This is a genomic window from Sodalis sp. C49, assembly GCF_046352915.1.
GTDB lineage: Bacteria > Pseudomonadota > Gammaproteobacteria > Enterobacterales > Enterobacteriaceae > Acerihabitans.
This window is the reverse complement of the sequence record NZ_CP163303.1, coordinates 5,296,070-5,411,412: the sequence shown is the minus strand read 5'-3', so window position 1 is coordinate 5,411,412 and position 115,343 is coordinate 5,296,070. Positions and strand designations below refer to the sequence as shown.

Below are 115,343 nucleotides of genomic sequence, written 5' to 3'. Positions count from 1 at the left end.
CGGGATATGGATAAATTTTATTGGCGGACCGCCGGCGGGAAAACAAGGCTAAATAATGAAACGACCGATAAATGATAGCTGCATTACATTATTCCGCCATGATTTAGCGGATGTTGCTTTATTGATTAACAGCACCATTACAAATCCGTCATTATCCGGTAATGACATGGACTGAACGGTTATTTATGGCGCCGACGCGGCATGGCGGGGCGCCGTTTCCCCCCGGTCAGCATCATCCGTCGGTTGCAACCCGGGCCGGGGTATTACACTATGCTAACCAGCCGCTTTGCCGCCTGCGTGTAACGAGGCTCTTATCCTGAACAATCTGGAGAATAATGATGACGCAACACGAAAAACCAGTATGGTTTATTACCGGCTGCTCCACGGGTTTCGGCCGGGAACTGGCCGGCCATACCCTGTCTTTGGGTTATCCGACGGTCGTTACCGCGCGTAATCCGGACCAGGTCAACGATCTGATCGCCGGCCATGAGGATCATGCGCTGGTCTTAACCCTGGACGTCACGCGCCAGGAACAGGTGGACGCCGCCGTGAGCGCCGCGCTGGAAAAGTTCGGCCGTATCGATGTGCTGGTGAACAACGCCGGCATCGGTTATTTCGGTTCGTTCGAAGAGAGTGATATGGACGATGTGCGCCGCATGTTCGATATCAACGTCTGGGGCCTGACCGCCATGACCCGTGCCGTGCTGCCGGCCATGCGCAAGCAGCGCAGCGGCACCGTGGTCAATATCTCCTCCATCGGCGGCATTACCACCTTCCCCTCGCTGAGTTTTTACCACGCCACGAAATTCGCGGTGGAAGCCTTGTCCGAGTCGCTGGCGCAGGAAGTGGAACCCTTGGGCATTAAGGTGCTGATCGTCGAGCCGGGGCCGTTTCGCACCGACTGGGCCGGCCGTTCGGCCAATGAGGCGCCGCAGACCATCGCCGACTATGCCGAAACCGCGCATGCGCGCGCCCGCGTCAGTCGCGATAACAGCGGCAAGCAGCCGGGCGATCCGGTGCGCGCCGTCAAGGCCATCGTCAAGGCGGTGGAAGCCAAGCAGCCGCCGTTGCGTTTACTGCTGGGCAACCCCGCGCTCGAAAACGCCCATAAAAAAATCAAACTCCTGCAGCGGGATTTTGATGGCTGGGCAGACGTCACCCGCGGCGCGGATTTCCCTAAAGACGAGTAACGCCCGGCTCAGCATGCAGAATAAAGGGGGCGGCGGCGGCCCCCTTCCTGCCATCAGACCCGATGGCTATGTAATATAACCGAACAGTATTTACTGCAATTTAACATTAACCGCTAAGATAATTTTTTATCCGATATTCATTATCTCACAAAAGGGTCATACCCTATGTCTGGCAATATTGCTGAAAAATTGATTAGCTGTCGACGCGAACTGCACGCCTATCCCGAATTGTCCAACCAGGAATTCGCCACAACGGAAAGGATCACCCGTTGGCTGACGGAGGCCGGCATCCGGATTTTACCGTTAGCGCTGAAGACCGGCGTGGTGGCCGAAATCGGCAAACAACCCTTTCCCCTGATCGCCCTGCGCGCGGACATCGACGCGCTGCCTATCGATGAAGTTTCCGGCGTACCGTTCAGTTCGCGCCACGAAGGCGTTATGCACGCCTGCGGCCATGACGTCCATACTTCGGTGATGCTGGGGGCGGCGTTGTTATTAAAAGCGCGCGAAGCCACCCTGCCGGGCACGGTGCGGATATTGTTCCAGCCCGCGGAAGAAAATTTCAACGGCGCCTGCCATTTGATTGACGCCGGCGCGCTGGAGAACGTGTCGGCGGTATTCGGCATGCATAACGCGCCCGAGCTGCCGGTGGGCACCTTTGCCACCCGGCGCGGCGCGTTTTATGCCCATATCGACCGTTTCCAGATTACGGTGACCGGCAAGGGCGCCCATGCGGCCAAACCCGAGCAGGGTATTGATACCATCGTGACCGCCAGCCAGATTGTGAACGCGCTGCAAACCCTGCCGAGCCGGAATTTCAGCTCGCTGGAATCGCTGGTGGTGAGCGTGACGCGTATTCAGGGCGGCAATACCTGGAACGTGCTGCCGCAAACGGTGGAGCTGGAAGGCACAGTGCGTACGCATAATGTGAAGGTGCGTGAGAAAGTGCCGGATATTCTGACCCGGGTGATTGACGGGGTGGCCAGCGCCATGGGCGCGGAGGCGTCACTGTCGTGGTATCCGGGGCCGCCGGCGGTGGTGAATACGCCTTTCTGGGCGGATTTCAGCCAGCGGGTGGCCGCCGACGCCGGTTATCAGGTCCAGGAAGCGGAGCTGCAAATGGGAGGCGAGGATTTTTCCCTGTATCTGCAGCAGGTGCCGGGGACCTTTGTCAGCATCGGTTCGGCCAGCGAATTCGGTCTGCACCATCCGCGGTTTAATCCCGACGAGCAGGTGATTTATCCGGCGGCGGCCTATTTCGCGCGTTTGGCCGATGAGGCGCTGTCCGCGCTGCTAGTGACGCAAACCAGCGCGCAAGCGGCTTCGGTGGATTAACGCCGGGCTGGCGGCACGTTCCCTCTTTAACACGTCTGCTTTGAACCCGGCGAGGGAGGGCATGCCATGGGGCCCCGGCCGGGTGGGAAAGCCGCGACTGATTTAACCTTATAGATAGACGTGCATTTCCTATAACTTGTCGTGGGTAGATGCGGCGATCGCAGTTCTGGCGCGCTTATGCGGCCGTGGATGGGTTAGGTCGCGGCGGTGAGGTGTATGTTGCCGCGGCGGTAAGGTTTATGTTGCCGCGGTGGTAAGGTTTATGTTGCCGCGGCGGTGAGGTTTATGTTGCCGCGGCGGTAAGGTTTATGTTGTTGCGGCGGTGAGGTTTATGTTACCTCGGCGGGGGTTTCGCTTGCCGTGCGTTCGGCGGTTATATGGAATGCCGGGCGCCGGCAAGCGACAAAGAGGCCGTACCGCGACGGCCTCCTTGACCTCCGCGCGCCCGGCAGGTCGCGCGTCGCTGCGCGATGCCTTCCGCCGCCTGTGCCCCCGTTATGCACCGGCCCGTTATGCGCTCCCGGCGCAACCGGGCCTTTCGCCGCTCCCGGCGGCTCATGCCGGGGGCATAGGCGCCGTCAGCGCGCTTTATGCCGGTCCACATGTCGCTTTCGCACTGCATATTATGAAGCAACAGCGGCGCTGTTGCTTGGGACAGGGTCTGGCATCGGCATATGAGTGACCGTTAGGGGATACAACGGGTATGGAGTGCGGCTGGCACAGCGAAAAGCAAGTCATACAGGCATACAGGTATGCAGTCACGCAGTAAGGCATACATCATTTAGCGTTAAGTTTTAACAGTAAGCATGACGCTTTTAGCTTTTAGCTTTTAGCTTTTAGCTTTTAGCTTTTAGCTTTTAGCTTTTGGCTTTTGGCTTTTAGCCATCAGACTGCAGACGTTAGCCCAAAATGGATGCTGATATTTTTCCCGGTAAGTACATGCCGCAAGAAACCCAAAAACGCTATTTTACTCACAGGCGATGGTGTTGACCTGGTGCCGGCATAGAGTGCGCCGGCGGCGCGCATCACGGCTGGATGAGCCGCCGGGAGCGGCGAAAGCCCGGATTGCGCCGGGAGCGCATATCGGGCGGTCCAAAAGCCGGGATGGGTGATGTCGGGCACCGCGCAGCGGCGCACGATCTGCCGGACGCGCGGAGGTCAAGGAGGCCGTCGCGGTACGGCCTCTTTGTCGCTTGCCGGCGCCCAGCATTCCATATAACCGCCGAACGCACGGCAAGCGAAACCCTCACCGCGGCAACATAAACCTCGCCACACGCCACAAACGAAGCCTTCGCCGCAGCAGCATAAACCTCGCCACACGCCACAAACGAAGCCTTCGCCGCGGCAACATAAACCTCGCCACACGCCACAAACGAAGCCTTCGCCGCGGCAACATAAACCTCGCCACACGCCCCTTCGCCGCAGTAGCATAAACACGCAAGCGCAACTCGCAAGCGCCCCCCCGGCCAAGGCTGGCCGCTGCAGATTTACATTCAGAAAAAAGGTTTATCTCTCTATGTCATTGCGTGCTACACACAGCAGCCAGCTGACAAGATCACCAGATCATTACCGGCCGAAACACTGAACTTGCGCGACGGTGACTCGGGCGGGCGGGAAAACCATGCCCCATTCGCCCCATAGGCACGCACTTCCCTCAACACCTTTGCGCGACGTTGACGGGCCGGGCGGTGCGCCCGGGGTTAGATTTGATAATCCAGCGCGGTCTCGAGAGCGTGAGGCGAAAGCACCTGTTCCTCGATTTCGGTCAGGGACAGCTGGGGGTTGCAAAGCTGGATAAAGCGCCAGGCATATTTGCGCTGCAGTTGGCCGCGTTTTACCCCCAACCATACGGTGCTGGCTTCGAACAGATGCTCGGCGTTGAGGCTGACCAGTCCGGTATCGCGCTCGCGATTGTAGGACATGTCCGCCAGCAGGCCGACGCCGAGTCCCAGCTCGACATAAGTTTTGATAACATCGGAATCCTGGGCGCTGAGCACCACCTCCGGCTTCAGCCCCGCGGCCTGAAAAGCCACGTCCAGCCTGGAGCGGCCGGTGATGCCGCGCCGGTAGGTAACCAGCGGATATTCGCTGAGGGTTTCCAGCGTTATGTCACCCGCCTGCGTCAGCGGGTGGCCTTCCGGTACCAGTACCGTATGGTGCCAGCTGTAATAAGGAAACGCCGCCAGTTGATCTTCGCCCATCAGCTTTTCACTGGCGATGCCCACGTCCGCTTCGCCGGATTGCAGCATGGAAACAATCTCCTCCGGGCTGCCCTGGTTCAGCACCAGGCGCACGCGCGGATACAGCGCGCGAAACTCCTTGATCACCGCCGGCAGGCTGTAGCGCGCCTGGGTATGGGTGGTAACAATGGAAAGTTCGCCTGAATCATTATTGGCAAAAACATCGGCGATGCGCCGAATATTATTGGCGTCGCTTAATATACGTTCCGCCACTACCAGCAGGGCTTTACCCGGTTCCGTCATGCCGATTAAACGTTTACCGCGGCGGATAAAAATTTCCACGCCCAGCTCTTCTTCCAGTTCACGAATATGGCGGCTGACGCCGGACTGGGAGGTAAATAACATACTGGCCACGTCAGTCAGGTTATAATTGCACCGGGCGGATTCCCGAATAATACGTAGTTGCTGAAAGTTCACGCGACGCCCCTCCTTTATCTTTAATATGGCTATATTCATACCGAGTAATAGCTAAAGGGACAAATAAGAAAAAACGGTAACTTATAGTTTTTTATACTAAGGAAAAACGCGGTAACACTTTAACGCGGGAAAATAATAAAAAGACAGGCTTAACAGTAGGTTAAATTTTATCTTTTTTGGCCGGACATTATCACCCGGCGACGACGCGGCGCGTGCGGCGGCTAAAGCAAAAATTTTTCTAAGCTTTTGCCTTTAGCCGCTAAGTCAATCAGGCGCCGTCGCGGTACGCCAGCCAATGCCGGACGGCGGCCCGGGCCAGCGCCCGGGTCGGGTCAACGCTTACCGACCGCCAGGGTGAGTCGATGGCCGCAAAGGCCGGCGGCACCTCGGTGCAGGCCAGGATCAAGCGTGCGGCGCCACGCGCCGCCAGCGCCTGCGCAAGACGAGACAATAGCTCGCCGCCGCCGCGCAGATCGCCGCGTTTTACCGCATAGCAGCCGGGCACAAACCATTCCCGCATCTCCTGCGGCAGCGGCGTCAGCGTTTCGCCGCCCAGCGCGGCGATGCGCTGCTGGAACCAGCCGGCGTCCAGCGTGCCCTGCGTGGCGATGAGCCCTATCCGTTCGCCCCGCTCCGGACGCAGGCTGTCCAGCGTGGCGTCGGCAATATGCAGCAGCGGCGCACGGCTGGCCGCCGCCAGCTCGCCATACCAGTGGTGGGCGGTATTGCAGGCGATAAGGATATGGCTGGCGCCGGCGCCGTTGAGCCGGCGCACGCCGTGCAGTAGCTGCGGCAGCGGCGACGGACCGGTGCCGGCCAGCGCCTGCTGCCGGTCGGCGACTTGCGGTACGTTCCAGGCCACCACCGGCGCATGCTGCTGATCGCTGTGCGCGGGGGTTTCCTCGATGATTTTCTGCATCAGGTCGACGGTGGCCAGCGGCCCCATCCCCCCCAGGATCCCCAGCAGGAAACGGCTCATTGCTGCGACTGCTCCAGCAATTGGCGATAGCCGAACAGTCCCGCCGAGCCGCCGGTATGGATAAAGACCACATTCTCACCCGGCTTGAACTGCCCCTGGCGAATCAGGTCGATCAACCCCGCCATACCCTTGCCGGTATAGACCGGGTCGAGCAAGATGCCCTCGAGCTGCGCCAGCAGGCGCAGGGCTTCCAGGGTACCGTCGGTGGGCAGGCCGTACCCTTCCCCCACATAATCGCTGTTGACCTTGATGCGATCGCGGGGCAGTTCGCCGCGCGCGCCAAGCAATTGCCAGGTGCGGGAGGCCAGCGCATAGACATTTTCTTCCTGTTTGGCCTTGGGGGCGCGCACGCTGATGCCCAGCACAGGAATGCCGCTGTTGCTGGCTTCCAGCCCGCTGACCAGGCCCGCCTGGGTGCCGGTGCTGCCGGTGGCGTGGACGATATGATCAATGCGCAGCCGCTGTTGGCTTGACTGGTAAAGCAGTTCCTCGGCGCAGGCCGCGTAGCCCAGCGCGCCGATGGGATTGGAGCCGCCGCCCGGGATGACGTACGGCCGGTGGCCCTGGGCGCGCAGGGTGTCGGCCAGCCGTTCCATGGCCGCCTGCATATCGGTGCCGGCCGGCAGATGTTCTACGATGGCGCCGCCAAGCAGGTTATCCAGCAGGATATTGCCGGAGCGTTGGTAATCTTCGCCGAACCGGTCCACCCGCGTTTCCAGCAGAACCTGCGTTTTCAGGCCAAGTTTGGCGGCGCCGGCAATGGTCTGGCGGACATGATTGGATTGGGTCGCCCCCTGGGTTATCACCACATCGGCCTCCTGGCGTACCGCGTCGGCCAGCAGGAATTCCAGTTTGCGCGTTTTGTTGCCGCCGCTCGCCAGGCCAGTGTTATCGTCGCGTTTGATATACAGGGTCGGACCGCCGAGGTAGCGGCTTAAATTGGGCAAGGCTTCCAACGGGGTGGGAAACTGCCCCAGGGTCAGACGGGGAAAACGGGCCAGATGCATAATATTTTTCCTGGATTGAGAGCGAGAATGAACAATCAGAGTGTCGCGGCGCTGGGGGTTGCCAGCGCCGCCAGTTGCCGCCAGCTGGTCTCATCGATAAATAGGCCCTGGCTGAGGCGTTGTTGATATTTTTCCTGCTCGGCGTCGCCGGGCAATAATAAGGCGTTGTCGTCGCGGGAGCTGCGCACCCAATCGAGCAAGCCGGCGATTTCCCGGCGATAGCTGTCGGCGCCGCCCAGTTTTTCCGGGTCGATAACGATCGACAGCATGCTGTTGAGGATGCGCTGCTTATCCCGGTTGTCATGGCGCTCGGTCATGCCGCCGGTCAGCGCCGCGCCGAGGAGCGAGCAAACCACCGACAGGCCCGACCCTTTATGCTGGCCGAACGGCAGCAGCGCGCCGAAAGGCTCGGTCATCAGCCAGCGCGGGTCGACGGCGGGCTGCCCTTTATCATCGACGATGCATCCCGGCGCCAATGGCTGGCCGGCGTTCCAGGCCAGCCGCGCCTTATTGCCGGCGATAATGCTGGTGGCGAAATCCAGGATCAGCGGATGCCCCCCCGCCACCGGAATGCCGACGCAAAACGGGTTGGTGCCCAGGCGCGGCTGCACCCCCTGCCAGGGCATCACCGGCGAACGGCTGTTGACATTGGCAAAGTGGATGGAGACCAGCCCGGCCTGCGCCGCCTGTTCCGCCCAGGCGCCGATGCGTCCCAGATGGTGGGCGTCGGCCAGGCCGATAACCGCGACACCGTATTCCCCGGCGCGCCATATGCCGGCATCCATGGCCTGGCGCCCCACCACCTGGCCGAACCCCTGGCCGCCGTTGAAAGACAGCACGGCGCCCGCGTCAAGGGTGACGGTGGCGCGGGCATCGGGATGCAGTCCGCCTTCGGCGATGGCGGCGATATAGCGCGGCAACATGGTCACGCCGTGGGAGTCATGCCCTTTCAGGCAGGCGTCCACCAGATTATCCGCCACCATGGCGGCCACGTCAGGCGCGACCTTGATATCCGTCAGCCGGGCGGCGACATAGTCGCGCAAAAAGGAATGCTGGAAAAGCGGCACGTTATATTCTCCTGGCGTTGCACGGCGCCCTGTTTATTGCCATGAACATCATGCTTAATCGTTGCCGCCACTATATCGCCGAAGAACTTTCCACCCAAAGACAACAATTAACTATCGATAGACGTAAAATGACTTTAGGTTATTATCGTTTATTGCCATTAATGCACTAAGCAAAGTTAAATAACGCATAAACATCTGCTTCTAATTTATTCCAAAAAACGATTTAACAATTATCACCGCATCACTTTATGATGGCGGGAATCATTTTCTTCTCTATTCTGGGATAACATTAATGAATGTTTTGTTCAAAGGTATCGGCATCATTGCCGCCTGCGGTATTTTCCTGGGCAGCGTCCCGGCGCGGGCGGAAGGCACCATCAGCATCGCGCAGCAGTTCGGCATCGGCTATCTGATCCTTGATGTGGTGCGCGACCAGCAGCTGATTGAAAAGCACGGCAAAGAGCAGGGCCTGGATATCAAAGTGGACTGGCACAGCATTTCCGGCGCCACGGCGATGAACGAAGCGTTGCTGACCGGCGCGCTGGACGTGGCCTCCGCCGGGGTGCCGCCGGCGCTGACCGTTTGGGACCGCACCCGCGGCAAACAGAATGTCAAGGCGGTGGCCGCTCTCGGCTCGATGCCCAATTACCTGCTGAGCAATAATCCGGCGGTGAAAAGCGTCAGCGACCTGAGCGATAAAGACCGGATCGCCGTCCCCGCCGCCGGGGTAGGGTTTCAATCCCGCACCCTGCAAATTGAAACCGCGCGCCTGTTCGGCAACGCGGAATATAAAAAATACGACAGCATTACCCTGAGCCTGCCGCATCCCGACGCGACCAGCGCGCTTATCTCGGGCGGCGCGGAAATTACCGCGCATTTTTCCAGCCCGCCGTTTCAGTACCAGGCGCTGGAACATGCCAATATCCACAAAATACTGAGCTCCTACGATGTGCTGGGCGGCAAAGGCACGTTTAACCTGCTGTACGCCACCGAAAAATTCCATGACGAAAACCCGAAAACCTATAAGGCGTTTTTTGACGCCCTGGCCGAGGCGGAGCAGATCATCAAAGCCGATAAAAACGCGGCGGCCAAGACCTATATTCGCGTAGAGCAATCCCATCTGCCGCTGGAGCTTATCGAGAAAATTGTCAACGATCCGGAAAATGACTTTACCATCGCGCCGCAGAAAACCTTTGTCTACGCTGAAAAACTGCATGAACTCGGCATCCTGAAAAACAGCGCCGGCTCGTGGAAGGATTACTTCTTCCCCGAAGCCTACGCCCTGCCCGGCAGTTGAATCCGGGCTTCCGGTTAAAAGGAAAACGCACCATGACATTACATATCCAGCAGGCTCCGGATAACGCGCCGCTGTTGCGGGTAGGCGCTTTGAACCTGGAATACCGCACGCGCCAGCGCGTGGTGCGGGCCACCCATGATGTCAGTTTTGATGTCTTCCCGGCCGATCGTTTTGTGTTGCTGGGGCCGTCGGGCTGCGGCAAATCGAGCCTGCTGAAAGCCGTGGGGGGTTTTTTGCCCGCGGTCGGCGGCAGCATTCTGCTGGACGGCGAACGCGTCACGCAGCCCGGGCCGGACCGGCTAATGGTGTTTCAGGAGTTCGATCAGCTGCCGCCCTGGAAAACCGTGCTGGAAAACGTCATGTTCCCGCTGCTGGCGAGCGGCAAGGCCCGGCGGCCCGAAGCCCATGAACGCGCCGGGTATTTTCTCGACAAGGTGGGGCTGACGGCGTTTGCCGATGCTTATCCCCATACCCTGTCCGGCGGCATGAAACAACGGGTCGCCATCGCCCGGGCGCTGGCGATGGAGCCGAAGGTACTGCTGATGGACGAACCTTTCGCCGCCCTCGACGCCCTGACCAGGCGCAAAATGCAGGAGGAATTGCTGGCGCTGTGGGAAGAGGTGCGCTTTACCCTGCTGTTCGTTACCCATTCCATTGAGGAAGCGCTGGTGGTCGGCAGCCGCATCCTGCTGCTGTCGCCCCATCCAGGACGGGTGCGCGCGGAGATGAACAGCCATCAGTTCGGCATCAACGACTTCGGCGGCAGCGATTTCCAGCAGGCCGCGCGCCGCATCCACGACCTGTTATTCAGCGATCCGGCGGCGTCCCAGACCGATCGCGCGGTCGCGGACAAACCACGGTTTAAAGTGGTCGGCGGCGCGCGATGATCATTTTTAGCCCTAAGCCATACCGTCAGGAAGCGTTGCCATGACCAAAAATCCTCCGATACGCCCCGAATATCAGCGGGATCTGCCGCCGATAGCCGAACTGAGCCTGGCTACGCCGCTGCCCTGGTCGACACGGCTGTGGAATCTTACCTGGCTGCGCAAAACGGCCATCCTGCTGGTGCTGATAGCGCTATGGGAAATCGCCGCCCGGTGGCAAAACAACGATCTGCTGCTGCCCGGCTTTATCCAGACCTTTACCGCCTTTACCCAGGATATGGCCAGCGGCGAACTGCCGGCCAAGATCGGCCTGTCGCTGGGCACCCTGATCAAGGGCTACGCCATCGGCACCCTGCTTGCGCTGGCGTTAAGCTCCCTGGCGGTATCGACCCGTCTCGGCCGGGATATATTAAGCACCCTGACCTCGATGTTTAATCCTTTGCCCGCCATCGCGCTGCTGCCGCTGGCGCTGCTGTGGTTCGGCCTGGGGGAAAACAGCCTGATTTTCGTGCTGGTGCATTCAGTGATGTGGCCGATGGCGGTGAATACCTATACCGGTTTCCTCGGGGTCTCCGATACGCTGCGCATGACCGGCCGCAATTACGGACTGCGCGGCCTGCGCTACGTCTGGCATATCCTGATTCCCGCCGCCCTGCCCTCGATTCTGTCCGGCCTGAAAATCGGCTGGGCTTTTGCCTGGCGCACCCTGATTGCCGCCGAGCTGGTGTTCGGCGCGTCGAGCGGCAAGGGCGGGCTGGGCTGGTATATTTTCCAGAACCGCAACGAACTCTTTACCGATCGGGTTTTTGCCGGGCTGATTTCGGTGATCATTATCGGCTTACTGGTGGAAGGCCTGATTTTCACCACCCTCGAGCGCGTCACCGTCAAGCGCTGGGGCATGCAGAAATAGCGCGGGGCATCCGCCCTATAAACCCAGGCCGGCCGGGCCGGCTGGCAAGGAGAGACATATCGTGATTGTGGTTAAAGCACCCCAGAATTACCTTAACGAAGCCGGACTGATTAACCGCATCGGCGACTACGTCGCGCCAATAACGCGCGAACGGGTGATGATCATTACCAGCCCGCGCGCCTGGCAGGCAACGCAGCCGGCGCTGGAAGCCAGCTTCAGCGCCCACGGCATCGGTTTCCAGCGCTATTTTTTACAGGGCGAATGTACCCGCGCCACTATCGCCGCCTTCAGCGCCCAGGCGCAGGCGCAGGACATCAGGCTGGTTATCGGCGTCGGCGGCGGTAAAGTGCTGGACACGGCCAAGGGTATCGCCGAATCCTGCGGACAACTGCCGCTTATCACCGTGCCCACCATTGCCGCCACATGCGCCGCCTGGTCGCCGATTTCGGTGCTATACACCGAGGCCGGCGGCCATCTGAACTCCATGCCGTTGCAGCGCACCCCGGAATGGGTGCTGGTGGACAGCGCGATTATCGCCGCCACGCCGGTGCGCTACCTGAAGGCCGGTATTGTGGACGCTCTGGCCAAATGGTATGAGTTCGAGCCTTACCTGCGCCGGGACGACAGCAGCCTGTCGCTGGTGCTCAAGGCGCAGGCGGCAAAACTGGCGCTGGATATATTTGAGCAGTCGGGCGCGCAGGCGCTGGCCGATAATGAGGCCGGCCTGGCCACGCCGGTGCTGGCCCGGGTATTGGACGGGGTGATTGCCCTGGCCGGCATGGCCAACAGCATGCGCGATGAAATTCCCCGTATCGGCGTCGCCCACGCCGTGCACAACAGCATGACCTACCATCCCGATCTGCACGGATTTTTGCATGGCGAACTGGTGGGATTCGGGCTGGTGGTACAGTCCTATCTGGACGACGACCGGCCGGACAGCCTGGCGGCGCAGGCCCATTTATTGCAGTTGCTGACGCTGTTTTCCACGCCGCTCACCCTGCGGCAGCTGGGCATCACCGACGCGATTGACCAGCGCATTAAACAGATTGCGCTGGGGGTGAAAATTTCGGCGGACAACGCCGCGCGGCTGCCCTTTGCGCTGGGGACGGAGCGCATCGAGCGGGCGCTGGCCAAAACCGCCGGCGGGGACGCGCCGCGCGACGGGGTTGCCTCGCCGAAGCCGGCTTATTCCTGCGGCAGGTAGTCGTTGGTATAGTACTGAGCGGCGGGCAGCGTCTGCTTGACAATGCCAAGGCTGGTAACGGCGCCCAGCAGCGCGCTCCAGGCGCTATCGTCCAGCCTGAGCTGGTCCTTGCCCGGTTTGCCCAGTATCGCCATGGTGTCCTGCCACTGCTGTTTCACGAAGGCGGGATCATAGGCTTTACTGTACTGGGCGGCAAAAGCCGCCGTGCCTTCGTCGGGGTGCTCGATGGCATAACGGATGCTTTTGGCGGTGGCACGCATAAAGGCCTTGGCCAGCTGCGGATTCTTATTAAGCCACTGCTGGTTGCCGGCGAACATAAAGATCGGCGTATCGGGCACGCCGTGCGCCGTAGCCGCCAGGTACTCCGGCTTTTTGCCGGTGGTGACGGCTATTTCCGTCCCTTCGGCGTTGGTGATGCCGGTGGTGGCGTCCACCCGGTTTTGCAGCAGCAGCGGCACGGTATCATCCGCGGCGGCAACCATCTGCACGTCGTCAAGCGTCATGCCGGCGCTTTTCAACATCAGCGACAGCTGCGCCTTGGTCCAGGCGTCATTATAGATGCCGATTTTTTTACCCTTCAGTTCAGCGACGGTTACCGGCTTACCCTGCGGCGTAAAAATCCCCCAGTTATTGCCGCTGCCGTAACGGCCGATGGCGATGACCGGGGCGCCTTGCTCCTTGGCGAAAATGATGTCCATCACCGTGGTAAACGCCACGTCGGCACGGCCGGTGCCGAGAAATTTCATGGTATCGGCCACCGTGGGCGGCGCGACGATATTCAGGTCAATCCCCTCTTCCAGATAAAAACCCTTGGCTTTACCCAGCGTCCAGGGGATCCAAAAGCCGTCCGCCACCGGCCATTCCTGGACAAAGGTCACTTTGGCCGGCGCCTGGGCGGCCTGGACGGAAAAAGCGGTGACCGACAGCGCCAGCACGGCGGCCGCGCCTAACGCCGCATGACGAAATAATGCAGATAATGTCATAAATCATTTCCCTTAAGCCATGATGGGCAAGTGATAACCGATCCCCGAGGGGGCAGGCAGGCACGGGCAGGTAATCCGGAATCAGCCGCGCCATCTATGTAGAATAGTGGAAGCGAAACAGTATTGTTGTTGTTTTTTCAGCTGTTATACAGAATGCTCTGATGGCGGCCCAGGGTAAATTCCCGCAAAATCGCTTTTTGTAAGTGTAATAGAGGGCAAAGACAATGCAGAATTTGATTCTCATCGCCGTATTGCTCGGCATTGCGATATTTTCATTGGTTATGGCAGTTAAAGATACGCGGAAGAAATCGCTGATTCGCCAGCGGCACCGTTAGCGCCTGGCCATGGCGGGCCTCAGCGCCCCTGAGTCCGCCCACAGGCGGAACGCGGGCAGGACAGGCAGCCTGCCGTCCTGCCGCCGCTCCGGCGGGCGTTGCCAACCCAGCCTTGCTCAGAACTGATACGTCAGCCCCGCCGCAACGATATTCCCCCGATGAATTTCAGCTTCCTGAGTAAAGGTATTGCCGCCCAGCAGGTTGATTTTATAATCAATATGGGTCGCCAAATTCTTGTTGAAATTATAGGTGGCGCCGATATCGATAAACTTTTGCAGATCCTGGCGCCCGTATTTTTCAATATTGCGCCCCGTGGTCCAGAGATAGGCCAGCGACGGCGTAAGACCGAAATCAAACATATACTGCGCCACCATTTCCAGAGTTTGCGCCTTATGCGCAAAGCCGCTGACTTTTTTATCATCCTTGAATTCGCCGAACCGCACCAGATTATAGCTTTGGGTATACATCACCGCCAGGTAGAGGTTTTTGTCGTCATATTTGAGTGCACCCGAATAGGCGTTAACCCTGCCGTCGCCGCCGCCATATGTCAGTTTCCTCTGGCCTTCGGTGCGGCTGGCGCTGCTGAACGCGCCGGCGGCGCTTAAACCCCGGCCCAAATCATAACCCAGGGACATGCCATAACCATTGCCGTTGGCCGCGCCGCGGCCGCGGCCCTCGCCTTTCTTTTTGCCGGCGGCGTTGGCGCCCTGGTATTGCAGCGCGACGTCAAGCCCGTCCACCAGGCCGAAGAAGCCCGTATTACGGTAGGTGGCCAGGTTGCTCGCCCGCTGGGCGAGATAACCGTCGGCCTGGAAAAAGCCGCCAAACTCCGGCAGCTTATCGGTGTAGGAAAGTACATCGTACAGGACGCCCCAGTTGCGACCGTAATCGAACGAGCCATAATCGCCGTACTTCAGCCCCACGAAACCCAAACGGGTGGTGCTGTCCCGTGATTCGTCCTTTTCACCCCGGGCCAGTTGCGCCTGGTATTGCCATTCGGCATAACCGGTAAGCAGATCGTTGACCTGGGTTTCACCGCGAAAACCGAAGCGCATATATGATTCATCACTATCGGAACTATTATTTTTAAAATAATGCACTCCAGCCAAAGTACCGTTTAAATGCAGCTTCTGACCGTCCCGATTGTAGATCTCGGCTGCGCCCGCCGCGCCGGTAAAAACTAATGCCGGCATCAGGGCATAATTAAGACGTAGTTTCATTATAATATCCTCGGTGTATAAAATTATTGCAGCACTGCCAGATAAATAATCCTGTTTTCGGCAGGAAAAAATGATCCGCTAAAAAAATGGATTTTGACATGAGCCGCGATAATACCTAATCGAATTTTGCTATTCAACCACAGGAAATGGATATTAAAGCAGCAATATAAATAGAGGATAAATGAGAGTGGGTTTTTATTTATTGACCAATACGGGATAAATATTTTTAAAATTAATTTTTAATTCGTTAAATATCAAATAGTTAAAATAATATCATATTTTTTGTGTTCGAATCAAACAGCGCGCAAAAAGAAATTAAATTATTTTATTATCGAGCTAATATATTTCTATATCTCTGTTTTTCACATTGAGACCAATGCGTGTTGTTTATGATTTATTTAATTCAACTGTCGGAATAATGCCCAATAACGGGAAAAGGCGCGCCCGCCCCCTTTCCCGCACGCTGCTTAGAATTGATACACCAGGCCTACCGCCACCACATCGTCGGTATTAATGCCGGCGGCATCGGTAAAGTTATTGTCGTCCATCAAATTGATCTTGTAATCAACATAGGTGGACATATTTTTATTAAAGTAATAACTGGCGCCCAGGTCGACAAACTTCACCAAATCTTCGTTTTGATAGGTATTGTTGTCGCCGGCGCGGCCAAGATCCTTGCCCCGGGTCTGGTTATAGCCCACGAACGGCACCAGTCCGAAATCAAACTTATAATCCGCGTAGGCTTCGAAGCTTTGCGCCTTGTTGGCGTAGCCGTACACGCTTGAGTCGCTGGAACCGAAAGGCGCCGCGTTATACGACTGGGTAAACATGACCGCCACGTAAACCTGGTTGGCATCGTATTTCAACCCGCCCGAGTAGCCTTCCGCGTGGTCCCCGCGTCCCATAATGGTATTGTAGTTGCGCGCGCCGTTCTGGTCGTCGGTACGCTTCGAGTTAAAAAAGGCCCCCGCGGCGCTGACGCCCATGCCGAGATCGTAGCTTAGGGACATGCCGTAGCCTTCGCCGTTTTGTCCCAATACATCGCGCCCGTTTGCCGATTCTTCCGGGTCGGCATTCTTGCCCTGATACTGCAGGGCGAATTTCAGGCCATCCACCAGGCCAAAGAAGTTGTTATTGCGATAGGTCGCCACGCCGCTGGTGCGCTGGAACATAAATTGATCGGCGCCGTAGGTGGAACCGTCAAACTCAGGCTGCAAATCGGTAAAGGCGGCGACATCGTACAGCACGCCGTCATTACGGCCATAGTCGAACGAGCCGTAGTCGCCGAATTTCACCCCGGCGAAACCATAGCGGGTGTGGTCGCCGTCGGTAGAATCGCTGCCCTCGGTATTGTTGGCCTTGATTTCGTATTCCCACTGGCCGTAGCCGGTGAGCTGGTCGTTGATCTGCGTTTCGCCTTTGAAGCCGATACGGGTGTAGGTTTTGTCGCCGTCGTTGCCATCATTATCGGAAAAGTAGTGTAAACCATGCAGTGAGCCGTACAGATCCAGTTTATTGCCGTCTTTATTGTAGATTTCTGCCGCGCCGGCCGAACCGGCGGCCAGCAATGCGGGTATGAGCAGGGAGAGAGCGTGAAGTTTCATTCTTTTATCCTCAGTTATTTATTATCTTTGGCCACCATTGTTTTGGGTGCTTACAGGATTTATTACGCCTCGATAAGCCATTTCATTTTGCGTTAAATGCATTTTTATACTAGCGATAAAATGATACCAAGTGGCTTACAATGTTTCAAAATGCAAGCTTTATATTTAGTCATGTTTCCCCAAGGGAACTTATCCCATTTCCACCCGTCGTCCGGCGGTGTCCCCCAGATGAAAATGTTGGCAAGGAATTTATTTTATCCATAAATATCAATATGATAAAATTATCAGTCATTAATAGCACGTTGTGGCAAAAAATGAATTTATTTTTAACTAATATTAACTACGCTATCATCATTAATTTTCATTGTTACTCTCATCACTGATGTTTTTTCCCTCGCCGGTTAGAAGACCGGCTTTTTTTTGGCGTATCGTGAAAATATTAACATTTATTAATAAATGTTAGAAAATAAATCGTTATTGCCGCCCGACATCATTTTCACCTAAAGTTCTTTTTATAAACATCAATTTAATTATCGGGTAATTTATTATTCATCCGCTCTAACATGAAAAGGAATATAAAAAAATACGATATTGATCACATTAAAAATCATTTATTTTTACCGCGACCCCCACCGGCGTACCCTGCCCGGGCACGCGTCCCCGCCGCCTCAGCCGGCCCCGCCTTGCAAGGCGTACTTCGTTATCCGGCGCTGGGCATGCTACACTTTATGCCGTCATTTTCCCGGATACCGGGGATTTACGGCCACACCGCAGGACAGCAAGGGGCACCATGGGACAAGATCAGAATTTCGACATCCTTTGGGAGCGCTTACAGCGCTCCGCTTTCCGGTCAACATTCCGGCTGAATGAAAAAGACCTTACCTACCTGCATAATAAAGGTATGGCGGTGGTGCTTGCCCATGCGCGTGATTTTATCGCCGCCCGGCTGGCGCCGGCGCTCCCGGCCAAAGACGGCAAGCAAACGCCCTGGCGTGGCGCATCCGGTATTTGTCGCCCAGCACGCCACCGCCACCTGCTGCCGGGGATGCCTGGAAAAATGGCACGGCATTGCGAAAGGACAGGCGCTGAGCGCCGCGCAACAAGACTATATCGTACAGGTGATCGCGCTGTGGCTTGAGCGTCGGGGCGGCGACAGCGGCGGCGGCCGTGCATAACGGCGCCGCTTTACTCTTTAATTCCAGGCAGGATATGCGGAAAGCTTCATGACCACGACTTACAATACGCAGCAGCACATCGGCCTGCCGGTACGTATCGCCACGCGGATCGTTTTTTTTATCGCCGGCTTCGGCATGTCGGCCTGGGCGCCGCTGGTTCCCTTCGCCAAGCTGCGCCTGGATATTGATGACGCCGCCCTCGGCATGCTGCTGCTGTGCCTGGGCATCGGTTCGCTGCTGGCCATGCCCCTGGCGGCGCCGCTGGCCGCCAGACTCGGCTGCCGGCGGATGATTACCGGCGCCGGGGTATTGCTTTGCCTGACGCTGCCGGCCCTGGCGCTGGCGCCCGCCCCGGTATCCCTTGGCGTCGCCCTGTTGCTGTTCGGCGCGGCGCTCGGCGCCATGGACATCAGCATGAATATCCAGGCGGTGACGGTGGAAAAAGCCAGCGGCCGGGCCATGATGTCGGGATTTCACGGTTTTTTCAGCATCGGCGGCATTGCCGGCGCCGGTCTGGTCAGTATTCTGCTGTGGCTTGGATGTACGCCGTTCTGGTCGATTGCCGTCGCCGACCTGGCGATCGTGGCCTTGCTGCTGTACGCCGCGGGAGACCTGCTGGCGCAACCGCAGGAAAACGATCCCGGCCCGCTGTTCGTGCGCCCGCGCGGTAAAGTGCTGTTTATCGGACTGCTCTGTTTTATCCTGTTCCTGGCCGAAGGCGCGATGCTGGACTGGAGCGCCTTGTTCCTGACCGTCGAGCGCGGGCTTGACAGCGCCATGGGCGGCCTGGGCTATGTTTTGTTCTCCATCGCCATGACCGTTGGGCGCCTGAACGGCGATCGGCTTATCAACGCCATCGGCCGGTTCCGCACCCTGGCGGCCGGCAGTCTGTGCGCTTCCGCCGGGCTGTGGCTGGCCATTTTCATCGATCAACCGCTGGTGACGCTGCTGGGTTTTATGCTGGTGGGACTGGGCGCCGCCAACCTGGTGCCGCTACTGTTCAGCGTCGTGGGCACCCAAACGGATATGCCGCCTAATCTTGCCCTGGCGGCCATTTCCGGCGTCGGTTACGCCGGTATCCTGGCCGGCCCGGCGCTGATCGGCTTTATTGCCCATTTGACCAGCCTGTTCACCGCGTTCGGCTGCGTCGCATTGTTACTTCTGGTGGTTACCCTGAGCGCGCGCCGGGTGACCCGATAAAGAAAGCCGGTGATAAAAAAAATATGCAAATCAAGAACCTGACCCTGACACCGGCCGCGCTCACCCGCGGCCTGGTGGTGTTTATTTTATTATTGCTGCTGTCGTTATGGCTGTTTGGCCTGCATGCCGTTAATGCCTATATCATTGAAAAAAAGCACAGCATGACCACCATCACCGTGGCGCTGCAAAAACGCATCGATACCTACCGTTTCGTGGCGGATCGCCTCTATGAGCAATCCACCGGTACCGGCCCGGTCGACATGACGCTTGGGAATATTCACGAAACCCGCCTGCGTCCCGATGTGTTCTACATTGAAAAACCCCATCGAAAAACCGACGGACTGATCTTTGGCGCCCATGAAAGCGCCACCCTGGCCACGGCGGTGAAGATGTCGGATTACCTGGACGTGCTGTGGGGCGGCGAGAGCAATAACTACTCTTTATTTTATCTCAACGGCGTCGACAACAGCCTGACGCTGATTTCCACGCAGCCGCTGCGGGATATCGCGCCGCGTTTCGAAGACAGCTTTATCAGCGCCCTGGTAAAATCCCGTCGGGCCGAAATGCTGCAGCAGGCTAATATCCTTGATGAACGCGAAAGTTTTTCGCCGCTGCGCAAATACCGTTTCCAGAACGACTACTACTTTACTCACCGGATCATCATCAACCAGCCGGGGCATCTGGCCACCATCGTCGCCTTCGATCTGCCGGTCAGCGATGTGATCCCGCTGAACATGGCGCGGGCCAATTTCTCCCTGGTCGGCGCCGGCGCGGCCAATGGCGACGAGGAAGACGAGCCGGACAACGCGCAGCCGGCAACCAGCGTGATAACCGGGTCGGCGCTCGCCATCACCGCCCGGTTTAGCAATGCGCCGCTGAATCTGGTGTACCGCGTGCCGCTGGGCGGCCTGATCCTGGATCTGCTGCGCAATAATATCTGGCCGGTTGCCATTGAGCTGCTGATGATCGCCCTCTCGTTGCTGGGCGTTTACCTGGTGCGCCAGCATTTCCTGCGCCCGCGCGCGAATATGGCGCACGATTTGAAATCCCACCGTATCCTGAGCGAGGAAGTGATAGCCAATCTGCCCCTGGGGCTGCTGGTGTACAATTTCAGCGATAACACCCTGGTCGCCAGCAATAAGATCGGCGATCATCTGCTGCCCCATCTCAGCCTGCAAAAAATCGCCAACCTGGCCGAAAGCCACCAGGGCATCATCCAGGCGACGGTCAATAACGAAGTGTATGAAATCCGCATGTTCAAAAGCCAGCTTTCCCCGGAGACCTATCTGTTCCAGCTGCTGGATCACGATAAAGAAGTGCTGGTGAATAAAAGGCTGCAGCAGGCGCAGCAGGAGCTGGCGAAAAACCACCAGGCGCGGCGCGCCATTCTCACCAACTTCCAGGATGAGTTAAGCCGCCCGCTGATGGTGATAAATGAATTAACCGATGCCCTGGCGCACGCCGCGACCGACGAGGATCGCAAGCGCTGCCTGGCGGGCCTGAAATGCGAGTCCTCGCGCCTGGCCGCGCTGTTTGATAACCTGCGCCTGCTGACGGCGCTGGAAATTAAGGACTGGCAGCCGAATCCGGCGGACTTTTCGCTGGCGGAACTTATCGACGCCCTGTTGGTGGAGCGTTTGCCCGCCGTGGCGCAAAAAGGGCTGACCCTGTATCACCACTACCATTTGCCTTTAAACCAGCGGCACTGGGGCGACGCGCTGGCGGTGAAAAAAATCATTTCGCTGCTGCTGGATTACAGCATTATCAGCACACAGTACGGCAAAATCGTCTTATCCGTGGATCAGGACCCGTCCCGCCCCGATATCTTGCTGTGCACCATCAGCGATACCGGCAGCGGCATCAGCGCCGAAGAGCTGGCGAACCTGCACCAGCCCTTTGTCAGCCGGGCGCGCGAAGATCATTACCAGCGCGGGTCGGCCCTGACCTGGTTCCTGTGCTCGAAGCTGTGTAAACAGCTGGGCGGCGGCCTGGATATCCATAGCAAGGCCGATATCGGCACCCGCTACCGGGTCAGGCTGCAGCTGCCGCCGGCGGCCGGCGGCGAGGACGCGGATGAACAGGAAAAGATCCTGGAGGATACGCAGGTACTGCTGGATATCGCCAATGAGGAAGTCCGCGCCATCGTCAACGCCATGGTGACCCAGTGGGGAGGGAAATGTCTGTATCCCGATGAGCACCATCTGGTCCAGGATCATGACCTGCTGCTGACCGACGATAGCAATCGCCTGGAGGATTTCGCCATTTTGCTGCACGGCGGCGAACCGGCGATTACCTCGCTTTCGCCGTACCGTCTGCGGGTTAATTATAATCTGAGCAGTCCGCTGCTGGACGCAATGCTACAATTGATGGAGCTGAGGCTGGCCCAGGCGGATAGCGGCAGGGACATGGATACGACGCCTGGGAACCAGGAGAACGCGGCCCTGGAACAGCTCTTTTCGAGCGGCTATTTTCCGCTATTCGTCGATACAGTACCCGATGACGTCAAGAGGCTGTATACTGAAGCCGAGAGCGGCGACCTGAGCGCTCTGGCCCAGACCGCGCACCGCCTCAAAGGCGTCTTTGCCATGCTGAACCTGGTTCCGGGCAAGGTGTTATGTGAAACCCTGGAACAACATATAAAACAAGCTACTATGCAAAATGATAATACAAAAATCGGCAACGATATCCACCAAATTGATGCTTTTGTTATTAAACTGCTACAGCATGCAAGGTAGTCAACATTATGAATAATCTGAACGTCATCATTGCCGATGACCATCCCATCGTCCTGTTTGGCATTCGCAAATCCCTGGAATCCATCGAGTGGGTTAAAGTTGTCGGTGAATTCGAAGACTCCACCTCGTTAATCAACAGCCTGAGCAAGCTGGACGCCAACGTCCTGGTGACCGATCTCTCGATGCCCGGCGAGAAATACGGCGACGGCATCACCCTTATTAAATATATCAAACGCCACTACCCGCACCTGGCGATTATCGTGCTGACCATGAATAACAACCCGGCCATTTTAAGCGCGGTGCTGGAACTGGATATCGACGGTATCGTCCTTAAGCAGGGGGCGCCCACCGACCTGCCCAAGGCGTTGGCCTCGCTGCAAAAGGGTAAAAAATATACTCCCGACAGCGTGGCGAAACTGCTTGAGCGCATCAGCGCCGGCGGCTATGGCGATAAGCGCCTTTCCCCAAAAGAGAGTGAAGTGCTGCGGCTGTTCGCCGAGGGATTCCTGGTCACGGAAATCGCCAAAAAGCTCAATCGCAGCATCAAGACCATCAGCAGCCAGAAAAAATCAGCCATGCTGAAGTTGGGCGTGGAAAATGATATCGCCCTGCTTAATTACCTGTCGTCAGTCAGTATGGCGCCGGTGGACAAAGAGTAACGCCCCTCTTGCCGCAACGGGCGGCGTACTACGCCGCCCGTCCGATATGCCGACGTCCCCCGCGACCTTGTGCTTTTCTATACCCTCACCGTCCCTCGTGCCATGGCGCCGCCATACGCAGCGCATTCCATTGGCTTTAACCGGCATCGGCGGGAGATTGCTGGCGTTGCCGCCGGGTCTGCTGGCTGAAATGCGCCAGCGCCGGCTGCAATACGCTCAGGGTGACCGGCTTGGACAGGCAGTTGTCCATGCCCGCATCCAGGCAGCGCTGTTTTTCCTCCGCCAGGGCGTTGGCGGTCACGCCAATCACCGGCAGTTGGACGCCCTGCCCGCGTAAGCGCCGGGTCAGCTGGTAGCCGTCCATATTCGGCATATTGACATCGGTAAGGATGATATCCACCGACTGTTTTTGCAGCGTCCCCAGCGCATCCACCCCATCGTTGGCGGTAATCACCTGATAGCCCAGCGATTCAAGCTGATCCGCCAGCAGCCGGCGATTAATGGGGTGATCGTCCACCACCAGGATGCGGATATCGTTATTAAGGTCGCAGGCGTTCTGCATCATGGCCGCCGGCGAGGGCAACGCCGGCACCGTCTTCTGGTCATCGCGGCAGATTTTCAGCAACAGCAGCGGCAGCGCGTCCGCGAAGGCCGAGCTTAGCCACCATTCCCCCGCGGACATTTCCTGCGCGGGGCCGATATGGTTGACCATAAAACGGATCCAGACGCGCGGGCGTTGCGCCGGCGCATCATCGTCATCGGTAATGAACACGGATTCGTTGTCAATGTCCTGCCAGGTATGGCGTTTAACCGCCATGCCTTCGGCGCCCAGCAAACGGATCAGGTAAGCCTCCAGCGCCGCATTGCGCACATGCAACCAGCAGACGCGCCCGTACAGGTCGCTGCTCAGCACCGGCGGCGCGTAGCTTGCCTGGTAGAGCGGCAGCCGGATGGTAAACTGGCTTCCCAGCCCGGTCTCGGACTCAACGGCGATATCGCCGTCCATCAGATTGACCAGCTTTTCACAGATGGCCAGCCCCAGCCCGGTGCCATGGGACTGCTGCTGCCCGCCGCTGCCCAATTGCACAAAGGGGTCGAACAGCCGCAGCAGCTCGCGCTGCTGGATGCCCACGCCGGTGTCGCGTATCTGGAACAGCAGGTAATCCGCGTCACGATAAACGCGGATCACCAGGCAACCGCTGTGGGTAAATTTAATGGCGTTATTCAGCAGATTGGACAACACCTGCTGCAGGCGCACCGGATCGCCGCGCAGGTTCTGCGGCACGTCGGGATCGATAAAGCAGTACAACCCTAAGCGTTTTTTCACTACCAGCGACAGGTAATTGCCGGCGATATGGCTGACCACTTCCCGCGGGGAAAAACACCGCGGCTCGATTTTCAGCTGTTCGGATTCAATTTTCGAAAAGTCGAGGATATCACTGATGATATTGAGCAATAACGCGGAAGAGTTGTCCATCGCCATCACCAGGCGATCGACGCCGTCCGGCAGCGCCTTGGTCTTGATCAAATCGAGATTGCCGATGATACCGTACAAGGGGGTGCGCAACTCATGGCTGACCGTGGCCAGGAACATCGACTTCGCCTGGCTGGTCTGTTCCGCCGCCGCCGCCATTTCCTGCAAGGATTCCTCCATTTTTACCCGGGCGCTGATATCCACCAGCACGCAGATGGCGACGTTTTCATTACGATAGCGCGAATGCACGAAGCTGATTTGCAGGTTATTATTATTGCTGGTCATGACATCGACAAAATTCACCTGCTGGCCGCAGATGATATGGATGATGCGCTGCCGATCCTCAAACGTCAGCAGGCTGAGATAATTATGCGCCAGCTCATTGCTGATAAGGTTAGCGCCGTCGCTGATGCGCAGGATGCAGATGCCCACCGGCGCGGAGGCGACGATTTTGCGATTAAACTGCTCGTTCTCCTCCAGCTGCAGGGCGTTTTTTTCCGCCGGGGAGAACATCCTGCGCTCAAACAGCCAGGCCAGCATAAACAGCAGGGTGGCCGACAGGACATTCAACAACAAAGCATTAAAAATCAGCGGCTTGAAATTTTCCACCATCGTGGTCAGCGCCAGTGAATACAGGATGCTCAACGACGACGGCGCCAGGTTTCTTTTCATCACCAGGTTTTTATAGCTATCCGTATAACCGTAATAGCTGGCCTGCGCCGGATACTCCGTCAGCGCCGACGCTTTGCGCTCCCCGTCGGCTAGCGACAGCACCGGCATATTGCCCTGATCCAGCAGGGTGATGCCGATAGGCAGGGTACTGGCGGTGGAAAAATCCTCCAGCCGGATGCTCAGTTCTATACCCAGCAACGCCTGCAGTTTGCTGGCGACATAGATGGGCGTCAATACGTACAGCGAGCCGCTGCCGGAGCGCGCGCCGGGCACCACCCAATACAAGTCGTCCTCGCGTCCGTTTTGGCGCGCGTTGCGGTATTTGATTATCTCCTGCTGCAGACTTTTCGGCAGGGAGGCCGCCGTGCCCGCGGTGCCGCGGAAGTTGAAATCCGCCATGCAGAGGCTTTCGCCGCTGATATAAAACACCCGGTTAAGGTCGTAGGCATCGGAAAAACTGTCTTTCCAGTAGCTGAGGAAATAACTCAGGGAATCGACGGCGTTATGGTATTCGGTACCGGTGCCGCTACAGTCGGCAGTGGGATAGAGCGGCGAAATATCGGGGCGGCTGGCCTTGCCGGCAAATACGCCGTTAAGCATATCCAGTCCCGGCAGGCCGGCGTTAAGCCGGTTTTCCGCCACATATTTAATTTCCCGCATAATGGTGGTGGAACGGGTGATATAGGCCTGGGCCTGGCCGTAGCTGGTGTAATACTCCTGGCGCAGATCGGACTCGCGCTGGTGTAATTGGCTGATAATGTAAAAAGCCGACAGCAGCGCGCCCAGCGCCCACAGCAATAGCGCCAGGGTGCGGAACAGATAGCGGGATATTTTTACCGTTGTGCGAAATGATGTGAAGTATTTCAAGAAAGTCACGTTCCGGTAATAGTCTTTAATCGGAGGCCAGCGTATGCGTTACACTACCGGCCCCCTATAAAAAAAGCCAGCGCGGCGGCTGGCTTTCGGGGCGGCCGTGCCGCCCGGCGCTATGCTGACACCGGGCGGCGGCGGCAATCAGGCGTTCGACTCGTCGTCTCCGTCCGCCGAGTCATCGTCGTCCGCGCCGATATCGTCGCCGGCGTCCTCGCCATCGATATCCTCATCGGCGGCGTCTTCGATTTCGTCGCCATCGGCCAGGCCTTCGACGCTGTCAAGCTCTTCGTCGTCAACCGGCTCGGCCACGCGCTGCAGGCCGACCACATGCTCGTTTTCAGCGGTGCGGATCAGGGTCACGCCCTGGGTATTGCGCCCGACGATGCTGACCTCGGAAACCCGGGTACGCACCAGGGTGCCGGCGTCGGTGATCATCATGATCTGATCGGTATCGGCCACCTGCACCGCGCCGACCACCTCGCCGTTGCGTTCGCTCACCTTAATCGAGATCACGCCGAGGGTGGCGCGGGATTTGGTGGGGTATTCCTCCTGGGCGGTACGTTTACCGTAACCATGCTGGGTAACGGTCAGGATCGGCCCGTCTCCGCGCGGTATGATAAGCGACACCACGCGATCCTTCTCGGCCAGGTTGATGCCGCGCACGCCGGTGGCGGTACGGCCCATGGAGCGCACCTGCCCTTCCGGGAAGCGCACGACCTTACCGTAGGCCGAGAACAGCATGACTTCGTTCTTGCCGTCGGTCAGATCGACGCCGATCAGTTCGTCGCCCTCGTTGAGGTTGACGGCGATGATGCCGGCGCTGCGCGGCCGGCTGAACTCGGTCAGCGCGGTTTTCTTCACGGTGCCGCTGGCGGTCGCCATAAACACATGGCGGCCTTCCTCATATTCCCGCACCGGCAGGATGGCGGTGATGCGTTCATTCGGCTCAAGGGGCAGCAGATTGACGATCGGCCGGCCACGGGCGCCGCGACTGGCTTCCGGCAGTTGATATACTTTCATCCAGTACATACGGCCGCGGCTGGAAAACAGCAGGATGGTGTCATGGGTATTGGCCACCAGCAGCCTGTCGATAAAGTCTTCTTCCTTGATGCGCGCCGCCGATTTGCCCTTGCCGCCGCGCCGTTGGGCTTCGTAATCGGTCAGAGGCTGGTATTTGACATAGCCCTGGTGGGACAAGGTCACTACCACGTCTTCCTCGTTGATCAGATCTTCGATATTGATATCCGAGGTATTGGCGGTGATTTCAGTGCGGCGGGGGTCGTTGTACTGCTCTTTCATCGCGTTCAGTTCTTCGCGAATCACTTCCATCAGCCGATCGGGATTTTCCAGGATAATAATCAGTTCAGCGATTTGATCCAGCAGCTCTTTGTACTCGTCGAGCAGCTTTTCATGCTCCAGTCCGGTCAGTTTCTGCAGGCGCAAATCCAGGATGGCCTGGGCCTGCTGTTCGGTCAGGTAATATTTGCCGTCACGGATGCCGAACTCCGGCTCCAGCCATTCCGGGCGGGCGGCGTCGTCGCCGGCGCGCTCAAGCATGGCCGCCACGGTGCCCAGCTCCCAGGGACGGGCGACCAGCCCGGCCTTGGCTTCCGTCGGATTCTGCGCGTTGCGGATAAGCTCGATGATCGGATCGATATTCGCCAGCGCCACGGCCAGGGCTTCAAGGATATGGGCGCGGTCGCGCGCCTTGCGCAGTTCAAAAATGGTACGGCGGGTGACCACTTCGCGGCGGTGGCGGACAAAGGCGGACAAAATATCCTTCAGCGCCATGATCCTTGGCTGGCCCTGGTGCAGCGCCACCATATTGATGCCGAACGACACCTGCAGCTGCGTCTGGGAGTAGAGGTTGTTCAATACCACCTCGCCCACCGCGTCGCGCTTGATTTCGATCACGATGCGCATGCCGTCTTTATCGGATTCGTCGCGCAGGGCGCTGATGCCCTCGATACGCTTGTCCTTGACCAGTTCGGCAATCTTCTCGATCAGCCGGGCTTTGTTCACCTGGTACGGAATTTCATGCACGATAATGGTTTCGCGGCCGCTTTTGGCATCCGCTTCCACTTCCGCGCGGGCGCGAATGAGGATTTTGCCGCGTCCGGTGCGATAGGCTTCTTCAATGCCGCGCCGGCCGTTGATAATGGCGGCGGTGGGGAAGTCCGGCCCCGGGATATGTTCCATCAGCCCTTCGACGCTGATATTTTCATCATCGATATAGGCCAGGCAGCCGTTGATCACCTCGGTGAGGTTGTGCGGCGGAATATTGGTGGCCATGCCGACCGCGATACCGGAGGAACCGTTGATCAGCAGGTTGGGAACCTTGGTGGGCATGACCTCGGGGATCTGCTCGGTGCCGTCGTAGTTCGGCACGTAGTCCACGGTGTCTTTTTCGAGGTCCGCCAATAACTCATGGGCGATTTTCGACATGCGGATTTCGGTATAACGCATCGCCGCGGCGGAGTCGCCGTCGACGGAACCGAAGTTACCCTGGCCATCCACCAGCATATAACGCAGCGAGAACGGCTGGGCCATACGCACGATGGTGTCGTAGACCGCGGAATCACCATGGGGGTGATATTTACCGATAACGTCCCCGACCACACGGGCCGATTTTTTGTAAGGTTTATTCCAGTCGTTACCTAGCACACTCATCGCGAATAAAACGCGGCGGTGTACCGGCTTCAGTCCATCACGTACATCCGGCAGCGCACGTCCGATAATCACGGACATGGCATAATCCAGATAAGAGCGTTTCATCTCTTCTTCGATGTTGACCGGTGTTATTTCTCTGGCAAGGTCGCTCATGCAGCCGCTATCCCTCTACTAATTGATGCATCTACCCGGATTTGAAGGTGCCAAAGTATACCATACATCGGTGATTCAGGGAAAATAGTCGGCGGCCGGAAGCATCCGCGCCGGTGATTTCCGCCGTTATGCCGCTGGTCAGTTGCGCGGTTAACGGTATACTTGCCGCAGGCGGGAAGATTCTCCCCGGGAAACACCTGTATGAATGCAAACACCAACGCGATAAGGGAGCGTGCGTGATGAATCCGGAAGTCAGCAGCAATAAACAGGACGTCGTGCGCCACGACAATGTCGATCAGCAGGAAATTGCCAAATTTGACGCCGTCGCCTCGCGCTGGTGGGATCTGGAGGGCGAATTCAAGCCGCTGCACCGGATCAATCCGCTGCGCCTGGACTATATCCTGGGCCGCGCCGGGGGCTTGTTCGGTAAAGACGTGCTGGACGTGGGCTGCGGCGGCGGCATCCTGACGGAGAGCATGGCGCGCGAAGGGGCGCGGGCGACCGGCCTTGACATGGGCACCGAGCCGCTGGCGGTGGCGCGCCTGCACGCGCTGGAGACCGGGATAAACATCGACTATATCCAGCAAACGGTGGAAGACCATGCCGCGGCCAATCCCGGACGTTACGACGTGGTCACCTGTATGGAAATGCTGGAGCACGTGCCCGACCCGGCCTCGATCGTGCGCGCCTGCGCCCGGCTGGTGAAACCCGGCGGCGACGTGTTTTTCTCCACCCTGAACCGCAACCCCAAGTCGTGGCTGATGGCCATCGTCGGCGCCGAGTACCTGCTGCGCATCGTACCGCGCGGCACCCATGACATCAGGAAATTCATCAAGCCGTCCGAGCTGCTGAACTGGCTGGAAAGCACTCCCCTGCGCGAGCGCCATATCATCGGACTGCATTATAATCCGCTGCGCGATCGTTTTACCCTCGGCGGCAATGTCGACGTTAACTATATGCTGCATACGCGCCACGCGTCTTGACCGACAGGGGTAGCGAAAATCGTTACCCCTAGTTTAATAAAACACCAAATAATCCCTTTTCGAATTTTTTTCGCCGGCCATTGACATGCGCTAAGCGCCGGTGAAATAGCGCTTTAAAGAATCCGTTAACATTTCACCCCCAAGTTATCCACAAAATCGGGCGTTTTAGTCCCTTGCATTGGCTGCGGTTTGTCACTATCTTGTTATCAAATTAACGAAAAAACCCTATATATAGTGTTTTACCGCAACGGGAGACACTATTTTTCTTATGCGCGAGCATAAAGCCCGGGGTCACTCAGACAGGTATTGCGGCTTATGAACCAGAGTCTGCTTGTTACAAAACGCGACGGCAGTAAAGAAAAAATCAACCTCGACAAGATCCACCGCGTGATCGACTGGGCGGCGGAAGGCCTGGAAAACGTCTCGGTTTCCCAGGTCGAGCTCCGCTCCCATATCCAGTTTTACGACGGCATCAAAACCGCCGATATCCATGAAACCATTATCAAGGCGGCGGCGGATCTCATTTCCCGCGATGCCCCGGATTATCAGTACCTGGCCGCCCGCCTGGCGGTATTCCACCTGCGTAAAAAAGCCTACGGCCAGTTTGAGCCGCCGAAGCTGTACGATCACGTCACCCGGCTGGTGGAAATGGGCAAATACGACCGCCATCTGCTGGAAGACTACAGCGCCGAAGAGTTTGCCCTGATGGACGGCTTTATCGACCACTGGCGCGATATGAATTTTTCCTATGCGGCGGTGAAACAGCTGGAAGGCAAATACCTGGTGCAAAACCGGGTCAGCGGCCAGATCTACGAAAGCGCGCAGTTCCTGTATATCCTGGTGGCGGCCTGCCTGTTCTCGGGTTATGACCGCGCCACCCGCCTGGACTATGTGAAACGTTTTTACGACGCCATTTCCACCTTTAAGATCTCGCTGCCGACGCCCATCATGTCCGGCGTGCGCACCCCGACCCGCCAGTTCAGCTCCTGCGTGCTGATTGAGTGCGGCGACAGCCTGGATTCCATCAACGCCACCTCCAGCGCCATCGTCAAATATGTCTCGCAGCGCGCCGGCATCGGCATCAACGCGGGCCGCATCCGGGCGCTGGGCAGCCCGATCCGCGGCGGCGAAGCCTTCCATACCGGCTGCGTGCCGTTTTATAAACACTTCCAGACCGCGGTGAAGTCCTGTTCCCAGGGCGGCGTGCGCGGCGGCGCGGCCACCTTGTTTTACCCGATGTGGCATCTTGAGGTGGAAAGCCTGCTGGTATTGAAAAACAACCGCGGGGTGGAAGGCAACCGCGTGCGCCATATGGACTACGGCGTACAGATTAACAAGCTGATGTACCAGCGCCTGGTCAAGGGCGAGGACATCACTCTGTTCAGCCCGTCCGACGTGCCGGGGTTGTATGACGCCTTTTTTGCCGACCAGGAAGAGTTTGAACGGCTGTATACCCGGTATGAGCAGGACGACAGTATCCGCAAGCAGCGCGTCAAGGCGGTGGATCTGTTCTCGTTGATGATGCAGGAACGCGCCTCCACCGGCCGCATCTATATCCAGCACGTGGACCATTGTAATACCCACAGCCCGTTCGACGCGTCCGTGGCGCCGATCCGCCAGTCCAACCTGTGCCTGGAAATCGCCCTGCCGACCAAACCGCTGGAAGACGTTAACGACGAAAGCGGGGAAATCGCGCTGTGCACCCTGTCGGCGTTTAACCTGGGCGCCCTGGACAGCCTGGATGACCTGAAAGAGCTGGCGACGCTTGCGGTGCGCGCGCTCGACGCCCTGCTCGATTACCAGGACTATCCGATCCCGGCCGCGCAGCGCGGCGCCATGGGCCGGCGCACGCTGGGCGTGGGCGTGATCAACTACGCCTATTACCTGGCGAAAAACGGCGTGCGCTATTCCGACGGCAGCGCCAATAACCTGACGCACCGTACGTTCGAAGCCATCCAGTATTACCTGCTGAAGGCATCCAACGAGCTGGCGCAGGAGCGCGGCGCCTGTCCGTGGTTTAACGAAACCACCTACGCCCAGGGCATCCTGCCCATCGATACCTATAAAAAGGATCTCGACGCCATTTGCAGCGAGCCGCTGCATTATGACTGGGAAACCCTGCGCGCCGATATTCAGCGGCACGGCCTGCGCAACTCCACCCTCTCGGCGCTGATGCCCTCCGAGACGTCGTCGCAGATTTCCAACGCCACCAACGGCATTGAGCCGCCGCGCGGTTATGTCAGCATCAAGGCCTCCAAGGACGGCATCCTGCGCCAGGTGGTGCCGGAGTCCAACCGGCTGAAGGACGCCTATGAACTGTTATGGGAAATGCCTAACAACGACGGTTACCTGCATCTGGTGGGCGTCATGCAGAAGTTTGTCGACCAGGCGATTTCGGCCAATACCAACTACGATCCGTCCCGTTTCCCGGCGGGTAAAGTGCCGATGAAGCAGTTGCTGAAAGATTTGCTGACCGCGTATAAGTTCGGCGTCAAGACGCTGTATTATCAAAATACCCGCGATGGCGCCGAAGATGCGCAGGAAGATATGCAGGCCGCCGCCGAGACCGACGATTGCGAAAGCGGCGCCTGTAAGATTTAACACCGGCCGCGGGCGGCGCTGGCGCCGTCCGTGGGTAACAGGAGTGACCATGGCCTATACCACCTTTTCACAGCATAAAAACAACCAGCTGCTCGAGCCGATGTTCTTCGGCCAGAACGTTAACGTGGCGCGTTACGACCAGCAAAAATACGATATTTTCGAAAAGCTGATTGAAAAACAGCTCTCCTTCTTCTGGCGGCCGGAAGAAGTGGACGTATCGCGCGATCGTATCGATTTCCAGGCGCTGCCGGAGCATGAAAAGCATATTTTCCTCAGCAACCTGAAATACCAGACCCTGCTCGACTCCATCCAGGGACGCAGCCCCAACGTGGCGCTGCTGCCGCTGATCTCCATTCCCGAGCTGGAGACCTGGGTGGAAACCTGGGCCTTTTCGGAAACCATCCATTCCCGGTCCTATACCCATATCATCCGCAATATCGTCAACGATCCGTCGCTGGTGTTCGACGATATCGTCACCAACGAGGAGATCCTCAAGCGGGCCAAGGATATTTCGGGGTACTACGACGATCTGATCGAGCTGACCGGCTATTACCATCTGCTGGGCGTCGGCGCCCATCAGGTGAACGGCCGGGAAGTGACGGTTAACCTGCGCGAGCTGAAGAAAAAGCTGTATCTGTGCCTGATGAGCGTCAATGCCCTGGAGGCGGTGCGTTTTTACGTCAGCTTCGCCTGCTCCTTTGCGTTCGCCGAGCGCGAGCTGATGGAAGGCAACGCCAAGATTATCCGCCTGATCGCCCGCGACGAGGCCCTGCACCTGACCGGCACCCAGCATATGCTGAACCTGCTGCGTTCCGGCGAGGATGACCCGGAAATGGCCGAGATCGCCAAAGAATGCCAGCAGGCATGCTACGACCTGTTTGTGCTGGCGGCGGAGCAGGAAAAGGAGTGGGCCAGCTATCTGTTCCGCGACGGCTCGATGATCGGGCTGAACAAGGATATCCTGTGCCAGTATGTGGATTATATTACCAATATCCGCATGCAGGCGGTGGGCCTGGAACTGCCGTTCGCCACCCGCTCCAATCCCATCCCCTGGATCAATACCTGGCTGGTGTCCGATAACGTACAGGTGGCGCCGCAGGAGGTGGAGGTGAGCTCCTATCTTGTCGGCCAGATTGACTCCGAGGTCAACGCCGACGACCTTAGCGACTTTCAGCTGTAAGCCGCCGTGTCCCTGCCCCTGCCTATGATCACGCTGCGCCGCGATGGGACGCGCCTGGCCTGCGAGAGCCGCCACGGCTCGCTGCTGGACGCGCTGGAAGCGCACCAGGTACCGGTGGAATCCCAGTGCCGCTCGGGTTATTGCGGCGCCTGTCGCCTGCGCCTGGCGCAGGGGCAGGTACAATATCAGCATGCTCCGCTGGCGTTTATCCGGCCCGGCGAGATCCTGCCCTGCTGCTGCCTGCCCGTGGCGGATATCGAACTGGAGCTGTAATGCCGCCGCGGGTTGCACCAGCAGCGTGCAACCTATTATTTTGTATTAAGTTATAACTTTTCGGCCTTTCCCTGGGGCCGGCCGCTGGGTATGCTGCGCCTTACCTTTTCGATTTAATCAATAAGCACGCTATGTCTCTACTCCTGAGTACCGCCCACACCGCGACGCTGGACGCCGATATGGCGCCCGAAGGCGATCCGGTATTTATCAAGAGCGCCGCTGATATCTCCCAGCTGGTCAACGCCGGTACGCAAAAACGCAATCATGCCGGCATCATCATCGGCATAGCGCTGGGCGGCGTGTTCCTCGACGCCTACGATCTGGGGGCGCTGGCCTTTGGGGTCAAGGATATTACCCGCGAGTTTAACCTGACGCCGGCCGGCACCGGCATGGTGGCCTCGGCAATCACCTTCGGCGCTATCGTCGGCGCGTTTTTCGGCGGTTACCTGACCGATAAAATCGGCCGCTACCGGGTGTTTATGGCGGATATGTTCTTTTTTGTCATCGCCGCGCTGGCCTGCGCCTTTGCGCCCAACGAGTGGGTGCTGGCCGGGGCGCGGTTTGTGATGGGGCTGGGGGTCGGCATTGATTTGCCGGTGGCCATGGCCTTCCTGGCGGAGTTTTCCCGTTTGCAGGGACGGGGCAACAAGGCGGCCAGCATCGCCATGTGGTGCCCCACCTGGTATGCCGCCATCAGCGTGTCGTACCTGCTGGTGCTGCTGCTTTACGGCGTACTGCCCGCGGGGTATACCGATTGGCTATGGCGCCTGATATTGGGTTTCGGCGCCGTGCCGGCGCTGTTTATCATCGCCATTCGCAGCAAATATATGAGCGAGTCGCCGGTATGGGCGGCCAATCAGGGCGATCTGGCCGGCGCGGCGCGCATCCTCAGGCGCTCCTACGGCATTAACGCCCGGGTGGCGGCGGACGCCGGCAAAGGCCCGGCCGCCGTACCCGCGCGCCGCGCGCGTTTTCGCAATTACGGCGAACTGCTCAAAGGCATTTACCTTAAGCGCACCGTGCTGGCGACCATTATCGCCGTGGCCTCGTCTTTTGCCTATAACGCCGTGGCGTTCGGCCTGCCGGTGATCATCAGCAGTTTCCTGGCGCAGTCCATGCTGACCACGATTCTGGCGTCGCTGGCGCTGAACCTGCTGTTTGCGTTTGTCGGCGGGCTGATAGCGGTGCGCTGGGTGCCGCGTTTCGGCGCCTGGAACATGACGGTGCTGGGGTATGCCTTCCAGCTGGCGGCGCTTATCGGCCTGGCGCTGATCGGCCGGCCGGCCGACGGGCTGCACGCGGGACTGGCTATCGCCATGCTGGCGCTGTTTTTATTCGGTCAGGGCATCGGCCCCGGTTCGCACAGCATGACCTTCGCGTCGTTAAGTTATCCGACCTCGCTGCGCGGCGTTGGGGTAGGATTTAACCAGACGCTGATGCGCGCCAGCTCCACCGTTTCGCTGTTCCTGTTTCCGGTCTTGGCGGCATTGCTGAATACCGGCGTGTTCTGGGTGATTGCCATCGCGCCGCTGGCCGGACTGGCGGCGCTGTTGACGATTCGCTGGGAACCGTCGGGTTATGATGTGGATGCGGAGGATTTTGCCGCCCCGCTTCGCCCCGCCGGGGATACTCAGTCGCGTTAAAACAGGGCCGTTGCCGGCGCTGGCATTGAAGCCCTGGGACGTAAAGGCGCTGCGGCACCCCGGAGACGAAGCCGCCGCGCCTTATCAGCGCGCGGCCAACACCGTGGCGATGAACGCGCGCAGGTCCGCCAACATCAGATCCGGCTGTTCCAGCGCGGCGAAATGGCCGCCCCTCTCCATGTCCGTCCAATGCACGATATTGTAGGTCTTTTCGGCAAACGAGCGTGGCGTCGGCAGAAAGACGGGATCGGGAAACGCCGCGACGCCCATCGGCGCCTGGACGCGGGTTCCGGCCGGGAACCGATCCGCGCCTTCCAGGCGCTTGCCATGGTAAATCCACATTGCCGTGACCGCCGCCGGCGTCGCGATATACAGCATGATATTGGTGAGCAACTCCTCTTCCGAGTATGTGCTCCAGATGTCCGGACCGCCGTCGGCCGTCGTCGGCAGATCCGACCATTTACCGAATTTTTCGAGTATCCAGCCGGCCGCGCCGACCGGGCTGTCGGCCAGCGCGACGCCCAGTGTCTGCGGGCGCGTCTCCTGCTCGTGATTATAGCCCGTCTCCCAATCGAGGATCGCGGCGCGGCGGGAGAACAGATCCTTTTCCTCCGGCGTGGTGGGAACGCTATCCCCGGCGAAGATGCTCACCATATTGATATGGAAACCGAGCAGCGCGTCCGGCCGCACGTGAGCCAGCCAGCTGGCGATATGCGCCCCCCAATCGCCCCCTTGGACGAAGTAGCGCGCCTGGCCGAACAAGCGCGTCATCAGCCCGTGCATAAGCTCGGCCGACCGGCGCGGCCCGATAACGCCGGTGATGGGGTTCGAGAAGGCAAAGCCTGGGAGCGAGGGAACGATGACATCGTGCCCATCGGCGGCAAGCGGCGCCAGCAGCCGCTCGAACTCCAGATACGAGCCCGGCCAGCCGTGCAGGAGGAGTACGGGGGGCTTGGACCCGTCTCCCTTCACATGGACGAAATGGATATGCTCGCCTTCGACAACCGTCGTGAAATTGGGGAGCTGGTTGATGCGCCGCTCCACCTCGCGCCACTGATAGCTGTCCCGCCAGTAGGCGACGAGCCGTTTGAGGTCGCCGATGCCGACGCCCGCCGACCAACCGCCCGCATCCGCCAGCAAATGCCAGTCATAACCTTCGACTTTCGCCCTGATCGCGGCGAGCCGCTGGTCAGGAATATGTATCTGGTAAGGTGAAACCATAGTCCTCTCCTCATGGGTGCCGTAGATTGCACAGAGATGGGGATAGCGTTGAGCTTCAACCGCAGCGGCCACGGTTAAAAGGCATTGCACTCCCTTATGCAAAGATAGACTCACGCCATGCGGACGTCTATGCTATTAATTTGCTCAATTCTTTTGCGTAAAACGCACAGGTGGTATTTATGGCCCTGGCCGGCGATCTGGAAATCTTCGTGCTCGTCGCGGAGGAAGGCGGTTTTTCGGCGGCGGGACGCCGGCTGAAGGTGGCGCCGTCTTCAATCGCGCGGGTCATCGACCGCATCGAAGCACGGCTTGGCGTTCGCCTGCTGCTGCGAACCACGCGCTCGCTGATACTCACGCCCGAGGGCATGACTTATCTGGCGTCTGCCCGGCGCATCATCGCGGATCTGAAGGAAACCGAGCAGTCCATTGCGAATCAGAGTTCCCCCAGGGGGCGTCTGCGGATTTGTCTGTCGCTGCAGTATGGAAAAATGTTCGTCGTACCGCTTCTTCGCGCGTTCATGCAGCAATACCCCGGCATCCTGCTGGAAATCATTGCCACCGACGCCGTCGTGGACATCGCCGCGGGCCAAGCGGACGTTGCAGTGCGGCTGGGGCCGCTGCCCGACGGACTGCTTACCGCCCGCCGGCTTGGCGTCACCCATAAGGTCATCGTGGCGTCTCCGGACTATCTCGCACGTCGCGGCACGCCGGCGGTTCCGGAGGATCTCTACCATCACGATTGTATTGGCTTCAACTTCAAACGCGCCGCGCCAACGTGGCCGTTTCGCAAAGACGGCCGCGATTATTCATTGCCGATCACGGGCTGCGTGGAAACGAATAATGGCGATACGGAAGGCCAACTGGCCCTCGAAGGGATCGGGATCGCGCGTGTTTGCGCCGAGACGGTGGCAGACGCCATCCAGGCAGGCAGGCTCGTGCCTATCCTCGACGCGTTCAATCCCGGCGATGGTGAAGAGGTGCATGCGGTATTCGTGGGCGGAGCGCACACACCGGCCCGGGTGCGTTGCTTCGTCGATTACCTCGTTGGGCGGCTGTGCGCATCGCCTGCGCAACCGTGATTACAGCCACGCCTTGACGGGGGAGAGCAGCCGGGGTGTGCCTGGTCCGACGTTAACGCCAGACCGGAGGCCCACCGTGATGCCGATTACCGCCCGCGGCGCTTACGCCAGGGTTGCGGCGATGCGTATCCAGCCGTGCTCGCCGTAGACCGGCCAGCCGTTCAGCCAACGTCTGAGCATATTCAGCGCCATCAGCGACACCATTTCCTGGCGGGTTTTCAGGCCGTGGCGCTGTATGCTGACGGCGAACACCACCGTTTGGGCGTAATCGCCGTCCGGCGTGTGCAGCGCCAGGCTCAGGCTGTCCTGCGCCATATCGCCGACCACCAGCGCAAGCTGCGTGCCGTGACGCGCCGCCAGCCCTTGCGCCTGCCGGGCCAGCTTTCGCAAAGGCGACTGGGCGTCGTGGGCCGGGGAGGCATCCGCCGCGCTTAGGTGCCCGGAGAAGGTGTCGCCATCGGCAGTACCGGCGATCTCAGGGCCGGGGGCCTCCAGCCATTCGCCGCCCTTTACCGGCATGCCCGCGCTCTGGCATTGCCAGGTCAGCAGTCCGGCGGTAAAACGTTCGCCGATGGCCAGGGTCAGCGGACGCTGATGCAGACGTTGCGCCAGCTGGGTCGGCAGATCGTCGGTACCTTCAAAAATAGCGCTTTCACCGGCCACCGCGCGCACTTTTTGCCAGGCCAGTTCCATGGCGTCGCGCTCATGGGCCGGGCCGGTCAGTTTTAATTCGATAATCGGCATTGAGGATCGGTAGCCCAGCACCACCTCTTCCGGCAGCGTCATGTCGTCAAGCTGGCTCGCCAGCTCGCTTTCCGCACGGCCGAAGGTGGTGAGACGCAGGCACAGCGGCGGATCCGGCAGATCGAAACGTTCGCGCAGGCGCGGCACGATTTGCTGCTCGACCATCACCTTGAACTCCGACGGCACGCCGGGAGTAAAAAACATCAGGCAGCGGTTAAGCTGCAGGGCAAAACCGCAGGCGGTGCCCACCGGATTATCGATCATCTCGGCATTGGCGGGAATTTGCGCCTGCTTGCGGTTGCTCGGCGCCATCACCCGGCCGCGTTCGGCGAAAAAGGCTTCGATTTTCGCCAGCCATTCGGGATGTTCGATCAGTTCCTCGCCGGTGGCGGTGGCGGCGGCCAGCGCGCTGAGATCGTCGCTGGTCGGCCCCAGGCCGCCGTTGACGATCATGATATCGGCGCGCAGGCTGCGCTCGGTCAGCGCCGCCACCAAGGCGGAGAGGTTGTCGCCTACGGTCATGCGCGCGCTCATCGGCAGCCCCTGCTCAAACAAATAGTTCGCCAGCCAGGCCGCATTGGTATCGAGAATCTGTCCATGCAGCACTTCGTCGCCGGTGCACAGCATTTCTACCCTAAGCATGCTTCTCTCCTCTCATCTTTATACCGCCACTTTAGAAAGCCGGACCGACAAACACAACCTTTCTTTAGGGATTTAACGCGAATTGCGCCTGCGCCAGCCGGGTAAGCTGGCTGCGCGGGATTTTTATGCCGCCGGCGTCCAGCTTGTCCGGCAGCACCTGGCGCAGGGCAAGATAGGCGATCGGGCGCTGCCACGGCGCCAGCTGCGGCTCCAGCCAGGCGCGCAGCTCGGGAAAAGGCGCATCGGCCTCCAGCACGGCCACCGGCCGCTGGCCGTACTCCCCGTCGTCCACCGGCACCACAAACGACTGGCGCACGGCGGGATGGGCGGCCAGGATGCGTTCGATATCCTCCGGCTGCACCCCTTCGCCGCCGCAAAAAAAGACATTATCCAGCCGGCCGCTGATATGCAGTTCGCCGTCGACAAACCGGCCGCCGTCGCGGGTATGAAACCAACCGTCGTCATCGGCCAGCTTCAGCAACCGGCCCTGCTGCCAGTAACCCGCGGCCATGCTGCTGCCGCGCAGCCACACTTCACCGTCCACCAGCCGCAGTTCGCGGCCGTCCAGGGGCGAACCGACGCCGCCCGAGGCATCGGCGCGCTTGGCGCAGACGGTGGAGGCAAACTCCGTCAGGCCGTAGCCGCACCAGCAGCGCACGCCGAGCGCTTCCGCCCGGCGGGTCAGGTCAAGGGGGATCATCGCGCCGCCCAGCAGCACATCCTGCAGGCTAAGCCGCGCGGGGTCACCCTGCAGCAGACGCCACAGCTGCGTCGGCACCAGCGAGGCGTGGGTGCATCCGGCCAGCGCCCGTTCCAGCGTCTGGTCCCGGGCCAGCGCCAGCGTGGCGCCCACCGCCAGCCAGCGCCAGACGATGCCTTGCCCGGAAACATGGCACAGCGGCAGCGACAACAGCCAGCGATGGCGGTTCTGGAAAGCCATCAGCCGCGTGACGCCCCGGGCGCTGGCCAAGTGCGCGGCGTAGGTATGGGCCGCCGCCTTGGGCAGGCCGCTGGAACCGGAAGTCAGCGTCAGGGTCGCCAGCCGGTTAACCTGCCAGGACACCAGCGGCGCGGCGGCGGCGGCGGAGTCGGCGTCGATTATCGTTAACGGCGCGATGGTCCCGGGCCAGGGCAGGCCGCGCGCGCACCAGCCGAAATCCATATTCAGCGTCGGCAGGCGCTGCGCCAGCAGTTCGGCCGGCAACAGGGGATTCAGGGGAAGAACCCGCGCGCCGCATTGCAGCGCGGCCAGATACGCCAGCAGCAGATCCAGGCTGTTTTTACCGCGCAACGCCACTCCGCAGCCCACCGTGACGCCCGCCCGCTGCCAGGCGGCGGCCAGCTGGTCGACGCGCATCACCAGGTTGCGCCAGCTCCAGTCGGCGTCGTCGGCGCGCAGCGCAATACTGTGCGGCGTCTGCTGCGCCCAATGGTGCCAGGGCCAGGTAGCGAAAGTCATCATGATTGCATCTTCATAGTAAGCCGGTCCGGAGATTGCCTTAAAGGCGGCGGGCCGTCGGCTCCAGTCGTGTTTGAGAGAGTTGCCCGGCGGTGCATAACGGCAGCGGGCTGCCGGACCAGGGACGGATCAGCTGCGAACGCATCAGCGTAAGGGTATCCAGGCCGGGCTGGATACCCGGCGTCAGCCAGGCGGCGAGGCGCGAAAGCTGCGTCAGGCCCAGGCTGGACTCGATGGCCGAACTGATAACCGCCGTCAGTCCCTCCCGGTGCGCCTGGGCAACCAGCGCGCGACAGCGCGCCAGGCTGCCGGTGAGCGTGGGTTTGATGACCGCCGCCGCCACGCCCTGCTGGGCGCGGAGTTGAAAATCCGGCTCGCGCAGGCTTTCATCCCAGGCAATCGCGATGCCGGTATCGCGGGCAAAGGCCAGCGATTGCGCCGGCGTGGCGCAGGGTTCTTCCAGAAAATCGATACGCGCGATAAGGGAGGGGTCAAGATAGCGGGCAAAGCCGGCGGCCTTGGCCGGGGTCCAGCTGCGGTTGGCGTCCAGCCGCACATGCAGATCCGGCACCGCTTCCAGCAGCAGGTTGACCATGACGGCGTCGCGGATCGCTTCATACATGCCGACCTTGATCTTGGCAATCTTCCTGCCGGGCAACGCCGCGAGCATCGGTATCAGCCTATCGGGATCGCCGGTGCACAGCGGCACGGTCTGATAAGGCGCCGCGTCGGGCAGTTCACCCGCCAGCTCGGCCAGGGCCATGCTGATGCCGAACGCCACCGACGGCGCCGCGGGGCCGGAAGCCAACGCCAGACCGCCGCCGTCCGCCGCCGCGTCCTCGCCGTCGACCCAGCGCCGCAGCAGCTCCAGCGCCGACGCCTCCGCCTCGATCAGCGTTTCGCGGCTGAAGCCGGGCAGCGGCGCGATTTCCCCCAGGCCATCACGGCCGTCGCACTCCAGCCGCACCACCAGGCCGTCACGGCTTTTCAGGCGCTGGTTGCGCAGCACCACGCCGGCTTCCATCGGCAGGCTGTAGCGGTAGATCGTTGCGCTGCGCATCAGGGGTTCCGCTTGAATTTGCTGAAGTCGGGCTGGCGTTTCTCAACGAACGCATTGCGCCCTTCCTGCCCTTCCTCCGTCATGTAAAACAGCATGGTGGCGTTGCCCGCCAGCTCCTGCAGCCCCGCCTGGCCGTCACAGTCCGCATTCAGCGCGGCCTTCAGGCAGCGCAGCGCCATCGGACTGTTCTGCAGCATTTCCCGGCACCAGCGTACGGTTTCCTTCTCCAGGTCGGCCAGCGGCACAACGGTATTGACCAGCCCCATGTCCAGCGCCTGCCGCGCATCGTACTGCCGGCAAAGGAACCAGATTTCCCGGGCTTTTTTCTGGCCGACGATGCGCGCCATATAGGCCGCGCCCCAGCCGCCGTCGAAGGAGCCGACTTTAGGCCCGGTCTGGCCGAATACCGCATTGTCCGCCGCCAGGGTCAGGTCGCACATCATGTGCAGCACATGGCCGCCGCCGATGGCGAAACCCGCCACCATCGCCACCACCGGTTTCGGGCAGGTGCGGATCTGGCGCTGGAAGTCCAGCACGTTAAGATGATGCACGCCGCTGTCGTCCTTATAACCGCCGTAGTCGCCGCGCACCTTCTGGTCGCCGCCGGAACAGAACGCCTTATCTCCTTCGCCGGTAAGAATAATCACGCCGATGCCTTCGTCGTAACGGGCGTCGGCCATGGCCTGGATCATTTCTTTGACCGTCAGCGGCCGGAACGCATTACGTACCTGGGGCCGGTTGATGGTAATCCGGGCGATGCCGTCGGCGGACTTATGATAGCGGATATCCTCGAAATCGCCGCTGCAATCGCGCCAATCGATAGGGGCGTACCACTGGTCTTCGCTGGGTTTAAGCATAAAACATTCCTTTAATGAAACGGAGCTAGCAGGGTGAGCAGTTGGCCGGCAAAAGCCGGCGGGTTGGCCCGGTGGGCATTGTGGCCGGCGCCGGGCACCGGGACCAGGGGCAATGCCGCCCCACGGGCCAGGGCGGTAAATTTGCCGTCGTGTTCGCCGCACAGGTAACCGAACGGCAGGTCCAGCGCGCGCAACCGCGCCGCCAGATCGGGCTGCCGCGCCAGCGAGGTGGCCAGGAGCATGGCCGCGACAGCCGCGCCGTCATTGGCGGCGCGCAGCGCGACCAGCTGCCGGCGCGCGTCGTCGGACAAATCGCCGAACACCGGCTGGCGGTACCAGTCGGCCAGTACCGCGGTTATCGGCTGCCGGCTGAAGCGCCGTGCCCACAGGCCGTCGTGGCGCAGACGATCCGCGCGCTCCCGCCGGTGCGCCAGGCCGGGATGGGCGCCTTCGACAAACAGTCCGCACAGCCCCTCTTGACCGTTCGCGCCGGCGGCGCCGGGGATATTACCCGCGCCACACCGTCCCCGGCAGGCATGGTAGAGCGCAATGCGCCCGCCCAGGGAATAACCGATAAGAATATAGCGGGTGATGCCCAGCGCGGCCAGCGTATGCGCAAGCCCGGCGGACATCGCGGCAAAGTCCAGCCCGGCCGTCTGTCGCGGGGCGCCGCCATCAGCCGCCTGCTCGCGGTGAAGCGCACACGCCGGCGCACGGGCAGCGCCCGCATCGGGCCCATGCCCCGGCAGGTTGAGCGTTGCCAGGGACCAGTCGCTGAAATAAGGCAGTACCGGCGACCAGTCGTCGCCGCTGCCCAGCAGGCCGTGCAGCCAGACCAGCCACGGCCGGCCGGGATCGCCCCGGCGCAGGCGGCTTACCGTCCAGCCGGCGCCCTTCCCCGGCCCGACGGGAATGCCGATTGCCGCAGGCGGCAGCGGAGCATGGCGGTTCATGGCCTGGCCATCCCGGCCACCAATTGGCGAAAAACATCCGCGCCCTCCCGGGGCGGCACCGCCAGCTCCAGCAGCGTGGCCGCCCCGCCCCCAGGCCGGCGCCAGGCGCGCTGAACGCAGTCGCGCAGTTCAGCGGCGTTCCCGGGCCGCAGGTAATCCAGCCCGAACAGCGCCGCCGCGTGGCGAAACTCCACCTGCTGCGGCATCACGTAAAAACGCTCGCGCACCGCTTCCGGCGTCGGCAATAACGAAAAAATCTGGCCGCCGTTATTATTGATGACCACGATCACCACCGGCGCCGTGGTATGACGAAACAGCGCCAGGGCATTCAGGTCGTAAAGCGCCGATAGATCGCCCACCAGCGCAAGCAGCGGCCGGTCGCCGGCGCGCTGTACGCCGGCGGCGGTGGCCAGCAGGCCGTCGATGCCGCTGGCTCCGCGGTTACCATATACCGGGTAACCCGCCGGCAGTTGGGCCAGCGCATCCACCAGCCGTATCGTCAGGCTGTTGCCCAGGAACAGCGCGCCGCCCGCGGGCAGCAGATCGTTAAGATGGCAGGCCAGCTGGGCTTCGCCCAGGCCGTCGGCAAGCACCGCCCGGATGCGATCCCGCGCCAGCGCGGCGAATCCGGCCAGTTCAGGGGCCCAGGGAGCCTGCGTGCGCGCGGGATGATCGCCAAGCCACGCGCCGATGGGCGCACTGATGCGCCGCCCCCGGTGATGGGCCGGATCGAGGCGGCCCGGCAGCGGGTCGACCAGCCAGTACTCCGCCGGGCGGCACTGCTCCTGCCATTGCAGCAGCCGTTTACCGGTCAGGCTGCCGCCGAACTGGATCACCAGCTCAGCCTGATCCAGCACCCGACGCGCCTCGGGATGGGCCAGCCAGAGATCGGCATAAGGCAGCGGCTGGCCGGTCTGCGACAGCACATCGCCAATCAGCGGCCAGCCGAGCGCGGCCGCCCATGCCGCCAGGCGCGCTCCCTGTTCGCAGGGGATGCGCCCGGCAATCACCACCCCTTTACGCGTGCGCCACTGCGCCCAGTCCGGCGCGGCGGCGGGCGCGACGGGCAGCGGAAGCGCCAGCCAGGGGCCGGCGTCCTGCCACCAGTCGCCGAGCGCGCGCGACCAGGCGTCGTCGCCGTTTTCGTCTGGGCCATAGAGCGGTTCAGCGAACGGGCAGTTAATATGCACCGCGCCCGGCGCCGGGTCCGCCAGCGCCCGATCCAGGGTGGAAACCAGCCAGCGCGCAGGGATATCCGGCGTCGGGCGCGGCAGATCCACGCGCTGGACGGCAAAACCGGCAAACAGTCCCGGCTGGCGGATAGCCTGGTTGGCGCCGCAGTCGATAAGCTCCGGCGGCCGATCGGCGGTCAGCATAATCAGCTTTTCCCCGGTCAGGCTGGCTTCGATCACCGCCGGGTACAGATTGGCCGCCGCGGTGCCGGACGTAACGATCACCGCCACCGGCCCGCGCGCCGCCTTGGCCAGGCCGAGGGCCAGATGCCCCAGCCCGCGCTCGTCGAAATGGGTATGGCACAGGATGGACGGATGTTCCGCCGCCGCCAGGGTCAGGGGGGTGGAGCGTGAGCCGGGCGCGATACAGATATGCCCTACCCCATGGCGGGTGAGGGTTTCCAGCAGCACCCTGGCCCAGCGCCGGTTAAATTGTGAAGACATGTCTGGCAAAACGGATGTAGTCATGGAACCTTCTGTCAGTGCGCGTCTGAACCCATGCGTGATCGGCGGATAACCCCGGCGGCGCGGATGCCGATCAATAACGGCTCCGGCATTATATTTTGTTTCAGCCGCGGGATGTTGATATAGAACCGGATTCCCTTAATTCGGCGCGACGGCTTGGTCGCCGGTAAACAGGGTCCTGAGCCCGGCGGCCTTGTTGTTCACTTCCTGCCATTCCCGATCCGCATCCGATCCCTCGACAATGCCTGCCCCGGCATAAAGCCAGAGCGACTCCCGCTCCATCAGCGCGCAGCGCAGGGTCACGCAAAATTCCGTCTGCGCGTCCGAGAGATAGCCGGCCGAGCCCGCATACCATTGCCGGTCGAACGGCTCGTGGCGGGCGATAAAGGCGCGGGCGACGTCGCGCGGCAACCCCGCCACCGCGGCGGTGGGCTGCAGCATGGCCAGACAGCGGACATCATCGCGGCAGTCCAGGCGCGCAGTAATGGCGCGGCGCAAATGCTGCACGGTGCGCAGCCGCACGATCTCCGGCGGCATGACGTCGAGCGTCACCGCCGCCTCCTGCAGCCGCTGGCAAATATCGTCGACCACCAGCAGGTTTTCCCGCTGGTTTTTATCATCGTTCATCAGCCAGCGCGCCAGTTGCCCGGCATTGGCCGTGGGGCTCCGGGTAGCCACCGTGCCGGCCAGCGCCTCGGTATCCAGCATTTCCTGGCGCCGCAGGTAAAGCCGCTCGGGACTGGAGCCCAAAAACGCCCGCTGCGCCGACCAGGCCAGCATATAGTGATAGCAATCGAGATTGACCCGACGGCTGGCCGCCATCAGGGCGTGGGGGTCGAGGTGGCCTTTAAAGCCGAGCCGGGTGCGGCGGGCCAACACCACCTTGGTTAATCCGCCCTGGCCAAAGGCGGCCAGGGCCTGGGAGACCATCATTCGCCAACGGGCGTGTTCCGGCTCGTGCACCTCTTCGCGCAGCTGCGCCGACCAGGGCGCCAGGGGTGCTGCGGGCGCGGCCTGCTGCAGCCAGGCCAGGCACCGCCTGGCGTCGTCGCGCAGGGAAACATCGCTTGCCAGGTTCAGCACCAGCCGGTGTGACGACCCGTCGCGCTCCCAGGTCAGGCGCGGCAAAAACAGGCAGCTTTCCGGCTCGCCGCCGCGGCCGGCGCCGTTGTCATCATCGCCGGCGTCGTTATCGTCTTCACCGCCGAAGGCATTGATGCCCCACAGGCGCAGCGCAGGCCAGGCCGTGCTATGGGCCGCCATAAAGTCCCGCGCCTTGCTCAGGCGATCGAAGATGCGCAGGCCGCCGCCTGCCGCCGCTTCCTGCGCGCCGTCGCGATGCTGCCAGTAGAATTGGGGATACAGCGGGGTGGCATGCAGCCAGTCAAGCATCGGCACATGGCTGCCGGGAGTCCAGGGAAGCGCAATCTGATACAGGCCGGGCCCAGCGGAGATGCCGGCATCAATATGCTGTTGCAGCGCCGAGTTGAGTAACGTCAGCATAGAGACCCCTACCCCAAGACCTAATTAAGAGTATGGATTATACGGTTTACGGAAGCAAAAACGAAAGATTAGCGCAATTAAGTATGATGAATGGCGTAATAAATAGCATGACTTGTTCATTCCCGCCGGCGCGGCGGCGGAAAATGCCGGCTGGTGAGCGCGCCAGCCGGATAACTTGGCACAGAAACCTTAGCGACGAGCCAGCAGGAGCCCGAACACCAGGCCGACGGACGCCCCGATACCGACACCGTGCCAGGGATTTTCCTGCACATAGTCATCGGCGCGGTAAACCGCCTGTTTGGCCCGGTAATAGTAATTATCGGACGCATGGCTGATGCGTTTTTTAACTTCTTCCAGCGCCGCTTCGGCACGGGTTTTTAGCTCAACATATTTTTGATCCGCCTTGTCGCCGGAATAGGCCAGCACTTCCTCCAGCGTCTCGGACAGCAACTGCACGTCATCATCAACATGAGTTTCATGCGGTTGGATGGGATCTGTCGGGGTTACCATAATTGTTCTCCGTGTTCTGATGAAAGACCGTCACTCTAACTATAGTCATAAATTGCGCGTCCTGGCGAACAATTACGGGCAGATCATTCTTAAAATCAATTCGCTACCGCCGGCTTCGCGGCCGATGCCTGCGGATCGAGGGAGCGGATATAATCCGCCAGTCCCTGGATATCGCCATCGCTCAGCGCCGCCTTGGCCCGCTGCTCCGCGCCGCTGGTGGCAATCTTGCCGTCCCGGCGGTCGGTGAGCGCGCTTACCAGCTGTTCGCGGCTTAAGGTTATCAGCGGCGGCGCTTTGCCGAACGCCGCCCGGTCGGCCTTGCGGCCATGACAATCGGCGCAGCCCTGGGCATATTTTTGCGCCCCGTCCGCGGCGTCCGCCAGCGCCGTACCGCTGACGCAGAGTAATAACATGCCCAGCATAAGCTTCTTCATGATTTATCCCGTTGTGCATTTTGGAACATCGCGACGAGTGCCGGCTCGCCCTGCAAACCCTGATGCGCCTCCAGCACGGTGCCCCCGGCGCTAAGCAGGTAGGACGTCGGCGTGCCGATCACCTGGTAACGCTCCCTGGTGATGCCCAGCTGATCGCGCACCACCGGATAATGGATCTGCAGCGCGGCCAGGAAAGGCGCGATATCGGTCTGCTGCGGATCGGTGTTCACCGCCACCACCACCAGCCGATCGCCGTAGACGTCGGTGAGCTTTTGCAGCAGTTTCATATCCGCCGCGCAGCCGCCGCAGTCGGAGGACCAAAACGTCAGGTACACCGGCTTGCCGCGCCATTGATCGAGCGCCGCCGGCTGGCCGTTGAGATCGAACGCCGCCAGTTTCGGCGCCGGCGCGCCGATGGCCACCTGCTGCTCTTTACATCCCGCCAGGGCGGCAAGCAGGGCCAGCGCGCAAAACAACCTAACCACGGGATGCCAGCTCATGATGATTTCGCTCCTCGCCCAGGAATTTACCGTGCTGCAAACGGATGATACGATCGGCGAAACGGCCCAGTTCGGGGTTATGGGTGACCATAACGATGGTGCGGCCCTGGCGATGCAGATCGGTCAGCAGGTCCAGCACCCGTTGTTCATTTTCCTCATCCAGGTTGCCGGTCGGCTCGTCGGCGAAGATCACCGGCGGCTCGTTGACCAGCGCCCGGGCGATACACACGCGCTGCTGCTCCCCGCCGGAAAGCTGGCTGGGCAGATGGCCGACGCGTTCGCCCAGGCCGACCCGGTCGAGCACGGCGCGGGCGGCGCCTTCATCCACCACGCTATGATAATGCTGCGCGAGCATGACGTTTTCCAGCGCGGTCAGGAACGGGATCAGGTGGAATTGCTGGAATACCAGGCCGATTTTGTCGGCGCGGAAATTACGCCGCCCCTCCTCGTCCAGCGCGGCGGCGTCGACGCCGTCCAGCAACACCTGGCCTTCGCTCACGGTATCCAGGCAAGTGAGGATATTCATCAGGGTGGTCTTGCCGGAGCCGGAAGCGCCCATAAAGGCCACGAACTCCCCGCGGCGGATGCGGATGTTGATATCATCCAGCGCCGTGACCTTGCCGAAGCGTTTATACAGGCCGCGGGTCTCAATCACATATTCCGCCACGGGCTGCGGCTGTATCAACCGGATAGGTGATGCCATGGTTATTCTCCTTTCAGGACCAGCGCCGGTTCGACATGCAGCGCACGCCGTACCGGCACGATGGCCGCCACCGCCGCCACCAGCAGGGATAACGCCAGCGTCAGTGGAAAAACAGGGGCGCGCAGGGCAATGGCGGCGTTAAACACCGCATGTCCCAGCACCTGCGCCAGTATAAAGCCGAACACGCTGCCCACCAGCACCGCCGCCAGGGCGATGATGCCGGTTTCCGCCAGCATTTGCCGGCTGATATCCGCGGCGCTGGCGCCCAGCGCCTTTTGCAGGGCAAACTCGCGCGAGCGCTCGCCGACGATGGCCATCAGGGTGGTATTGACGCACAGCGACGACAAAATCAGGATCACCGCCGACACCAGTCCCATCAGCCCTTTGATCTTATCCAGCACCTGGCCTTCGGAGGCGGAAACCTTGAGGATCGGCCGCACGTCCAGGTCGGGATACTGCTGCTGCAAGCGGGCGGCAAAGGCGTCCACCTGGCCGATATCGTTGTTGACGCTCAGCATGGCGTTACTGATGGCGCCGGGCTGATGCAGCCATTTCTGCGCCAGCTCCAGGTTGACGATCAGCATATTATCGGTGGCGTCACCGGCTTCGACCACGCCCTTGATAATCAGGCTCTGGCGCTGCTGGCCGTCAACCAGGGTTACCCGATCGCCGGCCTTCAGGTGCAGGCGATCGGCCAGTTTCACGCCGATCATCGCATGCCGGTCGTCAAAGCTGACGCCAATCCAGTCGCCCTTGACCTGCCAATAGGGCACCAGCTGTTGCAGCGACTCGAACCAGACGCCCATCACCACCACTTTTTCCAGTTCAGTGCGGGCCATACCGTACAAATACGGGCTGGACGCATTGATAAGCCCCTTGGGCGCCTGATCCAGAATCGGCTGCAGTGTGGCCGCCGGCAGGCTGTTGCCATGGCCGGGACCAAGGTAAAAATTGGCGCCGAAGGTGCGCAGCTCCTGGCTCATCTTGGCGTTGATATCAAAATAGACCGAGGCCATGGCGGTCACGATGGCCGCGCCCACCGTCAGGGCGGCGAACACCACCGCCACCCGTTGCAGCCGCAGCCGCAGCGCCCGCACCACCAGCAGCCAGAACATATTGTTCATCAGTCCCGACGGACGTTTGGCGCGCCGTCCGCCCCGGCCCGGCGCCGCGGCCACGACGTTAATTGCCATACAGCACCTCCACCGGATACAGTTTGGCGATGCGCCTGGCCGGGAACCAGGTGCCGATCACGGCAATCAGGATGGCGATCACCAGCACGCTCGGCACCACAATCCAGGCAAAACTCAGCGGCACGCCGAACAGCATCAGGCCGATGGCTTTCGCCAGTCCCCAGCCGGCAACGCAGCCCAGCAATCCGCCCAGGGCGCCGCTCATTACCGCTTCCAGGTAAAACAGCAGCATAATTTGCCACTGGCGGGCGCCGAGGGCCTTCATCAGGCCAATCTCCCGGCCGCGCTCCATAATGGTGCTGGTCATCAGCGAGGCGATGCCCATGGCCGATGCCGCCAGCGCCGCCAGGGTGACCACCGCCAGCAGCAGCTGGATTTTTTCAATCACCACGCCTTCGGATGCCGCCACCTGCCAGATAGGATGCACCACCGATCCGGAAATCGCCTCTTCCAGCTGATGGGAAATCGACGACACAAAAGCGGTGCAATACCACAGATCGTATTCTTCCGCCGTCAGTCCGTCGAGATTATCCCTGGCCCGGCGGGAAAGATCGTTTTCCGGCACCGTCAGCGCCGAGACCCGTACCGCCTGCACTTTGCCGGGCAGGCCGAGCAGTTGCTGCACCGTGGCCAGGGGCATCACCAGACGGCCTTCCTCATCGCCGCCGCTGGCGAGCACGCCGCTGATGCGCACGCTGGCCCGGCCGTGCGGTCCGTCCAGCGTCACTACGTCGCCGGGCCGCCAGCCATGGCGCTGCGCCAGCTGCTTGCCCGCCAGCGCTTCGGGCGGCTGCTCGCGCGTTACCGGTTCATGGGGATATTGACCGGTAACCCGCCAATAAGGGCTGATGATTTGCTGCCCGGTATGAAAATCCGTTTCATCGGGCACATTCACCGGCTGCGAGAAAAAGGTGCCCAGCACCGGCACCGGCGCGCCGTTGACCAGCACTTCGCCGCCAAGCAGCGGGGCAAAGCCGATGATATTGTTGCGCCAGAAGATATCCTTGATATTGGGCAATTCGGACTCGTCGATGAGATCCTGCCCCGACAAGGGAGCGCCCCGCTCGCCAAACAGCGCGGGCAGCGCCGCCTGGCCCGCCGGTTCAATCAGGATATTGGCGCCATAGGATTTCAGCTCGCGCGCCATCTTGTCGCCGATATCGATGGAGACCGCCAGCAGCGCCGAAATCAACCCGGCGGCCAGGAACACCGTTAATACCGCCAGGGACTTGCGCCGGATATTCCTGCACCAGGACTGCCGTAACATACGCCACAACATAAGCTACTCGCCCTCCGCTTCGTCGCTGCCGGCGGCGGCGGCCGGCACGAACTGCGCCGGCTGCGCGCGGAAACGATTGTAAGTGTCTTCACTGGCAAAAAAGTACATTTTGCCGCCGTAACTGTATTTATGGGAGGCGCTGACATTGGTCAGTTTGCTGCCGTCCACCGGGTCAGTCACCTGCAGGGTGAGCACGGTGGTAAAATAATTCACCCCCGCCACCAGCGCCGCTTTGCCGATGGTCAGCTCATGGTCGTCGTTGCGCCAGTTGTCGATGGGTATGGGATTGCAGCCGCCAGCCTTGCCGATGGAGGGGATAAAAATATGCACTCCGCAGGCCACGCACACCACCTGGTTGCCTTCCATCACATACCCCTGGTCGCCGCACAGCAGGCAGGCGTCGAACACCACGCCGAGGCGCAGGCGATCGGGATAACGGTTAATCACCAGGAAACGCACCGCCTTGCCGTCCTCGGCCACCCAAACGAAACGATGCAGCTTGCCGTCGCGCACCTGTTCGAGTGGAATATGCACCTGGCCGTCGGCGCCCAGGGTCACGGGCACCGCTTCCGACAGGCGCGGCGGCTGCGAGGCCACCAAATCCCAATACAGCTGCGCGGCCACCACCACCATCAGCGCGGCCAGCAGCGTTGCGGCGGTACGCCGGGCATTGCGATAGCGCGCGATGGCCTTGCGGCGCGCGATAGGCTCCACCTGGTGGCGATATCCGCCGCGCAGGCGCAGCAGCGGCGCAATAAAGCCCGCCAGCAGCGCCGCCATCAGCAAGGCGCTGATATAGTTGAGCCAGGGGTTGCTGTTGGTGACGTTGGACACAAAACTCAGCCGCGGCTTGGTCAGCCCGAGGACGTCCAGTTTCATCAACAGTAGCGTCGCCTGGCCGCACAACGGCAGCAACAACAGCAGCGCCAGCGCCAGCAGCAGCGGCCAGCGCCACGCCGGCAGGCGCTTCACCAGCATCGCCGTCAGCACCGCGCACAGCGCCAGTAACGCGACGGCCAGTACCACCGCGCTCAGATTAAGTAATAAATCGGTGTTGATGACGCCCGTGGGCGTCAACGCGCTTAAATTGGGATCGTTGCTCCAGTGCAGCGCCGCGCCGGCCACCAGCAGGCCTTGCCAGCAGTAGCCCACCCTGGCGGAAACGGAAAATTGGCTGGCCAGGAACACTACCAGCCCCGCCAGTTGCAAGAAAACCAGCGTGAGCTGCACCGATTGGCCGCCGGGCAGGCGCACGCCCGCCAGGGTACCGGCCGCCAGCGCCAGCAGGTTGACCCATACCAGCGCGCGCACCGATGGCGCGGGGCGGTTAGCCCAGTTTAATCCGCATAGCAGTGTCACCGGCAGGAAAGCTTGCAAGGCGGTAACAAAAAAATAATTCATGACGACGACTCAGAACCGGAAACACTTCGTCATGCAGCGCTCCGGCAGGCCGCTGCGACAAGAGCCAATACCGCCACGGCCGCCAGGCAGCCGTGGCGCGGCGGATTTATTTCAGGCCGATATATTTAAAATCGTAGCTGACGTCGAATGGCTTCCACCAGCGGCCCACGCCGGTTTCAGCGTCGGTATGGCGATGAAGGCCGGCTTTTGACGGCGGTTCGATATGGAAGGTCACTTTGTAGTTGCCCACGCCCATCATTTTCACATTCTGGCCGTAATGCGGACCGTCGCTGGCGACCATCGGCATAAAGGTGCCTTCCTGTTTGTCGCCGGAATCGGTGTTGACCAGCGTGTAGCTGATGGTCAGGTACGGCATCCATTCGCCGGCGCCGAAACCGTTTTTGTTTCCTTCTACCGCGTGGATATCGGCTTCTAGATGAACATCGGCCTTGGCTGCGGGTAAACCCATGCCGCGCGGTTCCATATCGATAGGCTGTAAATAGACCGCAGCAATCTGCATTTCATTCATGGTGACGGTTTCACCCGCCGGATGCTCGGCCGCAAACACGGCCGGGGCGCAGGTCATACCGGCAACGGCCATCACGGCCGCCAGGCTGTTATTCATCTTCATCAACTCTCATTCCTCAGTCATCAAAAAAATTGCTTTGTGCGCTCACACAGTTTCTTGTTTTGGTATCAGGGTACCGGAGCGCCGGCGCATCACCCAGAGGGCGACCAGCGCGGCCAGTACTAAAACGACCTGAGGCGCCAGGGTCTCCAGATAGGGATAAATCCCCAACCAGCTTATTTCAGGTATGCCCTTTAATAACGTGGGTTCGAATAATTTACCTTCAATTAACTCCAGTACCCCTTTACCGGCAAAAACAAAGGCCATCAAATACATAAATGTACCGGTAAACATAAAGAACGGCTTCAGCGGCAGTTTCACCACCGTATACCGCATCAGCAGGTACGCCATCACCAGGATGACGCAGCCGATCAGGAAACCGCCCAGGATGGCGAATTGCCCGGCCATATTGCCGGCGTCCCCCACCAGGGCGTAATAAAACAGTACCGTCTCCGCGCCTTCGCGATACACCGCCAGGAAGCTGGTAAACCACAGGCCCGCCAGGGAGCCGGTGGTCAGGGACAGCGTCAGCTTGCCTTCCAGATAGGCCTGCCAGTGCCGGGCCTCCACTTTGGACAGCAGCCAGTAGCTCATAAAGAACAGCGTCACCACGGCGACCATCATGGTGACGCCTTCGAGCAGTTCGCGGTTGGCGCCGGAGTTGGCGAACAGCCATTGGAACAGCGCGGCGGTGACCACGCTTGCCAGCAGGGCAACCCAAACCGATTGCCGGATCAGCGGCAGCTTATCCTGATGCTTATTCTTGACCAGGTAGGCCACGATGGCGGCGACGATCAACAATGCCTCCATGCCTTCGCGCACGATGATAAGCAGGCTGTACACCAGCAATGTCCACTGGCTTTCGCCGCCCTCGCCCAGCATTTCCACCGCTTTGGTGAGATTTTGCGCGAGCGCGTCGGCCTGTTCCTGGATCTGGGCGACCGGCTGGCCGGCTTTCATCAGACTGACCAGGCGGGTGAAATAGCCTTCCAGCGTCGATTTAAACGCCGCGTCGCGCGAACCGATTTTGTTCTCCATGCCGGTGGCTTCGAAGCGGTCGAAATACGCGTCCTGTATCGCCATCATGCCGGCTTTGGCCTGTCCGCCGCGATATTGGGCGATGGCGGCGGCCACCGCGGCGTTGATGTCGTCGCCGACCTGCCGCCAGTTGGCGTCGGGCTGGGCGTCGCCGCCCGCCGCGGCGCTGGCCGGGGCGTTGGCTGCGGGCGCGGTCACCGGCTGGTCGGGACGGGTGGTGGGCAGGCCCGGCAGCAGGTCTTCCAGATCCTGCAATAGCTGGGTGACGCCGTAGGACAGGTCATTCATCTGATCGGGTTTTGCGGCCAGGGCGATCAGGGCGATAAATTCCTGGTTGATGGCGGCCGCCTGCTGGGCGGAGCGGTTATTGCGCACCGACATTTCCATTTCCGAATTCTTATAGCCCTGAAAATGCGCCTGCTGCACGCGCTGGCTCGCGGCGGCATATTGTCCCGCCTGGTATTGCGTCAGGGCGTCGGCCAGCAGATCGTCGATGGTTTTAAAACTTTGCTGCCAGTACAGGGCGATTTGCGTATTGCTATAGGCGTCATGCTGGCCCGCGGCCACCAGCTGATGGCCGCCGGACAATGCCGGCAGTACGCCGGTCAATTCATTTTTCAAGCCGTTGATTTTATCCTGCACTTCCGCCAGCGGCTTGCCCTCGCCGATCAGACGGCGGATCTCGCCGAACTGGCTTTCCATTTGATAGCTTTTCTGCGCGGAAATATTGATGCGGATCGGCCCCTCGAGATTTTCGAATACCTCGAAATAGGCCATTTGCACCTCGCGGCGCGCGGCGTCGTTTTGCTGCTGCTGATACAGCCGCGCGGTGGTGTCCAGCCGTCCCTGAATATCAGTGACCCACGTCTGGTAATCATCGGCCGCCCAGGCAGATGATATGCCCAGGAACAGGACAGCGCTGCAGAGAAGGTATTTTAAAACGGAAGTGAACATCGAGCCAACGCCAAACGTCAATGAGAGTTATTTTCATTATCACCGAATGGCATTAAGAAACAATGACGGGGGTCAATAAAGCATTTTTTAACGAGAACTATTTCGTTTATTCAGTCAGACGCGTTTACGGCCGGGTCGGGCAACGGCCATGGCGACCGCCGCCCCGCGCGGCCCTCCCGCCGCGGTAACCGGGAGGGGAAAAACGTGTTACATCAACGGCTGCGCCAGTCTCACCAGGGAGATCAGCGGCTGCGGGAAGATACCCAGCAGCAACACCAGCACGGAGGAGATCAGCACCACCACCCCGCCGGCGGTGAGCGCCCAATTGCTCGGGGTATCGCGGCGCAATCTTTCCGGCGGACTGAGATACAGGCTGACCATCACGCGCAGGTAATAGTACAGGCCGATAGCGCTGCCGAGCACCACGGTGCCGGTCAGCCACCACAGGTGCGCGCCGACGCCGGCCGCCATGATATAGAATTTACCGATAAAACCCAGGGTCATCGGGATGCCGGCCAGCGACAGCATCATCACCGTCATTACCGCCGATAAAATCGGTTTGTGCCAGAACAGGCCGCGATAGGAGAACAGCGAGTCGGCATCCGGACCGCTGTAGGGGCTGGACATCAGGCTGACCACGCCGAAGGCGCCCAGGCTGCTGAACAGGTAGCCGGCCAAGTAAACGCCCACCGCCTCCATGGCCAGCTGATGGGCCTGTACCGCAATCAGACCCACCGTCAGATAGCCCAGATGGGCAATGGAGGAATACCCCAGCAGGCGCTTGATATTGGTCTGGCCGATGGCCATCAGGTTGCCGAACATAATGGAGCAGAAGGCGATAATGGCCAGCGCCAGGCGCAGCGCGTCGCTATTCACCACCGGCGTATAGAGGAACAGGCGCATCAGCACGGCGAAAATCGCCACCTTGCTGGCGGTGGCCAGGAAGGTGGACACCGGCGCGGGCGCGCCCTGGTACACATCCGGCGTCCACAGGTGGAACGGCACCAGCGACAGCTTGAAGCCCAGGCCGACAATCATCATGCCCAGCCCCGCCAGCAACAGCGGCTGGTGCAGCATGGCGTCGTCCAGACGCTGTCCCAGCGCGCCAAAACCCAGGGCGCCGGTGTCGGCATAGACCAGCGCCATACCGAACAGCAGGAACGACGAGGCGGCGGCGGACAACAGGGTGTATTTCAGGCTGGCTTCCAGCGAGCGCTTTTGCCGGTAGGCATACCCTATCAGGCCGAACAGCGGCAGGGAAATGAGCTCGATACCCAGGAACATCGAGGCCAGATGATTGGCGCCGGCCAGCAGGATGCCGCCCATGGCGGCAATCAGCACCAGCAGGTAAAACTCATCGCGGTTGCCGGGGTAGCCCGCAAGCCACGGATAGGCGAAGGTGCTGGTGGCCAGGCTCGCCGCCAGGACCAGCGCGGTATAGAACATCGAATAGCCGTCGGCGCGGATAAGCGGCGTCACATCCATCGGGCCGGCCTGGCCGACAAAAAACAGCGACAGTAAAGCCAGGTTCAGACCGATAACGGTCAGGGTGGCATTGACAAAGTGGTTGCGTCGCCACGCAATGCACAGCATCACAACCACCACCGTCAATCCGACGATCAACAGCGGTAACAGTGCGATCAGTTGTTGAGGAGTTATTGTCATGGCGAATTACGGCCTTGTTGTTAGAGTTGAAACAGCTGATCCTGCTGCGTTTAGCGAGAACCAGTGCTGAACGTTGCTCATTGCCGCGTCGGACGTTTGCAGCACCGCCTGCGGGAAGAAGCCCAGCAACACCAGCAGCACCACCAGCAGCATAATGATCAACAGCTCGCGCATCGTCATGCCCGGCAAGGGTTCCTGCGATTTCGCCGGACCGTAATAAGCGCGCTGCATCATAATCAACGAATACACCGAGGCAAAAACCAGGCCGAAGGTGGAAATAACCGTAATCACCGGCACCACCGGGAAACTGCCGAACAGGATCAGGAACTCGCCGACAAAGTTGCCGGTACCCGGCATCCCAAGCGTCGCCACCGCAAAGAACAGCGACAGCGCGGGAATGAATTTTATCCGTCCCCATAGTCCGCCCATCTGGCGCATATCGCGGGTATGCAGACGTTCATACAGCTGGCCGCAGATAATAAACATCCCGGCGGCGGACAGGCCGTGGGCGATCATCTGCACCACCGCGCCCTGGTAGGCCAGCTGGCTGCCGGTGTAGATGGCAATCAGCACAAACCCCATATGGGAAACGCTGGTATAGGCAATCAGGCGCTTGATATCGGTCTGGGCAAACGCCATCCAGGCGCCGTAGAAAATGCCCACCACGCCCAGCCACATGGCAATGGGCGCGAACTGGTGGGACGCCTCGGGGAACAGCGGCAGGCAAAAGCGCAGCATGCCGTAGGCGGCGGTTTTCAGCAGGATGCCCGCCAGGTCGACCGAACCGGCGGTAGGCGCCTGGCTATGGGCGTCCGGCAGCCAGCCGTGCAGCGGCACCACCGGCATTTTCACCGCGAAGGCGATAAAGAAGCCCAGCATCAGCAGGTACTGCACCAGCGACGACATCGGGGTATGCAGCAGGTCTTCGTAGTTGAAGGTCCAGACGTCGGTGGCATGATAATGCACCAGCACCAGCGCCAGGATCGCCACCAGCATCACCAGCCCGCTGGACTGGGTATAGATAAAGAACTTGGTGGCGGCGGTGATGCGCGTCTTGCCGTCGGAGGCCTTATGGCCCCACAGGGCAATCAGGAAGTACATCGGCACCAACATCATTTCCCAGAAAAAGAAAAACAGGAACATGTCGATGGCCAGGAACACGCCGATGACGCCGCCCAGGATCCACAGCAGATTAAGATGGAAAAAGCCCTGGTAGCGCTGGATTTCACGCCACGAACAGAGAATGGCCAGCACGCCCAGCAGGCCGGTCAGCACCACCATCAGCAGGGACAGACCGTCCAGCGCCAGGCGGAACGAGATACCGAAACGCGGTATCCACGGCAGCACAAACTCGGATTGCCACTGCGGCAGGCCCTGCGCCGAAACCAGTGAATACCCGCCCTGCAGCCACAGCTGCAGGGAGAGCGCCAGAGTCAGCCCCATGGCGATCAAGGCTATCCAGCGCGGCACCTTGGTACCGAAGCGCTCGCATTGCCAACACAGCAGACCGCCAATGAAGGGGAAAAGTATTAGCCAAGGTAGTAGCATGGCGTTGTGCATCCCTAAATTGAAAAAAACCTGAAAACTTACCTACTGGCGGGAGAAGACATGATGCCGGTGTTCTTCCCGCCCCGCGCGTGTCATTTAACGCCGCCGCCGTTTACACGAATATCAACAGCGCCACCACAATCACGGCGCCCAGACTCATGGATGCCGCATACCAGCGCAACTGGCCGTTCTCGCTAAGCGTCAGCCCGTGTCCGGCCCAGCGCGCCAGCACCGCCGGCACGCTCATCAGGCTGTTCAGCGGATCGCTTTGCAGCAGCCGGGCAACGCCCAGGTACGGCCTGACAAACACTTTGTCATACAGCCAGTCGAAGCCCCAGGCGTTAAACCACCAGACGGTGAAGAACCGTCCCGGGGCGCTGGCGGCCACGGCATGCACCAAGCGGCGCTTGCCGAGATACAGCCCGGCGGCGAGCAGAATACCGAGGATCACCACCACGCCGGAGACAATCTCCAGGGTGATCTTGCCCTCTTCACCCAGGTGGCTGTCCGGCAGCACGCCCGCCAAAGGCGGCGTAATCAGCGCGCCGATAAAGGTGGACAGCACCAGCAGCACCAGCAGGGGCAGGTGATGGCTGATGCCTTTGCCGGCATGGGCCTTGATCTGCTCCTTGCCGTGGAACACGATAAAGATCATGCGGAAGGTATAGAGGGAGGTCAGCAGCGCGCCCGCCAGCCCGGCCAGCATCAGGTTGAAATGGCCGTTCGCCAGCGCGCCCCACAGGATTTCGTCTTTACTGTAGAAACCGGCGGTAATCACGGGCAGCGCCGCCAGGGCCGCGCCCCCCACCAGGAAGCAGATATAGACCAGCGGGATGGACTTGCGCAGCCCGCCCATCTTGAAGATATTCTGCTCGTGGTGGCAGGCCAGGATAACCGAACCGGAGGACAGGAACAGCAGCGCCTTGAAGAACGCATGGGTCATCAGGTGGAAAATGGCCGCATCCCAAGCCTGCACGCCCAGCGCCAGGAACATGTAGCCGATCTGGCTCATGGTGGAGTAGGCCAGCACCCGCTTGATATCGGTCTGGACCAGCGCGGCGAAACCGGCCAGCACCAGGGTAACCGCGCCGATGATGCCCACCAGGTGCAAGACCTCGGGCGCCATCAGGAACAGTCCGTGGGTACGGGCGATCAGGTATACGCCGGCCGTGACCATGGTGGCGGCGTGGATCAGCGCCGACACCGGGGTCGGGCCGGCCATGGCGTCCGCCAGCCAGGTTTGCAGCGGCAGCTGCGCCGATTTACCCACCGCGCCGCCAAGCAGCATCAGCGTCGCCCAGGTGATGGCCGTGGAGCCCACCGCCAGATGCTGCGGCGCCAGTACCATCAGCTCGCGGAAATTCAGCGTGCCCAGTTCCGAATACAGGATAAACAGGGCAAACGCCAGCAGCACGTCGCCGACGCGGGTGACGATAAAGGCTTTCATCGCCGCCGCGCCGTTTTTGGATTCTTTATAATAGAAACCAATCAGCAGGTAGCTGCACAGCCCCACCCCTTCCCAGCCGAGATACATCAGCAGCAGGTTATCGGCCAGCACCAGCAATACCATGCTGGCGATAAACAGGTTGGTATAGGCAAAAAAGCGCGAATAACCTTCTTCGCCGCGCATATACCAGGAGGCAAACAGATGGATCAGGAAACCGACCCCGGTCACCACCGACAGCATGGTCAGCGCCAGGCCGTCCAGCGACAGGGTAAAGGCGATATTAAACTTGCCCACAGTCATCCAGGTCCACAGCGGCTGGTTGAATACCGCCGCCGCGCTTTCCCGCGTGCCGAGAAAATCAACCGCTACCCAGGCCGTGGTCAGCGCGGCCAGGCCGACGGCGCCGACGCCCACCAGGGCCGACAGGTTTTCCGACCAGCGTCCCCGTGAAAACGCCAGCAGCAGATACCCCACCAGGGGAAACAGAATAGTTAAATAGAGTAGGTTCATCCGTGCATCTCGCTGACGTTATCGATATTCAGGGATTGGCGGCGGCGATGCAGCTGCAGCAGCAGCGCCAGGCCGATGCTGGCCTCGGCGGCGCCGAGGCTAATGGCCAGGATATACATGACCTGTCCGTCGGCCTGTCCCCAGTAGCTGCCGGCAACGATAAACGCCAGGGCGGAGGCGTTAATCATGATTTCCAGCCCCAGCAGCATAAACAGCAGGTTGCGGCGGATGAGCATGCCCGTCAAACCCAGTACAAACAGAATGGCGGCCAAAATGAGTCCGTGCGTTAACGGGATCATGCCTGCTCCTCCGGTTTTCTTTTTATGCCATCGGGCAGCTTGGGTCCCTTGGGCAGCGCATCGCCCTCGCGATCTTCACGCCCGAGATGGAACGCCACCACCAGCCCGGCCAGCAGCAGCATGGACGCCAGCTCCACCGCCAGGACGTAAGGTCCGAACAACGCGATGCCCACCGCCTTGGCGCTGATCACCTCGCCCGATATGCCGTGATCGGGCACGCCGTAAATGGCCCGGATCAGGATCGCCAGCAACAGCAACGACAATATGCCCGGCCCGACCCAGGCGGACGGGGCAAGCCAGCCGCGTTCGCGCCGCTGGTCGGCGGCGCCGAGGTTAAGCATCATCACCACGAACACGAACAGCACCATGATGGCGCCGGCGTAGACGATGATTTCCAGCGCGCCGGCGAAATAGGCCCCGAGCGCAAAGAATACGCAGGCGATAGCCAGCAGCGAGACAATCAGGTAAAGCAATGCGTGCACCGGGTGGGTATGGGTGATAACCCGCAGGGTTGCCAGTATCGCCACCAGGCCTGACAAATAAAAAGCGACTTCCATGCTTAACTCCTTAGGGCAGCAAACCTTTGACGTCAATGGGTTTGGCTTCGTTTTCCGCTTCGCCCTTATCTTTCCCGTCGATCGCCATACCGGCCATGCGGTAAAAATTATATTCCGGATATTTACCCGGCCCCGAAATCAGCAGATTTTCTTTTTCATAAACCAGATCCTGGCGCCGGTACTCACCCATTTCAAAATCCGGGGTCAGTTGGATAGCCGTGGTCGGACACGCCTCTTCGCACAGGCCGCAGAAAATGCAGCGCGAAAAGTTGATGCGAAAAAACTCCGGATACCAGCGTCCGTCCGCGGTCTCGGCTTTCTGCAGGGAAATGCAGGCCACCGGGCACGCCACCGCGCACAGGTTACAGGCCACGCAGCGCTCTTCGCCGTCCGGGTCGCGCGTCAGTACGATGCGGCCGCGAAAACGCGGCGCCGTATTGACCGGCACATCGGGATACATCAGCGTTTCACGCTTGCTGAACGCCTGCATGCCGATCATCCAGATACTGCGTAGCTGGGTGCCGGCACCATACACTAATTCTTTTAACGTCATGGTTTATTCACCCCTCATTGAGCGTTGTACAAAATGACCGCCGCCGTCGCCAGCAGGTTCAGCAGCGTTAACGGCAGGCAGATTGTCCAGCCGAACGACATCACCTGGTCATAGCGCGGACGGGGCAGCGCCGCGCGGATCAGGATGAACATCATCATGAAGAAGGCGGTTTTAATGGCAAACCAGATGAACGGCGGTAAAAACGGCCCCTGCCAGCCGCCGAAAAACAGCGTGACGATCAGGGCCGACACCGTGACGATGCCGATATATTCGCCGACAAAAAACAGGCCGAATTTCATGCCCGAATATTCGATATGGTAGCCGTCGGCCAGTTCCTGTTCCGCTTCCGGCTGGTCGAACGGATGCCGGTGGCAGACCGCGATGCCCGCCAGCACAAAGGTGGCGAAACCGAAGAACTGCGGAATGATATTCCACAGATGGGCCTGGGAGGCGACGATATCGCCGAGACTGAACGAACCGGCGCGCGCCACCACGCCCATCAGGGACAAGCCCAGGAAGACCTCGTAGCTGAGGGTCTGGGCCGAGGCGCGCATGGCGCCGAGCAGCGAGTATTTATTATTGCTCGACCAGCCGGCGAACAGCACCGCGTACACCGCCAGGCCCGCCATCATCAGGAAGAACAGCACGCCGATATTCAGATCCGAGACCACCCAGGTCGGGCTGACCGGGATCACCGTAAAAGACACCAGCAGAGCGGTAAAGGCGATAACCGGCGCCAGGGTGAAGATCATGCGATCGGAAAACGGCGGGACCCAGTCTTCCTTGAAAAACATTTTCAGCATATCCGCCACCAGCTGGAGCGAACCGCCCCAGCCGACCCGGTTGGGTCCGTAGCGGTTCTGGAACAGGCCCAGCAGCCGGCGTTCGGCAAAGCTCATGTAGGCGCCGCAGGTGACCACCACCAGCAGGATCACCACCGCTTTCAGTACCGTCAGAATGATGTCAATCACGTCCGATGTTAACCAACTCATAACGCGGCCTCCCGCAGGTTTTCAACGCGTTGTCCTACCCACACCGGCGGAATGCCGGGCAGGCCCAACGGCAGGCCCACCTGACCGGCCGCCAGGGCGTCGCTGAACCTGACCGGCAGGCGCAGCGACTGCCCGGCGCAGGTGAATTCCAACAGCGTGCCGCTGTTGACGCCCAGCCGCTCGGCGTCCTGGCGGCTTACCGCCACGTAAGGCTGCGGCATGCGCTCCTGAATCACCGCGGCGCGTTGGGAGGTTTCCTCGCTGCCAAACAGATGGTAGTACGGCGCCACGCGCCACTGGCCGTCGACCGGGGCGACAAACGCCGCCGGCACGTCGGTGAACCAGTCCATACGGCCCTCGCCCGCTTCCAGCAGCCGTACGCCGGGATCGCCGTGGCGCAGGTGTCCGCCCACTTCCGCCTGGAATTTATTCCAGGCCTGCGGGGAGTTCCAGCCCGGCGCCCAGGCGAAGGCCACCTGCTTGCTCATGCCCTGGGGGCTGCTGTTGCCTTCCATGGAGAACGCGAACATGGTGTCCTTGTCCTGGGGCTGGCGCGGCTCGTGCACGTCGATGTTGGCGCGCATCGCGGTGCGACCGCTGTAGCGGTGCGGCTCGCGGGCCAGCTTCTGGCCGCTGACGCGGAAACCGGCATCGGGCGCGGCTTCTTTGATCCCGGCCAGCTGCGGCAGCGTCTCGGCGCAGGCGCTGATGATATGATCGAACTGGGTCCAGTCCACGTGGCGATCCAGGTAGGTGGAGTGCAGCGAATGCAGCCAGCGCCAGCTCTCCAGCATAATGGTCTCGGCATCATAGTAGGCCGGGTCGTATACCTGGAAGAAGCGCTGCGCGCGGCCTTCCTGGTTGATAAGCGTACCGTCGCTTTCGGCAAAGCTGGCCGCCGGCAGGATCAGGTTGGCCTTATCCATGATGGCGGTGCGCTGATGATCGAGCACGATAAGATTGACGGTTTTGGCCAGCGCCGCGTCCACCCGCTGGGCCGGCGCGTGGCGGTACAGATCGTTTTCCAGCACGATCGCGCTGTCCGCCGCGCCCTGCTCAAGCTGTTCCAGCGCCTGGTCCAGAGTACCGCCGCCCATCAGCGCCAGTCCCATGCTGTTGGCGCTTGACGCCACAAAGGTTATGCCGACGTCGGCGCCGCGGCCTTTCAGCGCGCGGGCGACGTTGGCGGCGGCGGCAATCACCGCCTCGCTGCCGGCGTTGCTGCCGGAGACGATCAACGGCTTGCGGCTGCCCGCCAGGGCCTGCACGATGACATCGATCCTGGCGCGCAACTCGTCATCCAGACCCGCCACCGCCGGGGCGCTGTCGTCCAGCGCATGGGCGACGGCAAAGCCCAGGCGCGCCTGATCCTCCACCGGGGCGCAATAGGTCCAGGCGGCGATATCGTCAAGCTTGGTGCGATCGACGCTGGTGACAAACAGCGGATGGCGGGCATGCTGGCCGATGGTCTGGATGGCGGCAATCTGCCAGTCGGCGACTTTTTGCGCCGCGGCCATTTCACGGGTCTTGCCCTTCACCGCCTGGCGTACCGCCAGGGCGATGCGCGCGCCGGTCTGGGTTAAATCCTCGCCCAGCACCAGCACCGCGTCGTAACTTTCCATTTCGCGCAGCGACGGGGTATGCACGCCGCCGTTGCGCAGCACGTCCAGCATCAGGGCCAGCCGCGCCTGCTCGGCGCCGGAGATGCCGGTATAGAAATTGGCGGCGCCCACCAGTTCACGCAGCGCGAAATTGCTTTCCACGCTGGCGCGCGCAGAGCCGATGCCGATCATCTTCTTGGCGTGGCGCAACGCGTCGGCCGCGCCCTGCATCGCCTGTTCGGCGTTCAGGGCGATCCAGTCGTCGCCGCGGCGCTGCAGCGGATGGCGCGGACGATCCTTGAGATTGACGTAACCGTAACCGAAACGGCCGCGATCGCACAGGAAGTAGTGGTTAACGCTGCCGTTAAAGCGGTTTTCAATGCGCCGCAGCTCGCCGTAACGCTCGCCGGGGCTGGTATTGCACCCCACGCTGCACTGCTGGCAAATGCTGGGCGCGAATTGCATATCCCATTTGCGGTTGTAGCGTTCGGAATGGGTTTTATCGGTGAACACCCCGGTCGGGCACACTTCCACCAGGTTGCCGGAGAACTCGCTTTCCAGCGTGCCGTCCTCGGGACGGCCGAAGTAGACGTTATCGTGGGCGCCGTAGACGCCCAGATCGGTGCCGTCGGCATAATCCTTATAGTAGCGGACGCAGCGGTAGCAGGCGATGCAGCGGTTCATCTCGTGGGAGATAAACGGGCCGAGGTTCTGGTTGCGGTGGGTGCGCTTGGTAAACCGGTAACGGCGGAAATTCTGGCCGGTCATGACCGTCATGTCCTGCAGATGGCAGTTGCCGCCCTCCTCGCACACCGGGCAATCGTGGGGGTGGTTGGTCATCAGCCACTCCACCACGCTTTTACGGAACTGTTGCGCCTCTTCATCATCGATGGAGATAAAGGTACCGTCCGACGCCGGCGTCATGCACGACATCACCAGCCGGCCGCGCGTATCCTCGGCGTTTTGATATTGCTTGACCGCGCACTGGCGGCAAGCGCCGACGCTGCCCAGCGCCGGGTGCCAGCAAAAATAAGGAATATCGAGACCCAGGGTAAGACATGCCTGCAACAGGTTGTCCGACCCCTTAACCTCGTATTCTTTGCCGTCTACATGAATGGTAGCCATAGTCAGCATGCTCAAGTGTGGCCCGCAATAGCGCGGGCGTTAATCAAAATGCGTCTCGGGTGCATAACATCCGCCCGGCCTCGTTTGGCCTAAAGGCGCGGATGCAGGGTTACCAACGCGCTTTCAGCAAGTTTGGCTGGATACCGGCAATAGTGCGGGTATTACCGATATGCTGCGTTGCAATTCCCGCTTCAAATTCTTCCCGGAAATATTTTATCGCGCTTTGCAGCGGCTCGACGGCGCCCGGCGCATGGGCGCAGAAGGTTTTGCCCGGGCCGAGGAACCGGCACAGCTGTTCCAGCGTTTCAATATCCCCCGGCTGCCCCTCGCCTTTTTCTATGGCGCGCAGCAGCTTCACGCTCCAGGGCAGGCCGTCGCGGCAGGGTGTGCACCAGCCGCAGGACTCGCGCGAGAAAAACTCTTCCAGGTTGCGCGTCAGGGATACCATATTGATTTCATTATCCACCGCCATGGCCAGCGCCGTGCCCAGGCGGCTGCCCGCCTTGCCGATATTCTCGAAGTCCATCGGCAGGTCGAGGTGATCGCCGGTTAGGAAGTCGGTGCCGGCGCCGCCCGGCTGCCACGCCTTGAGCGTCAGGCCATCGCGCATGCCCCCGGCGTAATCTTCCAGGATCTCGCGCGCGGTGATGCCGAAGGGCAATTCCCACAGGCCGGGATGTTTGACCCGCCCGGAAAACCCCATCAGCTTGGTGCCGGTATCGCTGCTTTTGCCCGCCGTGATGCCTTTGTACCAGTCCACGCCGTTCTCAAGGATGGCCGGCACGTTGCACAGGGTTTCGACGTTATTGACGCAGGTCGGTTTGCCCCAGGCGCCGGCGGTGGCCGGGAACGGCGGTTTGGAGCGCGGGTTGGCGCGGCGGCCTTCCAGGGAATTGATCAGCGCCGTCTCTTCGCCGCAGATATAGCGCCCGGCGCCGGTATGGACGATCAGCTCGAAATCAAAGCCGGTACCGAGGATATTCTTGCCCAGGTAACCGGCCTCGGTGGCTTCGGCGATGGCGCGCCTGAGGTTCACCGCCGCCTCGATATATTCGCCGCGCAGGAAGATATATCCGCGATAGGCCTTAAGGGCAAAAGCGGCAATCAGCATGCCTTCCACCAGCAAATGGGGCAGTTGCTCCATCAGCAGGCGGTCTTTATAGGTGCCCGGCTCCATCTCATCCGCGTTGCACAGCAGATAGCGGATGTTCATGGCCGGATCCTTGGGCATCAGGCTCCATTTCAGGCCGGTGGAAAACCCCGCCCCGCCCCGCCCTTTCAGGCCGGAGTCCTTGACCAGGGTGACAATGTCGTCCTGGGACATGCCTTTGAGCGCTTTTTCCGCGCCGGCATAGCCGTTCTTGCCGCGATACTCGTCAAGCCATACCGTCTGGCCGTCGTCGCGCAGGCGCCAGGTCAACGGATGCATTTCGGCGGTACGTACAATCTGTTTGATCATCGATACTGCTCCAATAGCGGACCGATACCTTCCGGCGTCAGATGAACGTGGGTGTCGTCATCAATCATCATGCTCGGCCCCTTGTCGCAGTTGCCCAGGCAGCAGGTGGGCAGCAGGGTGAAGCGCCCATCCCCGGTGGTCTGCCCCGGCTTAATATCGAGCGCTTGCTCCAGCGCCGCCTGGATGCCCTGGTAGCCGGTGATATGGCACACCACGCTATCGCAATATTTAATGATATGGCGCCCGACCGGCTGGCGGTAAATCGAACTGTAAAACGTGGCCACGCCTTCCACATCGCTGCCCGGAATGCCCAACACCTCGGCAATCGCCGCGATGGCGCCGTCCGGCACCCAGCCGCGCTGCTTCTGCACGATTTTCAGCGCTTCGATGGAGGCGGCGCGGGCATCTTCATAATGGTGCTTTTCATGCTCGATGGCCTCGCGCTCCTGGGCCGTGAGCACAAAGGCGGCGGTGTCGTCCTGGCGGCCGGGGGCGGCGTCGCGCCCATGCGTATCTGTATGTTCATGCATAATTAGCGGTCCACATCTGACATAACAAAATCGATACTGCCCAGATAGACGATGAGATCCGATACCAGGCTGCCGCGAATCACCGAGGGAATTTGCTGCAAATGCGGGAAACTCGGGGTGCGGATACGGGTCCGGTAGCTCATGGTGCTGCCATCGCTGGTCAGGTAATAACTGTTGATCCCCTTGGTGGCCTCGATCATCTGGAACGATTCGTTAGCCGGCATCACCGGTCCCCAGGAGACCTGGAGGAAGTGGGTAATCAGGGTTTCGATATGCTGCAACGTCCGCTCTTTCGGCGGCGGCGTGGTCAGCGGATGATCGGCCTTGAACGGGCCTTCCGGCATATTGTTCAGGCATTGTTCAAGGATGCGCAGGCTCTGGCGCATCTCCTCCACCTTCAGCATCACGCGGCTGTAGCAATCGCTGACGCCGTCGCCCACCGGCACCTCGAAATCAAACTTGTCGTAGCCGGAGTACGGACGCCATTTACGCACGTCGAAAGAGATGCCTGTTGCGCGCAGCGCGGCGCCGGTCACGCCCCAATCCAGCGCTTCCTGGGCGCCGTAGGCGGCGACGCCCTCGGCCCGTCCGCGCAGTACGCTGTTGCGCAGCGCCGCCTTGACGTAGGAATCCAGGCGCTTGGGCAGCCAGTTCAGGAAGTCGCGCAGCAGGCCGTCCCAGCCGCGCGGCAGATCGTGCGCCACGCCGCCGATGCGGAACCAGGCCGGATGCATGCGAAAGCCGGTAATGGCCTCCACCACGTCATAAATTTTCTGCCGGTCGGTAAAGGCCAGGAATACCGGCGTCATGCCGCCGACGTCCTGGATATAGGTGCTGATATACAGCAGATGGCTGTTGATGCGGAACAGCTCGGAGAGCATGACCCGGATCACCTCGACCCGTTCGGGCACCACGATGCCGGCGAGTTTTTCCACCGCCAGCACATACGGCATTTCATTGACGCAGCCGCCGAGGTATTCCACCCGGTCGGTATAGGGAATATAGCTGTGCCACGACTGGCGCTCGCCCATTTTTTCCGCGCCGCGGTGGTGATACCCGATATCGGGCACGCAGTCGACGATTTCCTCGCCGTCCAGCTGCAGGATAATGCGGAAAGCCCCGTGCGCCGACGGATGGTTCGGCCCCAGGTTAAGAAACATGAAATCTTCGTTTTCGCGCCCGCGTTTCATGCCCCAGTCTTCCGGCTTGAAGGTCAGCCCTTCCATTTCCAGATCCTCTTTCTGCTTGGTCAGCATATAAGGATCGAATTCGGTGGCGCGCGCCGGATAGTCTTTACGCAACGGATGGCCCTGCCAGCTTTGCGGCATCATGATGCGGGTCAAATGCGGATGGCCGTCAAAGGTCATGCCGAACATTTCCCAGGTTTCGCGCTCATACCAGTTGGCGTTGGGGAAAATTTTGGTCACGGTGGGCAGATGGAAATCGCTCTGCGAGAGCGCCACCTTCAGCATGATATCCCGGTTGCGGTCGATGGATATCAAGTGATAAAACACGGTGAACTCAGCGGCGGGCAGGCCCTGGCGATGGGTGCGCAGGCGCTCGTCCACGCCATGCAGATCGTAGAGCATTACATAGGGCTTCGGCAGTTTTTTTAAAAACGTCAAGACCTCGAGAATCTGCTCGCGTTTGACCCATACCACCGGAATGCCGGTACGGGTGGGCTGGACGGTAAACGCCTCGGCGCCAAAACGGTCACGCAATTCGCCGATTACCGGATCGTCAAGATGATCCCGGGTCTGCCAGGCCGGCTGGGCGAGATGTTGCGTCATCAACTCTGTCATAGTTATTTTCACCAAATTAATGCTGTGCCGGCGTCATGCCACTGTGCGCGTTAAATGATTATGGACGACAACCGCCACATCGCCGCGCGCGTCAAATCTCGTCGGGAGATCGCAGGTTGGTTACCGCGATACGCTCGCCCTGTTTACGCTCGCGCTCCGACTGCATATTGGCGCGATAAACCCCCTGATCGCCCACCACCCAGGAGAGCGGACGCCGTTCCTTGCCGATGGATTCCTTTAACAGCAGCAGCGCCTGGATATAGGCTTCCGGACGTGGCGGGCAGCCGGGAATATAGACATCGACCGGCAAAAATTTGTCCACGCCCTGCACGACGGAATAAATATCGTACATACCGCCGGAATTAGCGCATGCGCCCATGGAAATCACCCATTTCGGCTCGAGCATTTGATCATAAAGACGCTGGATGACCGGGGCCATCTTGGTGAACGGCGTGCCCGCGATCACCATGAAATCCGCCTGGCGCGGTGAGGCGCGAATAACTTCCGACCCGAAACGCGCCACATCGTGCACCGCGGTAAAGGACGTGGTCATTTCGACGTAGCAACAGGACAGGCCGAAGTTATACGGCCACAACGAGTTGCCCCGGCCCCAGTTCACCGCATTATGCAACGCGTTTTCCAGGGTACCCAAAAAAACGCTGCGGTTGACGTGCCCATCCAGGGGATCGGCGACGATATCCTGTTTTTGCAGGGGATAACGGTCATTTTCACCGCCATTCTCACCGTCCGGCTCAACACGGGTGAGGGTGTAATCCATGGTTATGCCTCGCTGTTACTGCTGATGACGTTGGTTTTCGGCGATTGGGCCCGCGCGCTTGAGACGCTGGGAACGCTCGGGCGTCCAGTCCAGCGCGCCGACGCGCACCAGGTACACCAGGCCCGCCAACAACACAATAATAAAAACGGCTGCTTCGAAGAAACCGACCCAGCCGACTTCGCGGATGGATACCGACCAGGCGTATAAATACAGGGCTTCCACGTCAAAAATGACGAAAAACATGGCCACCAGGTAAAATTTAGACGAAAGACGCAGTCTTGCCGTCCCCACCGGGTCGATACCGGACTCGAAGGGCACGTTTTTTGAGCGGGAGTGGGCGCGTCCGCCTAATAAGAAACCACCCAGCAGCATAAAGCAGCACAGGCCGACGGCACCAACGAGGAATACGGCGAACGCCCAGTAATGGGCGGTAACTTCAGTGGTTATTGACATTTTCTTTGCTCATCAAAAGTGGCATTTTGCAGTCTGCTCTTCGTCAACGGCAGTTCGACTCACCACATCGATTTATGGGAAGGAGTAGGAAAAAACCGCACCGCGCTGTTGCCACCGGCATACACAGCCATTGTGTGGGGTTTTTACTCCTTTACATAACCTTTTGTCAACTTGGACAAAAGAAACTTCATAGTAATTTACACAGTTAATATCTAATTAACATTTGATGCGCACGATTTTAGCTTAATCGAGTCAGTGTTGCGCGCCAGCAACATAGCAATAACATAGGGCGGTTCTATGACACCATGATTGCCCGCAGGTAACTATACCATTTTCAGGCAAAATCACGTTATTCCGCGCAATCGGTAAGGGCAAAATTTGATCCAGGGCACAATTTTGCAACTAATCAGAATAAAAGATGCACATTCTGTGCGCCATTAACCAAAAAACATTATAGAAACAGTGTTTTGATTTAGTTGGCATGAATAAAAAACAACCAGTTCTGGGGTGCGCGCGCTAATGCGCGACGGAGATGACGGACCGGGGATACCAGGCGGGAAGACTGTATTTTAAGACCTGTTGAAATATAAAACTACATTATTACAGCATAAATTATATTTTACAAAAAATTAAGCCCCATTTTCAGGGGCTTAATATCCAGTTGATTTCATTTATTCGTCACTGACCGTGAAGCTTTCCCCCTCCCCTTTTACCGGGCGGGCCACGTCTGGTTTATAGGAGTCGTTACCGGTCTGTACCGCGCTGAAGATAGCCATGGCCAGTTCATTCTCGCACTGGGGATGTTTACACAGGACATACTGCGTATCGGGCAGCGTCGGCAATCCTTCGTTTTGCCCCAGCACCCGCAGATCGGAACTCATCATCTCCACCGGCCGGACGGTAATGCCCAATCCCGCTTTTACTGCGGCGCGCACGGCGGCCAGAGTAGAAGCGGTGTAGGCGATGCGCCATGAGATGCCGGCGGCCTGCAGTTGCTCGATGGCCATGGCGCGAAAGGGACTGGGCTCATCGGACACCACCAGCGGAATAACTTCCCCTGGAATAAAGCGGTAATCCGACGAACAGAACCATAACGTCGGCGACGAACGCAGCGTAACGTAAGGATGATTTGGATTAGTCAATGTTGTAATAGCCAGATCCACTTCGCCGTTTGTCAGCATTTCCTGCATCAAAGGGCTGCGTTTGACATTAACGTCAATCGCTAATTTTGGATAGATCCGCGTTACACGACTGAGTAAGTAAGGCAAAATTGAGTCGGCAGTATCGTCGGAAGCACCGATGGTCAGCACCCCCTGGATATTACTGTACATCAAGGAAGTACATGCCTCGTCGTTATACAGTAAAATTTTCCTGGCATAACCCAGTAATTGTATTCCGTGTTCGGTCAACAGCTTATTGCGACCGTGACGGGCAAACAACTCTTTGCCGACAAGTTGTTCTAATCGTTGCATTTGCTGGCTGACAGCCGACTGTGTTCGACATACTGATGCTGCAGCGGCCGCAAAGGTGTTGAGATCAGCGACTGCAACAAACGTTCTCAATAAATCAAGATCAAGATTGAGCACTGGACGATTTGCATTGGTCATAATATTGTCTTCACTTTTGTATTCTAATTACACACTACTACCCTGGCGTTTCAAAAAAATCATTTCCAAGCTAAAACTGTTATGAGCATATCCCCTTCATACCATAGCGACGTTACCACGGCCGTTATGTTAACTGGTACATGCTTTAATCTCTGGGGAGTTCGCACTCATCAAACAAAGCTCTAACCGATATAAAAGGTAGCCCCGGTCCTCGAAATCCAGCCCTCGTCCTGGATGAGACACTAAATTTCACAATGATATCATTTGCATAGCGCAGAAAAAAAAATCCGTAACGGCTTGAATGACACATCAAAACTTAAATGTAATTTATTAAAACCGGCCTTGGCATTTAAAATAAATGTTGAATATTACCGGTTAAGTCGTATTTTCTTATCCCAACCGTCATAATTAACATAAATTTTTCTTAACTATTGTTTATACGATCAAAATAAATCTCTTTCTAAATGCACACCTGCATAAATGTATACCATAAATAGCTACCATAAACGAAACAACAATAATTTGTAAGCATCAAAATGTGACCTTTATTTTTCTATGGATAAATGTTCACAAACAGATGAAGTGGCAATACTTTACCCCGATAAAAAGTGTGATGCGCGTCAGGCAAAGCGGGTTAATTTTCCCGCCGTGTTTTACCCTTGGGGAAGCGATATAATGGTGTCGCTTACTGTAACCTTGTCCTCGTCGGCTGACCGCCGCCCACCGCCTTTCATTTAGCAGAGTAACCTTTATCAGGTCCAAGTAGTATAAAAAATACGCAAAAAATCGCAAATTAACTGTTCTTATAGGATTTTAAAGCATTAAAATCTTGACATCATGGTGTTTTAATAGTTTTTTAATCTAAAAAATTAGCGAAGAAAATAAATTTTTAACTGTTTCTTATTTTCCATCTTAACATTCGATGCGCATCCACCCGTTATCCTTCAAAAAATCAGAGCGGAAGAGTACATTATGCAGAACGCGTGATTCCATGGTTGGAATACGTTTACCTGTGAGAAGGCCTAATATCGTGATTTCACCTGTAGAAAAATCCAGCAAACTGGAAAATGTTTGTTATGACATTCGTGGTCCGGTGCTGAAAGAAGCCAAGCGCCTGGAGGAAGAAGGCAATAAAGTCCTCAAATTGAATATCGGCAATCCCGCCCCGTTCGGCTTCGATGCGCCGGAAGAGGTACTGGTGGACGTTATCCGCAATCTGCCGACCTCGCAGGGCTATTGCGATTCCAAAGGCCTTTATTCGGCGCGCAAGGCGATTGTGCAGCACTACCAGGCGCGCAATATGCTCGACCTGACCGTCGAGGACGTTTTTATCGGCAACGGCGTATCGGAGCTTATCCAGCAATCCATGCAGGCGCTGCTCAATACCGGCGACGAAATGCTGATCCCAGCGCCGGATTATCCCCTGTGGACCGCCTCGGTGTCCCTCTCCGGGGGCAATGCCGTGCATTACCTGTGCGATGAAGAGGCCGGCTGGTTTCCGGATCTGGACGATATCCGCCGCAAAATCACCCCGCGTACCCGCGGCCTGGTGATTATCAATCCCAATAATCCGACCGGGGCGGTATACAGTAAGGAAATGTTGCTGGAACTGGTGGAAATTGCCCGCCAGCATAACCTGATCATCTTCTCAGACGAAATCTACGATAAAATCCTTTACGACGCGGCGCAGCACCACTCCATCGCCGCATTGGCGCCGGATCTGCTGACGGTCACCTTCAACGGACTGTCCAAGACCTACCGCGTCGCCGGTTTTCGCCAGGGCTGGATGGTGCTGAACGGGCCGAAAAAACACGCCCGGGGCTATATCGAGGGGCTGGAAATGCTGGCGTCGATGCGCCTTTGCGCCAACGTCCCCATGCAGCACGCCATCCAGACCGCGCTTGGCGGCTACCAGAGCATCAGCGAGTTCATCGCGCCGGGCGGCCGGCTGTATGAACAGCGCAACCGCGCCTGGGCGCTGATCAACGATATTCCCGGCGTGTCATGCGTCAAACCCAGCGGCGCGCTGTATATGTTCCCGCGCATCGACGCCCGGCGCTTCAATATTCTTGATGATCAGAAGCTGGTGCTCGATTTGCTGCTACAGGAAAAAGTGCTGCTGGTCCAGGGCAGCGCCTTCAACTGGCCGTGGCCGGATCACCTGCGCATCGTGACGCTGCCGCATGTCGACATCCTGGAAACCGCCATCGGCAAACTGGGGCGTTTCCTGCAGCATTATCATCAGTGACCCACGCCGTTCGGGCCAGCCCGGCACGGAACCGGCGGATTTGCATAATCCGCCGGCTGTGCGCACAATAGATCCCTTATTCACCTGCCGTAAGGGCGCATCATGACCCAAAGCCACTTTTTTGCCCATCTTTCCCGTTTGAAACTGATTAACCGCTGGCCGCTGATGCGCAACGTCCGCACCGAAAACGTCTCCGAGCACAGCCTGCAGGTGGCGTTTGTCGCCCACGCCCTGGCGGTGATCAACAACCGTAAGTTCGGCGGCGCCCTGAACCCGGAGCGCATCGCGCTGCTGGCGATGTACCATGACACCAGCGAAGTATTGACCGGCGATATGCCGACGCCTATCAAATATTTTAACGCGCAGATGGCCCACGAATATAAAAACATCGAGAAGATCGCCCAGCAGAAGCTGATTGACATGTTGCCGGCCGAGCTGCGGGACGACTACCGCGCCCTGCTTGACGACGATTATTACCAGCCAGAGGAAAAAGCGGTGGTGAAACAGGCGGATACCCTGTGTGCCTACCTGAAGTGCCTGGAAGAGATCTCCGCGGGCAATAATGAATTTACCATGGCGATGGCGCGGCTGGAAAAAACCCTGGAGCAGCGGCGCAGCCCGGAGATGGAGTACTTTATCCGGGTGTTTGTGCCCAGTTTCAGCCTGTCCCTGGACGAGATCAGCCAGGACACGCCGCTCTAGCCCCGTACCTCCGTCCGGATACAGTCGTGCCGGGCGCACGCCGTGAGATCAAAACGGGTAGAGTATCGGCACCAGCACCACGCTCACCACCATCACCAGCAGGGTAAACGGCACGCCGATACGGACAAAATCGCCGAACTTATAGCCTCCCGGCCCCAGCACCAGGGTATTGACCGGCGACGAGACCGGGGTCATAAACGCCGAGGACGCGGCGATGGCGATAATCATGGCGAAGGGATAGGGCGACACCGCCATCTCGTTGGCCGCGGCGACCGCGATCGGCGCCATCAGCACCGCGGTGGCGGTATTGGAGATAAACAAGCCGATAACCGCGCAGAGGATAAACAGGCTCAGCAGCATGATATGCGCCCCCGCCCCGCCCGAGATATCCATCAGCAGCCGCACCACCAGGTCCACCCCGCCGGTTTTCTGCAGCGCCAGCGCAAAGGGCATCATGCCGACGATAAGGATAAGGCTCGGCCAGTGAATGGCGCGATAGGCGCTTTCCATATCGATACAGCGGAACTTGCCCATCAGCACGCAGGCGATGAGGGCGGCGATGGGGTTGGGTATCTCCTCCGTCAGCATCATGGCCACCATCAGCGCCAGGCAGAAGAGCGCGTGGGGCGCCTGACTCACCGCCGGCGCCACGTCGTCCACCTCGGCCGGCAGGTTCAGTACGATAAAATTGTTTTTCTTCAGCTGCAGCTGGCGAATCAGCTTCCAGTCGCCAATCACCAGCAGGATATCCCCAAGCGTCAGCTCCTCGTCAATCAGCTTGCCCGCCATCGCCTCGCCGTTGCGACGGATGCCCACCACGTTAACGCCGTAGCGGCTGCGAAAGCCCACCTGGCGCAGCGTCTTGCCCACCAATTCGGAATCGGGAATCAGGCTCACCTCCGCCATGCCCACATCCCTGGCCTGTTCGGAGAAATACTCGCCGCGCAGCACCATGGGTTCCAGCTGCTGCTCGCTGCAAAACTGCCGCAGATCCATCTCGGAAGCGGACATATCGATTAATAACACATCGCGCTGGCGCAGTTCGGTATTGCCGCCGGCGCTTACCATTACCCGGCGGAATTTGCGCCAGCGCTCGATGCCGACCACGTTGGCGCCGTAGCGATCGCGCAGCCTGAGGTCGTCCAGGCGCTGGCCGATAAGCGGCGAGCCGGGGCGCAGGGCCAGGCGACGCGCGCGGCCGGTCAGCTTATAATCGCGGATCAGATCGCGGAACGTCCGGCGCTGCCACTGCTCCCGCTCATGGCTGGCCTCGCCGCCGCCCAGCCAGTAGCGCGCCACCAGCATATAGCCGACGCCCAGCGCCAGCACCACCACGCCCACCGGCGTAACGGCGAAGAAGCCGAAGCCCTCGGCGCCGTCGCGCACCAATTCGCTGTTGACCACCATATTGGGCGGCGTCGCCACCAGGGACATCATACCGCTTATCAGGGCGGCAAAGCTCAGCGGCATCATCATGCGGCTGGGGGAGGTTTTCATGCGCTGCGACACGCTCAGCACTACCGGGATGAATATCGCCACCACGCCGGTGGAGCTCATAATGGCGCCCAGGGCGGCGACGGTGATCATCAGCAGGATCAGCATGCGGGTTTCGCTTTTGCCCGCCACCCGCATCAGCCACTCGCCGACCTGGTAGGCGATGCCGGTACGCACCAGGCCCTCGCCGACGACAAACATGGCGGCGATCAGTAAGACGTTGGGATCGCTGAAGCCGGCGGTGGCTTCCGGCAATGATAGGGTGCCGCTCAGGACAAAGGCGATGATCACCAGCAGCGCCACCACATCCATGCGCACTTTGTTGGTGGTAAAGAGAAAGATAGCGATCAACAGCAGGGCCAGCACCCAGATGAGTTCGTTATTCACAACGTTTTCCCGGATTATAAAGCGGTGTCTGCGGCCAATCATGCCATAAAAAAGCCCCGGAATGGCGGGGCTAAATCATTAAACAGTTGATTTCTCTCAAGCTGTGCGCAGGCTGACGCGCGCACCCTGGCCGTCGCGTTCAATCACCAGTTGTTCCAGGGAGGTCAGGAGCAGGCCGATCGCCTCTTTCTGCGGCGTTTCCGGCGGCGGATTGACCGCGATGACCGGACAGCCGGCGGCCAGGCCGGCCTGGATGCCGGCGATGGCATCCTCCACGACGATGCAGTCCGCCGGCGCAAACCCCAGTTTTTTCGCGCCCAGCAGATAGGCGTCCGGCTGGGGTTTGCCGCGGGCGACCTGCTCGGCGGTGATAAGCCATGCCGGCTGCGGCAGGCGCCCGGCCCGCAGCCGCGCGGTGGCCACCGGCATCGACCCGGAGGTCACGATGGCCCAGGGAATATCCAGCGCGTTGAGCCGGTTAAGCAAATCCACCGCCCCGGGCAGCGCCGTTACCCCGTCGATGCACTCCGCCTCGAACTTTTCCAACGCGCTGAATTCGGACTGGATGCGTTCTTCGCTTTCCCCCGGCATAAAATGGCGCAACGACGTAATAGCCTGTTTGCCGTGGATAAAGTTCAACACCTCGTCGACGGGAACCCCCCGCCGCCTGGCCCAATTTCCCCAGGCTAATTCCACCACCGGCAATGAATCAATCAAGGTTCCATCAAGGTCAAATAAAAAACCTTTACACAGCACAGGCATATCTCCGGGTTAAGCCGTCAGGCATTGATAATTTGCGTAATTTCCACCGCGCTGAGATGATATTGGCGCGGACAGGATTGCCAGACGGCCAGCATTCGCAGATATTTATCCCACATCTTGGTCTGGGCGTTGAAACCGTGGGTGCCGGAATCAAAGTGGGTGTAGCGTCCCTCGGTAAAGACCATAAAGCGTACATAGCCCAGGTAACGCGCCTCGGTGGCGGCGTCAAAGCCAAGGAACGCCAGGCGACGCTCGTCGATGTCCTGTTTTTCCTTCAGGTTCGACCAGGAGACCTGCAGCGCGTGGTGCAGTTCCATGATATCGATAATCGTGCGGCAGACGTCTTCGCTCAACTGGCCGAAATCACGGTCCAGCTCGCGCATCTGCAGGCCGTAGCCGCGTTCCACAATGGTTTGCTGACGGCGATAGCGTTCGCCGTTGTCCGGGTCCAGCATGGACATCATCTTATACTGGTTGGACAGAATTAACCGTTGGGCGTTTGTCATCTCCATCATCCACTCCTGATTGTATACCGTGGGGCGCCGAACTGTTCGCGCCAATGGCGAGCGCCGCCCCGTGGGTGCCTCTAGTCGTCTGGCGCTAGCATCGCATAATGCGTACGATGGCGGTACCGGAAGCCGGCGCTTTTTTGATTTAAGACAGCAGGTGGCGAAATATCGCCCGTCCGCCGCCCGGGAAGGCGGCTGGCGGACAGCGACATAACGCTTATAAATCGTCCAGGAAGGCTTTATCCAGCAGCTTAAACGCACGCTTAAGCACGTCGGCCAGCATTTGATAGGTCGGCACGCCTTCCACCGGCGCCAGCGCCTGACCCGCCTCGTTAAGCTGATGGCGTACTTCATGGAACCAGTGCAAAAGCGTGGGGGGCAGCGGCGTCACGGAGCGTTTACCCAGCCACCACAGCCCCTGCATCGGCAGGCTGCAGGCAAAGATGGCGGTGGCCACCGCCGGCCCAAGCTGGCCGCCGAGGGCGATTTGCCAGGTCAGGGTAAAGACCGCCACCGCCGGCATGTAGCGCACGGCAAAGCGGGTGGCCGCGATCATGCGGTTTTCAGGAAAAAGCGGCGCCAGGCGTTTCTCGGTCGGCCAGGTTTTCATATAATCTTGTCCGCGCTGGAAAATTTTGTACCAGCTTACCGAACCGGAAGGAATTGTCGCCATAGCGGGCCTCAACTTTACGAATAAAAATTAAAATTTTTGTGCAAAATCACAATCAAATTGTATAACTTTTAAATATATTTTGTCTTTACTACCGGCAATCGTTATCCTTATTGCCGCCTTATGGCTGGCCCCTACGCACCGTTTGCGCCGCCTGAGCAGCACGATTCCGTGTAATGTCGCAACGATTAACCGCGATAAGTAAACACGTGTTTCAAAAAAATGTTTAACTTCAACAGCTTTCGATTTCATGTCAAATAAAACGCACTTTGGCATGATGTTAATCATAAATCTCAACGGCGTAATGCGCTACGCTTTATAGCTGATTGATGATTTATTAACCATGCACAACAAATAGGTACTTCCATGTCGAGTAAGCTAGTACTGGTTCTTAACTGTGGCAGTTCATCCCTAAAATTTGCCATTATCGATGCTGCCAACGGTGAAGAACATCTCTCCGGCCTCGCAGAATGTTTCAACCTGCCGGAAGCGCGCATCAAATGGAAGATGGACGGCGGCAAGCACGAAGCTGCGTTAGGAAACGGCGCCGCGCACAGCGAAGCGTTGAGCTTTATTGTTAATACAATTCTCGCTCAAAAACCAGAATTATCAGCGCAGCTCACCGCAATCGGCCATCGCGTCGTTAATGTTGGCGAAAAGTATACCGCCTCCGCCCTGCTCTCGGACGATGTGCTGCAAGCCATCAAGGATTCCATCCCGTTTGCGCCGCTGCATAATCCGGCCCATATCATCGGCATCAACGAAGCGCTGAAGGCGTTTCCAAAACTGGCCGACAAAAACGTCGCCGTGTTCGATACCGCCTTCCATCAGACCATGCCGGAAGAGTCGTTCCTGTATGCCCTGCCCTATGCGTTATATGAAGAGCACCGCATCCGCCGCTACGGCGCCCACGGCACCAGCCACTACTTTGTGACGCATGAAGCGGCGCGCATGCTGGATAAACCGGTGGAAGACGTCAACCTGATCACCTGCCACCTGGGCAACGGCGGTTCGGTTACCGCAGTGCGCAACGGCAAGAGCGTTGACACCTCCATGGGCCTGACCCCGCTGGAAGGCCTGGTGATGGGCACCCGCAGCGGCGATCTCGATCCCGCCATTATCTTCTTCTTGCATAATGCCATGGGCATGTCGGTTGAACAAATCGATAAACTGCTGACCAAGGAATCCGGCCTGCTGGGCCTGACCGGCGTCACCAGCGATATGCGCTGGGTTATCGACAATTACGATACGAAACCTGAAGCCAAGCGCGCCATGGATGTCTTCTGCCACCGCCTGGCGAAATATATCGGTTCCTATACCGCCCTGATGGACGGTCGCCTGGACGCGGTGATCTTCACCGGCGGCATCGGCGAAAACGCCGCCAAGGTGCGCGAACTGACCCTGGGCAAACTGGCCCTGCTGGGCTTTGAAATCGACCAGAAGCGCAACGAAGCGGCCCGTTTCGGCAACAGCGGCGTGATCACCACCGACGCCAGCCGTCCGGCGATTGTCATCACCACCAATGAAGAACTGGTCATTGCCCAGGATGCCGCCCGTCTGACGGCGTAACAGTATCTCCGTTCCGCCGGACAAGCGCCGGCGGAATACTTGTTTGACTAACGAGCAACCGTTGAAAGAGGTTTAGCCGTGTCCCGTACAATCATGTTGATCCCAACCGGCACCAGTGTCGGCCTGACAAGCATCAGCCTGGGTGTCATTCGCGCCATGGAGCAGAAAGGCGTGCGCCTGAGCGTGTTCAAGCCGATCGCGCAGCCCCGTGCCGGCGATGACGGTCTTGACGCCACCACCAATATTATCCGCGCCAACTCCACCATTCCATCCGCCGAACCGCTGCGCATGAGCTATGTGGAGTCGCTGCTGGGCTCCAACCAGCAAGACGTGCTGATGGAAGAGATCATCGCCCGTTATCATGACAATACCAAAGACGCGGAAGTGGTATTGGTGGAAGGCCTGGTGCCGACCCGTAAACATCAGTTTGCCAACGCGCTGAACTATGAAATCGCCAAGACGCTGAATGCGGAAATCGTCTTTGTGCTGTCGCTCGGCAACGATTCGCCCGATCAGCTGAAGGAACGCATCGAGCTGGCCCGTTCCAGCTTCGGCGGCAGCAAGAATAAAAGCATCGTCGGCGTTATCGTCAATAAACTGAACGCGCCGGTGGACGAACAGGGCCGCACCCGTCCGGACCTGTCGGAAATCTTTGACGACACGCCCAAGGCCAGCGTCGCCAATATCGATCCGAAGCAGCTGTTTGAAAACAGCCCGCTGCCGGTACTGGGCTGCGTACCCTGGAGCTTTGACCTGATTGCCGTGCGCGCCATCGATATGGCCAGGCATTTGGGCGCCACCATTATCAACGAAGGCGATATCCAGACCCGTCGCGTGCGTTCGGTGACCTTCTGCGCGCGCAGCCTGCCGAACATGCTGGAGCATTTCCGTCCGGGTTCGCTGCTGGTGACTTCCGCCGATCGTCCCGACGTGTTGGTTGCCGCCTGTCTGGCGGCCATGAACGGCGTGGAACTGGGCGCCATCCTGCTGACCGGCGGCTATAAGGTGGATGAACGCATCCAACGCCTGTGCGATCGCGCCTTCCTGACCGGCCTGCCGATGTTCACCGTGCAGACCAATACCTGGCAGACCTCGCTCAGCCTGCAGGGCTTTAGCCTTGAAGTGCCGGCCGACGACCATAGCCGGGTGGAAAAAGTGCAGAACTACGTTGCCGGTCATATCGACAACAACTGGATCGAGTCCCTGACCGCCAGCTCCGAGCGTTCGCGTCGCCTGTCACCGCCGGCGTTCCGTTATCAGCTGACCGAGCTGGCGCGCCAGGCCGGCAAGCGTATCGTGATGCCCGAAGGTGATGAACCCCGTACCGTGAAAGCGGCGGCTATTTGCGCTGAACGCGGCATCGCGCATTGCGTGCTGTTGGGCAATCCGGACGAAATCCATCGCGTTGCCGCCGTGCAGGGCGTGGAATTGGGTAAAGGCATCGAGATTATCGACCCGGAAGTGGCCCGCGAACGTTACGTGGCCCGTCTGGTGGAGCTGCGCAAGAGCAAAGGCATGACCGAAGTGGTCGCGCGCGAGCAGTTGGAAGATAACGTCGTGCTGGGCACCCTGATGCTGGAACAAGGCGAAGTTGACGGCCTGGTATCCGGCGCGGTTCACACCACCGCCAATACCATCCGCCCGCCGCTGCAGTTGATCAAGACCGCGCCGGGCAGTTCGCTGGTGTCCTCGGTGTTCTTTATGCTGCTGCCGGAACAGGTGCTGGTGTATGGCGACTGCGCCATTAATCCGGACCCGACCGCGGAACAACTGGCCGAAATTGCCATTCAGTCCGCTGATTCCGCCGCGGCCTTCGGCATCGAACCGCGTGTGGCGATGATCTCCTACTCCACCGGCACGTCCGGCGCCGGCAGCGATGTGGAAAAAGTGCGTGAAGCCACCCGTCTGGCGCAGGAAAAACGTCCTGACCTGGTGATTGACGGTCCGTTGCAGTACGACGCCGCCATTATGGCCGATGTGGCGCTGTCCAAAGCGCCGAATTCGCCGGTTGCCGGTAAAGCCACCGTGTTCATCTTCCCGGATTTGAACACCGGCAACACCACGTACAAAGCAGTGCAGCGTTCAGCCGATCTGATCTCCATCGGGCCGATGCTGCAAGGGATGCGCAAGCCGGTTAATGACCTGTCGCGCGGCGCGCTGGTGGACGATATCGTTTATACCATCGCCCTGACCGCCATCCAGTCCAAACAGGCTGAAACGGCTAAATAAGCCCGCTGGCCCTGTCAGTAGTAAGCACAACGCCGGCGCAAGCCGGCGTTTTTATTTGTGCGGGTAGCCTTGATACGCCTTGTCTGGGATGGGTGGTTACGCGCCTGCCGCGCCAGGGGACTTCGGTCGGGTGGGAAATCCGTGTCCGGTTCCCCTCCTGTTGGCATGCGCTTCCCTTAACACGCCGGGTGTAGGTTCTGCGATCGCAGTCCCGGGTCCTGGCGGGCTATGGGAGTCCTAGGGTCGGGCCCTCTTGGGCATCCGTCGAGGTCAACGTCGCCACGTCGATGTCGCCGGGGTGGGGGTTGCGCTGGCGGCGTGCGGGGGATTTATGTTGCTATGGCGATGGTTTCGCTTGCCGTGCGTTCGGCGGTTATATGGAATGCCGGGTGCCGGCAAGCGATAAGGAGGCCGTACCGCGACGGCCTCCTTGACCTCCGCGCGCCCGGAAGGCATCACGCGTCGCTGCGCGATGCCTTCCGCCGCCTGTGCCCCCGTTATGCACCGGCCCGGTTAGCGCTCCCGGCGCCACCGGGCCTTTCGCCGCTCCCAGCGGCTCATGCCGGGGTCTCAGGCGCCGTCAGCGCGCTTTATGCCGGGGCATATGTCGCTGTTGGTAACGTATTTTTTTAAGCGATAGCGGCGCTGTTGTGTTGGATAGGGTCTGGCGTCGGGATAGGTTAACCTGCTTGCGGGGAGGTTTATGTTGCCGTGGCGGGGGTTTCTCTTGCCGTACGTTCGGCGGTTATATGGAATGCCGGGTGCCGGCAAGCGACAAGGAGGCCGTACCGCGACGGCCTCCTTGACCTCCGCGCGCCCGGCAGGTCGCGCGTCGCTGCGCGATGCCTTCCGTCGCCCATGCCCCCGTGATGCACCGGCCCGGTTAGCGCTCCCGGCGCCACCGGGCCTTTCGCCGCTCCCGGCGGCTCATGCCGGGGGCACAGGCGCCGTCAGCGCGCTTTATGCCGGTCCACATGTCGCTGTTCGCACGGCATATTATGTAGCAATAGTGGCGCTGTTGTTTTGGATAAGGTCTGGCGTCGGAATGCGGTTGACGGTTCTGGAATACAACGGGTACGGAATGCAGCTGGCACAGCGAAAAGTTGGACATGCAGTCATGCAGTCATGCAGTCATGCAATAAGACATTCATCATTCAGTTTTAAGTTTTAACAGTAAGCGGTAAGCGGTAAGCCATCAGCCATCAGCCATCAGCCATCAAACTGTAAACTTTAGCGCAAAATGTATACTGATACCTTTCCCGGTAATCACATGCCGCGATGGACCCCAAAGCGCTGTTTTTCTCACAGGCGATGGTGTTGACGTGGTGCCGGCATCGAGTGCGCCGGCGGCGCGCAGCGCGGCTGGATGAGCCGCCGGGAGCGGCGAAAGCCCGGATTGCGCTTGGAGCGCATATCGGGCGGTCCAAAAGCCGGGATGCGGCGTTGCCGGGAACCGCGCAGTGGCGCACGATCTGCCGGACGCGCGGAGGTCAAGGAGGCCGTCGCGGTACGGCCTCTTTGTCGCTTGCCGGCACCCGGCATTCCATATAACCGCCGAACGCACGGCAAGCGAAACCTTCGCCACGGCAACATTAATCTCCCCGCACGGCAAGCAAAACCCCCGCCACGGCAACACAAATCACCCCGCACGGCAAGCGAGACCCACGCCCGATTCAGCCGCCAAGACAGGTATTACCTTTAACATGCCCAGATTAGCCTTGAGGCAGGCAGTTACTCTTCTGCGGTTTTTTGCTCCGGGGCGGAGGGAGGTAAAGGCTTGCCGTGGCTTTGCTGGTTATTGCGGCTCATCCAAAGCGAAAGCGCCTTGAGGGAGTCCGGGGTGAATTCATCGCAGCGGGCGGTGATTTCCTCCGGGCGCAGCCATTTGACCGCCTCCACTTCTTCAGCCTGTAGGGCAAACGGACCGTGGGTGACGCAGCTGAACAGCGCGCCCCAGACCCGGCAATGGTCGTTTTCAAAGTAGAACAACCCGTGCTCAGCAAACGGCACGCCGGCGATGCCCAGCTCTTCTTCTGCTTCCCGGCGGGCGGAATCAAGCATATTTTCACCGCTTTGCACCACGCCGCCGGCGGTGGCATCCAGATAACCCGGGTAAAAATCCTTGGTGGCGGTACGGCGCTGCACCAGGATATTGCCCATGCCGTCATGGACCACGATGTAGCTGGCGCGGTGCCTGAGACGTTCTGCGCGCATCTGCTGACGGCTGGCCTGGGCGATGACTTCATTCTCTTCGTTGACGATGTCAACCCATTCCACGCCAGCAGCCTGACTCTGTTCCACCATCTTTCGAATCCCTTGTTAACGAGACGCGGGAGAGCCGCGCACCTTAATTGTAATAAAATAAAAAAATTTGCACGAGTGGATCCGTCATAACTTAGTGGTTAATCGCCACTTGCGCAATAGTCTCGCTCGTTTCCAATGACACAACTCGTAATATTTCCTGTTCCAGGAGGCCGTAGCTGGCGGCGAAGCCGCCTTTGGGGAGACTGACCGAGCCGGGATTGAAACACAGGATATCCTCCCGCCGCTCCGCCTGCGGAATATGAGTATGGCCGTAGACCACCACGTCGCCACGCCGCAGCGGGGGATGGCTGGCGGGATTGAAAAGATGCCCGTGGGTGACGAACAGCCGGGTATGATTCTCCAGCAGGACCTGCTGCCAGGGCGCGGTAATGGGAAACGTTAACAGCATTTGATCCACCTCGCTGTCGCAGTTGCCGCGCACCGCGATGATACGATCGGCATAGCCGTTCAGGAGCTCCGCCACCGCCGCCGGCTGGTATTCCTCCGGCAGGGCGTTGCGCGGGCCGTGATAAAGCAAATCGCCCAGCAGCACCAGCCACTGGGCGCCGCTGGCGTCATAGGCCGCCAGCATACGGCGGGTAGCGGCAAGCGAGCCGTGTATATCGGCGGCAAACATCAGTTTCATGGCAGCATCCTCTGGTTGTTCATCATCTCTCAAGCTTAACAAACTTACCGGCGCCGGTAACGGCGCTATGATGCGGCGGCCGGAACGGGTGGTGATTTCAACGGGCATTTGTTCTAGAGTGTCATCACGCGGCTATACATTCACAAGGAGCTTCTATGATTGACCTCTATTACGCGCCCACGCCCAACGGCCATAAAATAACGATTTTCCTGGAAGAAACCGGCCTGCCTTATCAAATCCATCCGATCAATATCTCCGCCAACCAACAGTTCGCGCCGGAATTTCTCACCATCTCGCCCAACAATAAAATACCGGCGATCGTCGACCAGCAACCCGCCGACGGCGGCGCGCCGTTAAGCCTGTTTGAATCCGGGGCGATTTTGCTTTATCTGGCGGATAAAACCGGCCAGCTTATCAGCAAGGATTTCCGCGAGCGCCAGGCCACGCTGCAATGGCTGTTCTGGCAAATGGCGGGTTTTGGCCCCATGCTGGGCCAGAACCACCATTTCAGCCATTACGCGCCCAAGCCGGTGCCTTACGCCATCGAGCGCTACCAGCTTGAGACCGTGCGCCTGTACGGCGTTTTAAACCGGCAACTGGCCCGCCATGCCTATATGGCCGGCGACAACATCAGCATTGCCGATATCGCCACCTATCCCTGGGTCGTTTCCCACGAGCGTCAGCATATCGATTTAGCGGATTTCCCGGCGGTACGGCGCTGGTTCGACAGCATTCGCTCCCGCCCCGCGGTCGAGCGCGCCTATCAGATACCCGCGCAAAAAGCTTAGCCCACGCGCCGCGCCGTCCAGCCGGCGGCGCGGTTTATTTTACCGGTTTAATTGTCAATTTATTGTCAGTTCAGGGGTTTTGTTCACTCATTTTCCCGCAAAAATGGCCTATGCTTGTAACCAAGCTGTTAATTGACGTGCGCATTGCGGGAAGCGAGGGCAAATATGAAAATTTTGATCACCGGCGGAACCGGGCTTATTGGACGGCACCTGATCGCCAGGCTGCTGACATTGTCGCACCAGATCACGGTACTGACCCGCGATCCCCAGCGTGCCCAGCAAAAACTGGGTACCCACGTGACCACCCTGACCACGCTGGCCTCATGTCCCCACCTGGATGCGTTTGACGCGGTATTCAATCTGGCGGGCGAGCCTATTGCCGATAAGCGCTGGACCGAGGAACAAAAAGATCGTCTTTGCCGCAGCCGCTGGGACGTGACCGAACGCCTGAGCCAGCTGATACGCCAGGGGGACGATCCGCCCCGCGTATTTATTTCCGGATCGGCGACGGGTTTTTACGGCAACCAGGATCAGATCCTGGTCACCGAGGACGAACCGCCGGTCGCCGAATTCACCCACACCTTATGTCAGCGCTGGGAAGAGCTGGCGCTGAGCGCGCAAAGTCCGCGCACGCGCGTCTGCCTGTCGCGCACCGGCGTGGTGCTGGCGGCGGACGGCGGCATACTGGGCAAACTGCTGCCGCTGTTTAAACTGGGGCTGGGCGGACCTATCGGCAACGGTCGCCAGTTCCTGTCCTGGATCCATATCGACGACATGGTGGATGCGCTGATCTTCCTGCTGAACACCGACGGGTTAAGCGGCCCGTTCAACCTGGTGGCGCCCTACCCGGTGCATAATGAACAATTCGCCGCCACCCTGGGCGAGGCGCTGCACCGCCCGGCCTTAATGCGCGCTCCGGCGGCGGCGGTAAAGCTGATGATGGGCGAAGGCGCCACGCTGATGCTGGGCGGCCAGCGGGCGGTCCCCAAACGCCTGGAAGCGGCCGGATTTACCTTTCGCTACATGGAGCTCAGGGACGCGCTGGCCGATATCGTTAAAGACGAATAAATCCCGAGCGCCCCATGGCACGGTATGCCCGCCAACACTTATCTCAAAGCAGACGTGTTCAAGGGAGAGCGTGCCAATGGGGTCGAATCGGGCATGATTTTCCCGCCCGACCGAGGCCCCGTGGCATGGTAGGCCCGCCAACACTTATCTCAAAGCAGACGTGTTCAAGGGAGAGCGTGCCTATGGGGTCGAATCGGGCATGATTTTACCGCCCGACCGAGGCCCCATGGCATGGTAGGCCCGCCAACACTTATCTCAAAGCAGACGTGTTCAAGGGAGAGCGTGCCTATGGGGTCGAATCGGGCGTGGTGTTCCCGCCCGACCGAGGCCCCATGGCATGGTAGGCCCGCCAACACTTATCTCAAAGCAGACGTGTTCAAGGGAGAGCGTGCCTTTGGGGTCGAATCGGGCGTGGTGTTCCCGCCCGACCGAGGCCCCATGGCATGGTAGGCCCGCCAACACTTATCTCAAAGCAGTCGTGTTCAAGGGAGAGCGTGCCTATGGGGTCGAATCGGGCATGATTTTACCGCCCGACCGAGGCCCCGTGGCATGGTAGGCCCGCCAACACTTATCTCAAAGCAGACGTGTTCAAGGGAGAGCGTGCCTATGGGGTCGAATCGGGCGTGGTGTTCCCGCCCGACCGAGGCCCCATGGCATGGTAGGCCCGCCAACACTTATCTCAAAGCAGACGTGTTCAAGGGAGAGCGTGCCTATGGGGTCGAATCGGGCGTGGTTTTCCCGCCCGACCGAGGCCCCATGGCAGGGTAGGCCCGCCAACACTTATCTCAAAGCAGACGTGTTCAAGGGAGAGCGTGCCTATGGGGTCGAATCGGGCGTGGTTTTCCCGCCCGACCGAGGCCCCATGGCAGGGTAGGCCCGCCAACACCGCTCTCAAAGCAGTCGTGTTCAAGGAAGAGCGCGCCTATTTGAGGGCGCCGGACAAGAATTGCTGCAACCGGGCGCTCTTCGGGCTCCCGAACACATCGGCCGGTGTCCCCTCTTCCTCGATAACCCCCTGGTGCAAAAATATAACGTGATTGGACACATGCCGGGCAAACTCCATCTCATGGGTCACCACCACCATGGTTTTACCCTCTTCCGCCAGCTTCTGCATAATACGCAGCACCTCGCCCACCAGCTCGGGGTCCAGCGCGGAGGTCGGTTCATCAAACAACAGCACATCCGGTTCCATCGCCAACGCGCGCGCAATGGACACCCGCTGCTGCTGCCCGCCGGACAGATTGATTGGATATTTCGCCTGGGCGCGCGCGTCAATGCCCACCTTATCCAGATACAGCACCGCCCGCTCGCGCGCCTCGCTCTTACTTAATCCCAACACCTGCACCGGCGCTTCCATCACGTTTTCCAGCACCGTCATATGGCTCCACAAATTAAAATGCTGGAATACCATGGTCAGCCGGGTCCGCAGCAGCTGCAGCTGTTTTTTATCGAACACTTTCAACTGCCCGTCCCGATCCCGCACCATATGGATATCGATATTATTGACGCTTATCGACCCCTCGCTCGGTTTTTCCAGGAAGTTGATACAGCGTAAAAACGTACTTTTACCCGACCCCGAGGAGCCGATAATGCTGATAACATCCCCCGCGCGCGCCTCCAGCGAAACCCCTTTCAGGACTTCCTGATCGCCGTAGCGCTTGTGCAGTTCCTTAATCAACAGTTTGGTATCTTGCATAGTCATATCCTGCGCGTAATGGGATTATTGCGGCTTAACGTGGCGCAGCCAGCGTTTTTCCGCCCGGCGAAACAGCCCTATCAGCACAAAAGAGATCATCAGGTAAATCACCGCCGCGATACCGAAGGCATAAAAAGGCTGGTAGGTCGCCGCGTTGATGTCGCGCGCAATCTTCAGCACGTCGGGAACCGTGGCGGTAAAGGCCAGGGCGGTGGAGTGCAGCATCAGGATCACCTCGTTACTGTAGGCCGGGATGGCGGTACGCAGCGCGGAGGGCAGGATGATGCAACGGTACAACTTAAACCAGGTGAACCCATAGGCCCGCGCCGCCTCGATTTCGCCGTGCGGCACCGCGCGAATGGCGCCCGCGAAGATTTCAGTGGTATAGGCGCAGGTATTCAGCGTCAGCGCCAGTATGGTGCAATTCAGGCCGCTGCGAAAAAAAGCGTTAAGCATATCCGTGCCGCGCACAATCTCCAGACTGTACATGCCGGAATAAAATACCAGCAGTTGCACATACAGCGGCGTACCGCGAAAGATATAGGTAAACAGCCAGACCGGGAAACGCACCCAGGGACGCGGCGACACGCGCGCCACCGCCATAAAAACCGCCAGCACCCCGCCGATAACCACGGAAGAAATCAGCAGCCACAGTGTTACCGCCAGTCCGGTAAAACGATAACCGTCGCTCCATAACAAAGCCGGACCATATTGCCGCAGGATCTCAATCATAACTCGGCCTTCTTAACGCCCATGGAATAACGCCGGGTCAGCCATAACAGCACCCCGTTGGACAAGGTGGTGAAAATCAGGTAGACCACCCCCGCCACGATGGCGAAATAAAAGGGTTGATAAGTACCCTTGCCGGCCAGCTGCGTGGCCTTGACCACATCGTTAAGGCCCAGCAGCGAGACCAGCGCCGTGGCCTTGAGAATAACCTGCCAGTTGTTGCCGATACCGGGCAGCGCGAAACGCATCATGGCCGGAAACATGATGCGGCGGAAAATCTGCACGCCGGAAAAACCAAAGGCGGTGGCCGCTTCTATCTGGCCGCGCGGCACTGCCATAAACGCGCCGCGAAAGGTTTCGGTAAAATAGGCGCCGTAGATAAAACCAAGGGTAATGATGCCGGCCGCCATGGGGTCGATATCAATCTGGTCCATGCCGATGGCTTCGGTCAGGCTGTTCAGGGCGATTTGCAGGCCGTAGAAAATCAGCAGCATCAGCACCAGATCGGGTACGCCGCGAATGAGCGTGGTATAGCCGTCAAAAATGCCTGCCAGGGTACGGCTGCGGGAAAGTTTTGCGCCGGCGCCGATCAGGCCGATGATTACCGAGAGCACCACCGACGTAAGCGCCAGCTCAAGGGTAACCAGGGCACCGTTAATGATGAGTTGCGAATAACCATAAAGCATCGATCATATCCTGTCCTGGCGGAGGATAACAACTATTCGCCCGCGCAAGGCGCGGGCAAACACAAAATGACAGGATTAACCGCCGTACACGTCAAAATCAAAATACTGCTTGGCAAATTTATCGTAGGTGCCGTCTTTGCGCATCTCGGCAAAGGCTTTGTTCAGCGCGGCCTTCAGATCGGTTTCATCTTTACGCAGGCCCATGCCGGTGCCGACGCCGAAGAATTTATCGTCTTTAACCGCCGGACCGGCGAAGACATAGCCTTTACCGGCAGGCTGTTTCAGGAAACCTTCGCTGGCGGCCACTTCATCCTGGAACGCGGCGTCGACACGGCCGGCGGCCAGATCGGCATAGATCAGATCCTGGTTGGCATAGGCGACGACGTCAATGCCCTTCGGCGCCCAGTTGGCGTTGGCATAGGCTTCCTGGGTGGAGCCTTGCAGCACGCCGACGCGTTTACCCTTCAGGGCATCCAGGGTCGGGGTAATGGTGGTGCCGGCCTTGGCGATCAGGCGGGCATTGGCGGCATACAGCTTATCGGTAAAGTCGATTTCCTGTTCGCGTTTTTCAGTAATGGAGAGCGAGGAGATGATGGCGTCGATTTTTTTCGCTTTCAGCGAGGGGATCAGGGCGTCGAAATCACTTTCCACAAAGGTGCATTTAGCCTGGATGCGTTTGCAAAGCTCTTTGGCGAGATCAATATCAAAACCGACCAGTTCGCCGCTGGCATTTTTCGATTCGAACGGCGCATAGGTGGGATCGGTGCCGATTTTAATATTTTTGGGCACGGCGGCATACGCGCTGCCGGCAGCGGCCAGAGCAAATACCAGAGGAAGGACTTTAACCAGCTTATTCATACATTACCCTCGGAATAATTTTAATTAGGCACACACCGTGATGTTTTCAGCGGAATGAGTTGCACTTTTCGTGCCATTTCAGCGCAAGTGGCCAATAGCCCGACCACCTGCGCACAAAACCGGCTGACCTGCTTATTTACTACCCGGGCCGGGGCGAACCCGCGCCGTTTCCAGCCTGAGGGCATAGCGTCAGGGCGGGTGCCGCGGGGCGGCTGCACCATAAAAAAACACAGCCTGATCACTATTGGTGCAATGTTATCAGAACGCGCCATCAGGTTGCGTCGCTATGCTGGAAACAACCTATAAAAATGCCGGCGGCTTCACATCCCGCGAATAAATCCGGCAGGATTTTCACCGTCAGTTAGCGCCCTGCCAGCGCTGGAACAGGTCCTGCGGCAGCGCGATATCGAATTGGTCCAGCACCCGGTTGACGGTCTGGTCGACCACGTCGTGCAGGGTGACGGGACGGTGATAAAACGCCGGCACCGGCGGCATGATGACGGCGCCCATTTCCGCGGCGGCGGTCATCAGCCGCAGATGGCCCACGTGCAGCGGCGTTTCGCGCACGCCCAGCACCAGGGTGCGCCGCTCTTTTAACACCACGTCGGCCGCACGCGTGAGCAGGCTGTCGCTGTAGCTGTTGACGATGGCCGACAGGGTTTTCATTGAACAGGGCAGAATCACCATGCCGGCGGTGTGGAAGGAGCCGGAGCTGATATTGGCGGCAATGTCGCGGCAATCGTGGAACTCATCCGCCAGGGCCTGCAAATCGCGCACGCTGTAATCGGTTTCAAGGGCCAGCGTCTGGCGCGCGGCGTTGCTCAGCACCAGATGGGTTTCAATGCCGTCCTGCGCCTTAAGCACCTGCAGCAGCCTGATGCCATAAATGGCGCCGCTGGCGCCGGTAATGCCGACGATCAGTCGTTTCATGTCAGTTCTCCCTGTCGCGGACGCCGGATGGATCGGCGCCGCCCATAATAAAAACACCCGGCGCGTGTTACCGCCCGGGTGCATATATCGTCTACCGGTTAACCGCCGGGGGATCGGTGCGGGTTGCGCCCCTCACCCTTCGTTATACATCTCCAGGTTTTCGACTTCGTTTTGGCGCTGGACGGCTTTGACGTCGTCGTTGCGTAACGATTCAAGATAGTCGAGATAACGCTGGTCGACATCCTTGGTGACGTAAATACCGTTAAATACCGAGGATTCAAATTGTACCACATCCGGGTTATCTTCCCGCACCGCCGCCTCGAGGTCGCCGAGGTCCTGGAAGATCAGCGCGTCCGCGCCAATCAGCGCGCGGATTTCGTCCACTTCGCGGCCGTGGGCAATCAGTTCGGTGGCGCTTGGCATATCAATGCCGTAGACATTGGGGAAACGGATTTCCGGCGCCGCGGAGGCCAGGTAGACATTACGCGCCCCGGCTTCGCGCGCCATTTCCACGATCTGTTCGGACGTGGTGCCGCGCACGATGGAGTCGTCCACCAGCAGGACGTTTTTATCGCGGAACTCGGCGCGGTTGGCGTTGAGTTTACGGCGTACCGATTGGCGGCGCACCTGCTGGCCGGGCATGATAAAGGTGCGGCCCACGTAGCGGTTTTTTACAAAACCCTGGCGGTAAGGCAGGTTGAGGATGCGGGCGATTTCGAGCGCGATATCGCAGGATGTTTCCGGGATGGGGATCACCACGTCGATATCCAGGTCTTCCCATTCGCGGGCGATTTTTTCGCCCAGTTTTTGCCCCATGCGCACGCGGGCGCTGTAGACCGAAATTTTATCGATAAAGGAATCCGGGCGGGCAAAATAGACATATTCGAACAGGCACGGATGGCTTTGGGGGTTTTCGGCGCATTGACGGGTGAACAGTTGGCCCGCTTCAGTGATATACACCGCCTCGCCCGGCGCCACGTCGCGCAGGAACTCAAAGTCCAGCGTATCAAGCGCCACGCTTTCGGAAGCCACCATGTATTCGTTGCGTCCGTCGGCGAGGGTGCGCTTGCCGATAACCAGGGGGCGGATGCCGTTCGGATCGCGAAACGCAATCAGGCCATGGCCGATAATCATGCCGACCACGGCATAGGCGCCGCGGATCTGCTGGTGGGTGGCCGCAACCGCCGCGAAGATATCATCGGCTTCCAGCGGGTAGTCCGGGAAGCGGTCCAGTTCGCTGGCCAGGATGTTCAGCAGGATTTCCGAATCGGACGTGGTATTGATATGCCGGCGTCCTTTTTCGAATAATTTTTTGCGTAATTCGTGGGCGTTGGTCAGGTTGCCGTTATGCGCCAGGGTGATGCCGAACGGGGAATTGACATAGAAGGGTTGCGCCTCGGAGGCGCTGGAACTGCCGGCGGTGGGGTAACGTACATGGCCGATGCCCATGTTCCCCTGCAAACGCTGCATGTGGCGTGCTTCAAATACATCCTTCACCAGGCCATTGGCTTTGCGCAGGCGAAAGCAATCCAATGCATCAATGGTGACGATGCCTGCGGCATCCTGCCCACGGTGCTGGAGCACCGTTAACGCGTCATAAATCGACTGGTTGACCGGCATAAATCCGGCGATACCGACAATACCGCACATAATGTCATTTCCTCATCAGCGTTACCGAAGCGTGAGATGCTTGGGTAAGAAACTCGACGTGCTTTGCAGATAGTCGAAGAACCATCTGATAATACCGCTGAATTGCGGTATAAGCTGGGACTGCTGCCAGTCCGCGCTCTGGGAGAAGCCGGTGAAGGTATCCAGGAAGAATAGCATGGCCGATACGACCAGTATGCCCCTGAGTGCGCCGAAACAGACGCCCAACACGCGGTCGGTGCCGGATAAACCGGTCCGCTCCACCAGAGAGCCAATCACGTAGTTGACGATTGCCCCGACGATCAGGGTAGCCACAAACAGCAAGGCAATCGCGATACCGTTACGAACCAGCTGATCTTCAAAGCGGGTAAAATAGATAGCAAGATAAACATAATAGTGGCTGGCCACAAAAAACGCACATGCCCATGTCACTAATGATAATGCTTCACGTATAAACCCGCGAATCAGACTTATCAGAGCAGAAAATACGATGATGCCAATAATGACGTAATCAACCCAGATCATGCATGCATCCCTTGGTCATCCGCCCCGAAGCTGGTTCGCGGCGAATTCTATCAGAAAACGAAAACGTTTGCGCAGCGGAATTCCTGCCCAAAGTTAAATAAATAACGGCGATTAAAAAAAGCCAATCGCCGCAGGAAGATAGGCCGGCGACGGCACGCTCTCCCTTTAACACGCCTTGTGCAAGGACGGTGCTAGCGGGCCTACCGCGCCATGGGGCGCTCGGTCGGGCGGGAACACCACGCCCGATTCGACCCCATTGGCACGCTCTCCCTTTAACGCGCCTTGTGCAAGGACGGTGCGAGCGGGCCTGCCGCATATCTATTACCGGGGCTGGTAAGCCCGCAGCTGGCCGCTCAGGCCGCTGAGCTGGTTCATTTCAGGCAGCGAGCTTTGCAGCTTTTGCTTCGATGCGTCCGGCCCGACGAAAATGCGTGTAATCTGCCCCGCCACCGGCGTCGACGGCACGGTATAGACCCGGTAACCGGACAAGCGCAGCTTGCCGACAATTTCAGTTACCTTGGTCGCGTTTTTCAGCGCCCCGAGTTGCACTACCCAGGCTTGTCCCTGTGGCGCCTGTTCCGGGGTTTCCTTTTCCACCGGCTTAGGCGCGGCGACCGGTTTGGCTTCAGGGGCCGCTTCCGTGCGCGGCGCGACGGGTTTGGCCTCGGCGATTTCCGTGCGGGCCTCGGGTTTCGCGGCCGGCTTGGCCGGCTCCACGCGCGGCGCGGGCGCGGCGACGGGTTTGGCTTGCTCAGGTCGCGCGGTGGGTTTGACCGGCTCCTGGCGCGCGGCGGTGGTGGGTTTGGCCGGTGCGGCTTTTACCGTCTCGCGCGGCGGGGCCTTAGGCGCCGCTTTCACCGGCGGCGCGGCTGGCTGCGGGGCATCCGGCGTGTCGGAGTCGTCCGCATCCGGCGCCTGGCTGGCCTGCTCTACCGCCGCCCCCGCGCCTTCCGGCGGCTGGCTGGGCAGGGCCTGGTTGGCCTGCGGCGAGGCATCCGCCTCGTCGCTGTCGCCGGGTTTAGGCACCAGGGGAATAGCGGCAAACTCGTCCTGGTAGTGCTTTTTTTTGCCATCCAGCAGCCCGGGCAGGACAATAACCCCCAAGGCGACGATGATGATGGTTCCCACCAAGCGGTTTTGAAACTTACTCGCCACGTTCTTTCTCCGGGTCTGTTATCGCAACGATCGGCGCCACGGTATGAAATGAACCAAACACCAGCACGCAGTCATCGGCGTCGGCATCCTGCAACGCCTGTCGCCAGGCCGAGGCCACATCGTCAAATTGCCGGGCATGATCGAGATGGGCCGCCAGCTGCGCCGCGGTAGCGCCGCGCGCATCAATCAGGGTGGCGCAATACCATTCAGCCACCTGCCCGCGCAGGCAGCCCAGGGTGCCGGCAATATCCTTGTCGGCCAGCATGCCCACCACGGCGCGCACTTTCCCCCGGATTTTCAGGGTTGCCAGCCGTTGCGCCAGATACCCGGCGGCGTGTGGATTATGCGCCACATCCAGGATGCGCAGCGGCCGTTGGCCGACGACCTGGAAACGGCCCGGCAGGGACGCCTCGGCGAGTCCCCGGCGGATGGCCTGGTCGGAGACCGGCAGGGGAAAACGCCGGAGCGCCGCAAGGGCGGTGGCGGCATTTTCCAGCGGAATCAGCGGCAGCGGCAATCCGGTCAGCGCCGACTGCTGGTCGCGCCAGTCCCAGGTATCGCCGTCCCGGCTGAAGCGCCAGTCGCGATCGCGGCAGTACAGCAGCGCGCCCACGGCGAGCGCCGTGCTGTCGATTGAGGCGGGTCGATCCGGTTCGCCGACCACAGCCGGGCGGCCCGCCCGCAGGATACCGGCTTTTTCCCGGCCGATACTCTCGCGATCCGGCCCCAGCAGTTCGGTATGATCAAGGGCGATGCTGGTGATCACCGCCACATCGGCATCAACGATATTGGTGGCATCCAGCCGCCCGCCCAGGCCGACCTCGAGCACCGCCACGTCCAGCCGTGCCTGCTTGAACAGCCAAAAGGCCGCCAGGGTGCCGAACTCGAAATAACTTAGGGAAGTGGCGCCGCGCCCCGCTTCAACCGCCGCCATGGCCGCGCTGTGCTGCGCCTCGGGCAGTTCCCGCCCCTGGATGCGCACCCGTTCGGTATAATGCAGCAGATGGGGAGAGCTGTAGACGCCGACCTTGAATCCCGCGGCCAGCAATACCGCCTCGATCAGCCGGCAGGTGGTGCCTTTGCCATTGGTGCCCGCGACGGTAATAACCCGGGGGGCGGGACGCAGCAGGGCCATATCGGCGGCGACCAGGCCTACCCGATCCAGGCCGAGGTCGATGGTCTTGGCGTGCAGGCGTTCAAGATAATGCAGCCACGCCGCCAGCGGCGAGGTGGCTTGTGGAGCAACAAGGTTTTCCATAGGCCCCGTCCTCAGACTTCGTCCGGACGCTCTTCGTGGATCGTCTCAGGCCTCGCCTCATGGGAATGTTCCGCTTCCGGCTGCGGCCTGCCGGTCATTTTGGCCAGCAGTCCCGCCAGTTTAAGGCGCATCTCCGGCCGGCGGATAATCATATCAATGGCGCCTTTCTCCAGCAGGAATTCGCTGCGCTGGAACCCGGCCGGCAGTTTTTCCCGTACCGTTTGTTCAATGACGCGCGGCCCGGCAAAACCTATCAGCGCCTTGGGTTCGGCGATATTCAAATCGCCGAGCATGGCGAGACTTGCGGATACGCCGCCCATGGTCGGATCGGTAAGCACCGAAATATAAGGCAAACGGCGCGCGCGCAGCTTCGCCAGCGCGGCGCTGGTTTTCGCCATCTGCATCAGCGATATCAGCGCTTCCTGCATACGGGCGCCGCCGCTGGCGGAAAAGCAGACCAGCGGGCATTCGTCTTCCAGCGCCTGCTCGACGGCACGGACAAAACGCGCCCCGACCACCGACGACATAGAGCCGCCGATAAAGGCGAATTCAAAAGACGCCGCGACCACCGGCATAGCGTATAGGGTGCCTTTCATTACCACCAGCGCGTCTTTTTCATCGGTGGCCTTTTGCGCCGCCGCCAGGCGATCTTTGTATTTTTTCGAGTCCTTGAACTTCAGGATATCCCGGGGTTCCAGCTCGCTGCCCAACTCCACCTCGCTGCCTTTATCCAAAAAGGCATGCAGGCGGGCGCGGGCAGTCATGCGCATATGATGATCGCATTTGGGGCAGACCTCGAGGTTGCGCTCAAGCTCGGCACGGTAGAGTACCTGCCCGCAGCTATCACACTTGGTCCATACGCCTTCGGGGATATTCGCCCTGCGCGCCGGGGTGATAGTGCTCTTGTTAAGTATTCGTTCAATCCAGCTCATCGATAACCTTTCTGTTTGAACCTGGCAAGCGCCAGTCCGCTATTCATACCTTGGCCGCGGCGCGGCAGGACGTCCGTCGTTGTCTTGCCGCCGCCTTATTCAACGCGCCTGGACGGCGCGATGAAGAGCCTTTGAAAATGTCGCCCATTAAACCATAACCGCCAACGAGTTGGGATAGAAAACTCTGCCCGTCGCTCACAAATCATCCATGGCGCGGACAAATCCCGCGCGTTTATCTGCGGGCGGCGGCGCGCCTGTGGCGCCATACCTCAATCACCCCGGGCAGGATAGACAGCAGAATGATGGCGACAATCAATAATTTCAAGTTTTCCTGCACCACCGGCAGATCGCCGAACAGGTAACCGGCATAGGTAAACAGGACTACCCATATGACGCCGCCGGTAATATTGAACAGGGCGAAATGGCGATAGGACATATGTCCCATGCCGGCGACGAAGGGCGCGAACGTCCTGACAATCGGCACAAACCGGGCCAGGATAATGGTTTTACCACCGTGACGCGCGTAGAACTGGTGGGTCTTGTCCAGGTAGCTGCGGCGGAAAATCCTGGAATGGGGATTACTGAACAGTTTTTCACCGAACAGCCGCCCGATGGTGTAGTTGACCGCATCGCCCAATATCGCGGCGGCGGCCATCAGCAGCGCCATCAGATGCACATCCAGGCTGTTGCTCGGCAAAGCCGCCAGCGCGCCCGCGACAAACAGCAGCGAATCGCCGGGCAGGAAGGGCGTCACCACCAGACCGGTTTCACAAAACAGAATGAGAAACAGGATGGCGTAGACCCAGATGCCGTACTGCGCCACCAATTCCGCCAGATGGACGTCAATATGCAGAATAAAATCAATAATAAATCTTATAAATTCCATGTTCAGAATTCCGGAAGCGCAAATGATATGTTCAGTACCGTCAATCCAGCAGGAATAACGGTCCCATGGGAGGATACGGCAAATCGAACTGGCCAGGGTAGTCCACCGCCACCAGATAAAGCCCTTCCGCCCTGGCAGTAGCGGCGGCCAGGGCGCGATCCCGTGCTTCCAGTAATTCGTTCATCCACTCCAGCGGACGGTTGCCGCAGCCTATTTCCATCAGGCTGCCCACGATATTACGCACCATATGATGCAGGAAAGCGTTGGCCTTGATATCCACCACGATATAAGCGCCGTGGCGCGTGACCTGCAGATGTTTTAGATTGCGCCAGGGCGTGCGCGACTGGCACTGCAGGGCGCGGAACGATGTAAAATCATGTTCGCCCAGCAGACATTGCCCCGCCCGCTCCATGATATCCGCATCCAGCTGATGGTAATAATGCGTCACGCCCCGGGATAAAATTGCCGGGCGATAAGGATGATTATAGATAATATAGCGGTAACGACGCGCCGTGGCGCTAAAACGCGCGTGAAATTCGCCCGCGACGGCGCGGACCCAGCGCACCGCCACGTCCGGCGGCAGGTTGGCGTTAACGCCCAGGGTCCAGGCGGAGTCTTCGCGCCGCGCGCCGGTGTCGAAATGCACCACCTGGCCGGTGGCGTGCACGCCCGCGTCGGTACGCCCGGCGCACTGCACCGCGATCGGCTCGTTGGCGACTTTGGATAAGGCCTGCTCCAGGCAAGACTGGACGCTGACGACTTCCGACTGGCGCTGCCAGCCGTAGAAACGGCTGCCGTCATATTCAATGCCCAGCGCTATCCTGGACGTTGCCGGCTGACCGGCGAATACTTCCCGGGACATTAATAAAAGTACTCCGCCACCAGCAGCTCCGCGGTCAGCAACGCCATCAGCGCGCCGCCGAAGCGGACATTATCCGCCACCGACCAGAATTGCAGCAGATCCGGCATGCCGTAATCGTTGCGCAGGCAGCCGATGCTAAGGTGCGCCTGTCCCGAGGCATCCTCCACCTGGGTGGGATACTCCCCTTCCTCGCTGACATTGATGCTTTCGCCCGCCGTTAACGCGTCGCGCGCTTCCTCAGGGCCCATCGGCCGCTGGGTTTCCAGATGCACCATCTGGGCGTGGCCGTAAAATACCGGGGCCTGGACGCTGCTGACCGCAATCGGCAATCCCTCGTCCTGCAGAACCTTGCGCACTTCATCCACCAGGCGCCGCTCAACCTGGACGCTGCCCAGTTCGTCCGCCACCAGAGGCAACATATTAAACGCCAACTGGCGGCTGAAGAAGCCCGGCTCGGTGGGCAGGCCGTTCAGCAGCCTGGCGCTTTGGCCCGCCAACGCGTCCACCGCCGCCTTGCCCTGGCCGGAAGCGGAGAGCAGGTTGACGACATGCAGCCGGGCGATGCCGGCCAGGTCGGTAAGCGGCCTCACCGCCAGCAGCAGCTGGCTGGTCAGGCTGTCGGCGACCGCCACCAGGTTGCGGTTGCGATAATCCGCCAGCACCGCGTCATTGACGCCGGGCACCACCAGCGGCACGTCCGGCTCCAGTGCGAACAGGCCGCTGGAATCGATAACCACGCAGCCCGCGGCGGCGGCGGGTTCAGCATAAAGCGCGCTGGCGCCGCTGCCCGCCACGAAAAAGGCCAGTTGCGCTTGGGTCCAGTCAAACTGCGCGGCGTCGGCGACCAGGATGCTTTTGCCGTCGTAACGCAGGGTTTCACCGGCGCTGCGCTCGCTGGCCAGTAAAAACAGTTCACCTACCGGGAACTGCCGCTCTTGCAGCAATTCCAGCAGCGCCGTACCGACCGCGCCTGTTGCGCCCAAAAGGGCGATATTCCAGCCGTCAGACATAACAACTCTCCAAAGCAATGCATCATCGGGGCGGGGAGGCAGAGCCTGCCCGCGCAATAAGGTTATACCCGCCATACTTCACGTTAGGGTATAGGTACGGTCGGGTGTCTAGCGGGCGCCGGCCAGCAGGGCGTTAAAACCGAGTTCGCGCAGCGTCGCCGCCGCCGCGGCGTCATCGCTTTCAACACACAGCGACGACCATTCGCGTCGGTCATGGTACTGCCTGCGCAGCCGGTCGAATTCTCCCGGCATGGCCGCCACCCGGCGTAGGGACGCATCATCGCGGCGCACATCATACACCAGATGGACCAACTGGCGGAGCATCGCCTCGTCAAGGCCGCCGTGTAACCGTACCCGCTCTACCGACGGCCGGGGCAACAGCTCGCCGAGCGGCGCTCGCAGCGGCGTGCCGAGAAAAGCGCTGTATGCCTCGAAAACCTGGGTGGTGCCGCGCGCCTTGCCTTCGAGCGTATAGCCGGCAATATGCGGCGTGCCGATATCGACACGAGACAGCAGCGATGGCGACAGCGCCGGCTCCGGTTCCCAGACGTCAAGCACGGCGCGCATTTTTTTCCCGTGCTCCAGGGCGGCCAGCAGCGCGGCGTTATCCACCACCGCGCCGCGGCAGGCATTGATTAAAATACGGCCGTCGGGCAGCGCCGCCAGCAGTTCCGCATCCACCTGATGCCAGGTGCGATAAGGCCCGGACATGTTCAAGGGGGTATGGAACGTCAGCACGTCCGCCTCGCGCACCAGGGTTGCCAGCGGATGGAAATCCCCGTCATCGCCCCGATCGGCGCGCGGGGGATCGCACAACAGGGTGCGGATGCCCAGCGCCTTAAGGCGGCGATCGAGCCGCCCACCCACGTTGCCTGCGCCGATAATGCCGACGGTTTTATCACGCAGGGAAAAGCCGTCGCGCTCCGCCAGCATCAGCAGGGAGGAAAAAACATACTCCACCACCGCGACGGCATTACAACCCGGCGCGGCGGAAAAAGCGATGCCGGCCTGCTCCAGCCAGGCTTCATCCACATGATCGGTGCCCGCGGTCGCCGTGCCGACGAATTTCACGCCGCTGCCGGCCAGGAGCCCGGCGTTAACCTGAGTGACCGAGCGCACCATCAGCGCATCGGCGCCCGCAAGCGCTGCGGCCGACAGCTGGCGTCCGGCAACCGGCACGACCTCGCCCAACCGGCTGAACAATTCGTGGGCATAGGGCATGTTTTCATCGACCAGTATTTTCACATCCGACTCCGGAAGCCAGCGGCCTGCGTGTTAAAAAGGGGGAATATTTTGCCACCGAACGGGGAAAAATCCCAATGCTATCGCGCACGGGATTGGCACAACATATTAATACCGTATTATTATTGCCCGCTTATGTTTAGGATGCCCTAAGAAAAACCCTTTTATCCGCCAGGCTACTCTGAGAACCGTATCATGGCGGATTGACGTTAAAAGGACCGTCGCATGACTATTTTTTATCCCCTGCTGGCCGTGCTGATCTGGTCGGTCAACGCCATCGTCAGCAAAATGTCCGCCAGCGCCATCGACCCGGCGGCGATTTCCTTTTACCGTTGGCTGGTGGCCCTGGTGATACTGACGCCCTTTGTCCTGCCCGGCGTGCTGCGCAACCGCCGCGTCGTGCGCGCCCAGGGCTGGCGCCTGCTGGTGCTTGGCCTGCTGGGCATGGTGTTGTACCAAAGCCTGGCTTATTATGCCGCGCACAGCGTGAGCGCACTGTTTATGGGGATACTGAATTCGCTGATTCCGCTGCTGACGGTGCTATTGAGTATCCTGCTGCTGCGCGCCGTGCCGACGCTGGGCGTCTTGCTGGGCACCCTGCTCTCGTTCGGCGGCCTGGTCTGGCTGGTCAGCGCGGGGCATCCGCGGGTGCTGCTGAGCCACGGCATGGGCGGCGGCGAGCTGATGATGATAGGCGCATCCGCGTCCTATGCCCTGTACGGGGTACTGACCCGGCGCTGGACGATACCGCTGCCCAATTGGCAATCGCTTTATATCCAGGTGGCGTTCGGCGTGCTGCTCCTGCTGCCGGGGTTCCTGCTGGCGCCGGACGTTGGCCTGACCGCGCGCAATATTCCGCTGGTGATCTTTGCCGGTATCGCCGCGTCCCTGATCGCGCCTTACCTGTGGATCCAGGGGGTAATGCGGCTGGGTGCCAATACCGCGTCGATATTCATGAACCTGGCGCCGCTATTTACCGCCGCCATCGCGGTACTTTTTTTACATGAGCGACTGCACAGCTATCACGTCGTCGGCGGTGGGATTACACTGTTGGGAGTTATATTGGCACAACGGCTGCGCATTCCCCTGATACGCAGGCCAGGTAAAGAGCAGAAAATGCCTTCCTGACGCGTGCCGCTACCGCAAGCCACGGCGGCTTGTTATCATTCGCCGCATTGTTGATCTGAGCGCACGATGCCATAACGCAGTTGCTATGGCCGGGCTGGACGACAGCGCCCTATGCTAAAGGATGAGTCATATGCAACCTGTAAGTGGCCCCGGTACACCTTTACAGGGCGATCCGCCCCATGGCGCCGCGGGCAGCGCACCTTTAGGGCCGGAGAGTGAAAAGCCGCTGACCACGGCGCAACGCACCGCCCTGGAGCGTCTGATTATCAAGATCATGGCGTTAAGCAACAGCAAGGCCCCGGAGATCTGGGCCGCATTGCGCCATCAATTGAATATCGCCAACGACGGCGAGCTGACGGCGGGCCATTTCCAGCCCGCCGAACAGCTGCTGCAAACCAGGCTGGGCCAGGCACAGCAAACCCACGCCGGGCGCCAGCTTATGCAACAGCTCACCGAACTGCTGCCCCAGGGTAACAACCGCCAGGCGGTCAGTGATTTTATTCGCCGGGAATATGGTCATACCGTGCTAAGCCAGCTTGGCCCCGAGCAGTTGCTGCAGGTGGTGGCGTTACTGCAAAACGGCCAGCTGAATATCCCGCAGCCACAGCAGTCCGCCATTACCGATCGCACGCTGCTGCCGGCCGAACATCATGCCCTGAACCAGCAGATTACCCGCCTGGCGGCGGTCACCGGCGAATCCCCGGCGGAAATCTGGCAAAGCGTGATGACCATGATGGGCCTGAAAGCGGGCGATCCTATCCCGGCGCGCCATTTCCAGCTGCTGATGCAATTTCTGCAGGGACATATGACGCTGTCGCAGCAGGCCTCCCCTACCCTGGCATCGGTGCAGGCCACCCTGAAACAGCCGACCAATAGCGATGAACAGCAGGCAATAGAAGCGTACTGCCAACAGCATTTCAACGCGCTGCCCCAGAGCGTGCTGACGCCGGCGCAGGTGGGCGCGGTAATGCAGTTCCTGTTTATCTATCGCCTTACCCGCACGCAAAGCCAGCATCAAACCCCCGACCCCCGTCTGCTGCAGCCGGCCATGAGCCCGCTTATCGCCACCGAACCGATGACGCCGGCGGCAAAAACCATCCGCTCGCGCTGGATCATGGCGATTGCCGTGGCCGGGGTTCTGTTGCTGATCTGGATCCTGATCTGAGCTGATTGGCCGACAAAAAAAACCATCCTGCATGCGGACACGCCGGCAGGATGGTTTTTTTATTACGGTCAGGGAGAGGATATTCCCGCATGCCCGATAGACGTTGCCTAACGCACGCCCAAGGGCATCGGCCCGTTAGAGATACTTGCGCATGACCAGGGTGGCGTTGGTGCCGCCGAACCCGAAACTGTTGGTCATTACCGTGGTCAGCCGCCGCTCGGTGGGTACGGTGATGACATTCATGCCTTCGGCCTGCGGATCGAGCTCATCGATATTAATGCTCGGCGCGATGAAGTTATGCTCCAGCATCAGCAGGGTATAGATGGTTTCATGCACCCCCGCCGCGCCCAGGGAGTGGCCGGTCATGGCTTTGGTGGAGGAAAACGCCGGCTGCTGGCTGCCGAAGGTTTCACGGATGGCCCACAGTTCCTTGACATCGCCCACCGGCGTGGAGGTGCCGTGTACGTTGAGGTAATCGATCGGGGTATCGACGTCTTTCAGCGCCATCTGCATGCAGCGGATAGCCCCTTCCCCGGAAGGCGCCACCATGTCGGCGCCGTCGGAGTTGGCGCCGTACCCGATAATTTCGCCATAGATATGCGCGCCGCGCGCCAGCGCGTGTTCCAATTCTTCCACCACGACAATACCGCCGCCGCCGGCGATGACAAAACCGTCGCGGTTGACGTCATAGGTACGGGACGCCCTGGCCGGGGTCTCGTTATAGCGGGTAGACAGCGCGCCCATGGCGTCGAATTCGCAGGCCATTTCCCAGCACAATTCCTCGCCGCCGCCGGCAAACACCACGTCCTGCTTGCCCAGTTGGATCATTTCCACCGCGTTGCCGATACAGTGCGCGGAGGTGGAGCAGGCGGAGCTGATGGAATAGTTGACGCCACGGATTTTAAACGGCGTCGCCAGACAGGCGGACACGCCGGAAGCCATGGCCTTGGTGACCATATAGGGGCCGACGCCGCGCAGGCCGCGCGCGCGCATGCCGTCGGAACCGGCAACCTGGTTGCGCGGCGAGCCGCCGCCGGAACCGACGATGAGGCCGGTGCGATCGTTGGAAACCTGCTCGGGGCTTAGCCCGGAATCCTGGATAGCCTGCTCCATGGAAAGGTAGGCATAAATGGAGGCATCACTCATGAAGCGCGCAATTTTACGATCGATCAGCCCGTTAGTATCAAGTTTAATATCCCCCCACACATGGCTGCGCATACCGGAATCTTTCAATTCCTGGGAAAAAGTGATTCCGGAGCGGCCTTGTTGCAGAGATGCCAGGACTTCTTTCTGGTCATTACCAATACTCGATAAGATCCCCAGGCCGGTAATCACTGCACGTTTCATTTAATACCTCTTGTATTTATATATAAGATTCTGTGACGCACTTTAGCGTACAGTTGTACGCTGAACAAGTCCGATCAGACGAAGTTTGCAAAATTTGCGCCGCAAAGCACACCTCGTTAAAATCTCAACATTTCTTGACAAAAGAGTCTTACGCCGTGAATCGCGCGCCTATCTGCAACGCCATCCTTAATTGGAATGAAGACGGTACACCTGTATCCCGACAATTTGATGACATCTACTTTTCCAGCCAGGATGGACTGGAAGAAACCCGCTATGTTTTTTTAGCCGGCAACGGACTGCCGGAGCGGTTTGCACAACATACGCGGGCATCGTTGGTGGTGGCGGAAACCGGCTTCGGCACCGGACTTAACTTTCTGGCGCTGTGGCAGGCCTTTGACCAGTTCAGACGGCGGCGGCCCGGCGCGCCGCTGCGACGCCTGCACTTTATCAGCTTCGAGCAGTTCCCCCTGAAAATCGAGGATATGGCGCAGGCCCATGCGCGCTGGCCGGAGCTGGCCGGCTATGCCGCCGGGCTGCGCAGCCTTTGGCCGTTGCCGACGCCCGGTTGCCACCGGCTGATCCTGGCGGACGGCGCCGTCACGCTGGATTTATGGTACGGCGAGATCAACGCGTTGCTGCCGCTTCTGGACGACAGCCTGTCCGGCCGGGTGGATGCGTGGTTCCTGGACGGCTTCGCCCCGGCGAAAAACGCCGGCATGTGGAGCGAAGCCTTGTTTCACGCCATGGTGCGATTCGCCGCGCCGCAGGGGACCTTCGCCACATTTACCGCCGCGGGATTTGTGCGGCGCGGCCTGCGCCAGGCGGGATTTACCGTCCTTAAGCCGCCGGGTTTCGGCCGCAAGCGGGAAATGCTGGCCGGCAGCCTGGCCGCGCCACTGGCGACAGCGCCGCGCACGCCCTGGTACGTCCGGCGCCCCGCGCGCGACCCGCTTGAGGTGGCGATTATCGGCGGGGGAATTGCCGGCGCCCTGGCGGCGGAGGCCCTGCAGCGCCGCGGGTCGCGGGTGACTCTTTATTGCGCCGATAGCGGCCCGGCCCAGGGGGCGTCAGGCAATCGCCAGGGCGCCTTATATCCACTGCTGAATAATGAGGATGACGAGCTGGCGCAGTTTTTTGCCATCGCTTTTCCTTTCGCGCACCACTATTACCAGGAGTGCGCACGCCAGGGGGTCATCTTTGAGCACCAGTGGTGCGGCGTCACGCAACTGGCCTATGACGACCGATCCCGGCGCAAGCTGCGGCAAATCCTGGCCACGGACTGGCCCGCGCAGCTCATCAGCGCGGTGGCCTGCGAAGACATGCCCGCGCTGACCGGGCTTGCCACCGGCAGCGGCGGGGTCACCTATCCGCTGGGAGGCTGGCTCAACCCCGCCCAATTCACCGCCGGCATCATCGCGCGCGCGCAGTCCCGCGGCATGGCGGTGCACTACGGCCATGAGGTGCGGGGATTAAACGCCGGCGCGGACGATTGGTTGCTGGATTTCGGCGCGGGGCGCCAGGCCCGCCATGCCACGGTGGTGCTGGCCGCCGGGCACCGCATGCTGCAATGGCCGATTACCGCCCCGCTGCCGTTGACCAGCGTGCGCGGGCAGGTCAGCTATGTTCCCGACCAGCCGGCGCTGCGGACCTTGAAGCAGGTGCTGTGTTATGACGGTTACCTGACGCCCGCAAGCCCCGGCTTTCGCACCCACTGCCTGGGCGCCAGCGCCCGGCGCGACGACGAGGACATGACTTACCGCCCCGATGAGCAGCGGGCCAACCGCGACCGGTTAATCGCCTGCCTGCCCGGGCAATCCTGGGCACAGTGCGTTGATGTCAGCGCCGGCGAGGCACGCGCCAGCATACGCAGCAGCGCCAGGGATCATCTGCCCATGCTGGGCGGCGTGCCGGATTTTGCCGCCACCCAACGCGCGTATGGCGATCTGCCCGGACGCCTGCTGGCCGGCGAGGCGGTGGCGGACGCGCCGGTGTATGCCAATCTGTTTATGCTGGGCGGCCTGGGGTCGCGCGGTTTATGCACCGCCCCCTTGGCGGCGGAGATCCTGGCCGGCCAGATATTCGGCGAGCCACTGCCGCTGAGCCTGGCGCAATCGGCGGCATTAAGTCCCAATCGTTTTTGGCTGCGTAAAGTGTTAAAGGGGCGGCCGCTCTGACGCCTGTTCAGAATACCATATTCACCCTGCCCCACAGGGTCCTGCCCGGCTCGGTAATCGGCCTATCGGCCGCGTAGCCGAAGCCGCTGTTGCCCGCCAGGTTGAGGTGCTCGCTGTAGCGCTTGTCGAGGATATTGTCGACGCCGCTGCTGAGCTTGATGCCTTTGGTTAACCTGTAGGCCACATTGGCCGACAGGACGCCGAAGCCGGGGCTGGCGGCAAAATCCTTACCCGCCGCATTGCCCTGGTTGGCGGCGATGCGGCGCTGGGCGCTGACCACGCGCCATAGCGCGGTGCTGCTAAAGCGTTGCCGTTCATAGGTCAGGCCGGCACGGGCGTCCAGCGGCGGCATCTGCGGCAACGGACGGCCGTCGCGGGTATTTTTGCCCCACGACCAGGCAAGGCTGGCGTCGGTTTTCCAGTGTTCGGCCAGCCGATACCCCATGCCCAGCTCCGCGCCCATGATATGGGCGCTGATATTGACCGCCTGGCTGCCGTAGGCATTGTTCGGGTCGTATTTGACTAAAATAAAATCATCCACCCGTCCGGCATAACCGGACAGCCACCCGTTAAAACCGCCATTCACGTAGTGCCAGCCGGCATCGATCTGGGTGGTTTTTTCACTTTTCAGCGCGGCAAAGGGATCGGATCCCGGCCGCGGTCCGGCTTTGGGTTTGAATAATTCCCAATAATCCGGAAAACGTTCGGTATAACCTATGCCCGCATACCACAGCAGCGGCGCGCTCAGCTGCTGCTCGTAACGGATAAAGCCCGCGGGCAGGATTGCGGCGCGCGACCGCGACCCCGTATCATCATATTTGTCCGCCAGGCTGCGATCGAGGCGCGCGCCGCCGATAATACGGTTATGCCCGGAGGCATGCCAGGTCAGCTCGCTGAACACGCCGTAATCCTGAAAACGCGCATCCCGGTCCCAGCCGGTGCTTTTTTTGACGCGATGTGTGTTGGTTTGCATGTCCGCGCCGGACTGCAGCTGGAAATCGGTCCACAGCCAGGTGCCGGCGGCGCGCCCCCCCAGGGTGCGACGATCCGGGTTACTGCGCCGGGCGGCGTTTGGCGGCCCCTGGCGTGCGCGCATCGTGCAGCAGCGGGCGGCGGCCGGCTGCTGCACGGGAGAGCGCAGGCTGGTGTTGTCCATGACATGATTGGCATAGCTGTAGTAGAGCTGGGCCTCGACCCGGTCCAGCACATCACCGATACCGGTTTTCTCAAAGCGCGCGCCCAGGCTTTCGCGTTTGATTTGCGCGCCGTCCATGCCCCGGCCCGCATAACTGGCCTCGCCGTTGCCGCGGCCCAGGGTCAGCTCCATCCGGGTGGCGTCATCCGGCGTCCAGCCCAGCGCCAGGTCGCCGTTCCATTTATCCCAGCGCGAGGGCACGCGGCGTCCCGCGCCGTCGCGATAGTCGCCGGCGCGGGACTGGTTGGCGGACAGTTGCATATAGCCCAGCGCATTGCCCACGGCGGCCTGGACAGTTTCATCCCGGCGCCCGTTGGATCCCGCCAGCAGGCCAAGCTGGGTTTTTACGCCGGCCTTATCGAAATGCGGAAAGACGCGTTCGAAACGCAGGGTGCCCGCCGAGGAGCCCGGCCCCCACAGAACGGTTTGCGGGCCTTTGACCAGGGTCAGGACATCATAGCTTTCCGGGGAGATATAGGCGGTCGGCGCATCCATGCGGCTTGGGCAGGTACCGAGGATTTCCGCGCCGTCGGCGAGTATTTTCAGCCTGGATCCGAACATGCCGCGAAAAACCGGATCGCCGTTGGTGCCGCCGTTGCGGATCTGGGCGAAGCCGGGAATGGTTTTAAGGTAACCGGCGCCATCGCTGGCCGGCAACGGCTGGCGCGGCGTCTTGGGGGACGTGACGACGGTCAGCGGGGAATGCAATGGCGCGGTTACCGTTATCACATCGCTGTCGGCGATGACCGGCGGCGCGGCGGCGGACGGCGCGGGCACAGGATGGGCGACGGCGTGGTGGGCCGCCACCAGCGTAAATAACGGTATCAGGCCGGTCAGACGGCGCGGCGGACAGGTGTCTTTAGGGTGTATGGGGTAGCCAGACATCATCGTTCCTTGTGATTGAGTTTTTGCTTCCTGATAAGACGGAGATAAGGGTGCTACCGGCGCGGACGGTCAGGCCTGTTCATGTCCGGCGGAAGGGATGGCGCGTTGGCGTGATTCAGGGGGGAACGGGTATGTGCCGGCGATACGCGCGGCAGAGATACACGGGCGTTCACACGGCGAGCCGCAGGAAATAACGCCGCAAATGCTACTGTAACAAGGTCTGTAGATTGGCGCCATCAGCCTGAAAAACGTCCATCACGTTAATGCGGGATTGTACGTGATAGGCCAGGATGGCGTGTGATAACTTAAATTTCGTTTATCGTTGGTACGGCTTTGGCCTGTTCATACAGCCGGTGCCACATGCCCAGCACCAGCACCTGATCCGGCGGCGACAGTTCACCATTGCCGATAGCCTTGGCCAGGCAGGCCTGTACCCGATCGTGCAGCGCTTCAAGGGTATGCTCGTTATTTTCCTCCGCTTCGGCGACCGCCAGCGTCAGGTGGCCGCGCAAATAGCCGCCGGCAAATAATTCATCGTCGGTGGCATGCTCCACCATATCGTCAATTAACGCCAGGATACGCGTTTCAAAAGTTACGATCATCGAATGTCCTCATTCATTATGCAACGTCGGGGCGGCATCTATCGCGACCGGGGAACGGAACTGGCTCCGCGTTAACGGCGGGGTATGGTAAAACGCATGCAACGCCTGAATAAAACAGGCCGCACGGTCAGGAATACCCTGGTCGAGATAGCGGATGACCTGCCCATGCACCAAGCGCTGGAACGCGATACGGTCCGGCTCGCTATCGCCATTGAGATTATCGCAGCTGACATTGAAGGGAAACCCCGCCGCCGCACAAAATAGCCATTCCAGGGCCTGGGGCTTGATTTCCACCTGCTCGAACTGGCGCTGCGTGGTGTCGTCGCGCCCGTCCGGGCAGTACCAATAGCCAAAATCCACCATTAGCCGGCGCCTGGCGCCGGCGATACACCAATGGGAGATTTCATGCATGGCGCTGGCGTAATAGCCATGGGCAAAAACAATGCGGTGAAAAGGCAGATCCCCATCGGCCGGCAGGTAAATGGGTTCGTCGTCGCCCCTGATTAGCCGGGTGTTAAGCGTGTCGGCAAAACAGCCGTCGAACAAGGCGATCAGGTGCTGAACATCATGGGTTTCGCTAGACATAATCTCGGTTCGGTTATCACAATGAAGACAGCCAGAGCGCAATCGCCGCGCCATGGCTATCGTACAAAAGTTTCAGGCTCATCAGGAGCGATACCACCACGATGGTCGGGCGTATCAGCCGTTGCCCCTTGGTGAGCACCATGCGGGCGCCCAGGCGCGCGCCCAGGATTTGCCCGGCCAGCATGACGACGCCCACGCTCCACACCACCTTGCCGGCAAAGATAAACAGCAGCAGTCCGCCCAGATTGGAGGTGAAGTTAAGCACCTTGGCATGGGCCGTGGATTTCGCCAGGTTAAAGCCGCACAGCGTCACGTAGGCTAGCGCATAAAAAGAGCCGGCGCCGGGGCCGAAAAACCCGTCATAAAAGCCGACGCCACACCCGGCCACCAGCGCAAAAGGCCAGGCGGACAGGCGGCGCTTGCGATCGTCCTCGCCGATATGCGGCATCAGCAGAAAATACAAGCCGATGCCTATCACCAGCAGCGGCAATACCTGGCGCAACAGGTCGGCGCGCAGATGCTGGATCAGTATCGCGCCGGTCATCGAGCCAATAAACGTCATGGCGATGGTCAGCTTCTGGTTGCCAATATCCACCGCCCGCTGGCGCACAAAATAAAGACTGGCGGAGAAGGAACCGCCCACCGACTGCAGTTTGTTGGTGCCCAGCGTCTGCGCCGGCGACAATCCCGCCGCCAGCAGCACCGGCAGGGTAATTAACCCGCCGCCGCCGGCAATGGAGTCGATAAACCCCGCCAGCATGCTGACGAAAAACAACAAGGCAAACACCAGCGGGGAAACCGCTAACCAATCCATGAATGAATCCAGTGGTAAAAAACCCATACCCGCCCGGCATGAAGCCGGGCGGCGCCAACCGGCGCCCGTGCCGGACGCTCCCCGGCCCGCGGCGGCGTCGGTTATTGCGTGATCAGATGGCGATCCAATAGCGCCTGACAGGATGCCGGCAGCGGCGGCGGCGTTTTTTTCACCGGCGGCACGCCCGGTTTCGGCGGCAGGAACCAGCTGTCGAGCTCGGCGCCGCAGCCGTCGCCGGCGGGCGGCGGCGCCTGCTCACGGCATTCCAGGCTGTCGGCGGGACAGCGCAGGCGCACGTGCATATGGGCGCGATGGCCAAACCACGGGCGTACCTTGGTCAGCCAGCCGCGATCATCGCCCGCCACCCGGCACAGCTGCTTTTTAATCGCCGGGCTGACAAAAATCCGCGTGACCTCGCTGTCTTCGGCGGCCAGTTTGATCAGCATCGCGGTTTGCGGCTGCCATACCGCCGGATTAACATCGCGGCCGTTAGCCGTCACCAGATCCAGGGGCTGCGGTTTGAGCAACTGCTGCGCCGTCCAGCGCTGGCGCGGCAGTTGCAGCCAGATATCCACGTCCAGGCCCGACTGATGGCTGGCGTGGCCGCTGCCGAAACGCCCGCCCGCGGGCATGGCCATATCGCCCACCAGCAGCACGTCGCCCAGGTTGAGATGGCGGATCTGATTGCTCAGGCGCAGGATAAACATCAGCAGATCGGGATGGCCGTAAAAGCGCCGCTGGTCCGGGCGCAAGACCTGGTAGTTGGCCGCCTGCAGCTGCAGCGGCTGCGCGCCGATAATGCAGCCGTTGGCGAACTCGCCGATGGCCTGCGCCGGTCCGGGGACCGGATGGTTGATGCTCTGCCACGGCGTTGGCGCCGCAAACACCTGGACGGAGGCCAGGGCCAGTAATCCGACTATCCATTGCCGCATCATATTACCACTGAGGAAGGGTTGAGTTGACATCGCCGCACTGCGCGCGCTGGCGCAGGAAGTGGTCCATTAATACCATCGCCATCATCGCCTCGGCGATAGGCACCGCCCGGATGCCCACGCAGGGGTCATGGCGGCCGCGCGTCACCATTTCCACCTGCTCGCCGGCGCGGTTAATGGTCTGGCCGGGCACCATGATGCTGGAAGTGGGTTTCAGCGCCAGATGGGCGAGTATCGCCTGGCCGCTGCTGATGCCCCCCAATACGCCGCCGGCATGGTTGCTGGTAAATCCCCGCGGCGTGATTTCGTCGCGGTTTTCACTTCCCCGCTTGGCCACCACCGCAAAGCCGTCGCCGATTTCCACGCCCTTCACCGCGTTAATGCTCATGAGGGCATGGGCCAAATCGGCGTCCAGACGGTCGAACACCGGCTCGCCAAGGCCCGCGGGTACATGCTCCGCCACCACCGTGACTTTGGCGCCGATGGAGTCGCCCTCTTTCTTCAGAGCACGCATCAGTTCGTCCAACGCCTCCAGCCGGTCCGGATCGGGACAGAAAAACGGATTTTGCCCGACCTGGTCCCAGTCTTTCAGCTCGCAGGCGATGTCGCCCATCTGCGCCAGGTAGCCGCGCACCGTCACGCCGAATTTTTGCGCCAGGTATTTTTTGGCAATCGCACCCGCCGCCACCCGCATGGCGGTTTCCCGCGCCGACGAGCGGCCGCCGCCGCGATAATCGCGCACGCCGTATTTCACCTCGTAGGTGTAATCGGCATGGCCGGGACGGAAGACATCCTTGATGGCGCTGTAGTCCTGCGAGCGCTGATCGGTGTTTTCAATCAACAGGCCGATGCTGGTGCCGGTCGTCACCCCCTCGAACACGCCGGACAGAATCTTCACCTGATCCGCCTCGCGCCGCTGGGTGGTATAGCGCGAGGTGCCGGGCTTGCGCCGGTCCAGATCCTGCTGCAGGTCTGCCTCGGTCAGGGGCAGGCCCGGCGGCACGCCGTCGACGACGCACCCCAGCGCCACCCCATGGGATTCACCGAAGGTGGTGACGCGAAATAATTGGCCGATACTATTCCCTGCCATCAGGACGCCTCTCTCAATGTGTTAACACGCATACCGGTTAATCCTGGAATATTGTAAAGCAATCGCCACAGGCCACAAGCTGTTCGCGGGTCAGTGAGAATACCCCCTCACCGCCGTGGTCAAACGTCAGCCAGTTAAACGGGACGTCGGGGAACTGCTCGATCAGATGCACCATGCTGTTGCCCACTTCGCAGATCAGCACGCCGTCGTCATTCAGGTACTGCGGCGCGCAGGCCAGGATGCGGCGCACCAGCTTCAGGCCGTCGCGGCCCGCCGCCAGCCCCAGCACCGGCTCGGCGTGGAACTCCTGCGGCAGGTCGTTCATATCCTCTTCATCCACATAAGGAGGATTGGTGACAATCAGATCGTAGCGCAGGGCCGGCAGTTCGCGGAACAGATCGGAACGCAGCGGCGTGACCCGTTCGTCGAGTCCGTACGCCTGGATATTGTGCTCGGCCACCGCCAGAACGTCGGCGGAGATATCCACCGCGTCCACTTCCGCCTCCGGAAAGGCAAAGGCGCTGGCAATGGCGATACAGCCGCTGCCGGTGCACATATCCAGGATATGGCCGGGCGGATGCGGCAGCAGGTCGCGGTAGCGATCGTCGATAAGCTCGCCGATGGGCGAACGGGGGATCAGCACCCGTTCATCCACATAGAATTCCAGGCCGCAAAACCAGGCTTTGTTGGTAAGGTAAGGCACCGGGATACGTTCATTTATCCGGCGCACCACCCGCTCCACGATGCGGTAGCGCTCGCTGGACGTCAGCCGCGACCCATACATGTCCTTCGGCAGGTCCAGCGGCAGGAACAGGCTGGGCAATACCAGCTGCAACGCCTCGTCCCAGGGATTGTCGGTGCCGTGGCCGTAGAAAATCTGCGCGGCGTTAAAACGGCTGACCGTCCAGCGCAGCAGATCCTGAATACTGTGCAGTTCGGCGACGGCCTCATCCACAAAAATTTTGTCCAATTATTTCACCCCAGGGCATGATGCGGTTCTAAGGACATAGTTTGCCATGAAGCGCACGACAAAGCAGCAGGCATCGCCCCGTCATGCCGCGTGATGGCCGACATTTTTTACCGCTGGGGGAAAATGGCGCCGGAAATGGAAAATTTCGCCGGAAAATGACAAGACGGGGTAAACTTGCATAAAAGCAGCAAACGCAGAGCAGGGAATGAAAAAAAGATACCAACTGGCCGATGAAGAACGCCATCTGTTCCGGGAATCCATCGCCGGTACGCGCCCGTTGCGCCAAGATACCGTCAAGCCCCCCAAGCCGCGTCGCAGCAGGGCCGTCCTGCCCGCCCGGCGCTTGATGCAGGAACAGGTGGACGCCAGTTTTTATTTTTCCGATGAGTTCCAGCCGTTGCTGGACAGTGAAGGGCCGGCGCGTTATGTACGCCCGGACGCCAGTCCCTATGAGGTGAAAAAACTGCGGCGCGGGGATTATACCCCCGAGCTGTTCCTCGACCTGCACGGGCTGACCCAGGCGCAGGCTAAAGAGGAACTGGGGGCGTTGATTGCCGCCTGCCGGCGGGAACATGTGCACTGCGCCTGCGTCATGCACGGCCACGGTAAACATATCCTGAAACAGCAAACGCCGTTATGGCTGGCCCAGCACCCCGATGTGCTGGGCTTCCACCAGGCGCCGAAAAACTTCGGCGGCGACGCAGCGCTGCTGGTCCTGATTGAACTTAGCGCATAGCGCCTTAGACTTTCACCAGCAATTGCGCCGGGCTGACCTGCCACTCCAGTTTGCCCTGGCCGCTTTCGCCCTCCAGGGTGACGCAGGCCACCGCCGAGGTGGCGAACATCGGCGCCTGCTCGTCGGGGCATAAATCAGCGACCAGGTAGCCCACCAGCGGCAGATGGGAAACGATCAGCACCGA

General features: G+C 60.1%; 94 protein-coding genes and 1 pseudogene (1 of these 95 cut by a window edge). 26 read left to right on the top strand and 69 right to left on the bottom strand.

What is annotated here, in order from left to right:
* Positions 1-335: 335 nt before the first annotated feature.
* Both ABUK12_RS24510 and ABUK12_RS24505 read left to right on the top strand, forming a co-directional pair.
* Entirely contained in the window at positions 336-1,190 is an 855-nt protein-coding gene (locus ABUK12_RS24510; protein ID WP_410014252.1) for an oxidoreductase, read from the top strand.
* 165 nt (positions 1,191-1,355) lie between these two features.
* Positions 1,356-2,525 carry an amidohydrolase gene (locus tag ABUK12_RS24505; protein WP_410014251.1) on the top strand — a complete coding sequence of 390 codons (1,170 nt, stop codon included), beginning with the start codon at positions 1,356-1,358 and terminating at the stop codon, positions 2,523-2,525.
* Positions 2,526-4,225: 1,700 nt separating this feature from the next.
* On the opposite strand, the gene cbl is transcribed toward ABUK12_RS24505, so the two are convergent.
* The 4 genes from cbl to ABUK12_RS24485 form a co-directional block, all read right to left on the bottom strand.
* Positions 4,226-5,182 carry an HTH-type transcriptional regulator Cbl gene (cbl, locus tag ABUK12_RS24500; protein ID WP_410014250.1) on the bottom strand — a complete coding sequence of 319 codons (957 nt, stop codon included), beginning with the start codon at positions 5,180-5,182 and terminating at the stop codon, positions 4,226-4,228.
* A 268-nt stretch (positions 5,183-5,450) separates the two neighbouring features.
* On the bottom strand, positions 5,451-6,161 hold the full coding sequence (locus tag ABUK12_RS24495) for an aspartate/glutamate racemase family protein (protein WP_410014249.1): 711 nt from the start codon (positions 6,159-6,161) through the stop codon (positions 5,451-5,453).
* Positions 6,158-7,168: a D-cysteine desulfhydrase gene (locus tag ABUK12_RS24490; protein ID WP_410014248.1), complete on the bottom strand. Its 1,011-nt coding sequence runs from the start codon at positions 7,166-7,168 to the stop codon at positions 6,158-6,160. The genes ABUK12_RS24495 and ABUK12_RS24490 overlap by 4 nt, the downstream gene beginning before the upstream one ends.
* A 35-nt stretch (positions 7,169-7,203) precedes the next feature.
* A complete protein-coding gene (locus tag ABUK12_RS24485; RefSeq protein WP_410014247.1) occupies positions 7,204-8,235 on the bottom strand; it encodes a malate/lactate/ureidoglycolate dehydrogenase in 1,032 nt (343 codons plus the stop codon).
* Between the two features lie 292 nt (positions 8,236-8,527).
* On the opposite strand from ABUK12_RS24485, the gene ABUK12_RS24480 reads away from it, so the two are divergent.
* From ABUK12_RS24480 to ABUK12_RS24465, 4 genes are all read left to right on the top strand, one after another.
* Positions 8,528-9,532, top strand: coding sequence for an ABC transporter substrate-binding protein (locus tag ABUK12_RS24480; RefSeq protein WP_410014246.1), 1,005 nt, complete (start codon positions 8,528-8,530; stop codon positions 9,530-9,532).
* 32 nt (positions 9,533-9,564) lie between these two features.
* On the top strand, positions 9,565-10,419 hold the full coding sequence (locus tag ABUK12_RS24475) for an ABC transporter ATP-binding protein (protein WP_410014245.1): 855 nt from the start codon (positions 9,565-9,567) through the stop codon (positions 10,417-10,419).
* Between the two features lie 40 nt (positions 10,420-10,459).
* The gene (locus ABUK12_RS24470) at positions 10,460-11,326 is read left to right on the top strand and encodes an ABC transporter permease (protein WP_410014244.1); all 867 of its coding nucleotides are present in this window, start codon (positions 10,460-10,462) and stop codon (positions 11,324-11,326) included.
* 61 nt (positions 11,327-11,387) lie between these two features.
* Positions 11,388-12,530 (top strand): iron-containing alcohol dehydrogenase family protein, encoded by a 1,143-nt coding sequence (locus ABUK12_RS24465; RefSeq protein ID WP_410014243.1) that lies wholly within the window; start codon positions 11,388-11,390, stop codon positions 12,528-12,530.
* Here ABUK12_RS24465 and ABUK12_RS24460 read toward each other — a convergent pair.
* The 3 genes from ABUK12_RS24460 to ompC form a co-directional block, all read right to left on the bottom strand.
* The gene (locus tag ABUK12_RS24460) at positions 12,512-13,513 is read right to left on the bottom strand and encodes an ABC transporter substrate-binding protein (RefSeq protein WP_410014242.1); all 1,002 of its coding nucleotides are present in this window, start codon (positions 13,511-13,513) and stop codon (positions 12,512-12,514) included. The two genes, ABUK12_RS24465 and ABUK12_RS24460, sit on opposite strands and share 19 nt — an antisense overlap.
* Before the next feature lie 451 nt (positions 13,514-13,964).
* Positions 13,965-15,068, bottom strand: a complete 1,104-nt coding sequence (locus ABUK12_RS24455) for a porin (RefSeq protein ID WP_410014241.1) — start codon at positions 15,066-15,068, stop codon at positions 13,965-13,967.
* A 467-nt stretch (positions 15,069-15,535) separates the two neighbouring features.
* The gene (gene ompC, locus ABUK12_RS24450) at positions 15,536-16,672 is read right to left on the bottom strand and encodes a porin OmpC (RefSeq protein ID WP_410014240.1); all 1,137 of its coding nucleotides are present in this window, start codon (positions 16,670-16,672) and stop codon (positions 15,536-15,538) included.
* A gap of 790 nt (positions 16,673-17,462) precedes the next feature.
* Here ompC and ABUK12_RS24445 point away from each other — a divergent pair.
* From ABUK12_RS24445 to rcsB, 4 genes and pseudogenes are all read left to right on the top strand, one after another.
* Positions 17,463-17,847, top strand: a pseudogene (locus tag ABUK12_RS24445) (DUF4186 domain-containing protein).
* A 48-nt stretch (positions 17,848-17,895) separates the two neighbouring features.
* A complete protein-coding gene (locus ABUK12_RS24440; protein WP_410014239.1) occupies positions 17,896-19,047 on the top strand; it encodes an MFS transporter in 1,152 nt (383 codons plus the stop codon).
* A 23-nt stretch (positions 19,048-19,070) separates the two neighbouring features.
* Complete coding sequence (gene rcsD, locus ABUK12_RS24435; protein ID WP_410014238.1) at positions 19,071-21,782, top strand: phosphotransferase RcsD; 2,712 nt, start codon at positions 19,071-19,073, stop codon at positions 21,780-21,782.
* Between the two features lie 8 nt (positions 21,783-21,790).
* Positions 21,791-22,441 carry a response regulator transcription factor RcsB gene (rcsB, locus tag ABUK12_RS24430; RefSeq protein WP_331121075.1) on the top strand — a complete coding sequence of 217 codons (651 nt, stop codon included), beginning with the start codon at positions 21,791-21,793 and terminating at the stop codon, positions 22,439-22,441.
* A 136-nt stretch (positions 22,442-22,577) separates the two neighbouring features.
* Here rcsB and rcsC read toward each other — a convergent pair whose 3' ends face one another.
* Both rcsC and gyrA read right to left on the bottom strand, forming a co-directional pair.
* Positions 22,578-25,454: a two-component system sensor histidine kinase RcsC gene (gene rcsC / locus ABUK12_RS24425; protein WP_410014237.1), complete on the bottom strand. Its 2,877-nt coding sequence runs from the start codon at positions 25,452-25,454 to the stop codon at positions 22,578-22,580.
* A 147-nt stretch (positions 25,455-25,601) separates the two neighbouring features.
* Entirely contained in the window at positions 25,602-28,283 is a 2,682-nt protein-coding gene (gene gyrA / locus ABUK12_RS24420) for a DNA topoisomerase (ATP-hydrolyzing) subunit A (RefSeq protein WP_410014236.1), read from the bottom strand.
* A 239-nt stretch (positions 28,284-28,522) separates the two neighbouring features.
* On the opposite strand from gyrA, the gene ubiG reads away from it, so the two are divergent.
* The 5 genes from ubiG to ABUK12_RS24395 all read left to right on the top strand — a co-directional run bounded on the left by ubiG (position 28,523) and on the right by ABUK12_RS24395 (position 34,963).
* On the top strand, positions 28,523-29,266 hold the full coding sequence (gene ubiG, locus ABUK12_RS24415) for a bifunctional 2-polyprenyl-6-hydroxyphenol methylase/3-demethylubiquinol 3-O-methyltransferase UbiG (RefSeq protein WP_410016767.1): 744 nt from the start codon (positions 28,523-28,525) through the stop codon (positions 29,264-29,266).
* Between the two features lie 315 nt (positions 29,267-29,581).
* Positions 29,582-31,867, top strand: a complete 2,286-nt coding sequence (nrdA, locus tag ABUK12_RS24410) for a class 1a ribonucleoside-diphosphate reductase subunit alpha (protein WP_410014235.1) — start codon at positions 29,582-29,584, stop codon at positions 31,865-31,867.
* A 49-nt stretch (positions 31,868-31,916) separates the two neighbouring features.
* Positions 31,917-33,047: a class Ia ribonucleoside-diphosphate reductase subunit beta gene (nrdB, locus tag ABUK12_RS24405; RefSeq protein ID WP_410014234.1), complete on the top strand. Its 1,131-nt coding sequence runs from the start codon at positions 31,917-31,919 to the stop codon at positions 33,045-33,047.
* Positions 33,048-33,059: 12 nt separating this feature from the next.
* Complete coding sequence (gene yfaE, locus ABUK12_RS24400) at positions 33,060-33,320, top strand: class I ribonucleotide reductase maintenance protein YfaE (RefSeq protein ID WP_410016766.1); 261 nt, start codon at positions 33,060-33,062, stop codon at positions 33,318-33,320.
* Between the two features lie 131 nt (positions 33,321-33,451).
* On the top strand, positions 33,452-34,963 hold the full coding sequence (locus tag ABUK12_RS24395; RefSeq protein WP_410014233.1) for an MFS transporter: 1,512 nt from the start codon (positions 33,452-33,454) through the stop codon (positions 34,961-34,963).
* 84 nt (positions 34,964-35,047) lie between these two features.
* On the opposite strand, the gene ABUK12_RS24390 is transcribed toward ABUK12_RS24395, so the two are convergent.
* A complete protein-coding gene (locus tag ABUK12_RS24390) occupies positions 35,048-36,184 on the bottom strand; it encodes an epoxide hydrolase family protein (RefSeq protein ID WP_410014232.1) in 1,137 nt (378 codons plus the stop codon).
* A gap of 179 nt (positions 36,185-36,363) precedes the next feature.
* Here ABUK12_RS24390 and ABUK12_RS24385 point away from each other — a divergent pair, with 179 nt between their 5' ends.
* Positions 36,364-37,263 carry a LysR family transcriptional regulator gene (locus ABUK12_RS24385; protein WP_410014231.1) on the top strand — a complete coding sequence of 300 codons (900 nt, stop codon included), beginning with the start codon at positions 36,364-36,366 and terminating at the stop codon, positions 37,261-37,263.
* 102 nt (positions 37,264-37,365) lie between these two features.
* Here the strand turns inward: ABUK12_RS24385 and ABUK12_RS24380 are convergent, their stop codons facing one another.
* The 30 genes from ABUK12_RS24380 to lrhA all read right to left on the bottom strand — a co-directional run bounded on the left by ABUK12_RS24380 (position 37,366) and on the right by lrhA (position 71,744).
* The gene (locus ABUK12_RS24380) at positions 37,366-38,649 is read right to left on the bottom strand and encodes a nicotinamide mononucleotide deamidase-related protein YfaY (protein WP_410014230.1); all 1,284 of its coding nucleotides are present in this window, start codon (positions 38,647-38,649) and stop codon (positions 37,366-37,368) included.
* Between the two features lie 64 nt (positions 38,650-38,713).
* Positions 38,714-40,111: an o-succinylbenzoate--CoA ligase gene (gene menE, locus ABUK12_RS24375; protein WP_410014229.1), complete on the bottom strand. Its 1,398-nt coding sequence runs from the start codon at positions 40,109-40,111 to the stop codon at positions 38,714-38,716.
* A gap of 37 nt (positions 40,112-40,148) precedes the next feature.
* Positions 40,149-41,168: an o-succinylbenzoate synthase gene (menC, locus tag ABUK12_RS24370; protein WP_410014228.1), complete on the bottom strand. Its 1,020-nt coding sequence runs from the start codon at positions 41,166-41,168 to the stop codon at positions 40,149-40,151.
* Positions 41,168-42,025 (bottom strand): 1,4-dihydroxy-2-naphthoyl-CoA synthase, encoded by an 858-nt coding sequence (gene menB / locus ABUK12_RS24365; RefSeq protein ID WP_410014227.1) that lies wholly within the window; start codon positions 42,023-42,025, stop codon positions 41,168-41,170. The genes menC and menB overlap by 1 nt, the downstream gene beginning before the upstream one ends.
* 11 nt (positions 42,026-42,036) lie before the next feature.
* The gene (gene menH / locus ABUK12_RS24360) at positions 42,037-42,978 is read right to left on the bottom strand and encodes a 2-succinyl-6-hydroxy-2,4-cyclohexadiene-1-carboxylate synthase (RefSeq protein ID WP_410014226.1); all 942 of its coding nucleotides are present in this window, start codon (positions 42,976-42,978) and stop codon (positions 42,037-42,039) included.
* Positions 42,975-44,678: a 2-succinyl-5-enolpyruvyl-6-hydroxy-3-cyclohexene-1-carboxylic-acid synthase gene (gene menD / locus ABUK12_RS24355; RefSeq protein WP_410014225.1), complete on the bottom strand. Its 1,704-nt coding sequence runs from the start codon at positions 44,676-44,678 to the stop codon at positions 42,975-42,977. The genes menH and menD overlap by 4 nt, the downstream gene beginning before the upstream one ends.
* Before the next feature lie 135 nt (positions 44,679-44,813).
* Positions 44,814-46,178 carry an isochorismate synthase MenF gene (menF, locus tag ABUK12_RS24350; RefSeq protein WP_410014224.1) on the bottom strand — a complete coding sequence of 455 codons (1,365 nt, stop codon included), beginning with the start codon at positions 46,176-46,178 and terminating at the stop codon, positions 44,814-44,816.
* 189 nt (positions 46,179-46,367) lie between these two features.
* The gene (gene elaB / locus ABUK12_RS24345) at positions 46,368-46,688 is read right to left on the bottom strand and encodes a stress response protein ElaB (protein WP_410014223.1); all 321 of its coding nucleotides are present in this window, start codon (positions 46,686-46,688) and stop codon (positions 46,368-46,370) included.
* 95 nt (positions 46,689-46,783) lie between these two features.
* Entirely contained in the window at positions 46,784-47,122 is a 339-nt protein-coding gene (locus tag ABUK12_RS24340; protein ID WP_410014222.1) for a c-type cytochrome, read from the bottom strand.
* Entirely contained in the window at positions 47,119-47,622 is a 504-nt protein-coding gene (locus ABUK12_RS24335; RefSeq protein WP_410014221.1) for a TlpA family protein disulfide reductase, read from the bottom strand. The genes ABUK12_RS24340 and ABUK12_RS24335 overlap by 4 nt, the downstream gene beginning before the upstream one ends.
* Positions 47,600-48,325, bottom strand: a complete 726-nt coding sequence (locus ABUK12_RS24330; RefSeq protein ID WP_410014220.1) for an ABC transporter ATP-binding protein — start codon at positions 48,323-48,325, stop codon at positions 47,600-47,602. The genes ABUK12_RS24335 and ABUK12_RS24330 overlap by 23 nt, the downstream gene beginning before the upstream one ends.
* Before the next feature lie 2 nt (positions 48,326-48,327).
* Positions 48,328-49,440: an ABC transporter permease gene (locus tag ABUK12_RS24325; RefSeq protein WP_410016765.1), complete on the bottom strand. Its 1,113-nt coding sequence runs from the start codon at positions 49,438-49,440 to the stop codon at positions 48,328-48,330.
* Between the two features lie 67 nt (positions 49,441-49,507).
* On the bottom strand, positions 49,508-50,797 hold the full coding sequence (locus tag ABUK12_RS24320; RefSeq protein ID WP_410014219.1) for an ABC transporter permease: 1,290 nt from the start codon (positions 50,795-50,797) through the stop codon (positions 49,508-49,510).
* A gap of 3 nt (positions 50,798-50,800) precedes the next feature.
* Positions 50,801-52,198, bottom strand: a complete 1,398-nt coding sequence (locus ABUK12_RS24315) for a Fe-S-containing protein (protein WP_410014218.1) — start codon at positions 52,196-52,198, stop codon at positions 50,801-50,803.
* A gap of 106 nt (positions 52,199-52,304) precedes the next feature.
* Entirely contained in the window at positions 52,305-52,829 is a 525-nt protein-coding gene (locus ABUK12_RS24310) for an iron transporter (protein ID WP_410014217.1), read from the bottom strand.
* A 42-nt stretch (positions 52,830-52,871) separates the two neighbouring features.
* Positions 52,872-54,818, bottom strand: coding sequence for an FTR1 family protein (locus ABUK12_RS24305; protein WP_410014216.1), 1,947 nt, complete (start codon positions 54,816-54,818; stop codon positions 52,872-52,874).
* 207 nt (positions 54,819-55,025) lie between these two features.
* A complete protein-coding gene (gene nuoN / locus ABUK12_RS24300) occupies positions 55,026-56,483 on the bottom strand; it encodes an NADH-quinone oxidoreductase subunit NuoN (protein ID WP_410014215.1) in 1,458 nt (485 codons plus the stop codon).
* A gap of 6 nt (positions 56,484-56,489) precedes the next feature.
* Complete coding sequence (nuoM, locus tag ABUK12_RS24295) at positions 56,490-58,031, bottom strand: NADH-quinone oxidoreductase subunit M (protein WP_410014214.1); 1,542 nt, start codon at positions 58,029-58,031, stop codon at positions 56,490-56,492.
* 112 nt (positions 58,032-58,143) lie between these two features.
* The gene (gene nuoL / locus ABUK12_RS24290; RefSeq protein ID WP_410014213.1) at positions 58,144-59,988 is read right to left on the bottom strand and encodes an NADH-quinone oxidoreductase subunit L; all 1,845 of its coding nucleotides are present in this window, start codon (positions 59,986-59,988) and stop codon (positions 58,144-58,146) included.
* Positions 59,985-60,287 (bottom strand): NADH-quinone oxidoreductase subunit NuoK, encoded by a 303-nt coding sequence (nuoK, locus tag ABUK12_RS24285; RefSeq protein ID WP_162367989.1) that lies wholly within the window; start codon positions 60,285-60,287, stop codon positions 59,985-59,987. The genes nuoL and nuoK overlap by 4 nt, the downstream gene beginning before the upstream one ends.
* Positions 60,284-60,844, bottom strand: a complete 561-nt coding sequence (gene nuoJ / locus ABUK12_RS24280; RefSeq protein WP_410014212.1) for an NADH-quinone oxidoreductase subunit J — start codon at positions 60,842-60,844, stop codon at positions 60,284-60,286. The genes nuoK and nuoJ overlap by 4 nt, the downstream gene beginning before the upstream one ends.
* A gap of 10 nt (positions 60,845-60,854) precedes the next feature.
* Positions 60,855-61,397 (bottom strand): NADH-quinone oxidoreductase subunit NuoI, encoded by a 543-nt coding sequence (nuoI, locus tag ABUK12_RS24275; RefSeq protein WP_410014211.1) that lies wholly within the window; start codon positions 61,395-61,397, stop codon positions 60,855-60,857.
* Positions 61,398-61,411: 14 nt separating this feature from the next.
* Entirely contained in the window at positions 61,412-62,389 is a 978-nt protein-coding gene (gene nuoH / locus ABUK12_RS24270) for an NADH-quinone oxidoreductase subunit NuoH (RefSeq protein ID WP_410014210.1), read from the bottom strand.
* Positions 62,386-65,115 carry an NADH-quinone oxidoreductase subunit NuoG gene (gene nuoG / locus ABUK12_RS24265; protein WP_410014209.1) on the bottom strand — a complete coding sequence of 910 codons (2,730 nt, stop codon included), beginning with the start codon at positions 65,113-65,115 and terminating at the stop codon, positions 62,386-62,388. The genes nuoH and nuoG overlap by 4 nt, the downstream gene beginning before the upstream one ends.
* A 109-nt stretch (positions 65,116-65,224) precedes the next feature.
* The gene (nuoF, locus tag ABUK12_RS24260) at positions 65,225-66,574 is read right to left on the bottom strand and encodes an NADH-quinone oxidoreductase subunit NuoF (protein WP_410014208.1); all 1,350 of its coding nucleotides are present in this window, start codon (positions 66,572-66,574) and stop codon (positions 65,225-65,227) included.
* The gene (nuoE, locus tag ABUK12_RS24255) at positions 66,571-67,104 is read right to left on the bottom strand and encodes an NADH-quinone oxidoreductase subunit NuoE (protein ID WP_410014207.1); all 534 of its coding nucleotides are present in this window, start codon (positions 67,102-67,104) and stop codon (positions 66,571-66,573) included. The genes nuoF and nuoE overlap by 4 nt, the downstream gene beginning before the upstream one ends.
* 2 nt (positions 67,105-67,106) lie before the next feature.
* A complete protein-coding gene (gene nuoC, locus ABUK12_RS24250; protein ID WP_410014206.1) occupies positions 67,107-68,906 on the bottom strand; it encodes an NADH-quinone oxidoreductase subunit C/D in 1,800 nt (599 codons plus the stop codon).
* A 91-nt stretch (positions 68,907-68,997) separates the two neighbouring features.
* Positions 68,998-69,684, bottom strand: coding sequence for an NADH-quinone oxidoreductase subunit B (locus ABUK12_RS24245; RefSeq protein ID WP_331121041.1), 687 nt, complete (start codon positions 69,682-69,684; stop codon positions 68,998-69,000).
* A gap of 15 nt (positions 69,685-69,699) precedes the next feature.
* Positions 69,700-70,137 carry an NADH-quinone oxidoreductase subunit A gene (locus ABUK12_RS24240; RefSeq protein WP_331121040.1) on the bottom strand — a complete coding sequence of 146 codons (438 nt, stop codon included), beginning with the start codon at positions 70,135-70,137 and terminating at the stop codon, positions 69,700-69,702.
* 671 nt (positions 70,138-70,808) lie between these two features.
* The gene (gene lrhA / locus ABUK12_RS24235) at positions 70,809-71,744 is read right to left on the bottom strand and encodes a transcriptional regulator LrhA (protein ID WP_410014205.1); all 936 of its coding nucleotides are present in this window, start codon (positions 71,742-71,744) and stop codon (positions 70,809-70,811) included.
* Positions 71,745-72,777: 1,033 nt separating this feature from the next.
* On the opposite strand from lrhA, the gene ABUK12_RS24230 reads away from it, so the two are divergent.
* Both ABUK12_RS24230 and yfbR read left to right on the top strand, forming a co-directional pair.
* Positions 72,778-73,992 carry a pyridoxal phosphate-dependent aminotransferase gene (locus ABUK12_RS24230; RefSeq protein ID WP_410016764.1) on the top strand — a complete coding sequence of 405 codons (1,215 nt, stop codon included), beginning with the start codon at positions 72,778-72,780 and terminating at the stop codon, positions 73,990-73,992.
* Positions 73,993-74,094: 102 nt separating this feature from the next.
* Positions 74,095-74,694, top strand: coding sequence for a 5'-deoxynucleotidase (gene yfbR / locus ABUK12_RS24225; RefSeq protein ID WP_410014204.1), 600 nt, complete (start codon positions 74,095-74,097; stop codon positions 74,692-74,694).
* Between the two features lie 48 nt (positions 74,695-74,742).
* On the opposite strand, the gene ABUK12_RS24220 is transcribed toward yfbR, so the two are convergent.
* The 4 genes from ABUK12_RS24220 to yfbV all read right to left on the bottom strand — a co-directional run bounded on the left by ABUK12_RS24220 (position 74,743) and on the right by yfbV (position 78,519).
* Entirely contained in the window at positions 74,743-76,617 is a 1,875-nt protein-coding gene (locus tag ABUK12_RS24220; protein WP_410014203.1) for an SLC13 family permease, read from the bottom strand.
* Positions 76,618-76,671: 54 nt separating this feature from the next.
* On the bottom strand, positions 76,672-77,337 hold the full coding sequence (locus ABUK12_RS24215) for a sugar phosphatase (protein WP_410014202.1): 666 nt from the start codon (positions 77,335-77,337) through the stop codon (positions 76,672-76,674).
* A gap of 17 nt (positions 77,338-77,354) precedes the next feature.
* The gene (locus ABUK12_RS24210; RefSeq protein ID WP_410016763.1) at positions 77,355-77,849 is read right to left on the bottom strand and encodes a YfbU family protein; all 495 of its coding nucleotides are present in this window, start codon (positions 77,847-77,849) and stop codon (positions 77,355-77,357) included.
* 214 nt (positions 77,850-78,063) lie between these two features.
* Positions 78,064-78,519 (bottom strand): terminus macrodomain insulation protein YfbV, encoded by a 456-nt coding sequence (gene yfbV, locus ABUK12_RS24205; RefSeq protein ID WP_410014201.1) that lies wholly within the window; start codon positions 78,517-78,519, stop codon positions 78,064-78,066.
* Positions 78,520-78,882: 363 nt separating this feature from the next.
* On the opposite strand from yfbV, the gene ackA reads away from it, so the two are divergent.
* Both ackA and pta read left to right on the top strand, forming a co-directional pair.
* Entirely contained in the window at positions 78,883-80,085 is a 1,203-nt protein-coding gene (gene ackA / locus ABUK12_RS24200) for an acetate kinase (RefSeq protein WP_410014200.1), read from the top strand.
* Between the two features lie 78 nt (positions 80,086-80,163).
* On the top strand, positions 80,164-82,314 hold the full coding sequence (gene pta, locus ABUK12_RS24195; RefSeq protein ID WP_410014199.1) for a phosphate acetyltransferase: 2,151 nt from the start codon (positions 80,164-80,166) through the stop codon (positions 82,312-82,314).
* Positions 82,315-84,045: 1,731 nt separating this feature from the next.
* Here pta and yfcD read toward each other — a convergent pair.
* Both yfcD and yfcE read right to left on the bottom strand, forming a co-directional pair.
* Positions 84,046-84,618: an NUDIX hydrolase YfcD gene (gene yfcD / locus ABUK12_RS24190; protein ID WP_410014198.1), complete on the bottom strand. Its 573-nt coding sequence runs from the start codon at positions 84,616-84,618 to the stop codon at positions 84,046-84,048.
* A 91-nt stretch (positions 84,619-84,709) separates the two neighbouring features.
* Entirely contained in the window at positions 84,710-85,264 is a 555-nt protein-coding gene (yfcE, locus tag ABUK12_RS24185) for a phosphodiesterase (RefSeq protein ID WP_410014197.1), read from the bottom strand.
* A 155-nt stretch (positions 85,265-85,419) separates the two neighbouring features.
* Here yfcE and ABUK12_RS24180 point away from each other — a divergent pair, with 155 nt between their 5' ends.
* The gene (locus tag ABUK12_RS24180; protein WP_410014196.1) at positions 85,420-86,052 is read left to right on the top strand and encodes a glutathione binding-like protein; all 633 of its coding nucleotides are present in this window, start codon (positions 85,420-85,422) and stop codon (positions 86,050-86,052) included.
* A 165-nt stretch (positions 86,053-86,217) separates the two neighbouring features.
* Entirely contained in the window at positions 86,218-87,120 is a 903-nt protein-coding gene (locus ABUK12_RS24175) for a TIGR01777 family oxidoreductase (protein ID WP_410014195.1), read from the top strand.
* Positions 87,121-88,042: 922 nt separating this feature from the next.
* Here ABUK12_RS24175 and hisP read toward each other — a convergent pair.
* From hisP to pdxB, 14 genes are all read right to left on the bottom strand, one after another.
* Entirely contained in the window at positions 88,043-88,816 is a 774-nt protein-coding gene (hisP, locus tag ABUK12_RS24170; protein ID WP_410014194.1) for a histidine ABC transporter ATP-binding protein HisP, read from the bottom strand.
* Positions 88,817-88,840: 24 nt separating this feature from the next.
* Positions 88,841-89,548: an ABC transporter permease gene (locus tag ABUK12_RS24165; protein ID WP_410014193.1), complete on the bottom strand. Its 708-nt coding sequence runs from the start codon at positions 89,546-89,548 to the stop codon at positions 88,841-88,843.
* On the bottom strand, positions 89,545-90,231 hold the full coding sequence (locus tag ABUK12_RS24160; RefSeq protein ID WP_410014192.1) for a histidine ABC transporter permease HisQ: 687 nt from the start codon (positions 90,229-90,231) through the stop codon (positions 89,545-89,547). The genes ABUK12_RS24165 and ABUK12_RS24160 overlap by 4 nt, the downstream gene beginning before the upstream one ends.
* 75 nt (positions 90,232-90,306) lie before the next feature.
* The gene (gene argT / locus ABUK12_RS24155; protein WP_410014191.1) at positions 90,307-91,089 is read right to left on the bottom strand and encodes a lysine/arginine/ornithine ABC transporter substrate-binding protein ArgT; all 783 of its coding nucleotides are present in this window, start codon (positions 91,087-91,089) and stop codon (positions 90,307-90,309) included.
* Between the two features lie 357 nt (positions 91,090-91,446).
* Complete coding sequence (locus tag ABUK12_RS24150) at positions 91,447-92,019, bottom strand: UbiX family flavin prenyltransferase (RefSeq protein WP_410014190.1); 573 nt, start codon at positions 92,017-92,019, stop codon at positions 91,447-91,449.
* A gap of 132 nt (positions 92,020-92,151) precedes the next feature.
* On the bottom strand, positions 92,152-93,669 hold the full coding sequence (gene purF / locus ABUK12_RS24145) for an amidophosphoribosyltransferase (RefSeq protein WP_162368015.1): 1,518 nt from the start codon (positions 93,667-93,669) through the stop codon (positions 92,152-92,154).
* Between the two features lie 21 nt (positions 93,670-93,690).
* On the bottom strand, positions 93,691-94,191 hold the full coding sequence (gene cvpA / locus ABUK12_RS24140; protein WP_410014189.1) for a colicin V production protein: 501 nt from the start codon (positions 94,189-94,191) through the stop codon (positions 93,691-93,693).
* A 321-nt stretch (positions 94,192-94,512) separates the two neighbouring features.
* Positions 94,513-95,346 carry a cell division protein DedD gene (dedD, locus tag ABUK12_RS24135; protein WP_410014188.1) on the bottom strand — a complete coding sequence of 278 codons (834 nt, stop codon included), beginning with the start codon at positions 95,344-95,346 and terminating at the stop codon, positions 94,513-94,515.
* Complete coding sequence (gene folC, locus ABUK12_RS24130) at positions 95,336-96,604, bottom strand: bifunctional tetrahydrofolate synthase/dihydrofolate synthase (protein ID WP_410014187.1); 1,269 nt, start codon at positions 96,602-96,604, stop codon at positions 95,336-95,338. Before folC ends, dedD begins: the two co-directional genes overlap by 11 nt.
* Positions 96,605-96,615: 11 nt before the next feature.
* Positions 96,616-97,536 carry an acetyl-CoA carboxylase, carboxyltransferase subunit beta gene (gene accD / locus ABUK12_RS24125; protein ID WP_410014186.1) on the bottom strand — a complete coding sequence of 307 codons (921 nt, stop codon included), beginning with the start codon at positions 97,534-97,536 and terminating at the stop codon, positions 96,616-96,618.
* Positions 97,537-97,768: 232 nt separating this feature from the next.
* Positions 97,769-98,422 carry a DedA family protein gene (locus tag ABUK12_RS24120; protein WP_410014185.1) on the bottom strand — a complete coding sequence of 218 codons (654 nt, stop codon included), beginning with the start codon at positions 98,420-98,422 and terminating at the stop codon, positions 97,769-97,771.
* 40 nt (positions 98,423-98,462) lie between these two features.
* On the bottom strand, positions 98,463-99,284 hold the full coding sequence (truA, locus tag ABUK12_RS24115; protein WP_410014184.1) for a tRNA pseudouridine(38-40) synthase TruA: 822 nt from the start codon (positions 99,282-99,284) through the stop codon (positions 98,463-98,465).
* Positions 99,284-100,294: an aspartate-semialdehyde dehydrogenase gene (locus ABUK12_RS24110; protein WP_410014183.1), complete on the bottom strand. Its 1,011-nt coding sequence runs from the start codon at positions 100,292-100,294 to the stop codon at positions 99,284-99,286. Before ABUK12_RS24110 ends, truA begins: the two co-directional genes overlap by 1 nt.
* Before the next feature lie 108 nt (positions 100,295-100,402).
* Positions 100,403-101,539, bottom strand: a complete 1,137-nt coding sequence (pdxB, locus tag ABUK12_RS24105; RefSeq protein WP_410014182.1) for a 4-phosphoerythronate dehydrogenase PdxB — start codon at positions 101,537-101,539, stop codon at positions 100,403-100,405.
* A gap of 222 nt (positions 101,540-101,761) precedes the next feature.
* Here pdxB and ABUK12_RS24100 point away from each other — a divergent pair, with 222 nt between their 5' ends.
* Positions 101,762-102,664, top strand: a complete 903-nt coding sequence (locus tag ABUK12_RS24100) for a DMT family transporter (RefSeq protein WP_410014181.1) — start codon at positions 101,762-101,764, stop codon at positions 102,662-102,664.
* A 130-nt stretch (positions 102,665-102,794) separates the two neighbouring features.
* Positions 102,795-103,829 carry a flagella biosynthesis regulator Flk gene (gene flk / locus ABUK12_RS24095; protein WP_410014180.1) on the top strand — a complete coding sequence of 345 codons (1,035 nt, stop codon included), beginning with the start codon at positions 102,795-102,797 and terminating at the stop codon, positions 103,827-103,829.
* A gap of 135 nt (positions 103,830-103,964) precedes the next feature.
* Here the strand turns inward: flk and fabB are convergent, their stop codons facing one another.
* A complete protein-coding gene (fabB, locus tag ABUK12_RS24090; RefSeq protein WP_410014179.1) occupies positions 103,965-105,176 on the bottom strand; it encodes a beta-ketoacyl-ACP synthase I in 1,212 nt (403 codons plus the stop codon).
* Positions 105,177-105,331: 155 nt separating this feature from the next.
* On the opposite strand from fabB, the gene mnmC reads away from it, so the two are divergent.
* On the top strand, positions 105,332-107,350 hold the full coding sequence (gene mnmC, locus ABUK12_RS24085) for a bifunctional tRNA (5-methylaminomethyl-2-thiouridine)(34)-methyltransferase MnmD/FAD-dependent 5-carboxymethylaminomethyl-2-thiouridine(34) oxidoreductase MnmC (RefSeq protein WP_410014178.1): 2,019 nt from the start codon (positions 105,332-105,334) through the stop codon (positions 107,348-107,350).
* Positions 107,351-107,357: 7 nt separating this feature from the next.
* Here the strand turns inward: mnmC and ABUK12_RS24080 are convergent, their stop codons facing one another.
* From ABUK12_RS24080 to prmB, 7 genes are all read right to left on the bottom strand, one after another.
* A complete protein-coding gene (locus ABUK12_RS24080; protein WP_410016762.1) occupies positions 107,358-109,430 on the bottom strand; it encodes a TonB-dependent copper receptor in 2,073 nt (690 codons plus the stop codon).
* 305 nt (positions 109,431-109,735) lie between these two features.
* Positions 109,736-110,032 (bottom strand): YfcL family protein, encoded by a 297-nt coding sequence (locus ABUK12_RS24075; RefSeq protein WP_410014177.1) that lies wholly within the window; start codon positions 110,030-110,032, stop codon positions 109,736-109,738.
* A gap of 9 nt (positions 110,033-110,041) precedes the next feature.
* Complete coding sequence (locus ABUK12_RS24070; RefSeq protein WP_410014176.1) at positions 110,042-110,617, bottom strand: elongation factor P hydroxylase; 576 nt, start codon at positions 110,615-110,617, stop codon at positions 110,042-110,044.
* 16 nt (positions 110,618-110,633) lie between these two features.
* Positions 110,634-111,431 carry a sulfite exporter TauE/SafE family protein gene (locus ABUK12_RS24065; protein WP_410014175.1) on the bottom strand — a complete coding sequence of 266 codons (798 nt, stop codon included), beginning with the start codon at positions 111,429-111,431 and terminating at the stop codon, positions 110,634-110,636.
* 101 nt (positions 111,432-111,532) lie between these two features.
* Positions 111,533-112,363: a penicillin-insensitive murein endopeptidase gene (gene mepA / locus ABUK12_RS24060; protein WP_410016761.1), complete on the bottom strand. Its 831-nt coding sequence runs from the start codon at positions 112,361-112,363 to the stop codon at positions 111,533-111,535.
* A 4-nt stretch (positions 112,364-112,367) separates the two neighbouring features.
* Entirely contained in the window at positions 112,368-113,453 is a 1,086-nt protein-coding gene (aroC, locus tag ABUK12_RS24055) for a chorismate synthase (protein ID WP_410014174.1), read from the bottom strand.
* Positions 113,454-113,490: 37 nt separating this feature from the next.
* Entirely contained in the window at positions 113,491-114,423 is a 933-nt protein-coding gene (gene prmB, locus ABUK12_RS24050) for a 50S ribosomal protein L3 N(5)-glutamine methyltransferase (protein WP_410014173.1), read from the bottom strand.
* Positions 114,424-114,628: 205 nt separating this feature from the next.
* On the opposite strand from prmB, the gene smrB reads away from it, so the two are divergent.
* Positions 114,629-115,159: an endonuclease SmrB gene (smrB, locus tag ABUK12_RS24045; RefSeq protein WP_410014172.1), complete on the top strand. Its 531-nt coding sequence runs from the start codon at positions 114,629-114,631 to the stop codon at positions 115,157-115,159.
* A gap of 4 nt (positions 115,160-115,163) precedes the next feature.
* Here the strand turns inward: smrB and sixA are convergent, their stop codons facing one another.
* Positions 115,164-115,343: the 3' portion of a phosphohistidine phosphatase SixA gene (gene sixA, locus ABUK12_RS24040; protein WP_410014171.1), read on the bottom strand. 303 nt of this gene lie beyond the right edge of the window; the window shows 180 of its 483 coding nt (coding positions 304-483); its start codon lies beyond the right edge, outside the window; the stop codon is at positions 115,164-115,166.

Bases quoted from the DNA above. Each gene is read 5' to 3' on its own strand.
- nuoG (WP_410014209.1), bottom strand. From the start codon at position 65,115: ATGGCTACCATTCATGTAGACGGCAAAGAATACGAGGTTAAGGGGTCG.
- yfcE (WP_410014197.1), bottom strand. From the start codon at position 85,264: ATGAAACTGATGTTTGCCGCCGATATACACGGCTCGCTTGCCGCTACC.
- ABUK12_RS24470 (WP_410014244.1), top strand. From the start codon at position 10,460: ATGACCAAAAATCCTCCGATACGCCCCGAATATCAGCGGGATCTGCCG.
- ABUK12_RS24395 (WP_410014233.1), top strand. From the start codon at position 33,452: ATGTCTCTACTCCTGAGTACCGCCCACACCGCGACGCTGGACGCCGAT.
- ABUK12_RS24240 (WP_331121040.1), bottom strand. From the start codon at position 70,137: ATGTCAATAACCACTGAAGTTACCGCCCATTACTGGGCGTTCGCCGTA.
- ABUK12_RS24070 (WP_410014176.1), bottom strand. From the start codon at position 110,617: ATGTCTAGCGAAACCCATGATGTTCAGCACCTGATCGCCTTGTTCGAC.
- truA (WP_410014184.1), bottom strand. From the start codon at position 99,284: ATGTCCCGGGAAGTATTCGCCGGTCAGCCGGCAACGTCCAGGATAGCG.
- yfbV (WP_410014201.1), bottom strand. From the start codon at position 78,519: ATGGCGACAATTCCTTCCGGTTCGGTAAGCTGGTACAAAATTTTCCAG.
- nrdB (WP_410014234.1), top strand. From the start codon at position 31,917: ATGGCCTATACCACCTTTTCACAGCATAAAAACAACCAGCTGCTCGAG.
- ABUK12_RS24120 (WP_410014185.1), bottom strand. From the start codon at position 98,422: ATGGAATTTATAAGATTTATTATTGATTTTATTCTGCATATTGACGTC.
- ABUK12_RS24245 (WP_331121041.1), bottom strand. From the start codon at position 69,684: ATGGATTACACCCTCACCCGTGTTGAGCCGGACGGTGAGAATGGCGGT.
- ABUK12_RS24180 (WP_410014196.1), top strand. From the start codon at position 85,420: ATGATTGACCTCTATTACGCGCCCACGCCCAACGGCCATAAAATAACG.
- ABUK12_RS24385 (WP_410014231.1), top strand. From the start codon at position 36,364: ATGGCCCTGGCCGGCGATCTGGAAATCTTCGTGCTCGTCGCGGAGGAA.
- ABUK12_RS24335 (WP_410014221.1), bottom strand. From the start codon at position 47,622: ATGAGCTGGCATCCCGTGGTTAGGTTGTTTTGCGCGCTGGCCCTGCTT.
- ABUK12_RS24390 (WP_410014232.1), bottom strand. From the start codon at position 36,184: ATGGTTTCACCTTACCAGATACATATTCCTGACCAGCGGCTCGCCGCG.
- ABUK12_RS24305 (WP_410014216.1), bottom strand. From the start codon at position 54,818: ATGTTCACTTCCGTTTTAAAATACCTTCTCTGCAGCGCTGTCCTGTTC.
- nuoH (WP_410014210.1), bottom strand. From the start codon at position 62,389: ATGAGTTGGTTAACATCGGACGTGATTGACATCATTCTGACGGTACTG.
- rcsB (WP_331121075.1), top strand. From the start codon at position 21,791: ATGAATAATCTGAACGTCATCATTGCCGATGACCATCCCATCGTCCTG.
- yfbR (WP_410014204.1), top strand. From the start codon at position 74,095: ATGACCCAAAGCCACTTTTTTGCCCATCTTTCCCGTTTGAAACTGATT.
- ABUK12_RS24110 (WP_410014183.1), bottom strand. From the start codon at position 100,294: ATGTCTGACGGCTGGAATATCGCCCTTTTGGGCGCAACAGGCGCGGTC.
- ABUK12_RS24460 (WP_410014242.1), bottom strand. From the start codon at position 13,513: ATGACATTATCTGCATTATTTCGTCATGCGGCGTTAGGCGCGGCCGCC.
- ABUK12_RS24475 (WP_410014245.1), top strand. From the start codon at position 9,565: ATGACATTACATATCCAGCAGGCTCCGGATAACGCGCCGCTGTTGCGG.
- argT (WP_410014191.1), bottom strand. From the start codon at position 91,089: ATGAATAAGCTGGTTAAAGTCCTTCCTCTGGTATTTGCTCTGGCCGCT.
- flk (WP_410014180.1), top strand. From the start codon at position 102,795: ATGCAACCTGTAAGTGGCCCCGGTACACCTTTACAGGGCGATCCGCCC.
- ABUK12_RS24505 (WP_410014251.1), top strand. From the start codon at position 1,356: ATGTCTGGCAATATTGCTGAAAAATTGATTAGCTGTCGACGCGAACTG.
- ABUK12_RS24150 (WP_410014190.1), bottom strand. From the start codon at position 92,019: ATGAAACGACTGATCGTCGGCATTACCGGCGCCAGCGGCGCCATTTAT.
- ABUK12_RS24065 (WP_410014175.1), bottom strand. From the start codon at position 111,431: ATGGATTGGTTAGCGGTTTCCCCGCTGGTGTTTGCCTTGTTGTTTTTC.
- ABUK12_RS24175 (WP_410014195.1), top strand. From the start codon at position 86,218: ATGAAAATTTTGATCACCGGCGGAACCGGGCTTATTGGACGGCACCTG.
- ackA (WP_410014200.1), top strand. From the start codon at position 78,883: ATGTCGAGTAAGCTAGTACTGGTTCTTAACTGTGGCAGTTCATCCCTA.
- menF (WP_410014224.1), bottom strand. From the start codon at position 46,178: ATGCTGACGTTACTCAACTCGGCGCTGCAACAGCATATTGATGCCGGC.
- ABUK12_RS24315 (WP_410014218.1), bottom strand. From the start codon at position 52,198: ATGAATTATTTTTTTGTTACCGCCTTGCAAGCTTTCCTGCCGGTGACA.
- ABUK12_RS24330 (WP_410014220.1), bottom strand. From the start codon at position 48,325: ATGGCATCACCTATCCGGTTGATACAGCCGCAGCCCGTGGCGGAATAT.
- ABUK12_RS24480 (WP_410014246.1), top strand. From the start codon at position 8,528: ATGAATGTTTTGTTCAAAGGTATCGGCATCATTGCCGCCTGCGGTATT.
- smrB (WP_410014172.1), top strand. From the start codon at position 114,629: ATGAAAAAAAGATACCAACTGGCCGATGAAGAACGCCATCTGTTCCGG.
- fabB (WP_410014179.1), bottom strand. From the start codon at position 105,176: ATGAAACGTGCAGTGATTACCGGCCTGGGGATCTTATCGAGTATTGGT.
- menE (WP_410014229.1), bottom strand. From the start codon at position 40,111: ATGATGACTTTCGCTACCTGGCCCTGGCACCATTGGGCGCAGCAGACG.
- nuoK (WP_162367989.1), bottom strand. From the start codon at position 60,287: ATGATCCCGTTAACGCACGGACTCATTTTGGCCGCCATTCTGTTTGTA.
- ABUK12_RS24165 (WP_410014193.1), bottom strand. From the start codon at position 89,548: ATGATTGAGATCCTGCGGCAATATGGTCCGGCTTTGTTATGGAGCGAC.
- cvpA (WP_410014189.1), bottom strand. From the start codon at position 94,191: ATGATCTGGGTTGATTACGTCATTATTGGCATCATCGTATTTTCTGCT.
- folC (WP_410014187.1), bottom strand. From the start codon at position 96,604: ATGGAAAACCTTGTTGCTCCACAAGCCACCTCGCCGCTGGCGGCGTGG.
- purF (WP_162368015.1), bottom strand. From the start codon at position 93,669: ATGTGCGGTATTGTCGGTATCGCCGGATTTATGCCGGTCAACCAGTCG.
- ompC (WP_410014240.1), bottom strand. From the start codon at position 16,672: ATGAAACTTCACGCTCTCTCCCTGCTCATACCCGCATTGCTGGCCGCC.
- menC (WP_410014228.1), bottom strand. From the start codon at position 41,168: ATGCGCAGCGCAACGATCTACCGCTACAGCCTGCCGATGGAAGCCGGC.
- ABUK12_RS24075 (WP_410014177.1), bottom strand. From the start codon at position 110,032: ATGATCGTAACTTTTGAAACGCGTATCCTGGCGTTAATTGACGATATG.
- nuoM (WP_410014214.1), bottom strand. From the start codon at position 58,031: ATGCTACTACCTTGGCTAATACTTTTCCCCTTCATTGGCGGTCTGCTG.
- ABUK12_RS24495 (WP_410014249.1), bottom strand. From the start codon at position 6,161: ATGAGCCGTTTCCTGCTGGGGATCCTGGGGGGGATGGGGCCGCTGGCC.
- ABUK12_RS24380 (WP_410014230.1), bottom strand. From the start codon at position 38,649: ATGCTTAGGGTAGAAATGCTGTGCACCGGCGACGAAGTGCTGCATGGA.
- gyrA (WP_410014236.1), bottom strand. From the start codon at position 28,283: ATGAGCGACCTTGCCAGAGAAATAACACCGGTCAACATCGAAGAAGAG.
- hisP (WP_410014194.1), bottom strand. From the start codon at position 88,816: ATGCAAGATACCAAACTGTTGATTAAGGAACTGCACAAGCGCTACGGC.
- ABUK12_RS24080 (WP_410016762.1), bottom strand. From the start codon at position 109,430: ATGTCTGGCTACCCCATACACCCTAAAGACACCTGTCCGCCGCGCCGT.
- accD (WP_410014186.1), bottom strand. From the start codon at position 97,536: ATGAGCTGGATTGAACGAATACTTAACAAGAGCACTATCACCCCGGCG.
- ubiG (WP_410016767.1), top strand. From the start codon at position 28,523: ATGAATCCGGAAGTCAGCAGCAATAAACAGGACGTCGTGCGCCACGAC.
- nuoN (WP_410014215.1), bottom strand. From the start codon at position 56,483: ATGACAATAACTCCTCAACAACTGATCGCACTGTTACCGCTGTTGATC.
- nuoC (WP_410014206.1), bottom strand. From the start codon at position 68,906: ATGACAGAGTTGATGACGCAACATCTCGCCCAGCCGGCCTGGCAGACC.
- ABUK12_RS24455 (WP_410014241.1), bottom strand. From the start codon at position 15,068: ATGAAACTACGTCTTAATTATGCCCTGATGCCGGCATTAGTTTTTACC.
- ABUK12_RS24490 (WP_410014248.1), bottom strand. From the start codon at position 7,168: ATGCATCTGGCCCGTTTTCCCCGTCTGACCCTGGGGCAGTTTCCCACC.
- nrdA (WP_410014235.1), top strand. From the start codon at position 29,582: ATGAACCAGAGTCTGCTTGTTACAAAACGCGACGGCAGTAAAGAAAAA.
- nuoF (WP_410014208.1), bottom strand. From the start codon at position 66,574: ATGATCAAACAGATTGTACGTACCGCCGAAATGCATCCGTTGACCTGG.
- nuoJ (WP_410014212.1), bottom strand. From the start codon at position 60,844: ATGGAAGTCGCTTTTTATTTGTCAGGCCTGGTGGCGATACTGGCAACC.
- aroC (WP_410014174.1), bottom strand. From the start codon at position 113,453: ATGGCAGGGAATAGTATCGGCCAATTATTTCGCGTCACCACCTTCGGT.
- ABUK12_RS24510 (WP_410014252.1), top strand. From the start codon at position 336: ATGATGACGCAACACGAAAAACCAGTATGGTTTATTACCGGCTGCTCC.
- elaB (WP_410014223.1), bottom strand. From the start codon at position 46,688: ATGGTAACCCCGACAGATCCCATCCAACCGCATGAAACTCATGTTGAT.
- ABUK12_RS24210 (WP_410016763.1), bottom strand. From the start codon at position 77,849: ATGGAGATGACAAACGCCCAACGGTTAATTCTGTCCAACCAGTATAAG.
- mepA (WP_410016761.1), bottom strand. From the start codon at position 112,363: ATGCGGCAATGGATAGTCGGATTACTGGCCCTGGCCTCCGTCCAGGTG.
- ABUK12_RS24320 (WP_410014219.1), bottom strand. From the start codon at position 50,797: ATGTTGTGGCGTATGTTACGGCAGTCCTGGTGCAGGAATATCCGGCGC.
- nuoE (WP_410014207.1), bottom strand. From the start codon at position 67,104: ATGCATGAACATACAGATACGCATGGGCGCGACGCCGCCCCCGGCCGC.
- ABUK12_RS24160 (WP_410014192.1), bottom strand. From the start codon at position 90,231: ATGCTTTATGGTTATTCGCAACTCATCATTAACGGTGCCCTGGTTACC.
- ABUK12_RS24100 (WP_410014181.1), top strand. From the start codon at position 101,762: ATGACTATTTTTTATCCCCTGCTGGCCGTGCTGATCTGGTCGGTCAAC.
- ABUK12_RS24325 (WP_410016765.1), bottom strand. From the start codon at position 49,440: ATGTTCTGGCTGCTGGTGGTGCGGGCGCTGCGGCTGCGGCTGCAACGG.
- menH (WP_410014226.1), bottom strand. From the start codon at position 42,978: ATGAACCGCCATGCTCCGCTGCCGCCTGCGGCAATCGGCATTCCCGTC.
- nuoL (WP_410014213.1), bottom strand. From the start codon at position 59,988: ATGAACCTACTCTATTTAACTATTCTGTTTCCCCTGGTGGGGTATCTG.
- menB (WP_410014227.1), bottom strand. From the start codon at position 42,025: ATGCTTAAACCCAGCGAAGACCAGTGGTACGCCCCTATCGATTGGCGC.
- ABUK12_RS24220 (WP_410014203.1), bottom strand. From the start codon at position 76,617: ATGATTGGCCGCAGACACCGCTTTATAATCCGGGAAAACGTTGTGAAT.
- ABUK12_RS24440 (WP_410014239.1), top strand. From the start codon at position 17,896: ATGACCACGACTTACAATACGCAGCAGCACATCGGCCTGCCGGTACGT.
- lrhA (WP_410014205.1), bottom strand. From the start codon at position 71,744: ATGACCAATGCAAATCGTCCAGTGCTCAATCTTGATCTTGATTTATTG.
- yfcD (WP_410014198.1), bottom strand. From the start codon at position 84,618: ATGGTGGAACAGAGTCAGGCTGCTGGCGTGGAATGGGTTGACATCGTC.
- menD (WP_410014225.1), bottom strand. From the start codon at position 44,678: ATGACTACATCCGTTTTGCCAGACATGTCTTCACAATTTAACCGGCGC.
- ABUK12_RS24310 (WP_410014217.1), bottom strand. From the start codon at position 52,829: ATGAAGATGAATAACAGCCTGGCGGCCGTGATGGCCGTTGCCGGTATG.
- ABUK12_RS24215 (WP_410014202.1), bottom strand. From the start codon at position 77,337: ATGCCTGTGCTGTGTAAAGGTTTTTTATTTGACCTTGATGGAACCTTG.
- nuoI (WP_410014211.1), bottom strand. From the start codon at position 61,397: ATGACGTTAAAAGAATTAGTGTATGGTGCCGGCACCCAGCTACGCAGT.
- rcsD (WP_410014238.1), top strand. From the start codon at position 19,071: ATGCAAATCAAGAACCTGACCCTGACACCGGCCGCGCTCACCCGCGGC.
- ABUK12_RS24340 (WP_410014222.1), bottom strand. From the start codon at position 47,122: ATGAAGAAGCTTATGCTGGGCATGTTATTACTCTGCGTCAGCGGTACG.